Here is a 115,343-nt window from a genome sequence, read left to right on the forward strand (position 1 = left end):
AAAATTCGGCAATGCAAATTCGTGCAACCCGTGACGACAAACTCAAGGTCGAATACCAGCCAGCAGCCCAACAGCTCACCCGCTGGATCGACTCATCCGAAGACAACCCCGCCGCCCTTGCCCACTACAAAGCCCAGCGCGCCGCCTGGCACGCTTGGGCCGATGCCCTGTGCGACCTCCCAGGCCAGCCCGGTTGGCCCTGGCCTGAAGGGGGCGTCCCCTGGCCCGAACAACCCCCCAAACCCACGAGGTACACAGCCCCATGATGCAACTGGATGATTTTAAGGTACCGGGCAAGAATTTGGTGGTGAAGGGCAATCTGGAGTTCCGAACGGAGGATATCGCGGGAGAGACATCGGGGACCGATGCCGTGGAGAAGGGGACCAAGCCCAAGATCCTTCGGGTGTCGCTTCAGATCCCTTTTACCAAGGCCACGGACCTGGGGGGCCTGGTCCAGACCGCGGAGACGTTGAGCGAGGAGGGGGCCAGAAAGATCTGGACCATCACCCACCCCACGGCCAATGCCGTGGGGATTCGCCAGGTGCAGTTTGCCGAGCATGTGAACTGGGAGGAGGCAGGTGGGCTCCAGATGTGGAAGGTCTCCTTTACTCTAAGGGAGTGCAAAAGCAACCCGGAGCGGGTGGAGGTGCGCAAGCCGGTGAAGCTTCAGGCATCGTGGAGGAATGGCCGTGGGGCTGATTCTTTTGATGATGTTCTGGAAAACGCGGAGGCCTTGACGTGAAGCTGGAGAAGATAGTGATGGTGGCCGGGCAACCGGTGCCCCTGGTCCGGGAGCACGTGAGCCTGGATATCTCCACGCCGGGCCGGGCCGACTTCACGGTGATCAGCGATAAGCCCCTTTCAGGTATTGTGGAGATGGCCATGGGCGATGCCCGGAAGGACCCGGTGGCGTTTTTCACCGGGTTTGTGGTTCGAAGCCACACGGTGGACGCCAGGCAGCAGCGCCTTTTTTGCCGGGAGCTTTCGGCGGTGCTGTGGGGTTCCTTGCCCGTGTCGATCCGGAATGCTTCTCTTCGGGACGTGCTGGGCGTCTACGCCCGGAAAACCGGGCTCTCCTTTGTGGTTCCGGAGGCGGGCTATGCAGACACCCCGTGCCCGGCCTTCCAGACCATCGCCAACGGCATCCATGGCCTTGATTCCATGGGCGCCGTGTTTGCTATCCCCAACTACATCTGGCAGCAGCAGGGCGATGGCCAGGTTTTCGTGGGCGCCTGGGAGGACAGCCGGTGGGCGGACAAGCCCTTCACCGTGCCGGAGACCTTCTTCCAGGACGTCCAGCTCGACGGCACCAAGACACTTCAAGCTATTCCCGGGCTGCGGCCCGGGGTGCAGATGAACGGGCAGTACATCACAAGCCTGCAACTCAAAGAACACTTTATGGTGGTGACATGCGCGAAGCGATTAGACGCATAGTGCTCCGGATGTTCCCGGAGCTCTCCGGAGGCTATCACCTGGACCGGTACGCCCGGGTGGTGAAGATCTCCGACCCGCCCGTGGCCGGGGCGACCTGTGACCGGTTCCGGCCCTACTGGGCGGCGGACATCGAGATCTTGACCCCCGAGGGCGAGCCCGCCCCGGACTTCCCCCGATTCGAAGCCGTGCCCCTTCCTGTGCCAGCAGCAGGGCCCGACGCCGGGCTTTTTCTTTGGCCCAGGCCCGGCACCATCGTCACCGTGCGGTGGGTCGAGGGCCGCCCCGATCACCCGGTGATCCAGCACGTCTACCCCATGGGGCTCTCCATGCCGGGCGTGCCGGATGGCTCCGGACTCTGGCAACAGCGCCCGGGTGTTCACCAGCTCCACGATGCCGCAGGCAACTGGGAGCGGAAAACAGACCAGGACATCTTGGACGCCGCCCGGAACATCGAGGAGGTGGCCACGGCCCTGCGCAAGTTTCAGGCCCAGACCGTGGACGATACCGCAAGCGGGTCCCGCACCGAATCATCCGGGGAGAAGACGGTCATCGTCTCCGGCAGCCATACCGAGACCGTAGGCGGATCCTCCACCGAAACCGTCACCGGCCCCAAGGCCATCAACGCCGCCGCCGTGACCCTGGCCGCCCCGGCCATCACCATCGGGGCCCCGGGTGGCGTCTCTCTTCTGCCTACCCTGACCGGTGCCCTGGGCGCCATCAAGGATGCCCTGGCCGCCCTGGCCAGCCACACCCACCCCGGGGTGGGTCAGTCTTCCGCAGCCGGCACAGTGGCAGCCAAGGCCACCACCGTGGGCGTTGCAAAATCCGACATCGACTCCCTCCAGGGCTAAAACGCAAACCGGCGGCTGATCTAGCCGCCGGCACCACTCCTTCCACCACACCTCGAATCTCTGACCCCCCAATAACAACGGGCTTCTCAGCCCACGGCACAGGCGAAATCCCCGTGCCGTTTTTTTAGCGCTGACGGGAAACCGCCCAAAGCCCCGCCATCTGTGAAAAATCCCAGACCCGGGAAAAATTTCACTCCTCCACACCTCACCTTCGATAGGTTTGGGGCGTTTTTTTGCAACTAATGAGGTGGATGCAATGTAAGCTTAAAAGCTGTAGAGGCTGGAGCTCAATAGATTTAGGTGGATTGCAACGTTTGCAAGAAATCGCTACAGATGGTGGGCATTATCGGCAATCACGCTGGGTTGCTTGAAATTGATATTTGTTTAAATTGTTGTAATTTTGGGATATGCTGTTTTTTTGCTTGTAAAAGTGCCTCTGCAAAATTATACGAGCCCTTTTTGTTATTTAATTCAAGTTGGCTTAAGATACAGATTTAATGGGTTTATGTTGCTGATAATTAAGCTTATACCGTTTTGGTAGCTCTGTTGAATATACCCAAAAGGTTTTTAGGAAAATAATTGGCATAAAGATGATTTCTGGATATAAAGAGTTGCACCTTTCGTTGCAGGCATGAGATTACCTAATCTACTTTCTATAAGGCATTGAGCATCAGTAATGGATAAGTATAGACTTGACATAGACGGCCTACGCGCATTGGCAGTTATTAGCGTTCTGTTTTTCCACGTAGATTTTGAAAATTTTAGAGGTGGGTTTTTAGGTGTTGATGTTTTTTTCGTTATCAGCGGTTTTTTAATAACGCGACTTATTATTGATGAAGTAGCAGAAACTAAAACGTTTAGTTTTTCAAATTTTTATTTACGCAGAGCACGGCGACTACTTCCAGCATTATTTTGTACTTTAGGTGTAAGCTTAATTTTTGCGTTCTTGTTATTTTCTATTAACGACTTTAAACAATTTAGCGGGTCTCTTGGTTCTGCAGTAATTGCAACTTCTAATATTTTTTTCTGGAATGAAAGCGGATACTTCGACAGTTCCGCAGCGGTTAAGCCCCTTTTGCATACATGGTCTTTGAGTGTCGAAGAACAGTTTTATCTTATTTGGCCTTTAGCGTTAGCTACTTATATCAAAAAACGAAATTTGAATACTCTTCACTATTTCCTTATTACAATCGGACTTGTAAGTCTGTTTCTTAATGTTATTTTTGAGGCTTCAATTGCATCAAAAATCACACAGTTATTCCCTCTTTTGTCAGGGGTTTTCAAAGAAAGTAGCTCAAGTATTTTTTTTCTAACGCCTTTTCGTGTGTTAGAGTTTATTTTTGGTGCAATTCTTGTGTGGGCTATAAATTATAGACCTAATAATGAAGTATTTTTAGAACCTTTATTTATCTTGGGTATGGGGTTGATATGCTATTCTGTGGTTAACTTTTCAGAAGACACATTATATCCTTCTATTAATAAGCTAATACCTTGTATAGGTGCTGTATTAGTCATTTACGGAGGCGCAACATCTTTCTGTGGTAGAATATTAAGAAACACTATTGCTGTTACAATTGGAAAGATAAGTTACTCGTTATATCTTGTGCATTGGCCAATTGTAGTATTTTACAAATATTATTCACAAGCACCCCTTACTCAGAAAGAGCAAATTTCAATCATAATTGCCTCTTTCCTTTTTGGGTTTCTGATGTATAAATTTGTCGAGGTTCCTTTCCGCCGGGGTTCGTTTTTATTCAATTTCATGACACCTCGAAAATTCGTCGGCAGTTGTGCCTCGATAGCTGGTACTATATTGATCATTTCAGTTCATATTTGGTTTAATGGCGGATGGAGTTGGAGGATTTCAAATATACCTGACGCTATCGCTAAGTCTATCGAAAAAGGTTCTACACAGTTTCATAAGGATCTATATGGTGGGGTTGGATTCCCCTCTACTGGTTTTTTGGGAGAGAAAAATTCACCCCCAGACATTGTTCTCATTGGCGATAGTCATGCTCGGCACTATACTAACGGTTTATATGAAGAAATTGGCCTTCCCTTCAAAAAGAAGATATACATAAGCTCAACTAGCTGCTTGATACTCCCTAATCTAACAAGAATGACCCCAGGGCGTGACTGGGATAATTTATGTCCCAACGCACTTGAAAGAGCATTAAAACAGGCTGAGGCTAATCCGGATTCTACGTTTATTATTAGTGAATTTTGGAGTTATCAGTTAGAGAGGGCCGGCACACTAAACCCGAAAAAAAAGATTAACCTTGGGTCAAGTCCTGAAGCTTACCGAGTAGTTATAGATCAGCTAAATCAGCTTAAAAAGATTATTGGTGATAGAAAATTGATAATTATTGGTAGCGTTCCAGGGACAAATAGACAATTAATGATAGATTGCTTTACAAGACCTGAATATATAAAACCGATTAAAAAAGATTTCGAGTTCCCTAAGGAAATTGGGTTCGGCTATAAAGGTAATCAAATGTTATCTGAGTATGCTTCTAACACAAAGGATATCTACTTTTTAAATCCATACGACGCTTTTTGCCCTGATGGAACCTGTCATCCTGTTGTTGGAAATGACATTTATTTCACAGATGAATCACATTTATCAAAAGAAGGGTCAATAAAAGTCATAAGATATTTTAGGGATGAAATCTTGGATATTATAAATAATAAAGTTTGATGCTTTGTATTAAACCTGTTGAGTTTCGCCATCCCCCTTAGACTCTCTGGCGTATTGCGATAAAAAAAGTTTCAGGGAGCAGCCATCCCAAACACACCTGGATTGTCCAGAATAAATATCGGGTGGTGCTGAGCCCCGTTGTAAAACCTTTGAATGATCAATTATCGTTACAGTTTCGTTACAGTAAAATGTATCCATCTGATATCATTTGTTCTTCAAAGAGACTTAAAATCCCTCGGCCGCAAGGCTGTACGAGTTCGATTCTCGTTCCGGGTACCATAAAAATCATTGAATTTCAGGGAATTATAAAGGGCCTCTCGATTAAATCGAGAGGCCCTTTTTTTTGGCTAAATGTTCTGGAATAGGTCCCAAAATGCTTGTCATTACGCTATTCCCGTACAGTTCCCGTAAAGTTTCCGTATAGTTTCGGGGGGCTGGGAACTTACGGGAAATGTGCGGCTAAGATTTTGTAGTATTTAGTCGTTTGTGAAGTACTGCAATGTTTTGCACTGAACGTGCAACAATTTGTTAAAACATTGTTTGATGATATGCTACATGGTAAAAAACTGTCATCAATATTTTTAAATATTTCAAAGTAAAGTGGGCTATTCATCGTCGGGGCTTTTGGGCGGCTGGATTGGCCCCAATGTGAACCTTTCCGACGCTTCGACCAGGTGCTGCGGGGAAAGATGGGCATAAACCATGGTGGAGGTGATGGACTTGTGCCGCATTAGCTCCTGGATGGCCTTGAGGGGTTCGCCCTGCATGGCCATGACACTGGCGAAGGTGTGGCGGAGGTCATGGAAGTGGTACTTTTCATATCCGGCGGCCCGTGCGGCTCGTTTGAACATCTGCCCGATATATGTGACGGTCGTCCATCTCCAGAGGGTTTTGCGCACGGGGGCCTTTTCCATCCGGGTGATGCAGCGCTCCAGGACATCCCTGGCGGTGCTGTTGATGGGAACCCGGGACTCTTGCCGGTTTTTCTGCTTGGCTGAGATCCGCAGGAAGCCCTTGGGGTTGTCGATGTCCTGGGGCGTAAGCCGGAGAGCCTCACCGGAACGCAGCCCCAGGTAGGCCGTGAGGGTGCAGAAATCGTAAAATTCCGGGTCTTCGATCTTCTCCATGATCTCGGTAAGCTCTGGGATTGGGATGTAGCGCACCGTCTTGGGAACCGCCGGTGCCTTTGGAAAGATCAATGGCTTGGCGTAGCCCCATTCCGTGGCTTTTTTTAAGGCCGCCTTGACGTGCCGATACACCTTGGCCACGTAGGCCGAGGACAACCCGTCCTGAAGAAGGCTGCTGGTAAGCCGGTCGATATGGCGCCCGTTGATCTCGCTGACGACGGTGTGGTCCCCCCAGCATTCGCTGGCTTTGTTCAGGGCCTGTTGATACAGCTTGAACGTCCCATCGGCCCGGGTCGCCTCGATGTAATCAAGGAGTTCCTCTTTGTAATTCCCCCAGGCAACTTCCATCAGGGAATCCTTGGTTCTTACCTTTCCCATGAGGAGCTGCTGGTTGAACTGGTTGAGAAGCTTCTTTGCAAGCTTCGGGTCTTTTGTGGCCCGGCTGTTCCCGGGAAGGCAGAGAGCCTTCCGCCGGGTCCTTGTGTTGCCTTTGCTCTTGCTTTTGGACATGGCAGGCTTGGCCTCTTCCCATTCCGCGAAAAAGCCTCCGTATGTCGGATGTCTCCAGAGGTGGGCAAGGGTAGTATGGTAATTTGCCTTCACAGCCATTCTACATGCCCCCGATCTCTAAACGTTCTGAGTTGTACCATTGGTCGATGGACTCACGGTCCACCACATACCGGCCCGTTCGCTTGAATCCGTAGATATACCCCTCATCCACCCACGTGCGCAGCTTGCGCATGCTGGTCTTGGCGTACACCACCGCTTCTTCCATGGTCAGCCATTTGGGTTGGGCTCCCGCCTCCTGAACCGTCTCTTTGACCTTCATGGCGACCATGTCCGCCAGCGCTTCCAGTTGTTCATTGTCAATTCTCGGCATGCTTCCTCCTTTAATCTCTTATGCACATGGGATCCCGGAGGAGTTCCTCCAGGGCCTCGTTCATCGCTTTCTTTGTTTTATGCTTGCTCACCAGCTTCCAGCCGCCGGTGTGGCTGAGTTCTTTGATCGCCTTGTCGTAGTCCAGTGTCCGGAAGATCCGAAAACCAGCTCTGAGGAGCTTGACCCGGCAGGAGCCGGTGAGGTTCAGAGGCCCTTCCTCCTGGTTCATCATGGACAGCGCCATGTTCGGGATCCGTTCAAGCTCCGTTTTTAGGTCCCGTAGTGCCAGGACCAGGGCCGCGGATTCATCCGGCTTGCATTCGGTCAGATTCACCTTTCGGATTTCGTCCGTCAGCTTCTCCACCCGGGCGGTGGCCCTGGTGGCTTTGGAGATCTTCGCCTTGGGTTGTTTCGGTTCATCCGTCTCGTTTGATCTGATGCCTGTGGCCTGGTTGAATGCCGCCTCCATGGTTTCCGGGGATTCCATCCGGGAGATTGCGATGAGGGCACGTTTTGAGATGTCTACGCGTAGACATTTTTCCCGGATCGTCTCCGGCAGCTTGTTCAGGCTTAGGGTTTCGGTGATGTTGTTGCGGGACTTGCCCACAACCCGGGCAAGGTCCTGGTGGGTGTACTTAAACTCTTTCTGCATCCGGGCATAAGCTTCAGCCTCTTCCATGGGCGTGAGGTCCTGCCGGAACATGTTTTCGATGAGGCCGATCTCCGCCGGACTCCCCGTGGTGACGTAGCAGGGCACCGTGGCCATGCCTGCCATCTTGGAGGCCCTCCATCGCCTCTCACCGCCCCCAATAAAGTATTGATCCTTCTCAACGAAGATGCATAAGGGGGTGATGACGCCCTGGTACCGGATCGACTCGGCCAGGGCCTCCAGCTCCTTATGGTTGAAGACCTGCCGGGGCTGGTACGGGTTTGGCTTCAGGGCATTCACCGGCACGTTGAGGAAGCTGCCCTGGGGCAGAAGCTCATGGGATGAGGTCCCGGACTCCCCGCCGAACCCGGCGGCGATCTTCACCTTTTTGTTGGCTCCGAGCTTTTTCATAAGGCCAGGTACTCCTCGGTGAGGGCGGCATAGTCCTCGGCCCCGATCCCCTTTGGCGCGAATTGAAAAATGCTCTGCTCCTCGATGGCCGCCTGGAGCAAGGGCTCTGTTTTACGGATCTTTGTCCTGAGCATGATCTCACGGTATTGCGCCAGCTCGCCTTCCGCCCATTCATTGGTGCGGGTGGTGGTGCTGCGGTACATGGTGACACACAGGCGCACGGTCTTTCCGGCAAGGCCGATTTCTGCGATCTTGTTATGGATGTTGGCGATCCCGCCGATGGAAAAACTCCCGTAGTCGCAGGGGATCAACACATGGGTGGCCGCCACCAGGGCGTTGACGGTCAGTAGGCCCAGGGAAGGGGAGCAGTCCAGAAGCACGTGGTCATAGCCCAGCCCCTGGAGAGCCTTGGCCAGCCGGGACTCGGAGAACAGCTCCGGGATCAACAGATCTTCAGCACGCTTCAACGTCTCGTCCGCCGGGAGCAGATCCACATGGCCGCCCAGGACATCCTTCACCACCGCCTCGGGGATCCCCGCCTGCTGGTGGAGCACATGGCTTGTTGTGTAAGCGCAGCCCGAAGCAAAGACTCCGGCTGCACTAGTGAGGTTCGCCTGGGGATCCAGATCTACAAGGAGAACCCGTTTTCCCTCCAGTGAGAGCCCGGCGGCCAGGTTGATGGCGGTGGTGGTTTTGCCCACGCCCCCTTTTTGGTTTGTGATGCAGGTGATGTTCATTTTTTCAGCTCTCCCTTTTTTACATAGCCCAACGATTCAATGGATACACTCTTGGCCTTTCCCACCAGCCAGACGAGTTTGCGTATCCCGCCCATGTTGGGGATGGCTCGAATGGTGTATTCGTTCTCGTCATGGGGGCCACCAATAGTGGGATGGTAATGGACTTTGTCGTTTGCTCAAAAAAAATCAGGTGTCTTTGTCTGTTCCTCCGGCCTTTTCACTTTGGTCGGGTTTGATATTGAGTTGTTTTGGCCACCTTTCGCGCTTGGTTCTGTGCGAGTATATGGCTAATGTATATTGCCAACGGCTATATTGTGTCAATAAAATTATGCCTGGTAGGTAGCTGTATAATATTTTGATGTGTCTGGTAGCCGTAGTGGTTGTCGGTAATAAAAATTGTTTCATGTTTATATCATATTGAAAAATGGCCTTAAGAAGGCTGTTCCTGACAAAGCGCTGGGAGATTCTAACGAAAATATTTGGGAAAGAATGTATATAGATGTAGAGGATTAATTTGATGCTGAGTTTTTTTGTTGATAGCGATGGGAAATGTGGGGCGGGTCAAAATATTGTGGACATATTTATTGAAAGTTTGGGTTAATCGTTCTTCCTACTATGTCTTTCATTAGAAAGTGAGAGGATGGCTTGGGTTTGAGTACGAAGATCATGTATATGAAAACCTTATATTAGAGATGCTTGAAATGCTATTTTAATTAAATTTAGAAAGAATATATTTCGTTTTTCATTTGTTGCTTTGTGTAGTGAGCTATGTTTATTGTATGGGAAATGAACCGCTGTTTAAGTGAATTGAGTATGGAGCAAAGCTTATTTATGCAATTTAAGTTTTATGTCTTATTATTGGGAGGAACGCTTCCAAAGTTATGCCAAAGTGATGGGCGTTGGTAGGGATGTGCTTCGATTAGAATACTATATTTAAAAATATAAATGAGGCTATTTTGAGAAAACGAATAGATAAAATTAAAAGTTTTGATGAGTTTTTCGCTAAATCAGATAAGCTGTTTACAAAATATAGTGAAAGTGAAAAGAGATTTCAAAACCTCAAAAAAAAATTCCCATTTGTAATATGCCCGGGTGGACGACACGGTGGTCTTAACAAAAAAGAAGTTGAAATTTTCTTCGGCCCGAAACCATTTCAACGATCAATAGAAATGGCTGACGGTTTCCGCCCACAAACAAAACTCGAAGCGGCTTATGGGGCATCTTTGGTTTACCATCGAACTGATGAGGGACATGTTTTATGTCTTTTGTATCCAGGAGGAACAGACAACCAAAAATACTATGAGCAATTTTATTTTTTAGATACCTTACGCGATCCTGATAAATTGGTTACAAGATCCAAGAAACATTTTAAATATCTATTAGCCTTTACCGAAAAAACATCGATAGACGGGAGCCCTAACTTTATCCAAGCAATTATGTGCTTTTTTTTGAGGTACTTTAAAAAATATGTTGCAGACAATATTGCTCATACCCCACGATTTTATTCAGCAAGTATGGATGTTTTAAAATATAGTTGTACTGTTGGGCTAAGTGGTTTTATTTTGGCCGCTATTTTACACTTTAAAGAAGTCGCTAATAGTAACCAACAAAGTGGAATACTATCAAAATCAATGGAGATTATGGAAAGTATCGATACAAATACCATCAAGTCGACAGAGGAACTTACAGCCCAGAGTTCTCTTTTGAAAGGCTTACTTAAAGATGTTGAAAAACAAAAAAACAATATTGAGTTAATAAAAGAACCTATCGATTCATCGAATGAATTAGTGATGAATTTAACTTCTGAAATAAATGCTTTAAATAAGAATATAAAAAAGATAAATAGTTTGATCGAAGAAAGAACTGAAAGTGGTGAATTGTTGATTACAACTGAACAATCGGGCAAATCCTTATGATAGAACATAATCGTAGTGTAGTTGTTTTATAGTGTCGATTGAGCTTTTGCGCTATATTGAAAGTTGATTAGGTTGTCATGATATTAGAAAATAATATAACAGAAATACAAAAATTATACCTTAATTACGCAGCAGCTGTTGCTTATGTTGCTGTTAGTGACGATGAGGGTAATGAAGCTATTGGTTCAGCGTTTCATATCGGTGATGGGCTTTTTGTTACGGCAAAACATGTAATAGAGCATAAGAAAATTTTGGAAGTCGCTACAACAAAGAGATATGTGTTAATACAGGATGATATTCAAGCAGGCAACGGTGCTGAAACAATATCGATTGAACCAATGGTACTTGATATAATCGAAGGACCGTACGTGGACAAAGACGAAGATGTGGCAGTATTTAAGGTTGATACAAAAAGTTCCTTATTTCCGAAGGTTAAGATAAGCTCCCACACAAGTCATGAAATTAGTGATACAAATTTTGTGTTGTCAGATGCTTTAATTATTGGTTATCCACCAATACCATTTACAAATACACCAAACCAAGTAGTTGCAACAGGCCAAGTAAATGCCGTAATTGACGTACGGCATTCAAGATACGCACATTTCGTAATGTCTACAATGGCTCGCGGAGGCTTCAGTGGTGGCGTAGCATTATCTACGTCTGGATTTGCATTAGGGCTTGTCACTGAGAGTTTAGGCAGTAGCGATTCCTTAGTTGAAACTGGATATATGAGCGTTTTATCTATTGACTCAGCTGTTAATCTATCTGTTGAATATTTTAGTTTCGATTTAATTAAGCATAGAGTATACAGAGATGAAGAAACGTTGATCGAAGTAAAAATGGTTAATGATAAACTTGGGCGTTTAAATTCGAGGCTCTATAATGCCTGTGTGTATGTTTATGATAACGATAGAGATGTTTATATGGAGTTCGTCTGTAATGATGGAAGCTTATTGCAGCCAGCCTATGAAATATTCAATGCAATAATACCAATTCATAAAATTGAATCGATGTCGAAAAAGACTGTTTTGATTTCTCAACCACTCGAAAACCCACCAGCTTCGTTATTAGTTGAAGCAGCCGAGGCTGTAAGAGATTTTTTCTTAAAATATGGTTACAGAGAGCTTTCTTCTAAAAAAAACCAAATTATCAATTGATCATAGTGTCGAGGTAACTCACTGGATAATCAGTGGGCTATTTTTGTTTGGCCCCATACGTTAAATTTCGGTTGAAGGTAGTTGGTGACAATTTAGAGGTTGCAACAATCCTGACACAGTGGGATGAAGGTGCTAAACTTTAGCTGTAGGCTGTTTCCCAATCGAATAATCGTTGATTCTAAGACACTTTCAGAAATGCGGCCTTCTTGACCGCTTTAACGCATTGTAAATTCTTAAACGGGATTTGCAGAGCTTTTCAAGATCTACCCCTTCAACATCACCATATCTATGGTTTCGGCAATGATTGTAGATCTCTTCAATATTGAGTCTCCCATCCCTATCCATTCGATATAAATCAGTGGTTGGTGCCCAGAAAAGGAAGCCGATGATACCCGCGTCTTTTTCCATGCTGGAGTTGGATAAATAGTTAGCATGGAGGGGTTCGCTGTGGGGCGTCACGTGGCCAAGGCCAATATGGCCGAGTTCATGTCCAAGGGATAGAGCGAAGTCGATCTCTGGTAGGTGTGGGTTGTATAGAACCACTTTTCTTTTTTCGTAGTGGAAGACGCATGCGTTTTTGACAGAGTGATCTTTCAACACGACGATGTTGTTTCTCTCTGCCAATTCAATAAGGTCAGTTTTGGAAAAAGGGTTTTTGTTGAAGCCGTGCCAGTTTTTTTCAAGGTCAAAAATTTCTCTATAAATGGAGCTCACTAAAACCCTCGTTTTGCAAATTCATCCTTAATTGTGTTTCCCATCTCCTCAAAAACCCTGCACGCCTCCTTATAAAAATCTTCCTCGTTGAACTCGCCATCCAAAAACCGTTGAATAAAAGTCGGAGCTTCATGTCCACCATTTCCCTCAATGAATGACATGAATCCTGCGATGCCACATTTTTCAGCCGCGGCCTGGGCAATCGGCCAGGCACGATCTTTGACCGGGAGTTTCATTATTTCGGTATAACGAGAAAAGGGACCATTGTCATGGTCCCCTCTGCCCAATAAAATATAGTCGGTTGAAACTTCGAGTATATCGGCAAGCTGGATGAGGTTTTTGCCCTTTGGGATGTATTTTCCCTTGGTCCATTTGTGAACCGTATCCCAGCTTTTCAACCTCAATCGCCTCTGGATCTCAGCTTTAGAAATGCCTTTATCCTTGAATAGCACCTGCAGGCGACGCCCGACATCTTCCTTTATTATTTCTGCAGAATCTATCAGAAGCCTCGCTTTGCAAATTCGGCTTTTATTCTTTCTTCCATGGCTTCAAAGAAAAGACATGCCTCTTTATAAAATCCTTCCTCGTTGAATTCACCGTTTAAAAATCGCTGAATAAGCTCAGGTTTTTCTTTTGCATCCCGCCCGCCGGAAAAGGACATAAAGCCTGTTATGCCATACTTTTCCGCAGCAGTTCTTGCAATGGCCCAGGCCCGTTCCTCTAAAGGCAGCCTCATCACTTGACCGTAATTCGGGAAGGGCTCTTTCTCGATTACAGGATCATCAAGAGCGATCAGTTCCTGGTACGTGTACCCCAGGGCCTTTGCAATCTCTTCCTGTAGCTCTAAAGAAGCGCGTTTCCGCTCAACCTTAATATCACTGATATGTTTAACGGTTTTTCCGACTTTCTCAGCAAGCTTTGACTGAGCCCCATAGCCTTGGGCTTTGAGTACTTTTTTGAAGGAATTTAACCATTTGTCGTATATGGGAGTATTCATGTCAACGAATATAGCTGATAGCAACATCCTTAACAACCTCCTCTTGGCCGTAATATAGGTTGACAGATTATTGCCAGTGGCTATAAAGATAGTCTCATGTATCAGACGGAGCTCGCAAAAAGATCCAAGTATTCAGTCGGACATATAAACGACTTACGCATGGGTAGAAAGAACATGACTCTACAGGCCGCTAGTAAGTTGGCTGAAGCATGTTCTTTTCTGATTAAGCCCCATGAATGGTTGTGTCCGAGTGAATTCGGTGACCCTTGGGAAAAGTTAGCAAGAATCAACTCCTCGGATTTGCCGAGCATCTCTGAGGATTGATTACCCATTATGGGTTATCCATCAATTGATTGTCGCCAATAATCATGGTGACTCGTTTTGTATGTCCAGAAGACATAAAGGACTACAGAAATTTTTCAGGAGGTTTTGGGAATGGTTTTAGGTGACACGGAGCGTGATGAGATCACCAACGAAGCCAATGCAGCGGTAAAGCACCGGTGCTTGAAGTCGGAGGTGGTCAAGCGGATCGCAGAGCGGATGTCTCTTTCTGAGGCAACCATTTACGACTACCTGGCAGGCCGCATCAAGATGAACCTTCGCCTTTTAAAGGCGGTGGTGGCGGTGACTGAAGATCCGTTTTTGATGAGGTATCTGGAGCCGGAAGGCATGAGCCTTGTGACGAAGGAGGATGTCTTCTGTCCCACGGACAACTGGGACAAGGAGTCCTTTGACGTGGTGTCGGCTATTTCGACGCTTCGGGAGAAGGCCCAGGAGTTGATGACCAACGGAAAGCCCACCAAAAATGCCCAGCTTGAACTGCTGGCAAGCTTCAAGCAGTGCCGCAGGGAACTGGACGAGTTGGAGGCGTTGATTTTGGGGAGGGTAAGCAAGGAGAAGGCCGCTTGACTGAGAAGCGGTGGATTTCATTTGAACAAGAGGCAAAAGAAAAGGCCCCTACAGCTGGCACTGTCGAGGCCCTAAAAACTGAAATAAAGCAAGAAATATGTAACACACGATTTTACTCTGAACAAGAGAAAAGTTGTGTTGTTGGAAAGGCTTAATTGATATGGGTATCGCCCTGGATAAGTTGACCGAAGCCCAAAGGGCCGACATTGCAAAATCGCTGTTCTGTGTGGACGCAAAAGCATCAACCGAGGCGGAACTTCGGGGCCTGTGCCCCATTCATGAGGAGACGAACCCCTCCTTTAGTTACAATGTGAAAAAAGACGTTTACCACTGCCTTGGGTGTCAGGCAAGCGGCGACCTGGTGAAGCTGTACAGCCTGTGCCGTGGCCTGGACGCCAAGGATGGGTTTAAGGCCTTTTTGAATGAACACGGCATTGAGACCGACCGCAACGCGTCTGCCGGATCCCTGACGCCCCACCAATCCAAACCCCAGCCAAAAGTTAAAGTTAGGGTAGAGCCCGAAGCGGACGCCCTTGATTACACCACCATGCGGGAAGCCTGGGCCAAGTTTCCGCCCTTGCCCGATTCCTGGGTAGAGCGCCTTGCCCAGACCCGCATGTGGACCCGGGAGGCCATCGAGGCCCTGGGCCTTCGCATGCAGACCCACCGTCAGGACAGCAAGACGGGGGAGCTGGTTTATATCAGGAATCCGGAGTGGCGGAAGATCGCCTTCCCCATCCATGAAGACGGGGAGCTGGTGAACATAATCCTCTACAAGCCCGGGGCATCCGAATACAAGATGGTCTCCTGGGCCAAGGGCTTCGGCCAGACGCGGCTGTTTCCCCCGGCCCCCCTTAAGGAAGGGCCCGTCCTCTACGTGGAGGGCATCACCGACGTGGTGTGCGCGCTCTCCATGGGGTTCAACCCCATTGCCAACACCACCAAGCCGAAGAAGTGGGCGCAGGCTCACCTGAACCAGCTCCTGGACCGGGACATCATCGTGGCCCGGGACTGTGACCAGCCGGGCATGACTTACGGGGACGTCTCCTGTCAGAATCTCTACACCGTGAGCCGGACACTGAAGCTCATCAACTGGCCCGGCTTCATGGGGCGGCGCGATGACGGCCAGTGGCCGGAGAAGCACGGGGAGGACCTCACCGACTTTTTTGTCAAGCACGGCCAGACCTCTGACGACCTGCAAAACCTCATCGACCATGCCGAGCCCTATGTGATGAAGGACTCCGGGGAGATCTCCTGCGCGCGGGAGTTTTTTTCCTATGGGGTAGGGGACCGACTCTCCTTCAAGCCCCGGCTCCTGGCTGAGCGGATCCTCCAGGATTTTTCGCTTATGAGCGACCCGGAGACGGGCCTTCTTTACAGGTGGGAGAAGACCCACTGGGTGGTCTTTAAGGAGGATCATGTCAAGAAGCGCTGCATCAAGTTGCTTGGGGAGGAGTCCAAGACCAACCGGGTGAGTGATGCAACACTTCAGGCGCAGGTGCTCAGCACCATTCCCCACGGCAGGGCAGTAAACGACCAGGACGACTGGGTGTGTCTTGAGAGCAGCATGCTAAATTTAGAAACCCTTCAAACCCGGCCTCACCACATGAGCTATTACAGTACCTGCTGCCTCCCCATCGACTACGACGGCCACACCAAGGCCCAGCCCGAGCGGTGGTTTCAGTTTCTGGAGGAGACGATCCAGAACCCGGCGGTCATCGACCAGCTCCAGGAGTTCTTCGGGTATTGTCTGACGCGGGATTCCCGATACGGCAAAGCGCTTTTTCTTTTCGGGCCGGGGGCGGACGGCAAGTCCACGGTGATCAAGATCCTGCGGCACATGGTGGGGGTGCAGAACTGCTCCTCTGTCGGCTTTGTGGATCTTGAGGACCAGTTCCATCGTTCCAGCCTCTATGGCAAGCTTTTGAACACCAGCACGGAGGTGGGGGCCAAGGCCCTGGACAGCCCCTATTTTAAAGCCATTTCCTCTGGGGATCCCATTAACGCAGCGTTCAAGCACCAGGATACGTTCGAATTTACCCCGTATTGCAAGTTTGTCTTTGCGGCCAACAAGAAGCCCCGCGTCCTGGACAACTCTGACGGCTTCTTCAGGCGGGTGTTGCCCATCCAGTTTAAGCGGCAATTCCTGGGCAAAGACGCGGACACAGAGCTTGAAGAGAAGCTCCTGGGGGAGCTGTCCCAGATCTTTGCATGGTCCCTTGAAGGCCTCCATTGCCTGCGCAAGCAGGGCGGCTTTACCCGATGCCAGGAAACCGACGACCTGCTCATGGAATACAAGTTCAGCAACAACCCGATCCTGAGCTACGTGGAGGACCGGTGCGATGTGGGCGAGTCGGCGGGATACACGTCAAAAGACAAGCTCTTCGGCAGTTATACCGAGTGGTCACGGGCGCGTAATTTCGCCCCCATGAACTACGACAACTTCTTCCGGGAGCTGTACCAGGCCATTGACTGTCTGGCTCAGTATCGAGCCCGTGACGGCAAAAAGAGGGTGCAATGCGTCAAGAACATCTCCCTGAAGATTATCTCATGATGCGGCCCTCGATCCCCGCACCCCTTGAGTGCAGGCAGGGCGCCTTCAAGGCCTCGAAGTGGTCAGCCCCTGGTCAGGGGTTGGTCAACCCTGACGCCCGGACCCCTGACCGGATATCCGATGTAAAGTCGGGCTGATAGGTGGAGTGGTCAACCCGGTCAGCCCTCCACGCCACATATTGCGTGTGCAGGCGTTAAGAGGCCCCCTGAAAAGTTTTCTGTTTTCTGAAAAAAAGGGCTGACCACCCTGACCAAATAAAAGAATTCAGGGGCTTAACCCCTGACCGCATCGTTTGACCGGGGTTGACCGGGTTGACCGGTGAGGGAAGGGGGGCCGAAGAGGCCCAAGCGGCTTGGGTCCTTCTCAGGCTTTGCCCCATGCGGGGACCTTTGATCGCGATAGTTCTTCGCACTTAAATTTTAAAACGAGCTGGAACAATGGAACATCGAGAAAATACAGACCAATGCAAGTCAGCCAACGGCAGAGAGATCTTCACCCCGGCCGAGGCAGCCGATGCCTTCGGCCCGGAGTTTCTGGACCTGGAGTGCTGCCGGGGCTGGATCCTCAACCGGATCCACAAGGGCGAAGCCCGTTGTCCCGGGTGCGGATCTTCCATCCAGGACGAACAACGGCTCTTCAGATTCTGGAGCGGAAAAAGATTGTCCTGCCCGGCCTGCGGGAAAAAGTTCACCAGCCTCACCGGGACCTTCCTCTCCGGAAGCCACATGGACTACCGGGGACTCTTTCTACTCTTCGTCTCTTTTGGCCGGGGGTGGGAGACGACGGAGACAGCCAGGCGCATCGGGTGCGATCCGGCCACGGTGAGGAACTGGCGCAAGAAAATCGAAGGGATGAAATAGAGACTTATGACAGACACACTTTCAAACCCCAAGGCCATCACGGCCTACCTGAAGGAGGCCGGGTACAAAGTCAGTCAGTCCACGGTGTACAAGCACCGGGACGAGGGCCGGATCCCGGCGCAGAAAGACGGGAGATTCCTGGTGAAGGATGTGGACCGGTATGCGGGGATGCATCTGAAACGGCTCGATGGTGAAGCCTTCAGTGAAGACATGGAGGCGATCCAGCGGCAAAAGCTCACAGCGGAAGCCAGGAAAGCGGATGCCCAGGCAGATCACTGGGAACTTAAAACCCTGGTGGACTCCGGGCAGTACATTGACCGGGAGCTGTTCAACGGGGAGCTGGCGGCACGGGCGGCGATCTTTCGAAATGCCCTGGCAACGTTTTTCAGGACCAACGTGGGAGAGATGATCCGGCTTGTGAAGGGAGAGCCTGAGATGGGGCCCGACCTCATTGATTTTTGGCTGGAAAAACTGGAAGGCGCCATAGGGCGGTATGCGGAGCCGAAAAAATGGCCTGTGATGGCCGTGAGCACAATGGATTCAAAAGAGATGGACATAGAGGAGATGGCAGAATGATTCATGATGATGATGGAAACCCACAATATGTTGTTTTTACAGACGCTGAGCGCCGTATCTTCAAACCCAAGGAGAAGCTCACCGTCTCCCAGTGGGCCGAGCGTCATCGGTGGGTCGCCAAAGGCCCGGCCCAGGGGCTCTGGACCAATGACCTGACGCAATACCTGGTGGGGCCCATGGATGCCTGGAACCTGCCCTGGGTCCAGAAAATTATCATGTGCTTCGCACCCCAGACGGGCAAAAGTCAGGCGGCCATCAACTGCATGTGCTATGCGGTGGACCAGGATCCGGGCCCGGGCATGTATGTGATGCCCGATGAAAAGGCAGTGAAGCGGATCAGCAGGCGGCAGATCATCCCCTCCCTGAAATCATCCCCCAGAGTTGCGGAGCTTCTGGGTAAAAAGGCCGATGACGTGTCCACCCTTGCCATCAACTTTACCCACGGCATGGACATCATGATGGCCTGGGCTTCCTCGCCTGCGGTCATGGCATCCGAGTCCGTCAGATACATCTTCTTTGACGAGCCGGGAAAGTACCCCGAGTTCTCCGGGAAGGAAGCAGACCCGTTCAGTCTGGGAGAGATGAGAACCAACGCCTATCCGTTCACCAAGAAGATCCTTTACTTCTCCACCCCGGCGGAAGATGGAGACGCCTTTTCCCGACTGCTGGAAGAGGAGGTGGAGGTTATGCACCACTACGAGGTGCCTTGCCCCATCTGCAACACGTTTCAGAAAATGGAGTTCCCTTCCATCCACTGGCCCAAAGGCTCCCAGGCAGATCACAGAACCGTGGTCAGGAAAAAATCTGCCCGGTACACCTGCACCAAGTGCGGAATGGATTGGGACGACATCGACCGGAACCGGGCCGTGAAACTCGGGAAATGGGTGCCCGAGAAGGAGATCAAGAGACCCGTGGCCGTCGGGTTTCACCTCCCTTCCTGGTACTCTCCTTTTGTCAGCCTCTCCGATGTGGCGGCGGCGTTTCTGAAGGGCCTCCAGGATCCGGCAAAGATGATGGCCTTCGATACCCAGCACAAGGCCGTCCCCTACAAACCGGTGATGGCAACCACCGACGAAGGCAACCTCTTGAAGCACAAAACCGATCTTCCGCCGGGTGTCGTGCCTAAGGACGCCGTGGCCCTCACCTGCGGCATCGACATGCAGTTGCTCCATTTTTATTTTGTGGTCAGGGCATGGGATAAGGACCTCACAAGCTGGCTCATTCAGTACGGGACGCTTTCCACCTGGGACGATGTGGAGAACCTTGTGTTCAACACCCGGTATCCGGTCCAGGACTCCTCGGAGACCAAAGGGATCTTCCGTGCCGCCCTGGACACCGGCGGCGGCGTGAATGCCGATGACGACTGGACCCGCACCGAAGAGGCCTACGAGTGGCTGAGGGACAACAGCCGGGGCGTGATCTTCGGGATCAAGGGCGCTTCCAAGACCCAGTTCCAGAAGGTCCAGGTGAAACTCATGGACAAGATGCCCCGAAGCAACAAGCCGATTCCCGGCGGCCTGGAGCTGCGGCTCCTGGACACCCACCAGCTCAAAGACCTTCTGCACTATCGGATCGCTCGAAAAGAGGCGGATCCAGAGACAGGGAGGCTCGCAGAGAAGCAGAGGTTTTACCTCCACTCGGAGACCGACCTGAGATACGCCAAGCAGTTCCTGGCCGAAGAGAAGCGCCGGGACAAGAAGACCAAAAAGATCACCTGGAAGCAGATCGGAGGCCGGGACAACCACCTCCTGGACTGCGAGGTCTACGCCGCTGCCTGCGCCGACTCGTCCTGGACGCCCAGTATCCGGTACCTGGCCAAGGCCCAAGAGAGGAAGAAAGACGCCCCCAAACCAAAACCGGCCCCCAAGCAAGAGGCCCAGGACGTCCGACAAAGAATCACAGGAAATCGAAACCGGCCCAGCTGGTACAACAAGAGGTAACGAGCGATGATTGAACGAACGGTGAATGTAATGGAAGCGGCAGAGATGATCTCTTGTTCACGGGCGCACGCTTACAGGCTTCTGGAAGCAGGTGAAATCAGGGGGTACTACACCGGTAACCGGCGGGGATTAAGGGTTATTGAGCGGAGTGTGGAGGAGTTCGTGGAGAGGCGGAAGGAGGAGGCTGGGGTGACGGTTTGATGGATGTCTACGCGTAGACACTGATGAATAATCTCGAATATTGAGTCGGTGTATGGTATAGGACATTCAGTGAATGACTTGTTCTGTTGGTGGGAAAGTGTAAGAATAAAAAGTTGTTAAGGGCTTGTATGCGTTTTTTTTGTTATTTTGTAGTGGCATCATATGCAGTTGAGTGTCTTTCTCTGAATACTGGGAGTTTCTGGAGGCACAATCATGAGTAAAATCGCTGTATTTGATTTTTTTTGCGGTTGTGGGGGGACCAGTGCCGGGTTCCGTAGTGCCGGGTTGGATATTGCTTTTGCGCTTGATGTTGACAAGGATGCCGCCAATACGTACAGACACAACTTTCCCGATACTTATTTTCATGAAGGGGACATTCGAGATCTCAAAAAAGACAAACTCGAAGAGCAACTTACGCGGTTTTCAAATCATCTCACTTTATTCTGTGCTTGTGCCCCGTGTCAGCCCTATTCAAAACAGAGAACGGAAAAAAAGTTCAAAGATGAACGGCTTGGCCTACTTGAACTTTTCATTCCCCTGATAAAAAAATACCAGCCTGATTTTGTGTTTATCGAAAATGTCCCCGGACTCCATAAAGGAAGGGACGGCCTTGATCCCTTGGGTAAGCTCACAAAAGTTTTAAAAAAGTATGGCTATAAAATGGACTCAGGGGTTGTGGCTGCCCAAGATTATGGAGCCCCACAGTTACGTCGGCGTTTTGTATTGCTTGCGAGCAGGCATGGACAAATCAATATTCCCGCAGCCACCCATGGCATAGATTCCGATAATCCTTTTAAAACTGTCAGGGATGCGATTGATGATCTTCCAGCTATTGCGGCAGGTGAGACATATAAAGGGATCAGCCTAAAAAACCACCGTGCTGCAGCTTTATCTGAACTTAATTTGAAAAGGATAAAAGCTTCTTCTCCCGATGGCGGCGGACGTTATGAGTGGCATAAAAGTCTTTGGCCTGCATGTTATACAAGAACAAACGATAAAGGCGACGTTCATTCAGGCCATACAGATTGTTACGGTCGTCTATGGTGGGACAAGCCAGCACCGGGGTTAACCACAAGGTGCATCAGTTACTCCAACGGTCGATTTGGTCATCCGGAACAAAATAGAGCTATAAGTGTAAGGGAAGCGGCCCGCCTGCAGGGTTTTTCTGATGATTTTGAATTTAACGGTACCTTGAATTCCATGGCAAAACAAATTGGAAATGCAGTACCTGTTGATCTTGCCTTAGCAATGGGAAGACAGTTTATTCAGCATATAGAGGGAATAAATGGCAAAGTTTAAAACCAGAGCACGAACTGTTGATCTTCTTGGTAGACAGCAAATTGCCGGTATCCCAACTGCAATAAGTGAGCTTTTTAAAAATGCTCATGATGCCTATGCAGATAATGCATTAGTCGATTATTTTCGATCCGATGGTCTTTTTGTTTTACGAGATGACGGTGTAGGGATGACAAAGACCGATTTCGAGAGTCGCTGGCTCACTATCGGTACAGAAAGCAAGGTAAAAGATCAATTAGGAATGGAACCACCTTATTCTCCCCCTGATAAACTCGAAAGAAACACAATGGGGGAAAAAGGGATTGGACGCCTTGCAATTGGCGTAATAGGAAATCAAGTTCTTATTTTGACGCGTGCCAAACGGAAAGGGATGCTCCATGATCTAGTTGCGGCTTTCATTAATTGGGATCTATTCGAAGTGCCGGGTATAGATATCGATGACATTGAAATTCCGATCAAAACTTTTGCTGGAGGTACTCTTCCCGATGTAGATGATGTGAATTCCTTGGTGGAAGTTGTTCGTAATAACTTAAAGTCTTTAGGAACAAAAATAAGAAAAAAAGATCAAAAAAGAATTTCTAACAGTCTTGATGCTTTTATTGTTGACCCTGACGATTTGGATAATTTCGCATCTGGACCGAGTTTAAAAGGAGGTGGTCATGGAACACATTTTTATATTCTTCCTTCAAATGAAACCATTGCTTTAGATATAGATACTGAGGATGAGCAAAAAAAGAAGGAACGCATATTTACAAAATTTTTATTAGGTTTTTCAGATACCATGACAACTAAAGAACTTCCGCTTTTAAAAACGGAATTTCGAGATTGGAAAACCGATGCCCCAGGTGATTTCAATGAGCTTATAGGTCCTCGTGAATTTATTACACATGATGAATTTGACATGGCTGATCATCATATTGACGGGAAGTTTGACAAGTTTGGGCAATTCGAAGGAACAGTAACGGTTTACGGTCAGGAACCTGTCAAGCATATCGTATCTTGGGGAAAGACAGGGGGTAGAGAAACACTGTGTGGCCCATTTTCATTTAAATTAGCTCATATTCAGGGTCGAGAACGAGAGAGCTCTCTTTCTTCAGAGGACTACGGAAAATTAGATCTAAAATTGAACAGAATAGGTGGTGTATATGTTTATAGGGATGGGATTAGGGTTCTTCCATATGGAAACCATGACCATGATTTTTTAGATATTGAAAGAAACAGAACCAAGAGTGCCAGTTATTATTATTTTTCCCACAGGAATATGGCTGGAGCGATTAATATATCACATAAAAATAAAAACCTAGTTGAAAAAGCAGGCCGAGAAGGTTTTCAACAAAATAAAGCCTACCGTCAATTTTGTGATATTCTGAAAAATTTCTTATTTCAAATTACAGGTGATTTTTTTAGGGAAGGCGGTTCGAAAGCAGAAGACTTTATTCATGTAAGAGAAGAGTATAACAAAGCGGCTGAAGCTCTAAAAAAACAAAATGAACAATCAACAGTTAAAAGAAATAATTTTTCTAATGATTTAAATGTTTTTTTTGGGAAAGTAGACTCGCTTGAGTATGAAGATTCAATTAAAAACATATTAAATAACATTCATGGTGTTCTTGAACGAGCTAAAAGCTTAGAAGCACCAGATCAAGCTGCTGATTTACTCATCAGAGCTGAAAATAAAGTTAGCGGTGATCTTGATAAACTGCGGTCAGATTATATTTTGGCAAGGCCAAGGGGCGTGGGTTTAACCAAGCAGCTGGATCGAGACTGGAAGGCATATCTTGTCGAATTTCAGCGGTTGGAAGACGAATATTTCAAACCGACTGAAAAAACGATATCTGATATGATCGGAGAATCAGCCAAGCAAGCCAGAATATATATTGATCAAAGGAAGAGACTTGAAGTTCTAATAAAAGAAACAAGTGAAAAATCGATCAAAAAAGTTCAAACTAAAGCTAAGGAAACAAAAAGTTCGTTAGACCTCACCCACAAAAATGTCCATGATCTTGTTCGGAATAGTCTTTCTGAAATCAAAGATTTAATAACTGAAACTGAGATTAATTTTAATCGGACTAATCTGGAAAAGATGGATGGATCTTCTATTGAAGAACTTAAAGATGCTATTGAATCAAGACTTACAAAAGCAGCTGAAAAACATGAGGAAAGTCTCGAAAGTGTTAAACAACAGTTAGATGTCATTCAGCTTTCAAGAGATGAACGAGGATATCTTATTTCACAAACGGATATGCTGGCTGCGCAGGAAAATGAGCTTCTTGCTTTAAAGGAAAATGCCGAAGCTGACTTGGAACTTACTCAATTAGGTATGGCTGTTGATATCATCAATCACGAATTTAACAGCAGTATAAAATCTGTAAGAAAAAACGTGTCACTACTAAAGAGTTGGGCTGATGTAAATGCTGAGCTAAAGCCCTTATACACCAACATTCGAAACAGCTTTGAACACCTTGATGGGTATCTTTCGCTGTTTACGCCTTTAAATAAACGGCTTTATAGAAAAAAAGTCAAAATAACTGGGCGTGGAATAGTCAATTTTGTAAAAAACGTTCTCGATGAAAGATTGACTAGACATGATGTGGATCTTGTCGTTACAGATGATTTTAATTCTTTCTCTATTGAGAGTTACCCTTCGACTTTTTACCCTGTATTTATAAATTTAATAGATAACGCTATTTTTTGGACGAAGGACCGAAGTTCTAAGAGACAAATTACCCTTGATGTAAAAAATGGAGCTTTTACTATTCAGGACACTGGGCCGGGGATTCCGGCAAGGGACAGGAAAGCTGCTTTTGAGAAAGGCTTTTCTCGAAAGCCGGGCGGAAGAGGGCTTGGTTTGTTTATCTCAAAAGATATTCTTAAGAAAGTTGGCTACGATTTAGTAATTGATACTGATTACTCTGAAACGGGTACATGTTTTAAAATTCATCCGCTGAGCGACAAAGCATAAAGGGAAAAATTATGCATTCTGAATCTGCATTTTTCAAATACTCGAAAGAAATCGCTGAAGATTTTCTATCAACAGTTCTTATTGTTGATGATCAGGCTTATTTTGAGGATCCTAATCCGGTTAAACCTAAGTTAGTTGTTACTCCAACAAGTCGTAAAGCAGGGTCTAAATCCAAGGTTGATAAAACGAGTCCAGTTCCGACTGAGAATAATCAAGAGGATAGTGTCGGAAAATCACATGATTTAGATGCAAAGAAAGTCATAAATAGTTTTGCACAAAAAGGCATCTTGTGTACGGTAATAAAGCCTGATGAAGAAGAACTTAAGTGCCTTGACAGAACAGTAATACCTTTATGCAATAATGCGGATCTTATTATATTGGATTGGGAATTAAGCCAAAAATCGAACAGCACAGCTCTTTCTTTGGTTAAGGATGCTATGGCTTGTTTTACCAATAGCTCTCCCCAGCAACTTCGGCTCATTGCTATTTATACCGGCTCAACAGATATCAGTGGTATCTATGATTCAATAAAAGACGAGCTTGATAAAAGCTATCAAACTACCCCAATACCAGGATCAGGGTGTTGTTGCCAAATTGGTTCTTGCCGTTTATTGGTTTTTCCCAAGGAGGCGACTAAAACGGCAGATGGTGTAAAACCGATATCTTTTGACGAGTTGGCCGAATTTTTGGTTGGTGAATATACAAAGATGACAAAGGGGTTGTTATCAAACACCGTGATGAGAAGTTTTTCAGTAATTAGAAAAAACTCTCATAAGATTTTGAAAACCTTTTCTGGACTGGACTATCCTTTCCTCACCCACAGAACATGTCTTACGAGGCCAGAAGAGGCTGAAGAGCATTCAGCAACATTAATCTCTGATGAGATACAATCTCTGCTTGAGGAATATAATGTCGGAAGTGCATCAGATATGGAGGCATTACGTCTTTTTGTTGAGGACCAACCCCAAGGTAAGGCTTATCCACTAGATCATATGGCTAAAGGAAAACCTTCTTTAAACACAGATCAAATCGTTGATTTATTGCAAAATGGAATCTCTCCAAACGAAAGGCCACAGCCTGATTATCTTTCTAACAAAGAATTTAGTAGTGAAAAAATTTTTAATTGTTTAACACAAATGTATTCTCATCCTAAAAATTGCAAAAACTTAGATTTTGAGTACGCAGCTTTAACTACTTTGCGATCAAAATATTCAGATACATTACCTTGCTTGGCTTTGGGGACAATCATACAGGATATGTCAAATCAAGATAAATATTGGATTTGTTTGCAGCCAAAATGTGATAGCGTTAGGCTGTCTGGTGATGTTTCTTTCCCGTTTTTACCATTAGGTGATAAAGGGAAAATTCATTGTGTGGTTCCCGATGGTCCAGATTCATTTGTTAGAAAAAAAATTTCTTTAAAGTTTTCAATGTGCAAAACGATAGAATTTAAAGCTAATGCTGAGACTGGTTACATTCAGGCAGCTATAAGGGATAAAGAATTTATTTTTGAAGATGTGAGTTATAAAGAATTTAAATTTATTTGTGAATTGAAACCCGAATATGCTCAACGATTATCAAATGCTTTTGCTACTGAAATATCTCGAGTTGCTACAAATAATTCTGAGTGGTTAAGAAGGTGTGAAGCAAAGAATTTATAATTATTGACTAATTATGGGGGCTCGATGCCTTGTGAATATTTGGCAGTTTGCTTGAGTAGTGAGCTACCGAATAATATATTTAAACTGGGTCGCTTGAAGGTCTGACAGACTAATTAGCCATGGATCGAGATGAGTGCTGATCTCTCCACCTGAAGCTGTCCAATTATCACCTGTTTTTTCAAGATGAATATTGGCAACTACAACCAAAACGGACTCTCTGTCGAAGCTCTTTGCATGGTTAACTTCTCCATGGGTTAGAATGACCGATTTCCCCTCACCTGTAGTGCCTTTGACCTCGATAAACCTTCGTTTGTTGTTTCTTGTTGCAAGTAAATCAAATGGTTGTGATAATGATTTGTCCACGACCTTCCAACCTTTGTCTTCATAAACTTTGCGTGCAATTTTCATGGCCTGTAGTTCAACAGCTTTTCGCTCGACTGAAGACAATCCAAAACCTTGCCCTAAAGATGACTTTTTTGTATTTCTTGGTGATGGCGAAAGCTCAAAACCCTCTAATAATGACTTTATCTTATGGCTGTCCAGTTTGATGATCGATAATTGAGAAGAAGCTCCACTACCATGTGAAGCGCACGATTTGACATCAAGCACACTGGGGGGGGCGCTTAGTTGTGAAAAATCCAAAATTTCTGCAGTGAACGAACGAACTTTTTGCATTGTCTTTTCTGGAGTTGGAAACTCATAGGCACACTTTCCACATTTCCATTTCGGTTTTTTTGTTTTTCGCTCTCGAATGTCTGTTGAGCGGCACATGGGGCATCGCCTGTGCTCCTTCATAGTATCTTGTTCAGTTATGGAGCCTATCCCTCCAACCCCAATGATTTTGTCTTCTTTTCGAAGGATAACTAAATCATCGCTTTTTAAATTTTTATGGTTAGGCACAAGACTATCGTAATTATAAACTGTACCTGTTTTGTCTTGATATCCATCTATACCTTTTGAAATTCGAGTTTTATCCGATTTTTCAAAAAGTAACCAAACGTTTGCAAAATCTTTCACGGTATTGTCCTAATAGTCAAATTATAATCGGAAATCTCACTGTGTATCTCATAATGTTTTCTTGAAATTTTTTACTCTAAGATATCACTCATATCCAGCGTTATATCGGTTTTTAATGCTATCGACAGGTTCTTCCAATAGATTTGATAATATTGTGAAATCAACCTCTAACGAATGTTTTATAATTTCTTCGCGCTTATTATTTTCGTTAATGAATCTAAATATCGAAGCATGGTGTTTTTTCCTTTTCGTTATTATCATTTTGTCGATCATATCAGGGAAATTGATCAAAAAATCGTTTAGTTCTGCGATAATAATGTCAGTAAGTTTTATAACTGTCTCTGTTAAGTCTATTAACCGAGCAAATTCTGATATATCAATGACCTCATAAACATCATCATTGGTTATCAAGCGAGATCTGTCGTTTGATTCCGGTGATTTTTCTGTCTGCGTGTTTCTCCTAATTTTTTCTAAAATTGGATGGTAAATTTCATTTCTTTTATTCCAGGCATCAATGAGAAAATTATAATTATTGAACATATTACGTATTCGTGGGATTTGTGACCATTTATATATAGAGTTGTTTGAATTGCCCATTTGAGGCACTATAAATGATATGTCTGGTAAATTAACGCTGATAGGTTTTGACGAAAAAACTATATACGGGATGGCAGTTGCTCTTTGGAAGGGATTATTACTGAGCTTTCCATGGTAATTATGTTTTAGTGAAATTAATTCTGAAATGGCTTCATCTGCTGATAGTAGTATTCTGTTACAGGCGTCAATGTTTTTTTTATAAATCTGAATCCTTTCTTGATACCACACAGTACAATATGCGACACCAGCACCCATTATAGATGAAAATCCACCTGATATAAGAGGGAATATGTAATCCTTAAAAGGATTGTTGCCTGTAACAACAGACTCTGCTGCACGAATTAATAATTCTATTTTTTGAGCCATATCTTTTTGGGGTATAATAAGTTGGTTGGAACGGATATCTTGCCTTAAGATTAATTGTGTTGAATCATATATTATAAATTGTCGTTAGTTTGTTTTCGTCTGGCCTGGATAACTTCATAGAGCAAAGATAAATTCTTTATGTGGCCAAAAAAAATAGGCCTGCCACAGCAGGCCTATCAATTTCTAAGCATTTTGTCCTAAGGCAGCTACTACGTGGTAGGCCTACTAAAGGCTTGATATTGAATGCCTATCTTTTTTTTAAAGTATGAGTTAACTGTTTAGTTCCTCAAGATTAATAATTCTATAATCCTTTAATGATATGTTTTCAATGGTTTCGTTTTTATCGGTAATAATTTTAAATTCTTGTCTGTCTATCTCTTTTACGAGTTTATAGACCTCCTTTGCGAGATCTTTATATACTGGCATAGATAGAACCTCTACTGCTTCAGCCGAAATTCCGTAAACACCACATTTAGGGCACGACACCCAATAATATTGTAACTTATCATCAGACTTAAACTCATTGAATTTTGGAGTATTACCACAGATCCAACATTCTTTTGTGCTTATCATTATTAATCTCCTTCATAGTTACAGGTATAGAATTTATCTTGGACATATTGCCATAAGAGATGAGGCTACACACATAAGTAAAGTACACTTGTAGTATGTGAATGCCTCTTCTGTGCTTGTCCGAAGTGCTTTAAGAAACGAAAAATCATTGATGGGTATATCCCTCATAGAGGTATCTGTAAAGCTATGGTCGATTTTTTACTATTAACAGATCAAAATTAATTGTAGTGTTCCTTAGCTACTCATTTTGTTCAGTCCTTTTTAGTTTTTTCCCTAATCCTGCCTCACTTTTTCTGTAGCCCTTCAAAATAAAGTGTCTCTCACGTCTCCCTCGTCTCACACGTCTCTCTCGTAACAGACACCCACCCCCACCCCATGCCATATTCCCCCCATGGCTATTTTCACTCTACAAGAACTCGACGAACAGATCGCAGCTTTTAAACAGGCTCTCCGGGCTTTGGCTGTGAACCAGTCTTACAAGTTGGACAGGCGGGAGTTTGTTCGGGCTGACATCGACGAAATCCGGAAGACCTTGGTGTTTCTGGACCAGGAGCGGAGCAAGCTGCTTTCCGGTGCCGGGCCGAAGTTTGTTACGGGGAGGATCGTTCGATGAGTCCCTTATTATATGGGCCGGACAATCGGCCCCTTTCTTCCTCGTCTTCCGTTGCGGCCAATACCTCCTACGGCGTGCATCGGAAGGCTGGGGGGCATTCCGGGACGTTGGCCAACTGGATGACGTCCCGGATGAACCGGGATTCTGAGCCGTATGAGCGCAGCACCATTGCGTCTCGGGCTCAGGACCTGGTGGCCAACGATCCCCATGCAGCGAACATCACGGACAGCATGGGGGTGAGCGTGGTGGGGACGGGGCTTCGGCCCCAGTCCCGGCCCAACTGGAAGCTGCTGGGGTGGACGGAAGAGCAGGCGGAAGAATTTCAGACCCAGGCGGAGTGGGCGTTTTCCATTTGGGAGGCGGAAGCGGATGCCGGTGGACAGCTTGCTTTTTGGGAGATTCAGTTTCTTTCGGTTCAGTCTTTGGTGGTGAACGGGGAGTTTCTGCGGATCCCGGTGATGATAGATGAGCCGGGCCGGACGTTTTCCCTGGCCTTGCAGTGCGTCAACCCGCTTCGGATGTATACCCCTTCGGATTTGACCCAGGACACCAGCATCCGTGATGGGGTGGCTTTCGGCGAGAACGGGAGGCCCTCGTCTTATTGGATTGCCAACCCGGATAACGGCTACACCTCCTACAGCCTTCCCTCGGCCAGCTTCGCCCAGGTTCCTGCCAGGGTGGGACATCGGCCCGGCGTGTTCCACTCCTTTGTAAAAAAGGAGGATGAGCAAGTGAGGGGGGTCTCCCTTTTGGCCCCGGGGATGAAGTTCTTCCGGGACCTGAACGACTACCTTGATTTTGAACTGGTGGGCGCCATCGTGGCGGCCAGCTTTCCCGTCTTTATCAAAACCCCAAATGCAGAAGACGCGACCTCGGGCCGGGACATGAACGGAAACGAAGTGGCCGCCGGTGAGCTGACACGCCACCAGGATGTGGTTGCGGGGACCATGATCTACGGCAACCCCGGAGAAGAACCCAAGGTTCTGGAGTCCAACCGACCCGGCAACACATTCCCTGAGTTTGTGGAGCGGATCCTTCGGGGGATCGGTGTTTCTGTGGGGATGCCCTATGAGGTGGTGGCCAAGGATTTTTCCAAGACAAACTACTCCAGCGCACGGGCGGCCCTTATGGAAGCGTGGCGTGTTTTTGAATTTTACCAGAAGTGGCTGGTGGATCGATTTTGCCAGAAGGTCTGGGAGATGGTTCTGGAAGAGGCGTGGCTCCGGGGGATGATTACCCTGCCTGCCGGATCCCCTGATTGGTACGACGCACGTCATGCATATACACGGGCCACCTGGATTCCCCCGAAACGAGGCGAGATCGACCCCCTTAAAACAGCAAGAGCTCATGACCTGGAGCTTCAAAATAATACCAATACCCTTGCTGGCATTCTGGCGGAAAGCGGCCAGGATGTGGACGTTGTGCTTGATCAACGCGCACGAGAGATTCGGAAGGAGAAAGGAGCCGGGCTCTTGCGTGAGGAGCCTACACCAGCTGTGAAGAAAGCAAAGGCCGACGGGGCGGATGCCTTGATCGAAGAGACAGAAAAGGAAGAGGAGGCAGCCAATGCCTGAGAGACTGCATGGACGGCCCTGGGCCATCACCATGGATGCCTATGAGGCCATTGTGGCCCTGGTGGAGTCCGGCAAGATCGATGCCTCCATGTTTGCCGATGCGGACGGGGAGGGCGCGGACCTTGAGGTCATCGATTCCGTGGCTGTGATCCGGGTTGCCGGAGCCCTTCAGAAGGAGCGGACCAGGTACTACTTCTGGCTGGAGCGGGAGAGCACCTATGCGCAGATCCGCGAGCAGGTGGAGGCGGCCCTTGGGGACTCCGGGGTGAAGGCGATCTGCTTTAAGGTGGGATCTCCCGGCGGGGACGTGGACGGCGTGAAAGAGCTTTCCGACTTTCTCCACCGGGCGGCCCTGGAAAAACCCATTTATGCCTACGCAGACGGCCAGATGTGCAGCGCGGCCTATTGGCTCGCCTCGGTGGCAAAAGAGATCGCCGCTCCGTCCACGGCCCAGGTAGGCAGCATCGGGGTTCGGGCCATGCACGTGGACCGATCCAAGGCCCAGGAGAAATACGGGTACAAAATTACCTACCTTACCGCCGGGAAATACAAGGCCATGGGCAACCCTTCAGAGCCCCTGGACGAGGAGTCCACCGCTTACCTGCTTCATCCTTTGAACCAGATCTACACCATTTTTATTGATGACGTCGCCCGGAACCGTGGCGTGTCCACAGACAAAGCCCTCGCCATGGCCGATGGAAAAGTGTTCCTGGCGCAGGAGGCCCTGGAGATCGGCCTCATTGATCGCGTGGAGGAGAGCTTTGACACCTTTTTAACCAGAATCAAAGAGAAAGAGGAGGTCTTCGTCATGGAGTACGGAGAGTTTCAGGCAAAACATCCCGATTTGTACACCAAAGCAGTCAGCGAAGGCAGGGAAGCTGCCCAGAAAGACGTGACGGACCAGGTGAAAGCGGAATCCGAGCGGATTATGGGCATCGTCTCTGCCGTCGTGGGCGAAGAGCAGGGCACAAAGCTCACTGCCCTGGTGAGCAGTGGGGCCACCGTGGCCCAGATTGAGGCCTTTGGCCAGATGCTGGGCACGCCCGGGGCAACCACCGAACAGGAGGAGACCGACGCGGACGGCAAAGACAAGGCGAGCCGCCAGGCGATCCTGAACGGGCTTCAGTCGGCGCATTCCGATGGGGTGAGGCCCGAGGCCGGGGCCGACAAGCTGACCACCGTGGATGTGGACAAGCAGGCTGCGGCCCTGGCTGCCCTGGTGTAGCCGGAAAACCCCTTTTAAACGTGAGGAGAGATAATCGATGCAGCAGATGATTAAGCACGGGGATGTGATCAAGGATCGTGCCTTTTTGGGTGACCATCCCGTTATCACGATGTCCGGTACTTTAAAGCAGGGCAGGGCGTATGTGGCCGGTGAGGTGCTGGGGCAGGTGACGGCGGACAAGAAATTGACCGGGCTGGCCCCGGCGGCATCCGACGGCACCCAGGCAGCCATGGCCATCCTGGCCGGAGACGTGGACGCCACGGCAAGCGATGAGCCGTGCGTCATCGTGGCCCATGCGGAGGCCGTGGCAGAGGGCCTAGTTTGGCCCGAGGGCATCACGGCGGTGCAGAAGGCGGCGGCGGTGGCCCAGCTTCAGGCAGTGGGCATTTACGTAAAATAGGCCCCCTTGGGGGCATTGATCATAAGGGATAGAGGAACATATGGAAATTGCATGGAGAGTACTGACACGGGCAGTGGAGCAGCTGAAGACCCCGCCCCGGATGCTTCAGGACCTGATCTTTAAAGAGAGGAACACCAACGAAGCGGACACCATTGACGTGGACATCACTGTGGGTGGCCGGAAGCTGGCCCCCTTTGTGACGGACGTGGAGGGCGGCAAGATCGTGTCCGGGTCTACCCGGTCCCAGCGTTCGGTGAAGACCCCGCGTATCCGTTTGAAGGATCCCCTCACCGCCAAGAAGCTGCGCGGCGAGCGCGGTGCAGGGCAGCCCTTCTATGCCTCCGGGCCGAAGTCGGTGGAGGAAGCGGAGCAGTCCAAAATCATGAAGTCCATGAAGGAGCTGAAGGACAAGGTCCTCACCACCCTGGAGTGGATGTGCGCCCAGGCCCTTACCGGCAAGATCATCGTGGAGCAGGACAACGTGGCCTTTGAGGTGGATTATCAGATCCCTGCGGATCACAAGGTGGTGCTTACCGGCGAATCCAAATGGATGGGCGCCGATGCCGACCCCTTGAACGACATTCAGTCCTGGAACGACATGATTGTGGACAAGCTCGGGCGCGGGGCCGCAATCATGATCTGCGGGACCGAGGCGGCCAAGTGGCTCCGGAAGAAGGTGCCCAAGGACGAGTGGATGGACAGGACCAAGCACGTTCAGGTGGGCGAGCTGGTCTGGGATATGTCCTCCAACTACATGGGCAACCTGGGCGGCATCGACATCTACCGGTACGGCTCCTCCTTTGACGATGCCTCCGGGGCACCCCAGAAGCTCATTGAGGCGGACAAGGTCTACATGGTGGCCACCGATGCCCGGATCAGCATCGAGTTCGGCAACATTCTGGATTTGGACGCCAACGTGGTGGGCGAGTTCTTTGCCAAGAACTGGAAAGAGAAAGACCCCTCCGTGCTCTGGAACCTGCTGGAGTCCCGGCCCTTGCCGGTTCTCTGGGAGCCGGAAGCGGTGGTTGAGGCGGACGTTCTGTAAACCCTTTTATCCCATTTACAGGCCTTCGGCAGTGTTGCCGGAGGCCATCAAAGGAGCACTCTGTGGCGAGTAAAAAAATCAAACTCAAAGAAATATCCCTGCTGAAAACCGTGAAACATGAGGGCGAATACCATCCCCCCGGTGAGGTGCTGACCGTACCTGAAGACATTGCAGATGAGCTGATCGACCTGAAAGCGGCGGGGCCTGTGATGGCTGAGGTGGCGGTAAAGGAGCGTGAGCTCCTCGATGCGGACGAATAAGGCGGCAACATGTCTACGCGTAGACATTCCCCCGAAAGGGCTTGAACGAGATGGACGCAACAACCTGGAAGGCCCTTGAGGTCTGCTCGAAGATCATGACCAACCACGGAACCTGGGTGGGGCTTGCCACCCTGGCCCTGGGGCTGTTTGCCGGGAACGGCTGGCAGCTTCGGATCCAGGAGCGGCTGAAGAGCAGCTTCCGGAAAGAGCTGTTCGGCAAGATGGAGACGGGCAAGCAGATCAACGACGCCCTGGACGGCCTTCTCATCGATCTGGATTGCGAGCGCGCCACGGTTTTTCAGTATCACAACGGCAACCAGAACGCGGTGGGGGTTCACTTTGACCGATGCAGCAACACCCATGAGCGCGTCCAGGTGGGGGCCTCGCCCCTCATGACGACCTTGCAGAGCCTGCCCAACTCCTTTTTTGCGAGCTGGAACACCGAGATGATGAAGATGAAGGAGATTCACTGCCCGGACCTTGAGACCGTTCGGGAGCGGGATTTCGGGCTTTACCAGTTCCTGGCGGAGCAGGGCGTCCGCTCCTTTTATCTGGTGGGGATCTTCTCCTTTGACGGGGATCCGGTGGGCTTTGTGGGAATCCACTATTGCAGGCAGACCCGGGACCTGTCTCCGGCGGAGCTGGACCGGCTCCGGGCCACTTCCCTGAAGATCTGCGGCCTGGTGTTGGCCGGGAAGGGGGATGCGTGAGGCTCTCTCTGCTTCGCACGGAAACCTGCGACCAGGGGACCTTCGGGGTGATCATGGCACCGGACGGCAACGTCTACCGCTCCCTGGAACTGCCCTGGCGGGACAACACGCCGAATCTCTCCTGCATCCCTGCCGGGATCTATGAGGTGCGGTGGGTGTATTCGCCGAAGTTTGGGTGGTGCTACCAGGTGATGGACGTGCCGGGCCGGACCCATATCAAGATGCATTCGGCCAACTACGGCGGGGACGTGACCAAGGGGTTTCGGACACACCTTTTGGGGTGCGTGGCCCTGGGGATGTACACCGGGATCTTGGGAAACCAGAGGGCGGTGCTCTGCTCCCGAATGGCGGTGTCTGCCTTCAACCGGGCCCTTAAGCGAGAGCCTTTCACACTGACGATCAAGGAGCTTTACAGATGATTGAACTTTTAACGGGCTCGGCCTTTGGCCTTATCGGCTCTGTGGTGACCAACCTTTTCGGCCTGTTCAAGCAGCGGCAGGTGGACAAGCAGGAGGTGACGCTCCGGAAGCTCGATCTGGAGGCCATGGATAAGGAGTATGAGTTCCGGGACCGGTCGGCCACGCGGGAGGCGGACACGGCCCTCACCTTGTCGGCGGACGTGTTGATGAAGGAGAGCTTCGGCCACGACGCGGCCAGCTACTCCAAAGGCGTGAAGCCCGGGGCCGTGGGATCCTTCCTCCTGGTGCTGGTGGACTTTATCCGGGGGCTTACCCGGTCTGGCCTCACCATCTACCTGATCTGGCAGGTGCACGCCACCCGCACAGAGGTCCAGGGCGTGCTGGACGGCATCGGGGCTGCGGCCCTGGACGCGGGGACGGCCCTGTCCATCTACCAGGAGGTGGTGAAGATGACCCTCTTTCTGGCATCGGCGGCCATCTCCTGGTGGTTCGGCACCCGGGCCAAAGGCTCACAGGTGAAACCATGAATTTCCAGGAGCTGGTGGCACGGGACAACGCGGCCTTTGTGAACCCCGGAGAGTTCGGGACAACCGTGCTCTGGAACGGCAAGCCCGTGTACGCGGATGTGGCGGACGGGGAGGTTGCGAGCACGGATCACCACGGGGTGAATATCCGCACCCGGTCCGTCACCCTGACTTCCGGTGACGTGGCCGTTCCGGTGCCGGAGGAAATCGTGGAGCTGGACGGGGAGGCCCTTCGGGTGAAGTCCGTGGAGGATGAGTTCGGGCTGTTGGAAGTGACCTTTTACAGGAATGAGTCATGAGTGTTTTGAAAATCAGCGTGGAAGATGCGGATACTGAAAAACTTGAACTGTTCCTTCAGTCCTATGGCAACAAGGCAAAATCGGCCGTTTGTAAAAGTCTGAACCGGGCTGCCAATGGCGTCAAAACCGACGCGGCGAAAGAAGCACGGACCGTCTACAACGTGAAAGCCACTGCGGTCAAAAAAACCTGCAAGCTCTTTAAGGCGACGCATAGCAACCTTGATGCATCGGCTGTGTTTACAGGTGAAGGCATTCCTCTTTACGCATTCGCTCCAAAGTCATCCAAACCCAATGTGTATGTCAAAGCCGGGATCACCGTTAAGGTCAAAGCCGCTCGAAAAAAGGTGCGTGGTGGCTTTGTCGCGAGGATGCCGTCCGGCCATGTGGGGGTCTTTAAGCGCACGGGTAAATTTGGCCGCAGGAAAATTGAAGAGCTTGAAAAGTTCAGGGAGCTGAAATCCACCTCCATTCCCCAAATGCTCAACAACCCAAAGGTAAAAAGCGCTCTTCAGGTGAAGGCGGCCCAGCGGTTCACCAAGAACCTGGACCATGAAATGGACTACCTGATGAGCAAAGGGGGCAAGTGATGCTCTTTGGACTGCTCAAAGGAGTGGAGGCCATTCTGGCAGATGGCCTGAAGGAGATTCGGTTCCGGGTTCCCGGTGCCGGGGCGTCCTACGCTCCGGCCCAGATCTTTCTTGGTGAGCTTCCCCCCAAAAAACAGGGGCAGATCGATTTCCCTTACGTGATCATTCAAGCCGTCTCCGGAACCGACCAGGACGAAAGCTCGGAGGTGGCGGTGAAGATCCTCTGCGGGATCTACTCGGCGGAAGGGGTGGAGGCCGGGGTGAACGACATCCTGAACCTTCTTACCCGGTGCCGGAAGATCGTGCTCTCCAAGCGGTGCACCGAAGACGGACGTTACACCTTGAAACTTCCGGTGACCTGGGAGTGCGGAGACCCGGACGCAAAGTACTTTCAACCCCAGCCCCATGCGGAGGGTGAGATCACCACCCACTGGGAGACCTCGGGGATCCGGCAAACATTAACGGAAGACGTGGAGGCATGTCTCTAATGGCAGCAAAGAAAACAACATCAACGGCGGCAAAGGGCAAAAAAACGGAACAGGTGGCCTATGTGGGGCCGGAGGTTCGGCAGCCGGTGCACATCATCCGGTATCAGGTCTTTCGAAATGGCCTGCCCAAAGAGGTGGCGGCCTTCTTTAAGGAGCGGGCGGAGCTGAAGCGCTTCCTAGTTCCAGTGGAGGCCCTTGCCCCGGCCATGGCCGACCTCAACAACCCTGAATCCCTTCTGGCCCGGAAATACGCCGAAGCGAAAGGAGCCAAGTAATCATGACATACAGACACGGTGTTTACGCATCGCAGATGCCCACGTCCATCACGCCGCCCCGGAGGGTTTCTGCCTCTTTGCCGGTGGTGGTGGGCACGGCCCCCGTTCACCTGGCCAAGGGCGGAGCAGGGCCGGTGAACAAGGTGACCATGGCCTATACCTACGCAGAAGCCGTGGAGCTGCTGGGCTATTCCGACGCCTGGGAGAAGTACACGCTTTGCGAGTTCATCTACTCCCACTTTGCCCTGTTCGCCCTGGCCCCCATTGTCTTCATCAACGTCTTTGACCCGGCGGTTCACAAGGCTGATGTGGCAGAAGGCGCGGCCACCTTTGCCGATGACGAGATCAAGCTGGACCACGGGGACCTCCTGGGACCGGTGGTGGTGACCTCTTCGGACAAGTCCACCACCTACGTGGAAGACACCGACTATGAGGTGGACCGGATTGCCGGGGTGATCCGGCGCATGGCCACTGGATCCATCACGGCGGGGGATACCATCAACCGTGCTTACACCTATGCGGATCCGTCCAAGGTGACGGCGGCGGATATTGTGGGCGGGGTGGACTCTGAGACCGGGGCCCTCACCGGCCTGGAGCTGGTGAACGAGGTGTTCCCCAAGTACCGCCTGGTGCCCGGGCTCATCGTGGCACCGGGCTGGTCGTCGGCCTCCACGGTGTCGGCGGTGATGACGGCCAAGGCCAAAACCATCAACGGGCTGTTCTCCTGCAAGGCGATTATCGACATCGATGACGCCACCGTGACCCGGTACAGCGATGCCCCGGAATACAAGAACCAGAACAACCTCACTGACCCGGCCCAGGTGGTCTGCTGGCCTAGGGTGAAGCTGGGGAAGAAGACCTTTCACATGTCCACCCAGCTTGCAGGGCTCATGGCCAGGGTGGACGCGGACAACGAGGACATCCCCTACGCATCGCCTTCCAACCACAACTTTCAGATGGACGCCATGGTGGCAAACGGAAACGAGGTGTGGCTTCAGCCGGAGCAGGCGAATTATTTGAACGGCAACGGCATTGTGACGGCCCTGAATTTTATCGGCGGGTGGAAGTGCTGGGGCAACCGGACGGCCTGCTACCCGGCCAACACCGATCCCAAGGATTCCTGGATTTCAGTGAGCCGGATGTTCACCTGGGTGGGCAACACCCTGATCCTGAGCCACTGGTCCAGGGTGGACGCCCCGGCAAAGCGGCGGCTCATCGAGACCATCCGGGATTCTGCCCAGATGTGGCTGGACGGCCTGGTGTCCAGGCAGTTCCTCCTGGGCGCGCGGGTGGAGTTCCAGGCCGATGAAAACGCGGTGACGGACATGATGGACGGGATCTCCCGGTTCCACGTCTACATGACGCCCCCGTCTCCTGCCCGGGAGATCGACTTCATCCAGGAGTACGACTCGGCCTACTTTTCAACCCTTTTTGCATAACAGGTTTTAGGGATGTCTACGCGTAGACATCCCTAAACCCACACAGGAGTGCGCGCATGAATACCCCTGAAGTATTGACCAACTTTCGCCTCTACTACGACGGCGCCAAGGACATGATGGGCGTGGTGGACGTCACCGTGCCGGACATCGAGCCCCTGAACGCCTCCCTCAAAGGGGCCGGTATCCTGGGTGAGATCTCGGTTCCCATCCTCGGGCACATCGGGGCCATGGCCATGACCATCAACTTTCGGACCATCAGCCAGGACGTGAACCTCTTCAACATGCCCGTTCCCCACGTGGTGGACCTGCGCGGGGCCATGCAGGTCCAAGACACGGCAAGCGGCGTGCGGAAGGTGATGCCCGTGCGGATCTCCGGCCAGGGATCCACCAAGAAGACCAGCTTCGGCAAGTTTGCCGTGGGGGAGGGCAACGACTCCAGCGTGGAGCTGGAACTCACCCGCTTTAACCTCATGATCGACGGGATGGAAAGCATCCTCATCGACAAGCTCAACAACCTTTACACGGTGAACGGCGTGGACTGCCTGTCCGACGTGAACAAGGCCCTGGGGCTGTAGCGATAAAACCGATGTCTACGCGTAGACATTTTTGAAAAAGGGAAAACAAGATGGAAATCAAACTGAAAAAAGCCATCACCTTTGAAGGCAAAGAGATCAACACAATCAACCTGGACCTGGAGGGACTCACGGGGGAGGACATGGCGCAGGCGGAGAGGGAGTACCTTGCCATGGGGGGCCAGATGACGAGCCTCACCCTGAGCCATGCCTACTGCCATTGCCTTGCGGCCCGTGCGGCGGATTTTTCCGTTGAGACCATCCGGTCCATGTCGGCCAGGGACAGCACGAATATTGCCATGGAGGTGCAGCTTTTTTTGCACGGTATGGAAGACCAAGTGCCCGGCAGATCCGCTTAGCGTGCCTGGACATGGGCAAGGCAACCCGGACGGGAGTGGCATTCTTTTACCAGATGCCCTTCCCGGAGCTTTTTGAATGGATCACGGATTTGAATGAGAAGGCGTAGGCGATGGGATCACGGGTATATGACATAGCGTTTAAGCTGAACGGTTCGGTGGCTCCAACGTTTAAGGGATCGATGCTCAGTGCGTCCCAGACGGTGGGCGCACTGGGGCAGAAGATCAGCCAGCTTGAAAAATCCAAGGCCAAGGTGGACCGGTTTGGATCGCTGAAAAAGGAGATCCAGGAGACGGAGCGGCGGTTCTTTGAGGCCCAGAACGAGAGCAAGGCCCTTGCCGCTCAGCTGGCCGCCACCGCAAAGCCCACCAAGAAGCTTCAGAGCCAGTTTGACGCGGCGAACCGTAAGGCCAAGAAACTCAAAACGTCACTGGGGGAGCAGAGGACCTCCCTTTCCGAGCTTCGGCGGGAGATGGCCTCTACCGGGATCAAGACTGGGCAGCTGGTGATGCACAACCAGAAGTTGGCCCAGTCCATCGACCTTGCCCGGCGCAAGCAGGACAAGCTTCAGAAAACCATGATGAAGCAGAAGGCCCTGCAGGACAAACGGGCCGGGATGCAGGGCAAGCTGTTTGACGCGGCGGCCATCGGCACGGCGGTGGCGTTTCCCACCATGATTTCCGCCCGGTTTGAGCAGAGCATGGCGGAGGTGAAGGCCCTCACCGGAGCCACCGGAAAAGACTTCGAGGCCCTGACGGCATCAGCTCGGAAGCTGGGCTCCACCACCTCCTTTTCGGCCAGTGAAGCGGCCCAGGGGATGAAGTATCTGGGCATGGCTGGCTTTAGCACCAACCAGATTGTCTCGGCCATGCCGGGCGTGCTCAACATGGCCAAGGCCGGGGCCGTGGAGCTGGGCATGGCTTCGGATATCGCCTCGGACATCATGTCCGGTTTCGGCCTGGAGGCAACGGACATGGGCCGCGTCTCCAACGTGCTCACCCGGACCTTCACCAGTTCCAACACCTCCCTGGAGATGCTCGGGGAGACCATGAAGTATGTGGCCCCCATTGCCTCCAAGGCGGGGATGTCCCTGGAGGAGACTTCGGCCATGGCCGGGCTCTTGGGTAACGTGGGGATCAAGGCGAGTATGGCGGGTACCACACTCAAAGGCATGGTGCTGGGCATTGCGGCTCCCACTGCCGAGGCGTCCGAAGCTTTGGGGAAACTGGGTATCAGCACAGCCGATGCCCAGGGAAACATCCGGCCCATGACGGGCATCCTCGGAGACCTTGCCAAGGCCACCAAAGACATGGGCAACGCCGAAAAGCTGGACGTGGTGAAGACCATTTTCGGCAAGGTGTCTGCGGCGGGCATCACGGAGCTGCTCTCAAAGGCCGGTGAGGACGGCATTGAGGCATACGTCAAGAAGGTCAGGGAAGGAAAAGAGACGGCTGAATCCATCGCCAAGGTGATGGACGACACCACGGTGGGGGCCCTGAAGGGCCTGGGCTCTGCTGCGGAAGGCCTTGCCATTGTCTTCGGCAATACCCTGACTCCGATGATCACAGCCACGGCCCATGGCCTTGCCTTTGTTACGCGAGGTCTGACGGCAGCAGCGGAGAAGTTCCCTAACCTCACCAAGGTGGTGGGGATTCTTACGGGCGGGACCATTGCCCTGGCCACGGCAGCTGTGGCGGGTGGCTATGCCTGGACCTTTGTCAGCAGCGGCTTGCTCCAGGCTAAGAAAATGTTCCAGCTGGTGAATCTTTGCATGTCGGCTTCAACCATTAAAACCGTGGCCCTTTCAGCTGCGCAGAAGGCCGCGGCCATCGGCACCTATGCCATGACAGCAGCACAATGGGCCTTGAACGTGGCCCTGAATGCCAACCCCATCGGGATAATTGTCGGCGGTGTGGCCGCTCTGGTGGGACTTGGTGCTGTTCTTTACAAGAAGTTCGAACCGTTTCAGAAGCTGGTGGACTCCATATGGGGAAAGATCAAGAAATTCATGAAAATTGGAGGCCGCTTTTTTGGCTTCGGGAGTGATGAAGAGACTGAAACGGCAGAAAAGGCCGCCAAGGTGGGCAATGTCGCCGGGAACATTCCCACGCCCCCGGATAACGTGGTGCCTTTCCCTGAAAGACAGAGCCAGGGCGTGACACCTGTGAAGTTCCCAGAGGTTTCCCCGGCGGCCATGAATAGTTCCAGCACAGCTATTGAGTACAAACCCCAAATTAATATCACGGCCACCGGCTCCAACGTTGCCGAATTCAAGGCAGCGGCGGATCAGAGCATGATGGAGAGTGAAGAGCGAGTCCGGAAGGTCATGACGGATATTCACCACGACGACAGGAGGCGCGCTTTTGCCTGATTCATACACCACACGGCAGGGCGACATGTGGGACGCCATCGCCTTGTCCCGCATGGGAAGCGAGATGCACATGGCCCGACTGATTGCGGCCAACCCGGAGCACCGGGAGACCGTGGTCTTCAGTGCCGGGATTGAGCTGGTGATCCCGGACACGGAAAAGAGAACCGAAACCGTTTTACCCCCCTGGAAATCATGATGAGAAAAGCACGACTGAACCTGAATTTTGAAGGCAAGGACATCTCAAAAGAGATCTCACCTTATTTAAAGAGCATGACCTACACCGATTTTGCATCGGGCAAGGCCGATGATCTTCAGATCACGCTGGAAGACACCGGCGGGCTTTGGTCCGGAGACTGGTTTCCGGAGAAGGGCTCCCGGGTAAAGGCGGAGATTGAGTGCTCGGCATGGGGCGACCTGGGGGATCTTTCGCTCTCCTGCGGATCCTTTCAGGTGGATGACATCACATCAAGCGGGCCTCCTGCCATCGTCACCATGAAGGCCATCAGCTCCATGACCTCCACGGCCATCAAAAGCGAATTGAAGGAACGGGTCTGGGAAGCCATCACCCTGGAGCAGCTGGCCGGGGGCATCGCGGCAGAGCATGGGCTCTCCCTTTTTTTCAGCGCCGACCAGGACGCACCGTATGAGCGGGTGACCCAGAGCAAGGAGAGTGATCTTGCTCTTTTGGCAAGGCTCTGCAAGGCGCGTGGGCTCAACCTGAAGATGGCCGAAGAGAAGCTGGTTCTCTACCAGGGGAAAATCTTTGAAGCCAAGGCCCCGGTGTTCACCTTGAAAAAGGGGGCCTCCGAGATCCTCACCTGGTCGTTCAACACCAAGTCCCACAACATCTACCGGGCATGCACGGTGCAGTTTTTTGACCCGACAAAAAAGAGGTTGGTGGAGCACACCTTCACCCCGGAGAACAGCCCGAAGACCGGTCAGACCCTGGTGGTGAACAGCCGGGTGGAGTCCATCGCAGAAGCCCAGACCCAGGCCGTGGCCGAACTTCGGAGCGCGAACAAGGAAGAGGTGAAGGCAAGCTTCTCCCTGGTGGGCAATCCCCGGGCCCTGGCCGGGCTCAATGTGCGGGTGGAGGGATTCGGTATTTTTGACGGCATCTATTTTATCGACGAGGCCAAGCACTCCCTGGGCTCCGGCTACAAGACAAACGCAACCCTGAGAAAGGTGCTGGGGTACTGATGATCGAGATCGAAAAGCGCATGAAGGCCCTGGAGGAGAAGGTGAATAGCATGGTCCAGGTGGGCACGGTGACCGAAGTGGTGGGCGGATCCGTGAAGGTGGAGATCCATGGCCATCCCACCCACAAGCTGCCGGTTCTCTTTCCAAGAACCCAAACGGACAAGTTCTTTGCCATGCCCGACGTGGGGGAAGAGGTGGCTTGTATCTTTCTGCCCATCGGCCTGGAACAGGGCTTTGTCCTGGGGGCGATCTACTCCGACGTGGACGCGCCACCTGCAGACGGCTCCCACCTGACCCATGTGACCTTTGGGGATGGCTCCGTCATGACCTACGACAGGAAGACGCACAGCCTGGACATCACGGTGAAGGGCGGGGAGGTGACGGTAAAAGCGGAAAAAGTGATCCTGGATTGCGGCGGGGAGCTGGGCGGGGTGATCACGGACAAGTCCATTTGCAAGTTCGACGGCAAGCCCCATGTGGATGCATCAAAAACAGTCATTGCGAGCAAATAATCATGGCGACAAACGCGAGTGCCCTTGAGGCAGACATCATCAAAGAACTTCAGGCGGAGGGGTTCGCAACAGATAACGAGTTCGCACGGATCGAGAGGCTGGCAGCGGCCCTGGGCCGGGCCGTCTACAAACACATGACCCTTCTGGATGATACCTCCGGAAGCCCGGCATCCAAAGGACACACATAAAATGGACGTGGGAACTTTCGGAGAGATCGTTTTTGAAACCAGCCGCACGCGGATCCGCACCTTCGACGAGTTCAAGCGCTCATCCAAGGCGCGGTTTGCCGAACATGCCGTCACCGGGAAAAAGCCTGTCCTGGAGTTTCTTGGCCCGGGCCTGGACGAGGTGTCGCTTCAGATGATGTTTGCCGAAAGCCTGGGTGTCTCGCCTTCAGGTGAGATCGATGCCGTTCGCAAGGTGCTGGCCTCCGGAGAGGCAAAGAACCTGGTTGTGGGCGGGTACAACTTCGGGCGGTTTGCCCTTCTTTCCATGGAAGAGGATTGGCAGAAATTCGACGGCAAAGGGCGGCTCCTGGTTGCTGCGGTCTCCATCAAGTTAAAGGAGTTTGCGTAAATGGAATTGAATGTGACGGGGCAGCTGGACCGTGTGGTGATCGGAGCAACGGGCATCGATGCCATTGTGCAGCAGGTGCAGATTGTGTGCGCCACCCGGGTGGGGACTCTTCCCCTGGACAGGGCCTTCGGAGCACAGGCGGACTATCTGGACACACCGCTTCCGGTGGCCAAGGCCAAAGCATCGGCAGCCGTGATCAAGGGGATTGAGACCTATGTCCCCGGGGTGGATGTTCTCTCCGTGTCCTGGGTGGCCGATGCCGAAAAGGCCCGGGCCGGGACACTGATCCCTGTGGTGAGGATTAAAATCAATGAGCCTTAAGAACCTTCCGGACATCCAATTTGTGGAAGCCGATGCCGAGAAAACCATCAGCAATATTTTAACCGTGCACGAGGGCATCACAGGCAAATCCCTATCCCCTGCGGATCCGGAGCGCCTCTTTCTCATGGGGCTGGCTTCCATTATCGTGCAGCAGCGTGAGCTGATCAACCACGCGGGGAAAATGAATCTCCTGGCCTACAGCGAGGGCGACCACCTGGATCACCTGGGGGCCTTTACGGAGACGGAGCGGCTGGACTCTTCTGCCGCCGGAACCCTATGCCGGTTTTCCATTGCCGAGCCCCTCGGATTTGTGGTGGCCATCAACAAAGGGATCCGCGTCTCTCCGGACGGCACACTCTTTTTCAAGACGGAAAGCTATGCCGAGGTGGCCGCCGGGGAGAGCTTTGTTGACGTGCCCGTGACCTGTATGGCCACGGGCGCCGTGGGCAACGGATACGTGCCTGGGCAGATCAACCAGATGGTGGATCCCGTCCCATATGTGGTGAGCGTTTCCAACACCATCACATCCACGGGCGGAGCCGATAGAGAAGGCAACGAGCCTTACAGAGAGCGGATCCACAACGCCCCGGACAAGTACTCGGTTGCAGGTCCCGAAGGGGCCTACATCTACTGGGCCAAGTCGGCCCACCAGGAGATCGCCGACGTGGCCGTGGTCTCTCCTGCAGACGCCACCGTCCAGGTGGTGGTGCTCCTCTCCGGAGGCAGGCTTCCGGATGAAACCATTTTGCAAACCGTGGCCGATGCCGTGACGCCGAAGAACCGAAGGCCCTTGACGGATAGGGTGTCCGTCATTGCTCCGGTGCCGGTGGGCTTCGACATCGATGCCGACTATTTTATTTCCGGAGAGAACCAGGAGGCCATCTCTGAAATTCAAAGCCGGGTGAGCAAGGCCATTGCCGACTACACAGCCTGGCAAAGCGAAAAGCTGGGCCGAGACATCAACCCCGATGAGCTGGTTTTCCGCTTAAAGAGTGCCGGCGCAAAACGCGTGGTGCTGCGGTCTCCCTCTTTTCAAAAGCTGGCCACCACCCAGGTGGCCCAGGCAGGCACCCAAACCTTGAATTACGCGGGGGTGGAAGATGAGTAAGGCTTTGGCCGACATCTCCTTTGCAGACATCCTCCCCGCGTCTATCTCCGGAGACGAAAGCATCCGGGCAGCTGCCCGCGCCATCAATGGCGACCTGAAGCAGATCAACCGGGCCATCGACACCTTATATATATACAGCCGGTGGGACGAGCTGGAGGAGCCCCTCCTCACCCACCTGGCCTGGCAGTTCAAGGTGGACTTCTGGGACGACAGCCTGACCCTTGAAAAGAAGAGGGCCCTTGTCCGGAACTCCGTGGCCCGTCATCGACAAAAAGGAACTCCGTCCGCCATCGAGGGCGCCATCGCCGACGTGCTCGGCGGCGGCACCGTGGAAGAGTGGTGGACCTACGACGGCCAGCCCTACCACTTCCGTGTACGCGTGGAAGTCACCGACCAGGGCGTCACCGATCAGGCCTACGCCTGGGCAGACCAGCTCATCGAAGCCTACAAGAACGTCCGCTCCAAGCTCGATGCCGTCATCACCTACCTGACAGGGCAGGGCACAATGCACATGGCCATGGCCGGACAATACGCCGAAACCGTCTCCGTCTTCCCCTGGCAACCCGAAAACCTGGAAGAGTCCGGGCCCGTCTATTTTGGCCTGGGAACCCAGATGATCGAAACCACCTGCATCTATCCCTAAAAAAGGAAACACCAATGGCAGAATCCTATTTCACAACTTTAACCAACACCGGCAAGGCGATGTTCGCCAACTCGCCGGTCCTGGGGCAATCGGTCTCGTTTTCAACCCTGGCCGTAGGCGACGGTAACGGATCCTACGCGGGCCTGGAGCTGGCAGCCATGCTTCAGCGAACCACGTTGATCAACGAAGTGTGGCGCGGAAGTATCAACCATATCTCTGTGGATGAAACCAACAGCAACTGGCTTGTGGTGGAGGCCTTCATCCCATCCGATGTGGGAGACTTCGACATCCGGGAGGTGGGTGTCCTTGACTCGGAGGGCAACCTCATTGCCATCGGGAAGTATCCCCTTACGTATAAGCCCAAGATTACCCAGGGGGCTTCCAAGGATCTCTACGTGAAGATGATCCTGGAGGTGACGGACACGGCTGCAGTGGAGCTGAAGGTGGATCCAGCGGTGGTATTGGCGACCAGGCAGCATGTGGCGGATGAGTTACAGGCGTCAGTAGAAGCGGAGAGGCTTCACTTGGCAGAAGAGCTGAGGGCGTATTCGGTTGGAATGGTCGGCTTTTTTGATCGGGAAGTTCCTCCCGCGGGATGGATGGAGGCTAATGGGAGCGAGTGCCCGGAGAAAGCAACCGTTTTGAATACGATTCTTGCGGGGCGGCATGGGATGGGGCCAAGTGGCCGAAGTTTATTGCCTGACCTGCGAGGTGAATTTGTCCGTGGGTGGGACAACGGCAGGGGGGTGGATGCCGACCGTGTGCTGGGTAGTTGGCAGGGAGACGCAATACGAAATATTACTGGCGAGTGGGAAACGACAATAGATGCAGAGAGCCTTTCGTTTGCCGGATCTGCGAGATTTACAGGTGCCCTTTACCGTTCAAAACCTAACATTGCAAAACAATTTACCACCGTTTCAGGAGCGAACAGCAGTATTGACGGAGTGGGCTTTGACGCATCAAGAGTTGTGCCAACCGCAAGTGAAAACCGCTCTCGAAACGGGGCCTTTCTCGCGTGTATTTACGCGGGGATATAGGAGACTATATATGAAAGTTTATCCATGGGATGAATCAACTAACGAAGCCTTACTCCCTGTGGTAAAGCCTGACAATCACCCAAACCCCATCGGGCGATCAGAAACCGCCACACCTGTTCCAGAGAACATCCCCGCAGGCTACGCGGCCCGTGCCGCCTTGACCGCTGAAGGGTGGTTTCGGGGGTGGGAAGTGGTCATCGACAAACGCGGGGACGCGTACTGGACTCAGGATGGAATAAAGAACTCTGTCTCTGAGCTGGGCAACGACATCCCAGATGGAAGCCTGACAGAGCCACCGCCCACCCACTTTCACCGAACCCATGACGGGGCCTCATGGCTCTTGGATTTACCCCTGTTGTCTGCTGCAAGGCGTAAGGAACGCGACGGAAAATTGTTAGCCATCTATGCCCCAGCTTCCCAGCAGCTATCCCGATGGATCGACGAAGCAGAAGACGACTCCGCTGCATTTGCTTTTTATAAAAGCCAGCGTTCCGTATGGCACGTTTGGGCCGATGCACTGTGCGATTTGCCCGACCAGAGCGGTTTTCCCTGGGCGGATGGAGATGTGCCTTGGCCAGAACAACCGCCCAGTCCTATGAGATACGCCACAAAACCCGAATAAGACGGAAATTAAAATTGTGGAAGTTCAACAAAATGGCAGACGTATTTTCGGGATTTTACAGAGTGTTAGGATGATATAGATGAAAGGAGATATTTTAAATATAGGGTTGTTATTATAGCTGGATTGTCTCAAACCAGGGATCTGGATTCGATTCCCGTAGCCGCAACCGTCAAAAGTATTTAATTGAGGAGTGTTGGAACCACGCAGGATAACTGTTGAAGAATATAACGGCTCGAAGTCTTATATCCAGTTTTCAGGCTGTTGGGATTGTCAAAATAAAGAAATGGGATTCTGTCCACAGGTCCCATTTCTATTGAAAGCAGTGAAACACTCTAAAGGAAAACTGTTGCGACTCCGATAAGTATTCATGTTATCAAATTGACAGGCCAGAGCTCTTTGTTTTTGGCTTAATTTATTTAAATTAAGTTGGCTTATGATTTATTGAATTGTGGAGGTTGGTTGTGTATCGAAGTTTGATGGTTTTTTTTGCTCTTTTGGTTTCTACGGCATGTGTATCTACAACTCCGGCCCCACTGAATTTAGGGACATATGATGGTAATTTGGCATTATATCCTGCGGTTGTAGGTGTTTATTGTAATCAAGGGGCTCCCTTGGAAGAGATCGATATTTACAATGAGACCTTTCAATCGGGGTATGTTTATACGTATGACTTTCTAATAGAAATCCGGTTTAAGATAGCGGTCAAAATGGTCGGTAATACCGTCGATGTAACGCTTGTTGGCATGCAGCACAAGGATTCGGATACAAAATTATGGCTTGATAATAATATTACCTTAGTTTTTGATCAGAAAGGGTATTCAAATAAAGTATCTCATGCAATTGTTGAAATTTTGAATGATCCGAATGCGTATAGTTCTTCAAGACGCGATTTGTTAGCAGATTTGGCGTTTAATTATGCTGTTCTTAAAGATTTAACAGATGCAGGTAGGGGTAAATGGCTTGACGAGAATATGAAGGGGCGAACATATGAATTGGATTTTACCTTGTCCAACACTATAGACAACACGGCTGTTGAGAATAGACGGTTTCATTCAGATGATGACGCAAGGTACACTGTATATTTAGACTGGAAACCCAACACGCTTTTTTCAGGGTTTTCGATATCAATGCTGACCAACAATTCGAAGTATGCCCTTCTGAAAAAGGGCACACCAGTGAAAACGCGAGGAATTGTTTTGTCCGGGGATAGCCGATTGTCATTGCGCTTAAAAGAAGTTGCCTTGTAGGCGGAATGGCTTGGTCATTTTAAATTATCCGTCAAGTTTCCGTATAGTTTAAAGTAATATATTGGTTTTATTTGTCACTGGCGAGTTCTTAAAATCCCTCGGTCGCAAGACTGTACGAGTTCGATTCTCGTTCCGGGTACCATAAATTGTAAATACGATTTCAGTATCTTAAAAAAGGTTTCTTGCCGTTGCGGCAGGAAACCTTTTTGCGTTTCAAGTGAGCCCAAATCCCTTCAAATAGCCCCACATAGACCCATTTTGCGTTACAGTTTCATTACAGTGGAAAAACGAAGGCCGCTTCGCCCCCTGCGTCAGGATAGGTGTCTTTCAGTCCACTTTGTAGTGGTAAAGCCATCGTGGCGTTGGCGTGCCAAAAATCTAGAATTACCCCCTGTTGTATAAAGGGTAGTCACTGCGATCCTTCTTAATTCTCTGATTGCCTCAGGCTTTTCTGGCACCTGGAGTTCGGATTGACCTTATTCGAAGGTTATTTTCTTCGTTTTTGGCCCTCGTTATTTTGGTGACTATTCAACTTAATTTGACAAACAGGTCTTGACAGCTTTGCCATGAATTCCAGCGATTCTGACAGTTCTAACCTTTATGCCGGAACGTTTTTTGCGGAGCTTTTTTTCAAAAAAGCGACCCGCCGGAGGCAAATTCGAGCTGAATAGTTACCGTTTTTTTTCAGCTCGGCGGAGTTAAAATCGGACGGTTACACGGGCCCCCCACTCGGCCGGAGGGGAGTAGATGTTGTAGATCCCTGCAAAGCCTATGGTGTCGTATGTGGTGTCAAACACATTGCGGCCGTAGAGATAGATATCGAAGAACTGGGCTTCATAACCCAGTTTTACATTGACCAGCTCATAGGCATCCCGCTTTGTGGTGTTGGTTTTGTCCAGGTACATGTCGCCGTAGCCGGTGGCATCGACCTGGGCAAAGAGGCCCCGGGCGTCGCGGTAGGCCAGGCCGCAGTTGAAGCTGTATTTTGGGGCGAACCGGTTCTCGTTGCCGCTGTAATTGCCCAGGGCGTCTTCAAAGGAGTCAAAGGTGGTCTCGTTGAGACCGAGACCGCCGAAGAGGGTGAAGCTTCTTCCCAGGAGTGCCGTGAATTCGATCTCTGCGCCTTGGGACGTGGCTTCGGCCGCGTTGGACGTATAGGTATGGACAGGGTTTGATTTGGAGATGTGGGCCGTGACCTGCATATCCGAAATATCCATGTAGTAGAGGTTGGCGTTGAGAGTGAGCCTTTTCTGGAGGAGTCTTGATTTGAACCCGATGTCATAGGAGTAGAGGGTCTCTTCGTCATAGGTCTTGGGGTAGCCGGTGACGGCGTATGGGTTGAATCCGCCGGAGCGGTACCCCTTTGCGATGGTGACATATCCCATGATGTCCGGCGTGACATGGTAATTTAGGGCCAGCTTGGGAGAGACTTCGTCATAGGTGTTCTTCTCGTTCAGGTCTTTGGCTTTATCGTCGAGCTCTTTTTTTTCATCGTCGTAGCGGAGGCCTGCGATGATGTTGAGGCGGGGCGTAAGCCCGTAGTTGATGTGGCCGAAGATGCCGAGGGAGTCCCCGTCAATGGTCTGGAGAACGGTCATGGGCATGACGCCTGTCCAGGTTTCATCGATGTCGTTTTCAAAGATATCGGCATACAGCCCCATGAGCCAGCTGAGGTTGCCTGAGGTCCCGCTGAGGCGAAGCTCCTGGGAACTCTTTGTGTAGACGTTGTCCAGAAAAAGGTGTCGCTCCAGCATGGGGTTGGAGGTGAAGTCGTTGTCCTGGACCTGCTCGCCGTGAAATCTTCGGTGCGTGGTGACCGAATCGATGGCCACGTCGGGTGTGATGTCACCATGGACCTTCAGGCTGGTGAGGTCGTTGCTGGAGGTGTTCTCGCCCTCCAGGTCGGATGTCACTTCCCGGTCCGGCTGGAAGGTGTTTCCCAGGCTTCCGGCGCCGTCGTCATAGCTCAGGATGCTCTTGATCAGGGTGATGTCCAGGGTGTCGGTGGGTGCAAGGCGCAGGTTCACCTTTCCATAGTTGTGCTCCCGGTCATCCACCTCATCTCCAGTGAGGACGTTTTTGACGTACCCGTCTTTTTCATAGTGGCGCAGTGACACGCCCAAAAAGAGCCTGTCTTTTATGAGGGGGCCCCCGATGATCGCCGAGGCCCCGCGCAGGTTGTCGCTGCCGCCCCGCACGCTCACCTTGCGGGTGGGGTCGTTGCCCTGCTCTGTTGTGATGATGTTAAGGACGCCGGCCTCTGTGTTCTTTCCGTAGAGTGTCCCCTGGGGGCCTTTGAGGACTTCGATGCGTTCAATATCAAGAATCGGGTCATTGATGCCGATGCCCATGGTCATCGGGACGCCGTCCACGTAGACACCCATGGTACTTTCCAGGGTAATGGCGTCGGCAAAGAGGCCCCGGATGGAAGGGGGGGAGGTGGTGGAAAAGCCCAGGTCGAACATCATGAGAGACGGGGTGTAATTGCTGACGTCTCGAAGGACACCGATTTCCCGGTCCTCCACGTCCATGGCGTCAAGAAGGGTCAGGCTGATGGGGATAGACTGTGGATCTTCTCGTTGTTTTTGGGCGGTGATCACCACCTCTTTCAATTCCCGAGGCTCGGGCGTGTTGTCTCCATAGGCGGTGGGGTTGCCGAATACCAAAAGGCAACAGATAACAGCTGCTGATATGGTGAAGATGCGCATGTGCCCGAATTCCTTCGTCTATACGGTAGGGATGTGATGATTTCCTTTTCCCATGAAAGAAATCTGAGGTGTGCCGGAACCCAACTTTCAGGTTTGCCGCTTGGTAGGGAATGATTTTTATTGGTATCTCAAATTTATTTTTGGCTTCAAAGAAGTTAGTATAAGTAAAATTAAGAGTCAATGCGAAATATCTCTTTCGAGTTAAAAAGCCCGGACATGGCTGATTTCGCTTTTTGTGGGGCGGGGCGATGCTGGCCCTTGGGGACTGCCAGATTGTTTGCAGGAGGGAAAAGAAACGTGTGTTGAGGGGGGGCGGTGACCACACTGCATTCGGCCGGTTTATTGTCATGGTGAGGCGTGTCTCGCGGTATGCAGGCGCCTTTGATTTTGTTTTTTTTTCATGAGGTACCCATGTCGGGCGTCATATGGTTCACGCCACTGCATGTTTCATTAGCTGAAAAACCCTTAAGCTGAAGCTGACGGATTGCATTGGCGCTTCTGGTTCACCCACCCCTTGAAATAGGCACAGAGCCTGCAAAAACCCCGCGGCATGTGAATGCAGCGGGGTTTTTTATTGCGCCTCCCAAGCTGTTGCATGGCTGGCTTCTGGTCTTTGAAACGGGGGTGCTGATGGCTCTGGGTGCTTTTCCATTGCTTTCGGGGGCATGATAAACCCCATACAGAAAAGACAGCATAGATCAGGGGCTGTTAGAGCTTTTCAAAATACAAAATGTATTCGTCCTGCTCTTCAGGGTTTACAAGGACGCGGTTTCCTGACTGGGAATCAGCATAAATCATCGTGGACCCGAGGAGGTCGTTGGATGAGTTTGCATCCCACTCCCAAAGATCAACCCTCAGCTTGTCTGTCACATCATAAATAAGGCCGATCGTTTTTGTGTCACCGGACTCAATGCTCTCACCGTGTGATCCGCCCCAGACTTTCCTTTTCAATTCATTATCGTCGATTTGGACATTCATGTAGACATCATCATCCGATGTTCCCGAGCCACTTGTTCTTTTGCATTCAAGGCGAGTTAATTTGAATAAAGACATAAGGATTCTCCTTGTTTGACGTTGCAAAACCCAACATACGACGGCGTCATGACCCAAACGGTTACCACCTCCTTTGTGTTTTTAAAGGCCTGGCGCCATGAGGCACAGGCGAACGTCTTGCGGTCCTTTTTGAGGCTGGAGCCATGGGTGATGGTGCCGGGTCGTCGTCAGTATACCGGTGGATAGGGAGGCGCTGCAGACAGAGTAGGTCAAGGGAAGACATATCGTAACTATTCAGTATCAGCTTGTCTCCGGCGGCCCTGCCGGAGCGTTTTTGCGGAGCTTTGTTCAAAAAGCGATCCGTCTGCGGCAAAGCTGAGTCGTTGCGAAGTATCACTATAAATTGTGATGCGAACAAGGGGAGGGAGTGTGAAATGGTGCTTTATACGTGGTTGTGCTTTAAGTGTCTGTTAAAGAAAAAGTTAGTCTTATTTCAACTGAAAATCAATGAAAATAATCATTAAATATTGAAGGTTGTGCCTTTAGGGGGGGCAACCATTGAATCAGGTTCAAGCGGTGTCTTCTGCAGCACGGCAGCTACGTTGAACACAGGCTGTCGGGCGCCCAATATATGGCGTGCATCTTTTGAGGCTTCGCTTAGAAAGCCGGTCTCTCATCACGCAGGGGTGGTTTCCGGCCATCCATATTCAATGCAGAATTGCATTGTCGCTCCTCTCTTTCGCGGAAAATCCCTTTGAATCACGCCATATTGAGGATTTATGCAAAAATGCATTCGCGCATAAATTCGGTAAAACATCAAAGAATACAGCCTGTTGTCGAAAATAAAATGCAGGTTTGCATCAACGCTCCTTCCGCCGTAACATGGCGCGCCGAGAAACCCGCTGATTATCATTATCAAAATTTTTTATTTCAACATGGCACGGGCTTTGCTGTTATCCCATTTTCGATAAATTATTTTTCTGACTTCAATCAACCGCAAGGTCGACAGAATAGATACGAAGGAGTGTGGTGACATGCTGAACAGGTTCCAAACACTGGATAACGCCGGAAAAGAGAAACTTCACGCCGCCTGCATGGAGGTGCTGGGATCCACGGGGGTCATCTTTGAAGACGACGAGGCCCTTGAGATCTTCAAGGCCAACGACTTCAAGGTGGAGGGGAACAAGGTCTTCTTCCGGGAAGAGCAGGTGAAAAAAGCCCTGGAGACCACTCCGTCGGAGTTCATCATCCGCGCAAGGGATCCTGAAAAATCCGTTCGCATCGGTGGGGATCACTTTGCCCTGAGCCCCGGCTGGGGCGCTCCTTTTGTGATGGATGCCGACGGCACCCGTCGTTCGGCCACCATGGACGATGTGGAGAATTTCCTCAAGCTGGTTCAGGGGTCCAAGTATATCGACATGACGGCCAGCGGCATGGTAGCCCCTCCGGATCTTGATCCCAAATCCGCATCGGCCGAACTTTTGGCCTCCACCTTTATCTATTCGGACAAGCCCCTCACCGGCAACCCCTCCGGTCGGCAGAACTCCGTGGAGCTTCTGGAGATGGCGTCCATTGTGTGGGGAAGCCGCGAGGAGGTCATCAAAAGCCCGGTGTCCATTACCTCCATCAATCCCACATCTCCCCTTATCTATGGCCCCGAGGCAGCCGGAAGCGTCATTGAGCTGGCCCGTGGCGGCCAGGCCCTTCTTATTTCCAGCATGGTGATGGCGGGCCTCAGCGGCCCCATCACCCTGGCCGGAACCGCCGTGATTGAGATGGCCGAGAGTCTGGCAGGCATCGTCCTTGCCCAGCTTGTACGCCCCGGTACCCCTTGTGTTTGCGGGGGAACCTCCTGCGGGGCAGACCTTCGCCTCTGCGCAGCCACCATCGGCAGCCCCGAGCTCCTCAAGCTGATGAACATCTCCAACCAGATGGCCCGGTACTACGGCCTTCCCTGCCGTTACGGCGGCGGGCTTACCGACGCCCACTGCTCGGACATGCAGGCGGGCATGGAGTCGGCCCTGACCATGGCCCTGAGCCTTGCCGCCGGGACCCACTACATGCATCAGGCCTGCGGCATCCTGGGGGCTTACACCGCCATGAGCCTGGAAAAATTTGTCATGGACGAGGAGCTGGCCGGAATGGTTCGCAGGGCCCTTGAACCCGTGGAATTCACGGATGAGACCTTGAACATGGATGCCATTACCCGCATAGGGGCCGGCGGCAGCTTCCTCATGGAGCCCACGACAGCCATGCGCTGTCGCACGGAATTTTTCCTTCCCACCCTGGCGTATCGCAACAACCACACCAAATGGGTGCAGGAGGGCAGCCCCCAGATGCTCGATGCTGCCGCGAAGCACGTTCAGGAGCGCCTGGCCGCCTACACCAGGCCGGACATGGACCCTGCCATTGAAAAGGACCTGATGGCCTATATCGACACACGGCGCGGTTCAGCCACCACCGCAGCCTGATCCGGGTATTTCATGAGACATAAGGGTGGCTCGACCCGTGAAAGACGAGGGCTCACCCGGATATCCCATGGGAAAACGCAACGCCGATGAACTAATGCTAGTGACCGTGGAATCATGCGGCACATGACATATCCGGGCTACGGGTCATCCAATCATACTGCGGCCGCACCTCTTGTATGGAGCGAGAGGCGGCCGCGCATTCCAACCACCATGACAGGATATTGTATGTTACAGGACGGATGTAAGGAAAATCAAAGCGTGCTGAAGCGGTACTTCGGTGCCGAGTTAGACATCACCATTTTTTATTTTATTATTACCCTCACCGTGCCCTTTGTTGTTTTGGGCGCCGGCTGGCCGGACCTCCTGAGCAAGGTCTGCGGCACTGCCGTGGGCTATGTGTTTAAGGTCTTTCAGTCCACCTATCTTCTTGGGGTCACGGGGATTCTTGTCTTCTGCCTGGCCCTTGCCTTCTCACCCTATGGCAAGGTGCGCCTCGGCAAGGACGACGAAAAACCGGAGTTTTCCACCTTCAGCTGGTTTTCCATGCTCTTTTCTGCCGGCATGGGCATTGGCCTGATCTTCTGGTCCGTTGCCGAGCCCCTGGTGCACATGGCCGCTCCCCCCACGGGCGAGGCCAACACCTTTGAAGCGGCCCGCCTGGGCCTTGAGCTTTACTTTTTCCACTGGGGCTTCCACGCATGGGCGGTCTACGCCGTCGTGGCCCTGACTCTGGCCTATTTTCAGTTCAGAAAAGGGGAGGGCGCCCTGTTCTCCAGTTGCCTGATTCCCCTCATCGGCAGGAAGCACGCCAACGGCCTGGTGGGCCGCCTCGTGGACACGTTCGCGTCATGGGCCACCATTTTCGGCGTGGTTACGGGCCTGGGCATGGGCGGCATGCAGATGGCCAGCGGCATCAGCAGCCTGTTCGGCATCCCCGGAGGCCCCAACCTGACCACGGCCCTTATCCTGGTGGTGACCTTTGCCTATATCGCCACGGCGGTGACGGGCGTGGCCAAGGGGATCAAGTTCGTGGCCAACCTCTGTGTCGTGTTCATGATCGTTCTGATGTTCTTCTTTGCTGTCTTCGGACCCACCGGTTACATCTTCAAAACACTGTGGATGGGCTTTTCCGACTACATGCTTGATCTTCCCAAACTCTCTTTTGCCACCACCCTGTTCGGCAACGACACCTGGACCCGCAACTGGACCGTTTTTTTCTGGGCCTTCTGGATTGCCTGGGCCCCCTTTGTGGGCGCCTTCATCGCCCGTATTTCCAAGGGGCGGACCATCAAGGAGTTTATCCTCGGGGTGATTATCCTGCCGCCTGTTTTCTCCTTTATCTTCTCGGCGGCCCTGGGCGGGACCACCATGCACCTGGAGTTTGTCAGACACCTCAACGTCAGTGATCCCATCAACAAGGATCTCGCCATGGCGCTGTTCGTGACCCTGAAGCACCTGCCTTGCTTTCACTTCATGACAGGGCTCTCCCTGGTGCTGATTTTCTTCTTCCTCATCACCTCGTGCAACTCGGCCACCTACGTGGCCGCCCGATTCGTCACCAGCGGCGTGGATGTCTCCGATCCCAAGGCAAACAACCGTTTGACCATCACCTTTGGGCTTATCCTGGGGCTCCTGACTGTGGTGTTCAACTACTCCGGCGGCCTCAAGGGCCTCCAGACCGCCACCATCCTGGGGTCCGTGCCCTTTTTCATCGTCATGATCCTGGGCATCGTCACCCTGGTCAAAGACCTGATTCAAAACGAACGAGCAGAAGGGGAGGCCGTGGCCGCCCCCTCCCATAGCGAATAACCAAGCACCACGCACCGGGGCCATCCAACGACACGCCCCGGTGTTTTTTGTCTTTTTTTTGCAAGGAGTACGAATAAAAAAATGGCTATCCAAGATATATTCCAGGCTGTCATCGGCCTTGATGCCGGCAAAGTCGTCAGCGAAGTCAACGGAGAACTCGAGGCAGGGACCAACGCAAACACCATCCTCCAGGAGGGACTCATCAAAGCCATGGATGAGGTGGGGGAGCGCTTTTCCGCCGGAGAGACCTTTGTGCCGGAGATGCTCATGTCCGCCCAGGCCATGAAAACCGGTGTGGAGGTCCTGAAGCCCCATCTCACCGGTGAGGCCGACACAAAAATCGGCACCATTGTCATCGGCTCGGTGCACGGGGACCTGCATGATATCGGGAAGAACCTGGTGTGCATCATGCTGGAAGGCGCGGGCTTCAATGTGGTGGACCTGGGCGTGGATATCACCAAGGAGGCCTTCGTGGAGGCGGCCAAAGAGCACAACGCAGACATCATCGGCCTTTCCACCCTTCTGACCACCACCATGTGCAACGTCGAAGAAACCATCGAAGCGGTCAAAGAGGCCGGTATCCGTGACTCCGTGAAAATTCTCGTGGGGGGCGCCCCCTTGAGCCAGGAGTATGCCGAAAGCATCGGGGCAGACGCCTTTGCCGCCGATGCCGGAGACGCCGGAAAAGTCGCCCGGCAGCTGGTTCTTCACTAATCCGAATGCTCCAAGGCAATCGCGCATGAAACTGTTCAGCGCCAAAACGCCTCCGGCGGACCTGCCGAAATAGTTTTGCCTGTTTTGTGTCAGGAAAGTTTTTTGCGGAGCTTTTTTTCAAAAAAGCGACCCGCCGGAGGCATAAGCTGAATAGTGACGTTTTTCCTGTTGCGTCCACGCTCTCTCCCCATCCCTTTGGGGCAGGCGTGGATGCGGCAGGCTCCCTGTATTTTTAAGCAACATCGCCGGATTTTGTTTCTGGCCCGTACATACATGTTTTTTTGATCGGAGGTACCCCATGGACGGCAAATCCTTGATTCTGAACGCCCTCAACCACAACGATGTCCCCCGCACCCCCTGGGTCCCCTACACCGGTGCCCAGATCGCGAACCTCAAAGGCTATGCCGCAGATGAAATCTTCAAGGACGCAGACAAACTCGTCGAGTGCCTGCTGGAAGCGGTGGCGCAGTATGCACCGGACGGACTGCCTGTGATGTTCGACCTCCAGGTGGAGGCCGAGATCCTCGGATGCGACCTGAAGTGGTACCCCAACACCCCGCCCACGGTGTGCAGCCACCCCCTTGCTAACGATTTTACCATCCCCACCAAGCGCCTGACCAAAGAAGACGGCCGCATTCCCATCATCATGGAGGCCACCCGCCGCCTCAAGGAAGCCCGCCCCGACATCGCCCTCTACGGCCTGGTGTGCGGCCCCCTGACCTTGGCGTCCCATTTGCGCGGTACCAACATTTTCATGGACATGTACGGCGACGCCGACAAGGTCAAAGAGCTCATCAACTACTGCGAAGAGGTGGTCAGCGAGTATGCCGGGTTCCTGATTGACGCAGGATGCGATGTGATCGGTGCCGTGGATCCCCTGGTTTCCCAGATCTCTCCGGTCTCTTTCAAGCAGTTCCTGACCGAGCCCTATACGGCCTTGTACGACAAGCTCAGGACCCAGGGCGTGCCCTCCACCTTTTTTGTGTGCGGCGACGCCACAAAGAGCATCTCCGCCATGTGCGAGACCCGGCCCGATGCCATCGCCATCGATGAAAACGTGGACATCCTGGAAGCCAAGAAGGTCACCGACGAGCACGGTATCCTCATCTCCGGCAACCTCCAGCTCACCATCACCATGCTCTTCGGTACCCAGCAGGACAACCAGAAGGCCGCCATTGAGCTCATGGACGCCCTGGGCACCAAGGACTTCATCCTGGCCCCCGGGTGCGACGTGCCCTTCAACGTTCCCCCGGAAAACATCGTGGGGATCGGCATGGCCGTCCATAATAAGGAGGCCACCCGCAAGGCCCTTGAGGCCTATGTGAAAAAGGACGAGCTTCCGGAGATCGAGCTGCCTGACTACGCCAGCCTCGACCACGTCCTCATCGAAGTGGTCACCATCGACTCCAAGACCTGCGCGGCCTGCGGCTACATGGTCGCCTCCGCCAACGACGCCGCCGCTCCCTTCGGCGACAAGGTCAAGGTGGTGGAGCGCTCCATCATGTACCCCGAAAACGTCGCCTTCATGAACCGGGTGGGCCTTGCAAACGCTCCGGCCATGCTGGTGAATGGCGAGATCAAGCACGTCTCCCTGATCCCCACCAGCGAGACCCTCGAAGCAGAGATCAACGCCGCCATGAAGTAAGCCCGGGCTTGCCGAAGGCAACCGGAGCGTGACAACGAAAAGCCCCGAGGCCCTTTGCGGATCGGGGCTTTTTTATTGGCCCAAGGCTTGTTTTTGTTGGGGATATTGCTTAGGTAAAGATCTTGGAAACCATGGTGTGATGCAAGGAGGGATGATGGCTGTAGGATGGGCCCGTGACGGGGCCGTAAACGATCAGATCGATGCCAGTATCGGCGATGAGGTAAAGCGGGTCCGCGAGATGATGCCCACGGGCCCCGGTCTCACCCATTGCGCGTTGTGCGAGGAAGAGATTCCGGAAGCCCGGCGCAAGGCCATACCCGGCGTCACCCTGTGCGTTGCGTGCCAGCAGGAAGAAGAGCAGCGCCAGACACGTGCCTCGGCCATCAACCGGCGGGGCAGCAAAGACAGCCAGCTTCGCTGAACCTGCCATGGGGAACGGGTTTTTCTTTTCCTGTCCAAATTATGGGTTAAACAGTTTTAACTCAATATATCAATGTGATACTATGCCTTCAGTGCTGCACGGCTTCCGCCCGGTGACAGGGCGTATGCCTCTCGGTCGGAGGGTTCCGGAACTGTCAGCTTTTTTTCACTGCCATGCTGTGCACGGGGACGCCATGTGACCGTCCCCGACCATCCGGTGCCTTACCCGTTTCATACAACAAACGTTTCCCGCTTCCGAAGCTCCCCTGGGGAGGCAAGGCCTCCCGTCCATTTACACCTCTGTTCTGCCTACATGGGATTCACGCTTCATTAACCCAGGCCTCTCCGCTGGGACCTACCCGTTTTTTTGATTCTTTCGACGGATGATGACGCACAAACCATGGATTCATCACCATGCGTGTCCAATCAACAGCCTTATTAAGGAGACGGATCATGAGCGAAGCCAGCAAGTGCCCGGTGACGGGCAAAACCGGTAGCCCTGCTGCAGGCAGGGGAACATCCAACAAGGATTGGTGGCCGAATCAGCTGAACCTGAAGATGCTTCATCAGAATTCTTACCTGGTCAACCCCATGGGCGAGGCGTTTAACTACGCCGAAGAGTTCAAGACACTGGACCTTTCGGCAGTGAAAAAAGACCTCTACGCGCTGATGACCGACTCCAAGGGGTGGTGGCCTGCGGACTACGGTCATTACGGCGGTCTTTTCATCCGCATGGCCTGGCACAGCGCAGGCACCTATCGCACCGGGGACGGCCGCGGCGGGGCAGGGACCGGCAACCAGCGCCTGGCGCCCATCAACAGCTGGCCGGACAACGTGAACCTGGACAAGGCCCGGCGCCTGCTCTGGCCCGTCAAGCAGAAGTACGGAAGGAAACTCTCCTGGGCGGATCTCATGATCCTGGCAGGCAACTGCGCCTTAGAGTCCATGGGGTTCAAGACCTTTGGCTTTGGCGGCGGGCGTGAGGATGTGTGGGAGCCAGAGGAGGACATTTACTGGGGCACCGAGACCGAGTGGCTCGGCGATACCCGCTACAGTGGTGAGCGGGACCTGGAAAACCCCCTTGCCGCCGTGCAGATGGGCTTGATCTACGTCAACCCCGAAGGGCCCAACGGCGAGCCCAATGCCGTGGCCTCGGGCCACGACGTGCGAGAGACCTTCGCGCGCATGGCCATGAACGATGAAGAGACCGTGGCCCTGGTGGCAGGCGGCCACACCTTCGGCAAGTGCCACGGGGCGGGCAGTCCCACCCATGTGGGGCCGGAGCCCGAGGGTGCGAATATGGAAGAGCAGGGCCTCGGCTGGAAGAGCGGGTTCAAGAGCGGGCACGGGGACGACACCATCAGCAGCGGTATTGAAGGGGCGTGGACCCCGAAACCCACCCAGTGGGACATGGGGTATTTCGACATGCTCTTCGGCTATGACTGGAACCTGGTGAAGAGCCCTGCCGGTGCCTGGCAGTGGGTACCGGTCAACCCCGATGAAAAGGACCTGGCCCCGTCAGCCCACGATGCCTCAAAGCGGGTGACGACCATCATGACAACCGCCGACCTTTCCCTTCGCATGGATCCCATCTACGAGCCCATTGCCCGGCGGTTCCACAAGGACCCGGAGGCCTTTGCCGATGCCTTTGCAAGGGCCTGGTTCAAGCTGACCCACCGAGACATGGGGCCCCGCTCCCGCTACCTTGGCCCGGAGGTCCCGGCAGAGGCCCTTATCTGGCAGGACCCGGTGCCTCCGGCGGACCATGAACTCATCGACGACCGGGATATCGAGACCCTCAAGGGCAAGATCCTGGCCTCGGGCTTGTCGATTTCCCAGCTGGTGACAACGGCCTGGGCCTCTGCGTCTACGTTTCGGGGCTCGGACAAGCGCGGCGGGGCCAACGGCGCCCGGATTCGCCTTGCGCCCCAGAAGGACTGGGCGGTCAATGAGCCCATTGCGCTGAAGGGGGTGTTGGATACCCTGGAGGAGGTCCGGCAGGCGTTTATCCAGTCCGGCGGTAAAAAGGTATCTCTTGCCGATGTGATCGTGCTGGGGGGCTGCGCCGGTATCGAGCAGGCAGTCAGGAAAACCGGCTATGAGATTGTCGTTCCCTTTTCTCCCGGACGCACGGACGCCTCCCCGGAGCAGACCGACGTGGAATCGTTTTCGGTGCTGGAGCCGGTTGCCGACGGGTTCCGCAACTACCTTAAAAGTAAATTTTCCGTGCGGGCAGAAGAGCTGCTGGTGGACCGGGCCCAGCTGCTCACCCTTACTGCCCCTGAGATGACGGTGCTCATGGGTGGCCTCCGGGTGCTGGGCGCCAACACCGGCCAATCCTCCCACGGCGTCTTTACCCATCGGCCTGGGGCCCTCACCAATGATTTCTTCGTGAACCTGCTGGACATGGGAACCGAGTGGAAGCCCACCTCCGACGACGCCGATGTGTTCGAGGGCGTGGATCGGGAAACCGGTGAGGTAAAATGGACCGGCACCCGGGTCGATCTCGTCTTCGGGTCCAACTCCCAGCTTCGGGCCATCTCCGAGGTGTACGGGTGCGGGGATTCCCAGGAGAGGTTCCTGAATGACTTTGTGGCAGCATGGCACAAGGTCATGAACTTGGATCGTTTTGACCTTGCCTGAATTGAGGCGCGGGGAAACCAGGGTGAAAGCGGCCTGTAATCGCCCTTTGCATCGTCTCTTCCTGTGTTCGGCATACCGTCTGCCGCACATGGGAAGGGGCACCGGGCTTGGGGCGTTGAACGCCCTGGTCCACAACAGAGCGGCATCTGCATGGCATTGGTCAATGTCGCCATCACATCCGTTTGACCGGGAGAATACCCATGAAAAGACGCATGGTTCGATGCCTTGTGGTGTCTTTCTCTGTGTGTGCGCTGCTTTTGTCGAGTGCCTTGGTTGCGGTTGCCGAGGAGGGGAAACGGGAAAACGCCAGTAACCCCCTTGCAAAGGTCAAGAACACCGATCTGAGGTGGCAGTACCTGGACCTGGACAGCGGTCACGTGAATGATTTCTCCATTGACGGCGCGTTCATGGCCCACGAGAAGGTGAAGATCAAGTACGAACTCCACTACTGGGAGACCAACGTGACCGGGAGCAGCGAAAAGGATTTCGAGTCCGCCCTGGTAAAGGGGATCTTTTTCCCGTCCGAGGGGATCTGGGGGGATCTGAAGTATCGCATTGCCTTTGGCTTTGACTGGATCGTGGACCTGGGGGATCTGGACAAAGGCATCGGCACGGGGGCCGATCAGATCGGTCCCTTTGCCGGCATCGCTCTGGGGTTCCAGAGCGGCACCATGTTGATTCCCCTGGTCCAGCACTATCTCAGCTACAGTGGGGAAGACGTGAACACCACGGCCTTCCGCGTGATCGTGTTGAGGCCATTGCCCAAACAGGTATGGATCAAGCTGGATGCCAAGGTTCCCGTGGACTGGGAAAATGATGAAGCCATCCCGGCAAATGCGGAGCTGCAGCTCGGCAAGCACATCAATGAAACCATCGCCCTGTACCTGGATGGCCTTGTGGGGGTCGGGGGCGACAAGCCCTATGACTGGGGGGTGGGAACAGGCTTGCGGTTCAAGTATTGAGATCCCATGAGTGGCTTCTTTTTTTCGTAACCATTCAGTTGCCTCCGGCGGGTCGCTTTTTGAAAAAAGCTCCGCAAAAACGTTTCGGTTGAATGTCCGTTATGTTTAAAACAGTCGGCTCGCCGAAAGCTTTCGGCCCATCCACGTCGTTCGTAAAACCTGTTTGTCAAACTTTTTAAAAGTTTGGCCCCCGGCAGGGCCGCCGGAGGCTTTTTTAGCTGAATTGCTCCTTTTTTTCTTTGTCTGCGGGCTCGTCCATTCGGCGTGTTTCAAGGGTTGTGTTCAGGTAGTTGAGGTATTGAGTTTTGGTGAGTCTCGGGGAAAAGCCGTCGATGATGGCTTTTCCCTTTTTTGCGCCGTCCCGGAGCAGGTCGATGATGGTCCCTGCCAGGGCCTTGGCCGGAAAGAGGACTGCCGAGGCCATGTCCGTGACCTGGAATTCCCGGGTGTGGATGTTGCCGGAGACCCCGCCGGTGAACGGGTGCAGGCAGGGGATGAGGTGGGAGAGGTCCCCCATGTCAAAGGATCCTGCAAATTCCGCCCCGTCGATGATGCGGGAACCGCAGAAGGGCAGGGCGTTCTCCTTGAAGAGGGCGTCGAGCTCGGGCACGGTGAGGAGGGGCAGGTAGCCGGGCATGCTGTGGATGGTGGAGGCGGCGCCCACGGCCATGGCCCCTGCCTGGATAGCCCGGTCCACTTTTCGGGACGCATCCTGCATGCCGGGAATTGTGCGGCCCCGGACAAAGCTTTCCATGCACACGTCCGCCGGGACGACATTGACGGCATCCCCTCCCTTGGTGAGGATGGGGTGCACGCGGATGTGGTCTTCGTCCCGAAAGGTTTCCCGCTGGGCGTGGATATTCATCATGGCCAGCATGGCGGCATTGAGGGCGTTGACCCCGTCGTGGGGAGCCGCACCTGCGTGGGCCTCCTTGCCCGTAAAACGGATCTCTTTGCCGATGAACCCGTTGCCCGTGGCTCCGATGACGGCGGAGGGGCCGGGACCCAGGTCCAGGGCGTGGGCCATCATGGCGATGTCCGTGGTGTCGAAATAGCCCTTGTGGATCAGCTCCTGCTTGCCCCCGTACCAGGTGATGTTTCCTTCCTGCTTCAGGCGGGCGCGAAAGGCCATCTCCACGAACTCTTCGGCGGGAACGGCCATGAAGTTGACGGAGCCGTCCAAGAGGTCAAAGGCCCCGGCGGCCTTGAGGCCCATGGCCACGCCAGCCATGATGGCCACCTGGATGTGGTGGCCGCAGGCGTGGACAGCCCCGGTAACCGGGTCGGCATGGGGATGCTCGGCACAGACAATGGCGTCGAGTTCTCCGAGGACCGAGACCACCGGACCGGGCCGGGAGACCTTCGGTTTGGCCAGCATCCCGGTGACGGCAATGTTCTCTTCCACTTCAAAGCCGCGGCGCTTAAAAAGGCCTGCCACCTCCCGGGTGGCCGTATGCTCCCGGTATCCCAGCTCCGGCTGGGCGTAAAGGGTTTCCCCCAGGGCGACGAGGGTCTCTTGTTCAGCATCAATGGCCTGGAAGACGGCGTCTTTGAGCGGGTCACAGGGCATGTTTTTTCCCCTTTGGGCATGGGTGGATGGTGGTGTCTGTGTCATACCACGGGGTAGGGTCGGAGGCAACGGGGCGGCCACCGCTATACGTTTATCTTCAGTCCTACCGCGACTGAAGATAGACGCTTTGGTTTCCGGAACGTTTTTGCGGAGCTTTTTTCAAAAAGCGACCTGCCGGAGGCCGTGCGGGTAGATCTACAATGGACAAGTAGCAGCAACGTATCCTGTTACCTCGAAGCTTGTGAACCAACCCGCGTAAACCATCGGCGTTTGTGTCGGGCGAAGCCCGAGCCGAAGGCCCTTGCGCTTTGGCCCGAGGAACGAGGGACAAAGCGCAAGGGCTATATGCTTTCGAGGTGGCTCACCTCGCCGCCGGAGGCACGCTTTTTGAGGGTCACTTTAGCCATAGAAGGCAACTGACGTGTTGTTTTATGGCGATTAGTTGATTTTAAACGCCTGGCTCATCTGGGTCAACTCGGCGGTGAGGGATTCCAGCTCGGAGACGCGTTCCCGCGTCCTTCGGCTGGCCGCGTCGATGCTTCCGGCGGCTGCGTGGACCCCTGCAATGTCACGGGTGATCTCCCCTGCGGCAAGGGAGGAGCCTGCAATCCCTTCGTTGACCTCGTCGATTCCCTGGGACGCCTGGCTGATGTTTTCGGCGATCTCCCCGGTGGCGATGGACTGTTCTTCAATGGCCGTGGCAATGGAGCCCACGGTGTCGTGGATGGTTTCGATGACCCGGGTCACCCCTTCCATCTCTTCGATGGTGGAGGCCGATGAGTCCTGGACTTCGTCGATGCGCTCCTTGATCTGCTGGGTGGCATCCGCGGTCTGGGCGGCGAGGTCCTTGATCTCATTGGCCACCACGGCAAAGCCTTTGCCCGACTCTCCGGCCCGGGCCGCCTCGATGGTGGCGTTGAGGGCCAGCAGGTTGATCTGCTGGGAGATCTCGGCGATGACGTCGGTGACCTGGCCGATGTTGTCTGCGGCATTGGCCAGGTCTCCGATGCGCGCTGAGGAGGTCCTGGCCTTTTCCACGGCGCTGTCCGAGGTGGACCGGGCCTCTTCCGACCGGCGGGCCACTTCGGTGATGGTGCTGTTGAGCTGCTCCGTGGCCGTGGCAACCGATCCGATGTTGGTGGTGGACTGCTCCATGGCGGCGGCCACGCCGGAGAGCCCGGTGCTGAGCTCTTCGGCTGCCCCGGCCACTGTGGAGGATCGGTCGTTGGTGTCGGCTGCGTCCCGGGTGGTTTCATCGGAGATCCCCGCAAGGTCCGTGGCTGTGTGCTCAAGGACACCCACCCCGTCAATCACCCGGCCCACCATGGTGCGAAGGGACTCTGCCGTGCCGTTGAGCCCCCGGATAAGCTGGCCCACCTCGTCGTTTCTGTGAATGTCGAGGGTGGTGCTGAAGTCGCCTTTGGACAGGGTCTCGGCATAGGTGGCCGCCCCTGCAACGGGTTTTGCAATGGACCGGGCCAAGAGGGTTCCGGCCAGGATGACCAGGCCGGTGGCCACTGCTGCCATGAGAAGGGCAAGACGTTGCATGGCGGTAACCGCGGCCAGTGCCTCGGATTCATCCATTTCGGCGATGATGGCCCAGGTGATGTCTCCCAGGGAGACCGGGGACCAGGCCGAGAGCACGGGGTTTCCATTGTAGTCGTGGATGATGCGGGTGTCCGAGTTTCCGGCCAGTGCCCTGTTGACCGCTTCGGTGTTGACGCTGCCGCTGGGCGGGTCGGCAAAGGAGGCCTTCACCGAGTGGGTCTCCGGTGCCAGCCGGGAGTCGGATCGCATCAGGCGGTCAGACCCCACGAGGTAGGTCTCTCCGCTTTGGCCCAGGCCCTCTTGCTGCTGCATGATCGTGTTGATGCGGTGGATGGAGAGCTGGAGGGCCACCACCAGCTCCACGTTTCCTCCGTGCACCACGGATTGGGCGATGAAGGCGGCTGGCTCCCCGTTGCTGGGGGCATAGGGAGAAAAATCTTCCATGGCGAATTGGTTTGTGTCCATGGCCTTTCGGGTCAGGCGACCCAGGCCGCTGTCCGCATAGGGGCCGGTGAGGATGTTGGTGTTGAAGTCGGCTTCATGGGTTACGGAGTAGAAGATGCTGCCCTGGGGGTGGATGAGAAAGAGGTCGTAGTAACCGTATTCCCGGGTGAATCGGGCATAAAAATCCCCCTGGCCCTCCGTATCTCCCGGGGTGATGGCTTCCTCCATATCGACCTTGGTGACGCACCCCCAGGAAAGGCCGGGGATGCTTAAGGGGTCGGCCGCCACCATGACCAGCTTCCCCCTGGAGTCGGTGTAGACGCCGCGCTCGCTTTTTCCTTCCATCACCATGCGGATGTACGGGGTGTCGATGGGGGCACCGATGACATACGCGCCGTCCCCCATGGTGAGCATGTCGCTGCGAAAGGCTGTCCGGTCGCCGCGGCGGCCCACGAGGTAGGTCTCACCGGAGCTTCCCATGCCGCTTTTTTGCTGCACGATGGCGTTGACCTGGTCGTGGGGAACCTGAAGGGCCACCACCCCAGCTATGTCACCGTCTGCGTTGCGGATCGGAGCACCGATGAAGGCGGCCTGGGCCCCACCGCTGGGGCCGTACGGGGAGAAGTCGCTGACCGCGGTTTTTCCGCTTGCAACGACCCGGCGAAAAAGCTCCGAAAGCCCCTGGTCCCGATGGGGGCCCGAAAGAAGGTTGGTTCCGAGATCCGGCTCCATTGCCACGGAGAACACCACGTGACCGCTTCGGGCGTCCATGAGAAGGAGGTCACTGTATCCCCGGGTGCGTGCAAACTCGGTGAGGGGGCCGGATACGCGGTTTCGGATGGCCTGATAGGCAGGCGTCTCCACGGGAAAGGAGCCGTCTGCCTCCACACCCTGGTTGAGGCCATAGGATAAAAAGCCGAAGAGGGCCCGATTCACGTCGCTGCCGACGGACAAGACGGTGATGTCCTGGCGGACGCCCTTGAAAAATGACTCGACCCAGGAACGCTTTAACTCCTGGATGCTGTCGAGCTTGTCAAAGGCTGCCTGGTAATTGGCATCCACCACCTCCAGAAGGGTTTGCATGTGATTCTGCTTTTCCGTCCAGTAGGCTTCCACCTGCTTTTTCTTCACGGACCGCAGGCTGGTGAGCTGATCAAAGGCCTGGCGGGCGAGGGCGGTATCAGCTCTGTCTGCAAGCAGGAACGTCACGAGCAGAAGGGGGATGACGCCCACCAACAGGAAGACGGAAACGAGTTTGGGGCCAAGCTTGATGTTTTTCAGCATGAAAGCCTTTCTCCTTTACATGGTATGCCGAAGCACTTTCTTGCGGGCTGTTCTAGCTTCTTGTCGACGCTTGCTTTGGGCTACGGCACGTTTTTTGGAAAAAACAACAGGTCGGTCAATCGATAATCCGTTTATTTAAACGTGTTTTTAATGCAGAGGTGCAGGGCATTTTGAGACGTTGGGGTGTATATCGGCGAGGCATGTGGATTGCTGAATATGAATTTGAAACGGGTGGTGGGATTTTGTGTGTGTGGGAGGAAAGCTAGTAAGTTGTGTTGTGGTTTTGACGCGATGTTCAGTTTAAATGAAATCGCGGGGGGCGCGATGGTTTCGTCCGCATGGCAGCTGAGCTCCGGAGGTCGTCCGGTTAAAGATGCCCACAGCTGGCCGTCGGATGCACGCTTTTTGACCTCAATTGACCACAGAAGGCAGGGGCGGAATGGGAAGGGGCTTGGCGGCGGGCAGTGCCGCCGTTCAACCGGAACAGGTCGCGGCAGGTTATTGCCGCGCCTGTCATCCCCATAGGATCAGGTCGACGCGGTGTGTGATGCCTTGACCGGGGGCGCCGTGCCGATGCGGTAGATGGCAAAGAGCATGGCCGAGGCACTCACCCACTGGACGGGGGAGAGGACGTTGCCGTTGAAGACGTAGTCGAAGAGGATGCTGGAGATGGGAAAGAGCAGCTCGCAGATGGTGGCCACACCGGCGGTGATGTGCCGCAGGCCGTAGTAGTAGAGCAAAATGGCCCCGCTTCCCGTGGTCAGGCCGATGATGCAGAAGAAGATCCAGTTGGTCTGGGTGGTGACGGCAAGCTGGGACAGGGCCCCCGTTGACAGGACCATCACCAGCATGATGAGGGTGGTGAGGCCGTAGCGGAAAAACAGGGCGGTCTGAAAGGGGAGGAGTCCTAAGATCCGTTTGCCGAAGACCGTGGCACTGCCGAAGGAGAAGGCGGCCAAAAGCGCAAACAGGGATGCGGGCAGCATCTTGCCGTTGTGGGCCAGGCTGGGAACGTGGAACTCAAAGGTGAGAAAGTACCCGCCGATGATGGCCACAACGCTCCAGAGAAGAAAGTGCCTGCTGAAGCGCTCCTTCAGCACGAGCCGGGCCAGGAGAATGGCAAAGATCGGTTGCAGCTTTTGCAGCAGGGCCACCACGGTGAGGTGCTTGAACTCCACCAGAAACAGGGCCTTGACAATGGCCAGGGTACCGATGGCACCGCCGAAGAGGGAGACGAGAAAGAGAAAGGTCAGGTCACTGGGGCGCATTTTGCGCAGCCAGGCATACTCCCGGAAGAGGATGGGCTGCATCACGGCAAAGGGAAGGGCGTGGAGCATAAAGACCACGTAGGCCACGTCCAGGTTGTACATGCGGGGTGTGAGCACCACCGCGTCAAATCCCCACATCATGGCTGCCATGGCCACAAAGTAGGCACCGATTTTTTGACTGACTGCCGACATCTTGTCTCTCTTTCGTCTCTGTGCAAAAAGCGTGTCGCTGCCCCGATAAGGTCACCGAAGGCAACAAGGGAAATACCGTTACCTGTCCGGGTCAGGCTTTCCGGGTCAGGGCCAAAAGGGCCATGGCCACCTGTTCCCGCCAGAGACCGGGGGAGAGGTCCCAGCGGTCCATGGCTTCGGGATCCGGGTCCCCCTGCATGGCGGATTTCAAGCGTCGGAGATCGCTGTGGTCGTATAGCCAGGATGCGTAGGAGCTGTCCGCCAGGAAGGTGGAAGGGGTGGCGTCCGGGTGTTCGCGCATCAGGTCGAGGAGGTGGTCGTGGTCGCGGGCGTACATAATACCTCTATAATTGGGGCTGAAGGCTAAAGGTCAAGGGTTAAAGGGCCAAAGGTTAAAGGCTAAAGGCAAAAAGGCTGAGGGGATCAGGTCGACTCGGGGACAATGGTCACGGCGGCCACGTACTCCTGCACCGCGGTGACGGTGAGGTGGAAGATGCGGGCTCCGTTTAAGGTAACAAAGGGGTTGTCCGGGCAGTCGCAGAGGCGGGCGAATTCGGGGCCTACGGCCTGGGTGGGCTCTCCTTTGCCAGCTTTTTTGATGGCGGCCAGGTAGGTGTCGAACCGCTGCTTCAGGGTCTCAAAATAGTCCACGTCCGCCCCGGTGGTGAGGTGCAGGGTCTCGCTGAGGGTCTTGGAGAATTCGCGGATGATGAGCCAGAACCGTTCGGCCAGGGCATCCTTCTCTTTTTTGCCGTCCATGTAGACGCTGACGGCCCACCCCGCGCTGATGATTTTTAAGATCTGGAGTTCGTACTCCACAGTCACCGTTTTGATGGTGTCGTCTTCGGGCAGGGTGGCCAGGAGCAGCTTGAGGTCCTCCCGGTCCACGGCAAAGGCCGCCAGGTTTTCGCTCATGGTTTGAATGGTTTCGTCCCGTTTTTCTGCTGTGGACATGGGGCTCCTTTATTCGGCGTCGGCAAGGACCACGGCCCGGATGGGCGCGGGGTAGCCTTCCACGGTTTTGGTGGGGTCCTCCGGATCGAGGAACATTTCCAGCGATTCGGTGGTTACCCAGTCGGTCTTGCGCTGCTCGGCAAGGGTGGTGGGGGAGACGTCGACGCAGCGGATGTTGGTGAACCCGGCACGTTTCAGCCAGTTGGCCAGACACGGGACCGTGGGGATGAAAAAGACGTTGCGCATCTTTGCGTAGCGGTCCTCGGGAAAGAGGGCGGTCTCGGAATCGCCCTCGATGATCAGGGTCTCCATCACCAGCTCGCCGCCGGGGCGCAGGCAGCTGTGGATTTCCCGCAGGGTGTCCACCGGGGACTTGCGGTGGTAGATGACCCCCATGCAGAAGATGGTGTCGAAGTAGCGGCCCATGGGGGGCAGCTCTTCCATCTTGGCGGGGATGAAATAGAGGTCCGGGATTTGCAAGTATTTCTGGAGGGCCAGGTACTGGAAGTAGAAGAGGATCTGGGGGTCGATGCCCAGGACCATCTCGGGCTGGCCTGCGGCCATGCGGAACATGTAGTACCCGGAGCTGGCTCCGATGTCCAGCACGCGCCGCCCTTCAAGGGGGGCGATGTGGGCCGCCAGCCGGTCCCATTTGACGTCGGAGTTCCATTCGGTGTCGATGTCGATGCCGAAGAGTCCGTAGGGCCCCTTTCGCCAGGGCCTTAAGTCCCGGAGCCCGGTGAGCAGGGCGTCCATCTCCTCCGGGGCGTGGTCGTTCCTGGGGATCACGCTGACCCGCCTGCCCGTGATGTCGATGCCTTCCCCGAACATGTCGGGCAGGGACTCCACAATGGCGCGGAATTTCTTTTCATTGCCGAAGTCTCGCCCCACCAGGGCCATTTTTTCTTCGATAAGGGCGGAAAGGCCCTCCCGGGCCTGCTCCAGGCCCAGTCGTGTCAGGTCGTGCAGCAACGCGTCCATCTTTACGTCTCTTTCTCGTCTTTCATGCAGATAAAACTGGTGAAGTGAAACCACTTCTGCCAGGTGTCCACTTTGGTGAAACCGGCGGCGTTGAACCTCGCCGTATGGGTCTCCACGGTTTCGGGGATCAGGACATTTTCCAGGGCATCCCGTTTCTGGCTGATCTCCAGGTTGGAGTAGCCGTTCTCCCCTTTGAATCGGTAGTAGAATTCCTGTTGCAGGTCCGTGAGCACCTGCTCTTCATGGATCACCTTTTCGGTGATGAGCAAAATCCCGCCGGGGATCAGGGCGTCGTAGATCCGTGCGATGAGGGCGTCCCGCTCGGCAACAGGGAGGAACTGCAGGGTCAGGTTCAGCACCACCACCGAGGCCGGCTCTAAGTCCAGGTCCTGGATGTTGGCCCGGATGAGCTCGATCTGGTCCCCTGCCGGGTGGTTGTCCAGGCGTTCCTGATAGATCGCCAGCATGGGGGCGGAGTTATCCACGGCCACCATGCGCAGGGGGCGCTTGCCCATCTCGTGGAGCAGGCGCATGCCGAAGTTGCCGTTGGAGCAACCCAGGTCGATGATCGACGTGTTCTCCTTATAAAACCGGGCGGCGAGCTGGGCCTGTCGTTTCACTGTCTCCCGGTAAAGGGGCACCGACCGGTGGATCATGTCGTTGAAGACCCCGGCCACGTTTTCGTTGAACTCGAAGGGTGGCACGGAGGGCAGCTTTTTGGAGTAAATCGTGTCCTGACTCATATGCTTTGACTCATGGTCTCGTGATGTCCTTAGGTGTACCTGATTCCCGGCAAACGGAAGAATAAAGAGCGGAAACCGGCCTCCAGGATACGGGGTGAATCCACCATTAACAGTTGAAAAAAAAGGAAAACCGATTCATGATGGAAAACCGCAACAGACCTTTATTACCAATCGCAAGGCGGGTGTCAAGGAGGATTTGGGCCGCACTTACCATTTGAAATCGGGGGAGACCATGCATATCTGGCATCAGGCAGTGACTCTTGAGGAGGTAAAACCCGTTGTGGAGGTAGCCATGCTCCGCCACCTTGGCATCGAGCTGGTGGCCATGGGCGATGACTGGCTCAAGGGCCGCATGCCCGTGGATGATCGGACCCGCCAGCCCGCCGGATTGCTCCACGGTGGCGCCACCTGCGTGCTGGGCGAATCCCTTGCCAGCATTGCCTCGGCCCTGTGCGTGGATCTCAACACCCACGGGGTGGTGGGCACCGAGATCAGCGCCAGCCATATCCGCAGCGCCAAAGAGGGCTGGGTGTACGGCACCTGCAGGCCCTTTCACCTGGGGCGCCGCAACCACGTCTGGGACGTGCGTGTCACCGACGGCGAGGATACTTTGATCTCAGCCATCCGCATGACCGCAGCCATCCTTGCGTATTGACAGACCCAGGTCCAAGGCTATGTTCCTTTAGCCTTTAGCCTTTAGCCTTTAGCCTTTAGCCTTTAGCCTTTAGCCCTCATTAACCCTTTCCCCTGTTTCTATGGAGCCCCCATGGTACGAATGAAACGCGTGACATTGAAAATCAGCGGCGTGGTTCAGGGCGTGGCCTTTCGCTACCACGCCGTGGCCGAGGCCAGGCGCCTGGGCGTTACCGGCTGGGTCCGAAATGTTTCTGACGGTACGGTGATGGCACTGGCCGAGGGCGAGTCCGCCGCCGTGGATGCTTTTATGGGTTGGTGTCGCATTGGGCCACCCATGGCAAAGGTTGATGGGGTGAAGGTGACCACCTCCTCGTTCGGGGGAGAGTTTGAGGGGTTTGACGTGATTGGGTAAGAGGTAGGGAATGGGGTATGGTGAATAGTGAGTGGTGAATGGTGAATGGTGAGTAGTGAATAGTGAATAGTGAGTGGGCCGAGGCTTTGTGACAATGCCTGACAATCCATTCGGGTTATCCGACGAAGTGGCACAAAAGTTGTTATTCACGGGCGAAGCCCGTCAGCAAATGTGAAGGGGCGAAGCCCCGGAGCATTTGCGAGCCTGGGGTCCAGGGGATTTATCCCCTGGCCGCCGGAGGCAGGCTTATAAAACAAAAACCGGGTGCTCCCTGTGGGGAGGCCCGGTTTTCTGCGTTCTGCGATGGAACGTGTTGTGAGGCGCCGGATTGTGGGGGATGGCGCCGTGTGATTTTTTTTACCTGTGGGGAGGCTCGGGTTCCGCCGGGAGGGCGAGTGCCCCCAAGGGGCACTCGCCGGGGAGGAGGAACCTGTGGGCCGCAGCCCCTGGTTTACTGGATGGAGATCTGTTTTCCGGCGGGCTGAACCGCCTTGGGGATGGTGATGTGCAGCACCCCGTTTTTAAATTCTGCCTCAATGGTGTCCGGGTCGGTTTTGGGGGAGAGGCGGAACGCACGCTCAAAGCTTCCGTAGAATCGTTCCCGGCGGTAGACGGTTTTGTCGTCGCTTTCCTCTTCGGCCTTGCGCTCACCTTTCAGGGTCAGGATGCCGTCTTCCACGTTGATGGTGATGTCCTTTTTCTCGATGCCCGGAAGGTCGGCTTTGATGACCACGGTTCCGTCCTTCTCAAAGATGTCCACCTCGGGGCTCCAGCCTTTGGCCGTGTTGGAGAGAAGGCGCCCGGAGTCGTTGAAAAAATCGTCGAACATACGGTTGAGGCGGCTGTTGACGGAAGGTGCGGTGGCAAAGGGGTTGAATTTGACAAGTTCCATGGTGTGTCCTCCATTGTTGAGTGTTGTACGTGTCATGCTTTTTTGTTGCTTGGTGTTTCTTTCGTTTGAAACAAAAATAGTCATGATATGATTCGTGTCAACAAAAGAATATGATATTTTTTTGTCATTACCAAAAGCGTAATTAGATTAAAGGTAATGAGAATGACGAATGCCGTGATCTTTGGTATAGAAAGAAGAGGAGGTCATATGAATAAAAAGAACGATCCATTGAACAGGATGGCACATCCCGGCGGGGCGTCCCTGCGGGACCTCATGGGCAAGCAGTCCGTGCGGGCCACCTTCCGTATCTCGTCACGGGCCATCGAGTCCATGGCTGTGGTGGCGGAACATTTCGGCATCAAGCAGAAATCCCTCTTCGATCACCTTGTGGAAGACGCAGAAGCCCTGAACGCCATTGCCGACAGCTTGTCCGCCGACGCCATGAAAGAGGTGCCCCGGGTACAGAAAACCTTTGTGATCAGCCGTCGGACCCTGGATGCCCTGGAGATGGCCTCACGCCGGTTCGGTGCTCCCCGGGATGCCCTGGTGGAGTTTTCCATTCAGCGGCTCGGCGAGCTCATCGAAGGCGAGCGTCAGCGCCATGCCGTGCGAAAGGCCCTTTTGAAACGGGTGGAAGAGAGAAAGGCCCTGTTCCACGGTTCCCTGTCGGAGTCGGTTCAGGCACTGGGCGAGGCCGATCCCTTTGTGGAGCGCCTGGCCAGCATCTGCGGGCACCTGGAACACGCTGTTGACGATTTGAAGGCTCTGGTAAAACGGGGGGAGGGTTTGGAAGGATTATGATGGAACCTCACGCCTTCAAGGGTCTGGGCCCGGTGAACCCCTTTTCGTTAACCTATGACGCCTTTCGGAACGCCATGGTGGCGCGCCTGGGACTGGACCGGTACGCTTCGGCCGAACTTTACACCATGGTCGTCCGGTCGGGTGCCGTGGACACCTCGGCCCTGACGCGTCTCCCCCGGCGGGAAGGCCTGCCAGAGGCCGTGCATGGTGCCCTGGCCTTCCCCGCACCTGAACTGGTGACCGTTAAAGAGGCCGACGGCGTGGTGAAGTTCACCATCCGTCTCCACGACGGCCACGAGGTGGAGTCCGTTGTGCTCCCCATGCTGAACCATTATACCCTCTGCGTCTCGTCCCAGGTGGGGTGCAAACGGGGCTGTCTTTTCTGCACCACGGCCAAGATGGGGTTCGTGCGGGACCTGACGCCTACGGAGATCCTGGACCAGCTCTATGTTGCCCGCCACGTGCTCTCCTACTCCATTCAAAACATCGTTTTTATGGGCATGGGAGAGCCCCTGGACAACCTGGATGCCGTTGCCGGAGCCATCGGTGTCATGAGCGATCAGCGGGGTTTTGACATCCCCTTAAGGCGCATCACCGTCTCCACCGTGGGCAGCGCCGAAGGCATCGAAAAGCTGGCGGCTTCACCGGTTTCATCGGTGAACCTGGCCGTGTCCGTGAACGGGGCAACCGATGAGGTTCGCTCCCGCCTCATGCCCGTGAACCGGAAAACCCCCTTAAAAACCCTGGTGGAGACCCTTGCCAGGTATCCCTTTGCCCGAAAAGGGGCGCTTTTTGCCGAGTACATCGTCATCGAAGGGGTCAACGACAGCGAAGAGGACGCCAAAGCCCTGGTAAAGGTCCTTTCTCCCCTTGCCGTGCGTTACAACCTCATCGGGTTCAACGCAGGCCCCGGAGCCCCCTTTTCCTCCACCTGCCAGGAGGCCGTGGAACGCTTCCGCGACCTTCTCGTGCACGAAGGTACCTACGTGCGCATCCGCGCCTCAAAAGGCCGTGATCTTGTGGCGGGGTGCGGGCAGCTGGGGAAAAAAGCCGGGCCTTCCATAGGTTAAGATCGAGAGCAAAAGCAAGCCTCCGGCGGCCAGATGGGGCACCTGGAAACCCTATGGCGAATGCATGGTGGTAGCCATTCTGCCCGCGTTATCGGGGCATTCGCATGGGGGGTGACATGTGGCAGCCGTTTTTGCAGGAGAGGCTTATTTCATTTTTTTGGAAACACGATGAAAGGGGCTTGCTTAGCCCGGATATTTAATTCGCTCCCAGGCTCTGCCTGGGGGTGTCGGTTGCAAGGCTCCGCCTTGCAGGTGGTGAACCAGCGACCTGTCATGAGTCAAATTTACACGGTGACGCGCCCTTGATTGTGGAGGCTGAGCCTGGGAACGAAAGGTCACTCTGGTTACCCTATAACTGAATGTCGCTGTGTTTTCCACGAAGGATGAGGGGACAACACAGCGAGAACCTGTTTTCAAGGTTAGACCATATAAAAGGCAGACACTATGAAACGAATCGGAGCCCATGTGAGTGCGGCGGGGGGCGTGGAGAACGCCCCGTTGAATGCGGCGGCCATCGGGGCCACGGCCTTTGCCGTTTTTACCAAGAACCAGCGGCAGTGGAAGGCCAAACCCCTTACGGAAAAAAGCATTGCGGCCTTTAAGGCCAATTGCGAGGCCAACGGGTACAAGCCGGGGCACATCCTGCCCCATGACAGCTACCTCATTAACCTGGGACATCCCGAGGCCGAGGCCCTGACCAAGTCCCGGGACGCCTTTGTGGATGAGATGGCCCGGGTTCATCAGCTGGGCCTGGATCGCCTGAACTTTCATCCCGGCAGCCATTTGAAGAAGATGGATGAGGCAGCCTGTCTTGCGCGTATTGCAGAATCCATCAACCTGGCCCACAAAGAGGTGCCCGGGGTGTGCGCGGTGATTGAGAATACGGCGGGGCAGGGCACCAACCTGGGGTATCGCTTCGAGCACCTGCGGGACATCATCGACAAGGTGGAGGACAAATCCCGTGTGGGCGTGTGCCTGGACACCTGCCACGCCTTTACCTCCGGGTACGACCTCCGAACGGCCGAGGCGTGTGACGAAACCTTTGCCCTTTTTGAGGAGGTGGTGGGCTTTTCGCATCTCATGGGCATGCACCTGAACGACTCCAAGCCCGAGCTTGGCAAGAGGGTGGATCGCCATGCGTCCCTGGGCAAGGGGATGCTGGGCCTTGAGGTGTTTCGCTACATCATGAACGACCACCGGTTCGAGGAGATCCCCATGGTTCTGGAGACCCCGGACAGCGATATATGGAGTGAAGAATTATTACTTCTTCGCTCTTTGTCATAGAAAATATTTCATAAAATAAAATCTCTCACTCGGGATTCATCGAACCCTCTCCATGGAAATGTGGAGAGGGTTTTTTGTTGCCTGAACGGGGTGACATGCTCCAAGTGTTCACTGGTGGATCGCAATGGGACAGGACAATGGAAAGCCTTGAAGGACAGGGGGTTGTGGCCGCTTTTGTTTGGTAGTTATACGGTTGACGAAAGGGGGAATGCTATCTCGGTTCTTTGAAGTGTTTCTTTATACTGACCATTTTTACGCCGATTTTTTTTACCGGAAGTTAAAAAAGTCTGTACAGCCATGACGTGTTTTAGTAATATCTCGTTTTTGGTTAGGGTTGTTTGAATGAAAGTAGAAGGAAAGAGGTTGGAAATGGTGACAACAAAATTGTGTTCAAAGTGTGGTGAGGAGAAGCCGATTACAGAGTATTATCGGCAGAAAGGTGGGAAAGACGGACTCCGTGCGGCATGCAAGAAATGCTTCATCAAGGCCAACACTGAGTACAGGGCCAGGAGCAGTGATAAGCTCCGGATGGGATCGAAAGAGTATTTTCGAAACCTGAAAAAAATCAAGGCCAGCTACGAATATGAGACAGTGAATTAATATTCTGGTCAGTTGAGGGCATGAAAAACGTCGCATCCCATGGGATCTCCAATCCTTGTGTGGGTCCCGTGGGAATGCTAATAAACTTTCGGATAAGAAAATTTTGAATCAAATTTGTTTCTTGTGTCTTACTCTGTATAGATAAATATGTCATGACGTTGTGTGCTGACTTTCCGTCCTTTGCAAGTTCGGGGCGGCACCGGCCCATGGTCTGCGTCTCTACCCTCGTCCCACCATTGCCTGTTGGCCGATTCGGTCACCCTCCCTTGCCCTTAGCGGCGATCCCTTCCGTATGTTCCATATTTAAACAAAAACGAACCCATCAGGGACAATCAGGTCATACCCCTGCATCTGTTTTTCGCGTTTTGGCTTTGGTGTGGGCACAGGGCCGCTGGGCGAGGTGAAGAATGCCTGGGGGGCAGGGTTGTGAGTGGAACTGGCAGGGCGCCCGGCAGGCCATGGGGATGGCTGCCGGGCGTAAGGCGGGTGGCGCTGGTGTGCCCACAAGGGTCAGTAAACGTCCCGGGTACCCCCGTAGGTGAGGAGCTCCGGAGGCCTTCCGGCCGTGGCCTTGACCTTTTTCTCCTTGAGGCTCCGGATGGTGTAGTGGGTGCGGATCATCTTCCGGAAGTTGGCCGGGTCAATGGGCTTTTCCAGCACCGCTTCGTAAATGCACCGCAGCTCGGTCCAGGTGAACCGTTCGTCCAGAAGGGCAAAGGCGATGGGTGTGTAAGAGATCTTGCCCTTGAGGCGCTCGTGGAAATCGGAAAGGACCTGCCGGTGGAACAAAGACAGGTGGGGCGCGTTTTGGGCGATGACCTCTCCCAGGGGAAACCAGTCGCCCTGCCGGGAGGCCACGGCCTTTTCCGGGACCAGGGCGAAATAGCTGGTGACCAGATGACGGGATTCATCGTAGGTCTTGAGCTGTTCCATCCAGGTCTGTTTCAGGCCGGTCATGGTGGAGAGGATGCGCGTGGCGCACACCTCCAAATCCCCGCCTTCCGACGGGGTAAAGGGGAGAAAGGGAAGGGCCCGGAGATCAGGGCGACCGGGTTTGGGGGGCAGCAGGACCTGGATTTCCCCGTCGGCAAAGGCGGCAATGACCATCTCCACGGAAACCGTGGGCAGGGGGCAGGTGGTCTTGGCGCTGTAAGTTCTCGGCTCGCTCCCGGCCTTGGTGGCGTGCCACTCGCCTCCTTCGGCCAGGGGGACAAGGTCCTCTTCGTGGGAGAGGCTGTCCACCATGCGGGCAAAGGGGGTGGTGAAGTATTTGCCGTAGACGTCGGAATCGTCGATGTGCAGCTGGATTCCGTTGCGTCGGCAGTACTCCGCCTTGGACCGGTTCCAGATGCGGTTGTCCATATAGGGGTTGCCGTCGATGTAGGTCACCTCGGTGCCCCCCTGTTTGTGGTGGGTGGTCACGGAAAAGAGGTGGGTCCAGGCGAGCCCCAGCTGATCCTTCAGGTAGTGCTCCAGGGACCGGGTGTGCTCGGTTCCCGTGATGATATGGACTTCATGCCCGTGGGCCACCAGCTCCCGGCTCAGCCTGGAAAAAAAATCGGGGAAGGTGTCGGCCACCCCGTGGACATCGATGCCCAGCCTGATGATATCGTCCTTATGGTTCATGCGTTTATTCAATATCCTCGCTGGTGGCAGCGGTACGAACCCCGGCCGCAGCCATATCGGTGAAAAAAGTGTCGCTCAGGTGCTTAAAACCCGCAACCGGGCTCATGGCGTCGGTGAGAAGGACCACCCGGGGTGCCAGGTCGGGCCGGGCGGAGACCAGGTCCCGGACGCTGTCGGCCACGCAGTGGGAAGAGGCTTCCCCTGCCACATAGATCTCATCAAACCCGGACAGGTCATCTAAAAGCGACCGGTGGAACACGGAGGCAGGGTCGCCTTCCCGTTCGACCTTGGGCCGGAAGATGGAGAAGTGCTCCGTGTATCGTGAGGCACCCTTGGGGAGCATCACCAGGTCGGTGTGTCGGTTGGCCCATCTGCTCAAGATGGTGTCCAGTGGGTGGTACACCCCATGGCCCCAGGTTCCCAACAGGCAGTGGGGAGGCCAGATCACATGGGTGTCGCAGGCCTCCATATAGGTCTGGCTCCACCCCTGGTCCTCGGCATTTGCCGCTTTCCATTCACCGTTTTTCACCGCGTCGGCGGTGATGACGGTGAAGGGGGCCGGTGGGTTGCCGGATCGGTCCTGCCACCATGCGGGGTGGGCGATGTGCATGCGATTATGGGAATCCAGGGTTACCACCACGCGGGAGAAAGCGTCGCCGTTCATTTCGATAAAATCGGTAAGGCGCTCCATGTCCCGGCTCGCACCTTCCACGAACAGCTCCCCGGTGGGGTCGCAAAACGAGTTCTGGGGATCGATGATCAACAGGATACGTTTCATGTCTCTTCTCCTCATGCCGTTTGTTTAAAAGGGCCCACCGCGGCTTGTGTCAACTCTTGCCGAACACCCGCTTCATGTAGGCCAGGTAGCCCTTGTCGTCGCACATCTGTTTGCCCGGAGAGTCGGAGAGCTTGGCCACGGGGGTGTCCTGGCAGCGGGTCATCTTGATGACGATTTGAAGGGGCTCCCCCACCACGTCGTTGGTGAGGTTGGTGCCGATGCCGAAGTAGGTGATAAGGCGGTCCTTGAAGTGGCGGGCGATCTGGATGGCCCGGGGAAAGGTGAGGCCGTCGCTGAAGACCCCCACCTTGGAGGACGCGTCGATGCGCAGGCCCTGGTAGTGGGTGATGAGGTCCTCACCCCAGGCGATGGGGTCCCCGCTGTCGTGGCGGCACCCGTCGAAGAGCTTGGCAAAGTACATGTCGAAATCTTTGAGAAAGGCCTTGAACCCGGCCACGTCGGAGAGGGCGATGCCCAGGTCTCCGCGATACTCCTGGGCCCAGTGTTCCAGGGCAAATTTCTGGCTGTCCACAAGCCGGGGCCCCAGAGCCTGGCAGGCCATGAGCCACTCGTGGGCCATGGTGCCCACGGGGGTGAGGTCGTACTTCCAGGCGAAATAGACGTTGCTGGTGCCCATGAAGTTGTCCGGGAGGGCGTCTTTCAGGGTCTTGATGATGGTTTCATGCCAGTCCCGGGAGTAGCGGCGGCGCGTGCCGAAGTCGGAGAACTTCAGGGGCAGGCCCTTGCTGTTTTCCGACTGAACGAGATCGATCTTTTCTTCCAGCCTGGAGAGACCCTCGGCCAGGTCGGCGTCGGGGTGGTTGTGGCGGAAGTAGAGCTCGTTGATGATGGCAAGGACCGGCACCTCGTACAAGATGGTGTGGAGCCAGGGCCCCTTGATCCTCAGCACATAATCGTCTCCTTCCATTTCCGATGTGATGAATTCGCGGTTGAGCTGGAACAGGCGAAGGAATTCGATGAAATCACGCTTGATAAAGCGCAGGCTCTGGAGGAAGTCCAGCTCGTCCTTTTCAAATCGCAGACAGCAAAGGTGGTCCAGTTCTCGGTCTATTCCGTCGATGACGGGGGCAAAGTCGATGCCCAGGTTGCGGCAGCGGAACTCATACTCCACCTCCGCCCAGGGAAACTGATGAAGAACGCCCTGCATCATGGTGAGTTTGTACAGGTCGGTGTCCAGCAATGATTGAATAATCGGGGTTGTCAACGGATGGATCTCCACATGTTGTGGCGCCGAAAAAGGCGGCAAGCTCTCAAGGGGGGCCCTGTGGGGTCTCCCGGAGTCAAACTCCGCAGCGCGCTGCGGAAGGGCGAATGCATCGAGCCCGGATGGCCGTTTTGCAGCCGTTTCAACCGGGTTGATGGTTGTTGGGTATCATCCGGGCGTTAGCCAAAGGTATACCCACTGCATCAAATGTCAAGCCGAATTTATGTCGTTACTACCAAAACTATAACCACCGGTTGGTAAGGGTGCAATTTCAATGGCTGAAGGTGGTCATCCGTGACATGGTGGGCCTTCGGTCTCCGGCAGAGGGACGGCCGGAAAATGAGGGTGTGAGGTGGTCTCATTTTACTTGCGTACAGGTTTGCCCGGACCTGCCGGGCCTTTTGTGTGGATCGGCCCCAAATCCCGCTCTCTTCCACTTCTTAGGACTAAACATTTACTGCCATTTCATCCGGATAACGCCCTATGGAAACAAATTCCAGCCATGCAAAAAAGGGAGGAGTGTTAAAATCACTCCCCCCCCCCTTGCCCGGATATTTCACGAGCCAAGGTCACCCATATTCAAGGCCTCTGAACTCAGGGCAACGCATTTGGTTTATGCCTCCGGCAGCCCCGCTGCGGTCCAACTATTTAAAACGTTTGCCAAACAGGTTTGACGAATGACCAGACCCGGCTTAAAGCGACCCGCCGGAGGCAACGGCCTGCGTCAGAGCCGCAGGTGGCTCGGCATGACCGGAGGTCAGCTTCGGATTTAGAAATCGATGGCTGTTCCGTCGTAACACGCCTGGTAGATGGCCCTGATCTCCTCAAAGGTCGGTTTTCTCGGGTTGAAGAGGGTGCAGGGATCCTTGAGGGCATGTTCGGTCATGGCATCCAGTTTTGCGTTCCACTGCTCCTCATCAATGCCGCACGCCTTAAAGGAATCGGCCACGCCGACGGATGCGGTCAATCCGGCGACCTCCCGGGCAAACTCTTCGGCCGTGGTTTTTCCGAACAGTGCTGCCAGGTCCCCGTACTTCCCGGTGACCTTGGCGTTGAAGCGGATGACGTTGGGCATGAGGATGGCATTGCCGCAACCGTGGGCAATCCCGAAGGTGCCGCCCACCTGATGGGACATGGCATGGACAATGCCCAGCCATACATTGGTAAATGCCATGCCTGCCATGCAGGAGGCATCGTGCATGGCCTGGCGGGTCTCCAGTTCATCAGGTTCTGCCACGGCCCTGGGAAGATTCTTGAACACCAGGTCGATGGATCCCTTTGCAAGGGCGTCGTTGTAGCGGTCCGCAATGTTGGAGACGTACGCTTCTACGCCATGGCTCAGGGCATCGAGGCCGGTATTGGCGGTGACGTGTCCGGGCATGCTGGCGCAGAGCTCACCATCGATGATGGCCACATCAGGGGTCAGTTCGTGGGAAACAATGGGGTACTTTGTCCCTTTTTCCCTGTCGGTGATAACAGAAAGACCCGTGATTTCGGTGCCCGTGCCGCTTGTGGAGGGGATGGCAACGAAGATGGCTTTGTTGCGCATGGTTTTGACCGCAAAGGGAGCCGCCAGCTCTTCAAGGGTGGATTCGGGGTACTCATAAAAGACCCACATGGCTTTGGCGGCATCGATGGCAGAGCATCCTCCCAGGCCGATGACGACGTCGGGCTGTTCTTGGGCAAAGAACTTTGCGCCTTTCATGACGGTATCAATGGACGGATCGGCTTCCACTCCGGAAAAAACAGCCGATTGAATACCGGCTTCCGAAAGAAAATTTTGGGTTTTTTCCAGCACGCCGTTTTTCTTAACGGAGCTGCCTCCGATGACGATGACGGCTTTGGTGCCTTCGATGGTTTTCAGGTTTTCAAGGGAGCCCAGGCCGTGGAAGATATTTTTGGGGACAATAAAAGTGGTCATGTTTTTTCCTTCATTGAAAGGGTGTCTCTGGTTGCTTGACGGGCACTCTTTTGCCCGGCGAGATGCACTAAACCTTTTTAAGGATTTCCTGTAAAGTAGGCACTTTTTCGTGTTTCAGTATGCTTTTGGAGACGTGGTTCCCAAAAGGGAACTATCTTTCGGTTTGGTTCAATTTCGTGTTATGGCACGGGATACCTGTGGGGCAATGGCATAGGCCAGGGGCCTTTGCCGCCCGGCGGGGCGATGAGATGATGACAGGAAAAATGTGGTACGATAGATCATACCGAAGAAACGGAAGGCAGGAGGCGCATCATGCCGGAGGACAGGACCCATAAAGTGAGTTGCAGTTCTTATGTCAATGAGGTGGAGGTGGCCTTTGAGCTTCTCTCCGGAAAGTGGGTCCCGCTGATTGTCTGGACCCTGGCAACCGAAGGGACCAAACGGTTCGGAGAACTCAGGAAGATCATGCCGTCGGCAACCCAGAAGATGCTGACCCAGCAGCTGAGGGCCTTGGAGAAAAACGGGCTCGTCAGCAGGAAGATATACCCGGAGGTTCCGCCCGTGGTGGAATACTCCCTCACCGATATCGGCCGGAAGCTCAGCCCCATTTTAAAGGACCTCAATGCGTGGTCCAGGGAGTACCTTGACCACCGGGACGGCAGGGGGAAATAGAGCGTCTTTTTTCCCTCGAAAAGGGGATCCGGCACAATAAAAATAAAGCCCGTTGTCCGCAGGAATCGGATGGCGGGCTTTTTTTAGTCTGTGATCACAAGGTACTCCGGGATGGATCGATCCGAGGAAAAGGCGGGGAGGGCGTCGTCATGGCTTGGGGGCCGGATGGTGATGATGATCATGGATGCCGAAGGGTCGTAAAGGGCAAGGTGCTCGGGGATGCCCAGGCCGCCCTCGCAATGGAAGATGCCGGAGATGTGCATGACAAGGGCTCCGGGGTATTGATGTCGGGCCTCGGCAATGGACCAGGCCATGGTGGCATCCCAGAGGGCCTGGGCATCGGTGTTGATGGTGGAAGGGGGCGAGCCCGGGGCCTTGGTGCCGTGGGGGTTGTCTTTTTGCGACGCGTGAAGAATGTGCCGTTCAAGGGCCTCCAGTTTGGCGCGGTAGGCTGGTGACGCTCCTTCATAGGGCAGGGGCGCGATCCAGGCTTTGGCTTCGGGGCTGAGCTGACCCAGGGCTTCTCTGCCCTTGCGGGCCACCAGGTTCACGTAGCGCCTCGGGGCGTTGGCCGCAATGACAGGAGCCCCCCTCTCTTTAGCCAGGTTGAGGGTCCTGCGGTAGGCGTGGGTGTAGTTGCCCCAGGGACGGGAGGCGGCCATGAAGTGCATCTCGGTGATGAGCCCCGAGAGGTATTCGTCGGTGACGCCCTGGAGGTCCCGGGCCAGCATCTCAAAGGAGAGGACGACCCCGGTGGAGGGCTCTTCAGCGCTTCGTTTTTCAAGGAGTTCTTTGAAGAGGGCGTATTCCAGGTGATGGGCCGAGGGGTTGTCGTGGGTTTCACCCACCAGCACCACATCGGCCCGGGCCGATGCGGTGAGAAGGGCGTCTCGGCTGATCCGGGTGCCGTCCGGGGCAATGATTGTATAGCGGGGCGGTTCCATGGCGGCGCGACCGGTGCCCAGGCATCCGGCGGCAAACAGGAGGGTTCCCAGAAAAAGGCCCAGGGTGCTTAAGGCTCGGTTCATGGCTGAACTCCCGTGGGGTGGCGGGCCCCCGGCACAAGGGGAGCCCGCGTGGGCATCGGCGGGTCAGAAGTTGCGGTGGATGCGGATGTTTCCGCTTTCGATGCGGCGGTTAAAGGCGTCCCTGGCCCAGGCCTTGATGCGGGCCCTGGAGGCGGGGATCAGAAGGAGAATCCCGGCGACGTCGGTGAGAAGGCCCGGGGTGACCAGGACGATCCCTGCAATGAGGATCATCAGGGCGTCAATGAGCTCTTCCGTGGGCATGATCCCCTGGTCCATGCACTCCCGGATCTTGATGACGGTCTGGAGACCCTGGATCTTGGCAAGAGATGCCCCGGCAATGCCGGTGCCGATGACCAGGGCAAGGGCGGCAAAGGCCCCCATGAACGAGCCGATCTTAATGAGGAGCCACAGCTCGATGACGGGGACCAGGGTAAACAAAAGAAAAAGACGTAACACCATGGGGACAGTCTCCATATGAATCCGTGAAAGTAACCCGCAGTTGTGCGGTTTCACCACAAGATGGGACCGATCCCGTAAATGTCAAGCAAGGGAGGGGATGTGTGGACGTGGTCACAGGATACAGGGGGAAAGGCCAAAGGCGCCTTCTATGGTGAACGTGGGTGGAAAAAGCAGGCCTCCGGCAGGTTCGCCGGAGGCCGTTTTTGAACCGTGCTATCGTTTGCTGCGGGGGTGCTTCTTGATGGATTTCAGGAAGCGGTCCACGCGGGTCTTGACGATGGGGAAATCCTCCCCGCGGTCGTCGATGCAGTCTCCGTCGATGGTGAGGATGGGGATGCCCGCTTTTTTGAACATCTCGTTTTCCATGATGGAGCCTCCGTGGAAGTGCCTGCACGACTTCGGGTAGTAGGCGATAATGCCTTCGGTGTCCTCGGGGATCTCGTCGATGGCGATGCCCGTTCTGGCCGTCACCGAGGAAAAGGCCGGGTGCAGCACCGTGCGCCGGGCAATGGACCGGATGGGGTCCGCCGGGTCCAGGGGCTCCCAGAATGCGTAGTTCACCTGGGAGGCGGAGATGTCGATGCGCTCGTCCAGGTAGGTCATGAGAGGCGTCTTGAAGTAGGGACGCAGGTGGAACCAGGCGATGCGGGGACGGCTGTCGTCTTCACCCGCTGCCGTGCTTCCTTTGTACTCTTTGCAGCGGGACTTGTAGACGTCCACGATGCGCTCGGTGCCCCAGGTCTGCATGAGGTTGGCCGCGTAGTCCAGCTCCCGCACCCCTTTCTTTGCCGCGGTACGCTGCTGGAGCACCACGTCGTTGCCTTCGTTGAGCCAGGTTCGGGCTTCGTTGGTCCAGCGGATGACCTGGCGCAGGGTCTCGTCTTCCAGGGTGAGACCCGTGTGCTCGGTGACAAAGGCCACCATCTCCAGGAGCTGCTCGTAGACGTAGTCCACACCCTCTTCCACCCGCTTGATATCCTTTTCGTCCGTGCTTGCGGCCAGGTCGTAGAGGCCGTAGGGGATGTCCAGGATAAACTCCGGGCGCTTGTACTTGTGGGCAGCCAGTTCGGCGTACTTGGCCGATGGGTCGCACAGGTGGGTGGAGGTGATGAGCACATCCGGGGTGGGGAAAATATCTTCGATGACGCCCCCTGCCACGGTTTTCATAAAGGAGCACAGGTCCCCGGAAAAGTTGTGGGCCTCGGCGGTCTCGATGCGCTCCCGGGCCGCACCGGTCATGGCGAGCTGGGAGGCCACCATCTCCGTGGTAAAGGGGAGCAGGCCCATGGCGTACATGATCTCCGTGGGCACAAAGAGGCTTCGCCAGGCCACGTTGTGGTAGGCAAACTCCCCGTTGGTGTTGAGGTTGTAGGCGTTGAAAAACTGCTCGGTGTTGAGGTACCCCCGCTTTGCCGAGGGGGAGAGGGTGTCAAAGGCCTTGGGAAAGGCCATCTTGACGGCATCTCCGGGCTCGATTCCCTCCAGGCCGTTGACGCGGAGCAGGTTCTTTACCTGGACTTTTCGCTGCTCCGTGTTCTCTTGTATCATCTCCGCTCGGTTCATCGGTTTCTCTTTCGTCGTTTTTTGAGTCTCTTGATAAATGACTGCACCTCACGCTCGTTGATCTCGGAGCTGATGTCGCCTTCGAGGACCTTCATGGGCACGCCCACGGGGATGTCGTTTTTCAAAAGGGCCCACTGCATCTGCATGTTGGCGCAGAATTTCATGGAGTAGTAGAGGACCCCGTCCACCCGGTATTCGGTGATGAGGCGCTGGATCTCCTCGATGGCCTCCCGGGACTTGTCCCCGAGCATGCGGGGGCAGGGCGTGCCGGAAAGGTAGAGGCTGGCCAGCTCTTTGTACGGGTCGTCCGACGGGGTCGCCTCGCCGGTAAAGGCCCTGAGGCCGGTGCACATGTGCTCCACCACGGAGACGCCGCCGGTGGCCTCGATGGTTTTAATAAGGGAGCCGTTGCCCGGGCCGCCGATGACCATGATGCGCGGGGCGTCCTTGTCTCCGGTCTGGCCTTTTTTTTCAGAGATGAAGGCTTCAAGGCGGCTGTTGAGCTCTTCCCTGGGCATGTCCCAGGAGTCGGTGATGAGGGCTTCCACTTCGCGTCCGGTGACGGCTGTGGCCTCCTCTTTTCTCAAGGCGTCCACCTCGCGGAACAGGGTCCGCGTTTTGTTGAAGAGGGCCATGGAGGCCCGCAGGGCCTCGTCGGTGATGGGGCCGGCGTGGGCCTCCACATCCTCTTTCATGCGCCGCAGGCCCCCTGCAAAAAAGGAGACGCTGGCATTGGTGACCACCTTGGGAACGTCCAGAAGGTGGAGCATGGCAGGTTTGATCTCGTCCTGGCGGTAGAGCCAGCCGTCGGCCAGGCGTCGCATGCACTCGCAGGAGTGGGCGATGACCACGCCGGAGAGGGCGTCGTAGGCCCCGGTGAGGGCGCCTCCCATGGAAGAGCGGACGTAGGAGCAGATGGAGTCTCCCAGGACCACGTCTTCATGCTCGGCCCCGGAATCGGATTTGATGCCCACGGGAAGGGCACCTGCCGCGTGGAGAATCTCCAGGGGGGTGTATGTGCAGAACCATCCTATCTTTTTCACTGGGCCGACCTTTCGGCCGAGGAGGCCATGGGAGTGGCTGCGTAGGCGTCGCAGGCATAAAGGGTCTGGACCACCTCTTCGCCCCTGGAAAGATGAACCAGGTCGCAGAGCATGGTCTTGTTGCAGCCAAGCTCCTGGGCACGGGTGCACTCGGTGAATTCGGAGGTGATTCCCTGGATGGTTTCAATGCCTCGGAAAGATCCGCGCTCTTCCACTTCGTCCCGGGCAAACAGGGCCATGCCGATGGCGCCCATCACCTTGTGATGCATGGGGACGTAGAGTTCGACCTTTTCGCCCCGGGCTTCGCTCAGGAGGTCCTCCAGGGATTTTTTGACGCCGATGTTGGAGGCCACGCCTCCCTGGAAGGCGATGGGGGTCTTGAGGTGCTTTTTGTTGATGCCGAGGGTTGCGTAGAAGTTCATGGCCAGGGAGCGGTGGAGCCCTGCGATGATGTTCTCCTTGGTGTTGCCCTTGGCCTGCTCGGCGATGAGGTCGCGGCCCACAAAGACCGTGCACATGCTGGAGAAGCTGTAGGGCTTTTTGGCCTTGAGGCCCGTCTCCCCGAATTTTTCGATGGGAATGCCCAGCCGGTCGGCCTGGGCGTCGAGGAAGGAGCCGGTACCCGCCCCGCATTTTTTGTTCATGCCTGCTTCATCGAGCTCGCCGTCTTCAATGTACATCACCTTGGAGTCCTGGCCGCCGATATCGAAGATGACCTGGGTGTCGGGCAGGAGGTGGAGGGTGGCTTCGGCGTGGGCGTCCAGCTCGGTCTCATAAACGTCGGCCCCCAGAAGGGCCGAGGAGATCTCGTGGCCGCTGCCGGTGACCCCGGAGCCCAGGATGTCGATGTTGGCGGGGAGCTTTGCCGACAGCCGGGAGAACGCTTTTTTGATGTTGTTGATGACGTCCCCTTCGGTGAGGGTGTAGTCGGTTTCAAAAACCACGCCCGCTTCATCCACAAAGGCGATGTTGATGGAGATGGAACCGGCGTCCAGGCCGATGAATCCCTTGACGGTGTCGTTCCAGGTGCCGGAGACCAGGGGAAAGGCCAGGACCCTGGTTTTTTCGCAGATGTATTTGTAGGCAGGTTTTTTAAGCCCCTTGATGAGCTCGTCGATTTTCTGGAACGGGGAGGCAGGGGCCGGGTCGGCTGCTTCGGCCTTGATCCAGAGGTCGGAGACGGTGGTGCTGATCTCCACACGGGAGCCGTCTTCACAGGTAAACGAGGCCGCCTCTTCCCCTTCGATGGCGTGGTGGCGCGCATCCTTTTTCAGGGTGTCGATGACCGGGGCCACGGATTCCCAGGCCTCCTGAACGCGGTCTTTGGCCTTCTGGAGAAAGAGGTAGGGGATCCTGTAGAAAATCTGTCCCGGGGTCCGGGGCAGGGAAGCAAAGCCTGCGCCCGTATGTTCTGAGAGTGTGCCGTTAGGTGTCATGCAGTGTCTCTTTTGTTGGTGTGGGTATATGTTTTTGGTTGTGAACCGGAGTTTATGCTGGAAACGACGTTCGGATTGTGATCGCCGCATAAGACCAACCCAGGTCTCCCGTGGTGCTGCCTTAGCCGACGTCATGGGTGATATGTGATGATATCATCATGTTTTCAAGGCGTTGCCCATTTGTGGGAAAATGTTTGTGGTATCGAAAGAGGATTACCATAAGATCCTTCATTCGACAAGGGTGGAATGAAAAAGGGAGGGCCAGGGTGGGTGGTGTTTTGAAACCTGTTGAAAAGATGATGAAAACCTTCGTCGGTTGAAAACGTCTGCCGGGGGTGTATGATGAGGGCATGGGAGCTGGGGCCGGTGTTGTACTGGGCTGGGTGCGGGACTTGTTTTCTGCGGCAAGGCCTTGAGGTCCAAGGGCATCTCCTGTACAAAAGGTTCCACCCAATGAAAGTGAACTGTTACGATGACGTACTACCCCCTGTTTTAAAATCCGTCATTGCCCGTAAGCCGTCCTGAAAGGGCGGCACCTAAGAAAGGAATAGTCATGGCACAACGTAAAATCACCGTGATCCCCGGAGACGGGATCGGTCCCGATATTATTGATTCGGCCCTTCAGATCCTGGACAAGGCCGGATGCGATTTTGAGTATGAGTTTGCAGACGCGGGGCTTGCAGCCCTGGAGAAGCACGGCGAACTTCTGCCCCAGCGCACCCTGGACCTCATTGAAAAGAACGGGGTGACCCTCAAAGGGCCTCTGACAACCCCCATCGGTAAGGGGTTCACCTCCATCAACGTCACCCTGCGCAAGCAGTTCAACCTCTACGCCAACCTGCGCCCGGTGATATCCTTTAAAGGGACCCAGGCCCGCTACGAGAACATCGATATCATCACCGTGCGTGAGAACACCCAGGGCATGTATTCCGGGCTGGGCCAGACCGTGTCGGAAGACGGGTGCACGGCAGAGGCCATGAGCCTGGTCACCCGTGAGGGTGCCGAGCGTATTGTCCGGTTTGCCTATGAGCTGGCTCGAAAAGAGAAACGGAAAAAAGTCACCATCGTCCACAAGGCCAACATCCTGAAATCCACCTCCGGGCTGTTCCTGGACGTGGCACGGGAGATCAGCGCCGGGTACCCCGATATCGAGACCGCCGAGATGATCGTGGACGCCACCTGCATGAAACTGGTCATGAACCCGGAAGAGTTTGACGTCATCGTCACCACCAACCTGTTCGGGGACATCATCTCCGATTTGTGTGCCGGCCTCGTCGGCGGGCTGGGCATGGCTCCCGGGGCCAACATCGGTGACAACGCCGCCCTGTTTGAAGCCGTTCACGGCAGTGCTCCGGACATTGCGGGCAAGAACCTGGCCAACCCCACCTCCGTGATCCTTGCCTCCATCCAGATGCTGGAGTACCTCGACATGCAGGAGAAGGCCGAGGCCATTCGCCGGGCCGTCACCGCCGTCATCGAGGAAGGGGATCGCACCACCCGTGACCTGGGAGGGGCCCACGGTACCACGGACTTCACCCAGGCCGTCATGGACCGCCTCTGATCCGGGTGTTTCACCCGGGCAACAAGTCCCTGTAACAACGTTGATCATGCCTCCGGCGGTGCGCTTTTTGATAAAGGCGGCTTACCCTGCCGCCGGAGACATCCGTTTGATCCCCTTCAGGCGTCCGCCTTTTCCGCCGGTTTCCCGCCCTTAAAGTTAGGTATTTATCCTGCCTGATATTTTTTCCTTAATTTTATCTTCGCGTTTTTTACTTTGTGTTCTCTGTAAGCATTGACATACGGAGCTTATGGGGTATCATCAAAGGCAACAAGCCCATGGATGGTGTGTGTCGGAATCAAAAAGGTCGCAGTCAGTATTGTTGATAAAGTTCGGGCTGATGCAAAAGCAGAATGGACACCTGTCGTGGGATGGCATGGCGCCGTAAGCGGTTTTCCATGGCGTTTCTTTGCATGGCTGTTTTTTGACCGGGCTTCAATGGGTTTTGTCGGTGTGTTTGACTGGTATTTCAACGGTCTGGTCCGGGCATGCGCCGGACCGGAGCCCATGCAGAGAAAGGACATGCAGGATGATTTTGGACAGACTGAAGATTGGGACCAAAATACTGATTACGTTTTTGTTGGTCGGTATTGTGCCCCTTGCCGTCATCGGTTCCGTTTCCGTTTTGAAGTCGAGTGAATCCCTCTCGGAGCAATCCTTTGAAAAGTTGAAAATTGTCCAGGAGATTAAGAAAGCCCAGGTCCGGGAGTATTATGCCGGATGCCTGGGAGACATCTCCGTTTTGTCCAAAAACTACGCCCTGTCCGAGGCCCTGAACCGTTTTCCCATGCTGTTTGACGAAGAGGGCAACGTCAACATGGATGGCTACGACTTTTACGACACCCGGTACGGGGAGTCCATGAAGCTTGCCGTTCAGGAGTACGGGTACAACGACCTGCTGCTGATCCAGGCAAACGGCCGCATTGTCTACTCGGCCCGGAAGGCTCCGGATCTCGGCAAGTCCGTGCTGGAGGGGCCCCTGGCCGAGACCCATCTCGGACAGGTCTTCTCCCGGGGGCTCGAAGGGGTGGCCACCACGGACTTTATGCCGTATTCCCCGGCGGACAACCAGCCCATCGCCTTTATCCTTGCCCCCATTTCCGTTGTGGACAACATGACCCAGGAGACACAGGTCACAGGGCTTGTGGCCCTGAAGCTGGACAACGGCCAGCTCAACAGCATCGCCACAAGACGTGAGGGCATGGGGGAGACCGGGGAATCCTTTCTCGTGGCCCGCACAGGGGAGGGGGCGGTGTTCCGAACAGACACCCGGACAGGCAAAGCCGGTGAGCAGGCCTTTTTCGCCTGTCTGGACGACGCGTCTGCCCAGGAGAGCGGGGCAGGGACCTATACCTACAAAGGGGAGCAGCAGCTGGTCTCCTTTGGAAAGCTGGGCATCGACGGCCTGGACTGGATCATGATCTCCAAGATTGACGGGCATGAGGCCTTTGCCTCCGTTCGCCAGCTCAAGACCCTCATCGGTGTCGTGGTGTTGTTCGGCGTCGCCGCCATCGTTTGTGTGGGTTTTTTGATCGCCCGTTCCATCACGCGGCCCATCAACGATATTGCCGCAGGCATGAAGGATATTGCCGATGGCGAAGGGGACCTGACGGTGCGCCTTAACGTCAAGGGTCGGGACGAACTGGCCGAGCTTTCCCACTGGTTCAACACCTTTATCAACAAGGTGCAGGAGATCATCCGGCTGGTGTCTGAAAGCGCGGAAAAACTCAACGGCTCATCCACCGAGCTGGCCCAGATTTCCCATGTGATGAGCGAGGGGGCCGATGAGGTCTCCTCCAAGTCGGGCACGGCGTCGGCCTCCTCCGAGGAGATGAGCGCCACCATGCAGTCCATTGCCGCCGCCACCGAACAGGCCTCCGCCAACATGAGCATGGTGGCTTCTGCGGCCGAGGAGATGACGGTGACCATCTCGGAGATCTCCCAGCACTCCGATACCTCCCACACCATCACCCGGGAGGCGGTGAACCAGGCAGGGAGCGCCGCCGCAAAAATGGATACCCTGGGCACGGCTGCCCAGGAGATCAGCCATGTCACCGAAGTGATCACCGAGATCTCCGAGAAGATCAATCTTCTTTCTCTTAACGCGACCATCGAAGCGGCCCGGGCCGGGGAAGCCGGGCGCGGGTTTGCCGTGGTGGCCAACGAGATCAAGGACCTGGCAGGCCAGACCGCCGGGGCAACCCAGGAGATCCGCAGCCACATCGAAGGGATCCAGAACTCAACGGCTGAGACCGCAGGAGAGATCGGGCAGATCACCCAGGTCATCGACAAGGTCAACGGCATTGTCACCACCATCGCCGAAGCGGTCAAAGAGCAGGCCGTTACCACCCAGGAGATCGCCGGCAACGTGGCTCAGGCCTCCACGGGCATACAGGAGGTCAACGAAAACGTGGCCCAGAGTTCCCTGGTCTCCAACAGCATCGCCGACGAGATTTCCCAGATCAACCGGATCTCCGGAGAGACCTCGGCCAGCAGCACCCGGGTGAGCAACAGCGCCGAGGCCCTGTCGGGCCTGGCCACCGAGGTGTCCGAGCTGGTGGGGCGCTTCAGGGTGTAAGGGGCGTGGAACCGTGCTGAGATAAAAAAATCCCCGGGCAGGCAGGCTGCCCGGGAATTTTTTGTCTCGCGAGGGCCGCGTTTCGGGAGGAAGGGACGCGTGGCCTCGTGGCTTTGACCCGGGTATGTCCCGAGGTGTTCTGGTCTTGGAAAAAAGGGTTAATGCGTGTACTCGATGATCTGGACGTCCGGGCCGATTTTTTTGATGATGGCATCCCTCATGTTGGCGTAGTGGGGGCAGGGGTATCCGATGGGGTTCCCCTTGGAGATGCAGGAGGTAAAGACAATGGCCTCGGCGCCCCGGTCCACCATGATCTTGGCACGGGAGATGGCCCTCTTGCCGGGGCAGCCTCCGCAACTGACAAACCCGACAATATCGACGGGGCCTGTCTCCTCAAAGGCCAGCGTTCCCTGGGTGGCGGCCTTGAAATCCGTGGTGCCGGGGCACATGTCCTCTGTCTGCTGGCAACGAATGATTCCTACTTTTTTCATCTGCGTGATCTCTTTTAATTGATTGCGTGTGGTTGTTTCAGGCACCGGGGACGCGATATTCCCCTTCGGCATTGCGTTGCCGGGGGAGCATGTTTTAAGGAGCATGGCACCTCGAAACCTGATTTCAGACTGTCCCGGTAATTCGTATCATGAATACTAGTCGTCATCAAGAAAGATAAATGGTGTTCCCTGGCAGTGGGCAGCCCCCCGAAACCGCAGGATCGGGTGTTGCTATTTTTACGATTCGCATGTAAGTGGATGAACCGAAACGGCAAAACAGAGAATGGGCCAGGGCCTCGGCAACATATGCCGAACAGGGCTGGGGCGGGCAAAAACCGCTGCATGGAAGGGGCCATATATACACAGGTAGTGTACCTGTGGTGAACCCTCTGACGAGCCGAGAATTTCGTGGCTGTGGGAACCGTGTGTTCCGCAGGCACCATGACCCGAAGGAAAACGAATGAAATTCGATCAATATTATATATCCGACGACATCAAGAAGAACCTGGCCCAGCTCGGATTTAAGCGGCCCACGGACATCCAGTTCAAGGCGATCCCATCCATTCAGAAGGGAGAAGATGTTCTGGCCATTGCCCAGACAGGCACGGGAAAGACGGCCGCTTTTGCCATTCCCCTCATCGACAGGATCCAGCGGGGCAAGAGCAGCAAGCGCTCGTACGGTATCCGCTGTATCGTCATGGTGCCCACGCGGGAACTGGCCGCTCAGATCGGCGAGGTGTTCGACAGCCTCTCGCGCCACACCAAGGTCAAGACCTTTGCCCTGTACGGCGGGGTGGAGCAGGATGCCCAGATCAAGAAACTTCAGGACGGCATCGACGTGCTGGTGGCCACCCCCGGGCGCATGTTTGACCTTATCAGCCAGGGTTATATCCGGCTGAACCGCATCGACACCCTGGTGCTGGACGAGGCGGACCGGATGCTGGACTTGGGATTCATCGACGACATCCGTTTCGTCAAAAAGAAGATCACCCGAAAGCACCAGACCCTCTTTTTTTCGGCCACCATCAATGAAAAAATCAAGAAACTGGCCTTTTCCCAGGTAAAGAGCTCAGCCATCCGCATCCAGCTCTCCCCCGAGGACCCGGTCTCCAAAAACGTCTCCCATGCGGTGATGTTCGTGGAGATGGACGACAAGCGCTTTTTTCTGGAGCGCTATGTACGGGACAACCCCGAGAGCAAGCTGGTGGTGTTCGTGCGCACCCGGGTGCGGGCGGAGCGTGTGGCAAAGGCCATGGGGCGCGTGGGCATCGAGGCCGTCTCCATCCACGGGGAAAAAGAGCAGGCGCAGCGCCTTGAGGCCATGAAGGCTTTTAAGGAAGGGGCATGCCGGATGCTCATCGCCACGGATGTGAGCGCGCGTGGCATCGATATCCCGGACGTCACCGCCGTGATCAACTACGACCTGCCCGAGGTGGCGGAGAATTACGTCCACCGGGTGGGCCGGACCGGTCGCGGTGTGAACAAGGGCGTGGCCCTCTCCTTTTGCAGCAGGGAGGAGAAGGACCGCCTGGAAGAGATTCAGGAATTCATCGGTAAAGAGGTCGAGGTGCTCCACGTGGGAAAAACCGACTACGCCCGGACCCTGCATTTTTCCAATGAGCTGTCGGCAGAGGAGCTCATCGCAGAGAACGAAGCCTTTGAAAAGAGCCGAAAGAGAAAGAAGAAGCGCAGGTAGCGGTCTGCGCCGCCCGGGGCGGCACCGCAACGGTGCGCGCCCCTTGTTCCATGAAAAAGTAAAGAAATCGCAGTGGCGGGACGATATCATGGAAAGGCGTTTTGATGTAAACGGCGGTGCCCCGGTCGAGGCCGGGGAGCGACAAACCGGAAGATGACCGCTGGCTGGGGGGAGTAGCGTGAGGACATATCCAGGGCCCTGGAGAGGGTGTTGCTGTTTGTTGCGGGGGCTCAATGCGGTGGTGATGGCCATTGCAGCCGTGTATCTGTGGGGGGGCTGGCAGGTGCCATCTGTCTGTGCCGCCGATTCGGTGCGCGGTGCCGGAAATGTGTTGTTTTTAAGCTCCTATCACCCCAGTTATCCCACTTTTTTCAGGCAGGTGGAGGGAATCCGCTCTGTCTTTTCTCCCCGGTCCATCCATTTTGATATCGAGTGCATCGACACAAAACGATTCGACCCCCCGGAAATCAAAGCCCATTTTCACGACCTTCTCACCTTCAAGCTCTCGCGCCTTCCGGCCTACGACCTCATTCTGGTGGGGGACGACAACGCCCTTCACTACGTACTGGACCACCAGGGTGATCTGTTTAAGAACATTCCCATGGTTTTTTTCGGGGTGAACAACCGGCGGCTTGCCCTCGAACAGAACGAGAACCCCCTGGTCACCGGTGTGGTGGAGTCGGTTGCCCTCTCCGAGACCCTCACCCTCATGGCTCGGCTGCAGCCGGACGTCCGGCGTATCGTGGCCATCGCGGACAACACCGTAAGCGTCAAGGGCGTGCTGGATCATTTCCATGCCGCGGCCCGGGAGTTCAAGTCCGTTCAGTTCTCCATGCTCTCCCTTGAAAACCTGAGCTTTGAAGAGCTGGCAGAGGTGCTGAAGACCTTTGACAGCCGGGATGCGGTGCTGCTGCTGTCTGCCTTTGTGGACCGCACCGGGCGTCGCATCGACTTCGACCATGCCCTGTCTCTGGTTACGGAAAACCTTGCGTCCCCCCTGTATCACCTCTGGTACCACGGCATGGGGCAAGGGGTCATCGGCGGCAAGCTCATCAGCCATTTTGACCAGGGAAAACGGGCCGCGGAGATGGCCCTGGAAATCCTGTCGGGAACCCCGGCCTTTGAGGTGCCCGTGGAGGCGGACAGCCCCCACCGCTTTGTTGTGGACCCGGAGGCCATGGAAGCAAGGGGCATGTCCCTTTCCCTGATCCCCAACGGCGTGGACCGTTATCGCAGTGCTGAGACGTGGGAAGGCACCTACGGGCTCTACACCCGCGTTGCCCTGGGGGGCATCGGCGTGTTTTCTTTCCTCGCCTGCGTTTTGGCCGTCATTGCCTTTCATCGGCGACGCGCCGATGAGCAGGTGGCCAAAAGCGAGCTGCGGTTCCGCCGGTTGACCCGGCACATGGAAGAAGTGTTCTGCGTGGGCTCCATGGCCACGAGGGAGATCCAGGAGATCAGCCCCGCTGTGGAGAACATCCTGGGGCTGTCCCCGTCAAGGGTGCGCCGCAACCCCACCCTGATCCGGGAGGCCATCCATGAGGAGGACCGGGAGTCGTTTTTTGCGTATCTGGTTCGCCTGCAGTCCGGCCAGGAGGGGATGGAGTCCATTGAGTTTCGCATGCGGGATGTCAAGGGGCGGCTGCGGTGGCTCCGTTTCAGGGGGTTCAGCATCGAAGAGACCGGTGACGGGGATTCCAAGATCGCAGGCATGGCCTCGGACATCACCGACGCAAAGCAGGAGGATACCGCCATGAAGGCCCTGGTGGAGACCCTCGCCGGGCGGGTGGAACAGGATTTTTTCGACGGGGCGGTACGACAGCTTTGCGCCTTCCTGGGATGCGACACGGCCATAATCGGAGAGATCCGTGAAGACAAGATGGTCCAGACCCTGGCCATGGTTCAAGACGGGTACATGAAGGACTCCATGACCTATCAGCTCATGGGGACCCCCTGTTTCGAGTCCATGAACGAAGGGGTCTGCATCTATCCCGAAGGGGTGCGGGATCGGTTTCCCTCCAACTCCATGCTTCGGCAGCTTGAGGCCGAAGGGTATCTGGGGTTTCCGTTGCGAAGTCACAACGGAAAGATCATCGGGGTGATGTGTGCCATGTCGAGGACCCGTTTTTCCATCCCCAAACGGACCCAGGAGGTGGTGGCCATCCTCGCCAAGGGTATTGCCAACGAGATGGAACGCCTGGAGAACGAAAAAGAGAAAAAATCCATGGAGATCAGCCTGATCCGTTCCCAGAAAATGGAGGCCATCGGCACCCTGGCAGGGGGCATTGCCCATGATTTCAACAATATTCTTTTTCCCATCATGGGGTATGTGCAGATGATGCAGGAGGAGATCTCCGCGTCGAGTCCCCACGGCCGATACCTGAACAAGATCCACGCAAGCTCGCTGCGAGCCAAAAAACTGGTGAACCAGATCCTTGCCTTCAGTCGCAAGGGGGACCAGGTTTTTGAACCCGTCATGATTCCAGAGGTCCTCACCGAGGTGATGGAGCTGGTGCGGGCCAGCCTGCCGGCAACCATCGACCTGCGGGTGCATGTCACCGGAGAGATCCTTCCGGTGATGGGGGACGCCACCCAGATCCACCAGGTGGTGATGAACCTCGTGACCAATGCCTACCACGCCATGGAGGGAAGGGGCGGCTGCATCTGGGTGACTCTGGCTCCGGGGGGCAAGCCCGGTGGCGGCGGGGCCTCCGGTGTTACCCTCACCGTTCGCGACACCGGAGGGGGCATCGAACCTGCCGTTTTGGACTGTATCTTCGATCCGTATTTCACAACCAAGCCCAAAGAGAAGGGCACTGGTCTCGGCCTGGCCGTGGTCCACGGGATCGTGGAGAACCACGGGGGGGAGATCGACGTGGAGAGCACCCTCGGGGTGGGCACGACCTTTATCGTTCGTCTTCCCTGCATGGAGTCGGCCTGTGTGGAAGAGGACGTCTCGGACGTCTCCCCCGCCCCCGAAGGCCATGAGCACATTCTGGTGGTGGACGACGAGGAGGAGGTGTGCATGGTGGAGCGGATGATGCTTGAGAGGCTGGGTTATCGGGTCTCGGTGGCGTCAAGCGGTCTGGATGCCCTGGACCTTGTTGCCGCCGATCCGGATTCGGTGCAGCTCATACTGACGGACATGACCATGCCCCAGATGACGGGCCTTCAACTTGTGGCCCGGGTACGTGAGATGGGGTGTCTCATGCCGGTGCTTCTCTGCACGGGGCTTAAAGATGCGGCCCAGGAACGGGCCTCCAAGGGGCTTGGGGTGCTTGGTATCGTGAAAAAGCCGGTGAGCATGGGTGAGCTTGCGGACCAGGTGCGACAGGCCCTGGATACGGTGCGGGTCTGAAAAGGGGCTTGCCGGGCACCCCGCGGGCATGTGCCGCGGGATGCCGGTTTTCCTTATTGACGCCATGGCTTAGATGCTTGCAAACACCTCTCGAAGGGCGTCGGCCACCTGGATGTAGCTGACGTCGGCGTCGGGATAGATGGTGTCGAAGTGAGCCTGGAGCTCAGAGGCCAGGGGCTCCCTGAGTGCAGGATCGACCTGGGCGATCTCGGCAAGGGCGCTAAGGGACTCGCCCCCACCTGATGCGATGTCCATGGCAAGGTTGTCCATGTTGCCCGCCACAAAGGTGTTGATGCGCTGGTCGATGGCGAATTTCGTGGGCTCGCCGCACTCCAGGGTGCCGGATGACATGCCAAAGGTCTGGTTGCCGCAAAGCCCGTTGAGGAAGGTGCCCAGGAGGTTCCATCCCAGTCCTTCTTTTTCTCCTATTGCTACCCTTCCCAAACCACATCCGCAATCTTCGGATACCGTTTTACCATACGTGGTACCGACCAACATAAACAGAATACCCAACGTGATAATACACTTTTTCATGGTTCTCTCCTGAAATGAAATGGTAGGTGATCGTGCCGCAAGTAAAATGCGTTTACAGCGATTTGCGGCAAGGGGGGAGTAAAGCTACGACGACAATATATGTAAAAAAAAAGATTTATTCAAGTGCTGGCTTTCCTTCTGCGAGATTTCGCAGTGTCGCGGCCAGCTTTTCCCTGTAGATCTCTCGCCATGTCATGAGGGCATCTGTGTGGACGCCACCTTTGACAGTCCACATGGTCTTGGGGGAAGCGGCGGCGTCGTAGAGGCGGCGTCCGTGGTCATAGGGAATCACGCGGTCCTTGGTGCCGTGGATGATGAGTACCGGGGTGGGGGAGAGGCGTTCAATGACCGGTCCGGGGCTGTGTCCGTTGGTGGCCATGACAAAAGAGAGGGGCCATTTCAGCCACTTCAGAACAGGAATGAGCCCGATTTTATCTCGCGCGATGGACCGGTAGGAAAAAAACGCACTGTCCACCACCACGCCCTTCAGGGGCACATCCGGTGTTGCCGCCGCCGCGGCCACGGCATTGGCACCGCCCAGGCTCTGGCCAAAGGCGATGAGGCGGGACGGGTCCACATCAGGGCGTGAGGCCGCGTATTTAAGGGCTGCCACAGAATCCTCAAACACACCCCGCCTGCCGGGTTTGCCCTCGGAGTCCCCGTACCCCCTGTAATCAAAAAGGAGGAGGTTGAACCCAGCTTCAGGGAGCCATTCGACGAATCCGTAATGGTTGGAGATATTGGCCGCGTTACCGTGGAAGTGGATGACCGTGCCGAAAGGGACTGCCTGGGACGAGGCGATGAACCAGCCCGTGAGGCGGGTGCCGTCGATGCTTTCAAAGGAGACCTCCTCGTAAGGGCGGTCCGGGGTCTGGTAGAGCCGATTGTCCGGGTGATAAAAGAGCCCGTTGGCGCAGCCGGTGATAAATAAAAGGAGCAGGACGATGAATGGGGTGTGACGTTTCATGGCAGATTCCAGTCTTGTGATGGTTGCTGGGCAGGCAGGGACGTTATAGCACATGTCGCGGATTTGTGTTGACTGTTTTACATGTGTAGTATTGATTTTTCATGTATGATGTGGGACCGTTGGTGGCGTCGCGCCGCAACGCCGCTACGGGACGGGGCGGTGCATTTCTGAAAAAAACAAGGAGGCAGTCCCATGGACAAGGATGCATACATCATCATCGCAGAGAGGATGAACCGGAATCCCATGAGGGTTCCCCGGGTCGAGGGCGAGTTCACCCCTTCGTTTATTGAATACCTTAAGCTTGTGTATACCCCGGAAGAGGCGGAGGTGGTCCGGCACCTGGATGTGCTTCCCGCCTTTGTTACCTTTGAGCAGGTGGCCGAAGCCACCGGCCTTTCCGTGGAAGAGGTGGGGCGCCGCATTGAATCGGCTCATCACAAGAACGCCCTGGTGGGCATGGGGACCATGTTCTGCCTTCCGCCCATTCCCGTTCTCTTGAACCTCCACCATTTTTACAGCGACTTAAGGGAAGACGACCTTGAGGCCATCACCCTTTATCGTGATTTTTTCATCGACAAGGGCTACGGCCGCTACTACGAAACCAGTGAAGCGGGGAGTCCCGTGTTCAGGACCATCCCCGTGGAAGAGGCCATCCGGTGCGGGGAAAAGGTCATGACCTCGGAGGAGGCCCACAGTTTTGTTGAGAGCCTGTCCACCGAGGATTTTGTCATGGTGCCCTGTCCCTGCCGGACCCGGGCGGAAAAGGCCGGAGACCGCGAGTGTCGGGACAAATTTCCCATCGGCAGCTGCATCATGATCGGCTTTACCGCCCTTCACTTCGAGAGCATCGGCCTTGGAAAGCGCGTGACCCGGGAGCAGGCCCTCTCTTATATGGACGAGATGATCCGTTTGGGGCTGGTGCCCAACACCGAGAACGTGGAAAAAGAGAGCTCCACCATCTGCCTCTGCTGCGAGTGCTGCTGCTCCCAGGTGAGGGGGCGGACCCGCTGGGACAACCCCGAGTCCATCTCTCCTTCCAACTTTGTGCCCAGGGCAAACGATGACTGCGTCATGTGCGGCCAGTGCCTTGAGCGCTGCTTTTTCGGGGCCCTCTCCCTGGACGAGGAGGCCGGAAAAGCCGTGGCCGATCCCACGGCGTGCATCGGCTGCGGCGTCTGCACCTTTGCCTGCGAGGCCGGGGCCCTCAAGCTGGAACGCTTTGAACGCTCCACCCCCTTTGCTTCCACCGGCAAGATGCTCAAAGCCTTTCAGGCAGAAAACACACCTTAATGGGACGTGTCTCCGACGGGCAGGGGATACATCCCCTGCACCCCAGGGTCGCGAATGCTCCCGACCTTCGTTCCTCAGGTCCATCGCATTCGCTGACGGGCTTCGCCCGTGGTGAACGGCAAGGCGTATTCATTTGCTGTCATGGGGGCAACATGTTTACGGGATAGGGAAAGATGCCTCCGGCGGCCCTGCCGGGGGCCAAACTTTCAAAAAGTTTGACAAACAGGTCTTGCGGACACCTCGGAACGGCCGAACGTTATCGGCAAACCGATTGTTTTTAGCGTATTAGGCCTGCAACCGGAACGTTTTTGCGGAGCTTTTTTCAAAAAGCGACCCGCCGGAGGCGTTTTTTAAGAGCTGAATAATCACTTTTTATCTGTGTTCTCACCTGTTGTCGAACCGGCCCTTCTCCCTTCGAAATCGTTTCTTATTCTCTTTCCAGCTCTCTTTGTCTTTTTTGCCGTTCTTCTGCTTGTTAGGAGTGGCCGACAGGTCGTCGGGGTCGGGGAAGACGCTGCCCGGGGCGGGCTGCACCTGGGGTTTGGGCTTCTTTTTGGCAGTTTGTTTTTTGGGCTCGTCGGCCTTGGGAAGGCCCGGGCCGGAGAGGGCTTTGGCCGGGAGTTCGTGGGCCAGGTAGAGGTGGTCGGCGGCCTTTTGAAAGACAATGCCGTCGTCTTCGGCCATGGGCACATGGACGGTGAGAATGACCGGGTCCGGATCGATGCGCTTTCCAAGGCGTCTGGCAAAGCCCTTGTCTGTTGCCAGGCGGATAAGGGAATCGTCCGTGGGAGCCATGCCCCGTGCGTGGACCCTGGGCCAGGCCCTGCGGCGGATGACGGCGTAGAGCTCTCCGGGGACGTCGGCCTCGTAGCGGGGCAGGGCCAGGCGGCTCCGGTCTGCGGCGCGGATTTTCTTCTCCATTACCTCCACAGGACAAGGGGTGACGGTGAGGCACACCTCTTTGATGTGACCCTCCCGGATGTGTCGCCATCCCTCTTCTTCGGTGACGGCCTTGAGGAGTTCCTTGATTTTAACGTACCCGTCCTCATCGGGGACGAGGCCGAACTCATACGGGTCCACCCCCAGGGTGTAGGTGAGCATTTTTGCGAAGGCTTTGGCTGCTTTGATCTGGCTCATGATGTCACGTTCCTGGTGTATCCTTGCCGGTCCCACCACGATTTGAAAATGGCTGTTGCATTTTAAGCCGTTGATGGTAAGTCAAGAGAGTCTATTTTTAAGCACGAGCCGGGCTTTCTTTGACCCGTGGCTCTAACCCCATAGTTGGTTTCCATGATGGCCCTTTGAAAAAGTCAGGGCACTGATTTTTGCCATCGCATCATAACACAAGGAGCTTTGAACGCGTATGGATACAACATCAAAAGCGCTTTTTGACCGGGCACAGACTGTGATCCCCGGTGGTGTGAACAGCCCGGTAAGGGCCTGCAAGTCCGTTGGACGGGACCCCCTTTTTATTGAACGCGCCAAGGGCGCCCGGGTGTATGATGCCGACGGCAACGGATATCTGGATTACGTGGGGTCTTGGGGGCCCATGATCCTGGGCCATGCCCCGGAGCGGGTGAACGCCGTCTTAAGAGACGCCATTGAAAAAGGAACCAGCTTCGGCGCTCCCACCGAGATGGAGATCGAGCTGGCCGAGCTGGTCATCGACACCGTGGCTTCCGTGGACGTGGTGCGCATGGTGAACTCCGGCACCGAGGCCACCATGAGCGCCATCCGCCTTGCCCGCGGTTTCACCGGCCGGGACGTGGTCATCAAGTTCGACGGCTGCTACCACGGTCACGCCGACTCCTTTCTCGTGGCCGCCGGTTCCGGCGTGGCCACCTACAACATCGCGGGTAGCCCCGGCGTGCCCGAAGACACCATCAAGCACACCCTCTCCATCCCCTACAACGACATCGACAAGGTGCGTGAGGTCATGGCCTCCATGGGAGACAAGGTGGCCTGTATCATCGTGGAGCCCATTGCGGGCAACATGGGCTTTATCAAGCCCCAGAACGATTTTCTCAAAGTGCTCAGGGAAGAGACCGAAAAACATGGAGCCCTGCTCATCGTGGACGAAGTCATGACAGGCTTTCGCGTGGCCCTGGGCGGTGCCCAGTCCCTGTACGGCATCACCCCGGATTTGACCACCATGGGCAAGATCATTGGTGGGGGCCTCCCCGTGGGCGCCTACGGTGGCCGGGCCGACATCATGGCCCACATCGCCCCCAGCGGTCCCGTCTACCAGGCAGGGACCCTGTCCGGCAACCCTCTGGCCATGGCCGCGGGCATTGAGACCCTGAAGGCCATTCGGGAGCCCGGCTTCTACGAAGCCCTCTCCGCAAAAACCACCCGTCTGGTGGACGGCCTGAAAGGTGCCGCCGCCAAAGCGAGCGTCCCCTGCACCGCCGACACCGCGGGCTCCATGTTCGGCCTCTACTTCACCGCCGGACCCGTGGCTAACTTCGAGGACGCCAAGACCTCGGATCTCGATCTCTTCAGCGCCTATTACAAGCGCATGCTCGAAGAGGGCATCTACCTTGCGCCCTCCCAGTTCGAAGCCGCCTTTGTCTCGGCAGCCCACACCGACGAGGACATCGACGCCACCATCGCCGCCGCCACCAAAGTGCTGGCCGAACTGGCCGGTTAAGCAGGATCAGACCCAAAAGCATGTCTCCGGCGGGCAGGGGCTACAGCCCCTGCACCCCAGGTTCGCAAATGCTCCGGGGCTTCGCCCCTTCACATTTGCTGACGGGCTTCGCCCGTGGGTGAAATGATGGAAAATCAACTTTCGAGGTGTTTACGCGATAGTGGTTTCCCACCCTCGCCGCCGGAGGCTTGCTCTTTTCCCCTCGTTCACCATAAGAAAGCTTGAATTATCAGCACAAACGTATCCGGACGAAGCCCGGTGCATTCGTGACCCTGGAGATATGATGCAGAAGACACCCCCACATCACCTGAAATCCTCGTTGAACACAATCCCGGAAGGGGTGAAGCGCGTGCATCTCATTGCCGTGTGCGGCACGGGCATGGGGGCTTTGGCCCTGATGCTCAAGGAGATGGGCCTTGAGGTGACCGGTTCCGATGACGGGATCTACCCGCCCATGAGCGATCTGCTTGCTCAAAACGGGATTACCCTTCTTCAAGGGTACAAGGCCGAGCATTTAGGGGACGCCGACCTTGTGGTGGTGGGCAACGCCATCCGCAAGGACAATCCCGAGGCTCTGGCCTTGGGTGAGCGTGGTCTGCCTTACTGCTCGTTTCCCGAGGCCGTGGCAGGTTTCTTTGGCCGTGGCAAGCGCACGGTGGTGGTGGCAGGAACCCACGGAAAGACCACCACATCGTCCATGATGGCCTGGGTGCTGGAGCATGCGGGCAAGGATCCCAGCTTTATGATCGGGGGGGTGCTGCAGAATTTTTCCCGCAACTGCAAGGTGGGCAACGGCGAGTTTCTGGTGGTGGAAGGGGATGAGTACGACACCGCGTTTTTTGACAAGGGGCCCAAGTTCCTGCACTACGACCCCGAGGTGACGATCCTTACCAGCGTGGAGTTTGATCACGCCGATATCTATGAGGACCTTGCCGATGTCATGGGTTCTTTTCGAAAATTCATGGGTCGGCATCGTCCCGGAGCCGCTGTGGTGGCCGGGCCCGGCGCGAACGTGGCCGAGGTGACGGCCGACGCCCCTTGCGAGGTTTTTTCCTACGGGCTCAACGGGGAACCCCTCTGGCGTTCCGAAGTTTTGACAGCCACAGCTCCGGCCACCTGTTTCCGCGTCTTTTACAATGGAGATCTTTACGGGGAGTACACCCTGCCCATGCCCGGGGGCCACAACGTGGAAAACGCCGTGGCCGTTATCGCGGCCTGTCATCGTCTTGGGCTGGACAGGCGCGAGGTGGCCGACGCCCTTGCTTCCTTTAAGGGGGTCCGGCGGCGCCAGGAGATCCGGGGGGACGTGGGCGGCATCCTGGTGATGGACGATTTTGCCCACCACCCCACGGCTGTTGCCAGCACCTTGGGGGCGGTGCGCTCTTTTTACCCGGACCGGCGACTCGTGGCCATCTTTGAGCCCCGCACCAACTCCAGCATGCGCAATGTATTCCAGGATGCCTATGCCAAGGCTTTCGACGCGGCGGACCTTGTGTGTGTGCGTACCCCGCCCCATCCGGAGAAGGTTCCCCATGGGGAGCGGTTCTCCTCCGATACTCTGGTGAGTGCCCTTTCGGCCTCGGGCAAAGACGCACACCGTTTTCCAGATGCCGGGGCCATCGTTGATTTTTGCAGGGCCAACGCCCGGCAAGGGGATCTTCTCATGGTGATGTCCAACGGGGGCTTTGAGGGGATCCACGGCCGTCTGCTGTCCATGCTGGAGGCCCGTCAGGCAGAGGGGGAAAAGGCTGGCGGGGACGCATGATCCCGGGGTCTTAGCCCTTGCACCCCAGAGAGGTATCGTATTACTATTTGGTTTATTATCCGGTGACGGCCTCATGAGCCTGAACGCCGCTTTGCGTTTTTTCCACATACATGTATGGACGACGGAGCCCACCCTTATGTTGAAGACCCTCCGCTCATGGGGCAAGTTGATCAGCCGCTTATTTTACCGGCGCAATCGCGACGACATGATCATGGGAGAGGTGTTGACCACCCGTGACGTGATTACGCCCGCCGAGCTGGAGACCGCCCTGGACGTGCAGAGAGACCGGCTGTTTCAGCAAGGGGTGGCCGTTCCCCTGGGAAAGGTCATCGTGGAGCTCTCCTACGCCACGGAAGAGGAGATCGTCTCTGCGGTCAACGAGCACTACCGCATCCATGTCACCTCCCTGTCCGACAACATCCGCGGCCTGATTCGCCGCATCGGGGATTCCCTCACCGAGGACGTCCCGGCTCCGAGGGTGCCCATCTGGCTCCAGCTCTCGGTGACCATGACCGTGGTGATGCTCCTGACCGTGGGGCTTTTAAGCTACGTGATCCTGGAGCGCCAGAAGGAAAAGCTCTACAACCACGCGGTGAAGCTGGGCATGGTGAGCCTCGGCTACTTTGCCAGCAACGCCAAAATCCCCCTCCTTGAAGACAACATCCTTTCCCTCAACGCCCTGATCCAGAACGCCGAAGGGGTGGACGGCCATCTGTATGCCCTCATCGTGGACAACAACGAGGTGATCAAGGCCCATACCGATCCGTCACAGATCGGCAACACCATGGTGCGCTACCCGCCCACCGGCCCGGTGGGCTCCCGGGGCGAGGTGACCTATTTTACCCACGACGCCGAAGGGGCGGGGCAGGTTTTGAACATGAGTGCCCCCATCGTGTTCAAGGAAAAGCGCCTCGGCGAGGTACACGTGGGGCTCTCCATTGATTTCATCGATCAGCTTTTCCTGGACGAGCGGGCCTTTCTTGTCATCAGTACCATGATCATCTGTCTTATCGGCCTGGTGGTGGCGGTGCTCTTCGGCCGTCGTTTTTCCAAGCCCATCTCCGGCCTTGTGACGGCCACCCAGGAGTTTGCCAAGGGCAACTACAGCCACCGGGTGGACAGCCGTCGCAACGATGAACTCGGCCGTCTGGCCACGGCCTTCAACCGCATGGGCAAGGAACTTTTCAAGCAGACCATGATGCGGGAGTCCTTCGGCAAGTACGTGGGGGCCGACGTGCTGGAGCTGATCATGAGGAACCCGGAGACCACCTGGCTCAAGGGGTGTAAGAATCAGGCCACGGTTCTTTTTGCCGATATCCGGGGGTTCACCGCCTACACCGAGACCCGGGCCCCGGAGGTGCTGGTGGAGGAACTCAACAGCTACTTTGAGATCGCCACCTCCATTATCCTCAAGCATGGCGGGTATGTGGACAAGTTCATCGGTGACGCGGTGCTGGCCGTGTTCGGCGTACCCGTCAATTACGAAAACCATTCGGAACGGTGCGTCCGGGCTGCCGTTGAGATGCAGCAGGCGTTTCGGCAGGCCGGTGAATCGGGACAGAATCCCCTTCTCTCCCGGGTGGGGATCAGCATCAAAAGCGGGGTGGTGGTGGCGGGCAGCATCGGCTCCCAGGCCAAGATGGAGTACACGGTCATCGGGGACACGGTCAATGTTGCCGCGTACATCAACGCCCTGGCCGAGGGCGGTGAGATTGTGGTGGGAAGCAGCGTCATGGAGAGGCACAGGGACATGCTGGAGGTGGAGTCCCTGGTGCCCCAGAAGGTCAAGGGGCGCTCCGGGCTGGTGGAGGTGTACCGGGTGACGGGGATACGCGATTATGGAGAATAAATTCGAACGACGGTTGTGGGGTTTGGTGCTGGCGCTTTTCTTTTTGGGGAGTGCCTGCACGGCGCGTCCCTGGCATCACGATGCCGGGGAATATGTGGTGGTGCAGCCCGGGCCCGGAGAGAGCCTCGAAAAAGTAGCTGCTGATTTCGGCGGGGGGGCGGCCGGCCTTCCGGCTGTCGAGGCCCTCAACCCGCCGGGGCTGACGCCCGCCAACACCCCTTTGCTTGTTCCCACAACCCCTGCCTATGATTTGGGCATCCGGTCGGATGGGTACCAGACGGTACCGGTTCTGACCTATCGCTGGCTTGATGGGGAGCACTCCGAATCCGTGGAAAAACGTCTGCAGAGCGACCTGCTTCAGTTGAAGTCCATGGGGGCCTCCCTTTTGACGCCGGAGGCCTTTCTCGGGTTTATCCGCATGGAGCGGTCGGTTTCCAGGGGAGCGGTGCTCCTTGCCTTTGAGGTGACCCATGCCGAAGGGTTCAGGGACTTCCTGTCAGAGGCTGAACACACGGAACTCCCCGGGCTCCTTTTTCTGGATCCGTCCCAGGTGGGGGAGGCTGGCCAGCTGACGTGGGAGGAGGTGGTTCAGCTTGCGCAAGGCGGGCTCGAACCCGCCCTGCTTCCGGCAGAGGCCAGGGGGCTCTCGGCTCCTGCCCCCAAAGAGAGCCTGGTGGGGTACACCCGCCGTGTCAAAGAGGCCGTCACCTCCTCCCATAAACGGCTGGTGAGTCATACGGGGCAGCCCGTGCGGTTTGCCGCGTATCCGGACGGCACCGGCAACAGCGTACTGGCCTCGGTGATGGTCTCTTTGGGGACCAAAGGGATCTTTGTCTTTGGAGAGGGAGGCAATCCTTTTTTTTGCGACAACCTGAGCATCGTGCGAATGGATGCGGGGGCGCGCGGGGCCGAAGAGCCCCTGGACCGCTACCTTGATACCTTCAGGAAGGCGAGGTTGGCATGGTGAGGCAGTATCGTTTTATCATGGTGGCGGTCTGTCTGCTGATTCTTGGGGGCTGCGGGGTTCCCTTGGTCCCCCGCAGCGAGGTGCCCTTTCCCGATGCCTTAGAGGAACGCGCCCTGGCCCTGGAGGCCCGGGGGGATATCGTGGGGGCCATTCGCTACTGGGAGGCGTCGGCGGCGGTGTCCCGCAAGAAGCTTGCCTCCCTTCACGCGCTTCGCCGCGAGCATATCCAGGGAGAGCTCGCTGCCGCGGACACAGCCCTGGGCCGGGGCGATACGGATGAGGGGATCCGGCACCTCCTCATGGTCTTGCGCATGGACCCGGGCCATGGAGGGGCCAAGGAACGCCTTCGGGGGACCCTGGCCAGGCACCTGGTGATTCCCTGCACCGTGCGGAAAGGGGAATCGGCTGCGGACATGGCCGTTCGGGTGTATAAGAATGTCCGGCTGGCACCCCTGGTGGAGGCCCTTTACGGCGATGGTCTGGCGGCAGGGGACGTGCTTCGGTTGCCCGAAGTGGAGGCCTCCCTGGTAGCCGCCCAGTTCAGCTACGGCCGTTCCATTGCAAAGGCGCGCAGGGATTACAGGAACGAGGCCTGGGGCCCCCTGCTTGCCGTGTCCGAAGAGATCCTCAGCTATGCACCCGGGGACGAGGAAGCCCTGTATTTGAAAAACACCGCGGCCCATAACCTGGCTGAAGCGCTGTTTCACCAAGGGGAATACGGGGAGGCTTTGGCCATGTATCGCCGGGTGGATGCCTATTTCAGGAACGAAACCACCCGCATCGAAGAGATTCTTGCCATCCAGGCCCGGCAACGGGATGAGGAGAAGGTGCGCACGAACACCCAGCGCCTCACCGAAGCTGCCCGGTTGTATAAAACAGGGGCCTTTGTGACGTGCCGGGATGTGCTGGGGGGCGTGGATTCCGGTTTTCCCGGAAAAGAGGAGCTGGCAGCGCAGTTAACCCGGACGTTGAAAGCCCGGGCGGAGAGCCATTATCGAAAGGGGGTCCGTCTGTTTCTTCAGGAAAATCTTACCGGTGCCATTGCCGAGTGGCGAAAGAGCCTTATCTTGAATCCGGACCACGCCAAGGCCGGAGAAGGTGTAGAAAATGCCGGGCGCCTCCTTGAAAAAGTGGAGGGCATCCAGCCGGGCAAGGGGAGGCACATACCATGACAGTGGATCTGGTCACCATGGAGTCCCATGGAGCCGCGCGCAACGAAGTGAGAGACCTGTTCCGGCTGATGTGGCCCGGAGGCAACGAGGCTTTGCTGGACGAGGCCTGGGAAGACGTGGAGCGCCTTTATCGGGGAGAGTGGCCGGGGTATTATCCCTGTGACACCCCGTATCACAATCTGACCCATGTGGTCACCGTGACCCTGGCCATGGCTCGCCTTCTTCACGGGGCGGCGCTCGACGGCCACCGGGTGACCGCGGATGAGGGGCTTCTCTGTCTGGTGGCGGCCCTTTTTCATGACGCGGGGCTGATCCGGGGTGTGGATGATCCCGAAACCACGGGGGCGGAACTCACCAGGAGGCATGTGCCGCGCGGCATGGAGATGCTCGGGGGGTATCTCGTCGGCCATGGATGGGACCGGGCTTCCTGTGGCTTTGCACGGTCTCTTCTTGCATGCACCGAGCTTGAGGCCGACATATGCTCCATACGGTTTGATTCCGGGGAGCGCCGGTACATGGGGGCGATGCTGAAGGCGGCGGATCTGGGCGGGCAAATGGCTGATCGGCGGTATGCCGAAAAAATTCTGCTTCTGGCCCAGGAGCTTCGCGAGGCCGATAAAGAGGCCTTTTTCGGTGAACGGGATCTTGTGATGAACACCCCGGCTTTTTGCCGGAAAGCCTTAGGGGAGATGGTGGACGATGACGGCAAGGGCGTGCTGGATCATTTCCGAACCCATTTCAGGGCCTATCGCGGGATGGACCGTAATGTCTATACCGATCAGATTTCAGAGCAGATTTCTCTTCTGGAAGAGGTGGTTGCAAGGGGAGGCGACGCCTACCGGGCTCACCTTCGAAGCGGGGTTGTGAAAATGGGTTGTCCCCCTCGCAATTTCGATGCTATATATCCAAAACAGTAACCAGATCGTCTTATATACTCACGAATGATACCGCACCTGACCCGGCGGAGACGCTGCGGGCAGAGCGTCCGATCCCCATATCACAGACAAACCGATCGGTGCAAAGGAGACAGGTACCCTATGGAAGGACTGGCTTGGGATGATTCCTGCAGGATACAGATTCCATTGATCGACGAGCGCAATCAGCGCCTTATGGAAATAGCGATGAAGCTCCAGGAGCTCACCGCTGTGAAACGGAAAAAGGAAGAGGATTTTGAGAATATCGGCGAAGCCCTTGCCGATATCATGGAGTTTGCCAGGATGCACTTCAATGAAGAGGAGCGTATTCTGGTGGGAAAACAGTACCCCGAACTGAACCAGCACAAGCGTGAGCACAAGCGGTTCATTAAAAAGATCATGGGGTTCCGCCGCCTCTTTTCTGAAGATCCCGCCAAGGTATCCGAGGACGCGCTGGCCTATGTGATCTCGTGGCTTCCCGCGCATATCAAGGAGGAGGACGCACGTTACGCGCCCTTTATCCGCGTCCAGAACTACCTGGCGGAGTGCCAGGCCATGGGGCGCCGCGGACGCAGCTGATCCGGGGACGATTCCGCACAGACACGCGATATAAAAAAAGGGGATCAGGCCACATGCGCCTGGTCCCCTTTTTGTGTTCCGGGTCGGTGAATTATCCGGGTTACGCGTCCTCGTCCGATGCTTCGTCGGGCTTTACACCCAGAACCAGCTCGTTGAGGATTTCGGTGATAACGGGTGTCTCCTGTTCGATGGCGTAGAGGCGGTCCCTGTCAAAGATGGTCCCCGTGTCCGGCAATTCGAAGGTGAATTCGCTCTGCTGGCGGATGGCCTCAAAGAGGATGGACAGGGAGTAGCAGGAGAGGTTCTCGAAAAAGAGGCCTTCGTCCACCTGGTCTTCTTCCTCGTCGGGCGTATAATCTTTCTGGGCCTGGGTCAATTCGGTAACGGCGGAGAGGAGCATCATGGAGTTCTCGTCTCCGAAGGGCTCTTCGTCGGAGTCCTCCTCGAGAACGGCCATGGCGAGAAAGTTTTTTGCCGCGATAAACAGGCGCTCAAGCCATTCTTCTTCCAGGTTGTGGGGCAATACCGCTTCCGCTCCCCGTGAAATGACTTCGTCCATAAATCGGTTGATGCTCATGAAAATCTCCTGTAGGCAGGCTGCCCTGCGGGTTGAATCGGAAGCGCCTGAGGGCTTCTGATGGTTTGATGAGCGGCATTATGGCACACTCTTACAAAAATGTGAAACCTGTGGGGGAAGAGAGTCTGTCCAGGCACGATGGGTAAGGCCGTTGAGCCCGCGGTGTTTGATACAGGGCATGGGTCGATGTTTACCATGGTAAACAGAGCTTGACAAGGGGTGGCGTGTCCCGCTAACTTAAAGTTAACTTTAAAGAGAGGTGACCATGGCGTCGGAAGGCAGGCAATATACCATATCGGAGCTGGCATCAAGCCTGGAGCTCAGCGCTTCAACCATCCGGTACTACGAGGAAAAGGGGCTGATCTCCCCGGCTCGAACCCCTGGGAACCAGCGGGTCTACACGGCCAAGGACAGGGCCCGTCTGAAACTGATCCTGAGGGGGAAGCGGTTTGGGTGTTCCCTGGAAGAGATCGCAGAGATCATCGGCCTTGCCAGCACCGAAGTCAATGAGGTGGGGCAGATCGAAATGAGCCTTGCCTATGCGGAGAGAAAGATCGAGGAGGTCCGTGAACGCAAACGGGAGCTGGACCTTATGGAAAAGGATATCCGGGCCATGAAAGAGGCCCTGGAGCTTCGCCTGCTGGAGCTGAAGAGATGACGTGAGCGTTTTTAAGCCAGTTTGTATCATTTTTCAGATGGTTGGCCCCGGCAGGGCCGCCGGGAGGCATTATCCATAGCTGTTCAGGTTGGTTGGTGAGGAAGAAATCAATCCAAAGGGAGGGGCAATGTTCGATTACCTGTTGAGCCCGGAGGCGCTGGCGTTAAGGGATGAGGTGCGGGAGTTTGTCAAGGCGGTGCCCAGGCAGCTGCTCATCGACATGGACAACGATAAAGTTCAGTTTCCCAAGGAGTTTCTCCAGGAGGCGGGGCGGCGTAACCTTATGGGGTGCCGCTACCCCAGGGAATGGGGAGGGCGGGGGCTGGACTGGGTGACCACAGCCATGGTCATGGAGGAGGTGGGGGTACTGGGGTACATCATGGCCTGCACCTTCGGGGTGGGGGCGGAGCTGGTGTGCGATGCCATCATCCTCCACGGTACCGACGTCCAGAAGGAAAAATACGTGAAACCCCTTCTTAAAGGAGAGCTTTTTGCGGCAGAGTGCCTCACCGAGCCCCGGGGAGGTTCCGATTTTTTCGGCACCAACACCACGGCCGAAGACAAGGGCGACCACTTTCTCATAAGCGGCCAGAAGCGATTCATCGTAGGTGGTGAAGGGGCGGACTATTTTCTTGTGTACGCCCGCACCGACGAGGAGGCCGAACCCCATAAGGCCCTCACCTGCTTTATCGTGGATCGCGGGCCCGGTGTGAAGGTGGAGTATCTCTACGGGCTCATGGGCTGCCGGGGGGGGGGTGCCGCACGCATTGTCTTCGACCGGGTCAAGGTTTCCAAAGAGAACATCGTGGGACGCCTCAACGGTGCCTTTGCCGTGTTCAACACCATGATGATCCCCGAGCGGCTCGGTACGGCCGCCATGACCATCGGTGCAGCACGTCCCGCCCTGGAAGTGGCCACGGCGTACACCACCAAGCGACGGGCCTTCGGAAAGACCATCAACCGCTATCAGGGGGTGAGCTTTCAGGTGGCTGAGGCGGCCATGCTCCTGGATGCCAGCCGAAGCATGATCTACACCACCTGCCGCGCCGTGGACGAGGCCGTGGAACCGGCCCGCATCCGTCGCCTGGTCTCCGAGTCCAAAAAATTCGTCACCGAGGCCTGCCAGACCGTGGCGGAAAAGTCCATGCAGGTGATGGGGGGCATCGGGTACACCACCATCTATCCGGTGGAGAAAATTGTCCGGGACCTGCGGCTTGCCTCCATCTGGACGGGGACCAATGAGGTGATGTCCCTGATCATCGCCGGGGAGTGGTACGACGAGCAGGCCGCCGCACGCAAGAAAGGACAGACCCGGGATTGTGAAACCGACGCCGAAGAAGCCTTTGCCGCGGATGAAAAGATCATGTAGCACACGGGTGAGTGACAAAACGATCCGCCGGAGTTATTCCGGTTAAAGTCAAGGGTAACTATTCAGCTC

The 115,343-nt window shown here is 55.2% G+C and carries 105 protein-coding genes; 71 read left to right on the forward strand and 34 right to left on the reverse strand.

Features of this window, described 5'->3' with window-relative positions; all coding sequences use genetic code 11:
• From MSL71_RS22875 to MSL71_RS22895, 5 genes are all read left to right on the forward strand, one after another.
• Positions 1-266: hypothetical protein (locus MSL71_RS22875; RefSeq protein ID WP_218951119.1), on the forward strand; the 266-nt coding region annotated here is incomplete at its 5' end.
• Positions 263-742: a baseplate complex protein gene (locus MSL71_RS22880; protein ID WP_180145557.1), complete on the forward strand. Its 480-nt coding sequence runs from the start codon at positions 263-265 to the stop codon at positions 740-742. The genes MSL71_RS22875 and MSL71_RS22880, both read left to right, overlap by 4 nt.
• On the forward strand, positions 739-1,434 hold the full coding sequence (locus MSL71_RS22885) for a hypothetical protein (RefSeq protein WP_180145559.1): 696 nt from the start codon (positions 739-741) through the stop codon (positions 1,432-1,434). The genes MSL71_RS22880 and MSL71_RS22885 overlap by 4 nt, the downstream gene beginning before the upstream one ends.
• Entirely contained in the window at positions 1,410-2,285 is an 876-nt protein-coding gene (locus MSL71_RS22890) for a hypothetical protein (RefSeq protein WP_180145561.1), read from the forward strand. Before MSL71_RS22885 ends, MSL71_RS22890 begins: the two co-directional genes overlap by 25 nt.
• Before the next feature lie 676 nt (positions 2,286-2,961).
• Complete coding sequence (locus MSL71_RS22895) at positions 2,962-4,983, forward strand: acyltransferase family protein (RefSeq protein WP_180145563.1); 2,022 nt, start codon at positions 2,962-2,964, stop codon at positions 4,981-4,983.
• 605 nt (positions 4,984-5,588) lie between these two features.
• Here MSL71_RS22895 and MSL71_RS22900 read toward each other — a convergent pair.
• From MSL71_RS22900 to MSL71_RS22915, 4 genes are read right to left on the reverse strand one after another with little or no spacing between them, the layout of a single operon-like run.
• Complete coding sequence (locus MSL71_RS22900) at positions 5,589-6,719, reverse strand: tyrosine-type recombinase/integrase (protein ID WP_180145565.1); 1,131 nt, start codon at positions 6,717-6,719, stop codon at positions 5,589-5,591.
• Between the two features lies 1 nt (position 6,720).
• Positions 6,721-6,990, reverse strand: coding sequence for a helix-turn-helix domain-containing protein (locus tag MSL71_RS22905; protein ID WP_180145568.1), 270 nt, complete (start codon positions 6,988-6,990; stop codon positions 6,721-6,723).
• Positions 6,991-7,000: 10 nt separating this feature from the next.
• Positions 7,001-8,050, reverse strand: coding sequence for a ParB/RepB/Spo0J family partition protein (locus tag MSL71_RS22910; RefSeq protein ID WP_180145571.1), 1,050 nt, complete (start codon positions 8,048-8,050; stop codon positions 7,001-7,003).
• Positions 8,047-8,787, reverse strand: a complete 741-nt coding sequence (locus MSL71_RS22915; RefSeq protein ID WP_180145574.1) for a ParA family protein — start codon at positions 8,785-8,787, stop codon at positions 8,047-8,049. Before MSL71_RS22915 ends, MSL71_RS22910 begins: the two co-directional genes overlap by 4 nt.
• Before the next feature lie 956 nt (positions 8,788-9,743).
• On the opposite strand from MSL71_RS22915, the gene MSL71_RS22920 reads away from it, so the two are divergent.
• Positions 9,744-10,703, forward strand: coding sequence for a hypothetical protein (locus MSL71_RS22920; protein WP_180145577.1), 960 nt, complete (start codon positions 9,744-9,746; stop codon positions 10,701-10,703).
• 77 nt (positions 10,704-10,780) lie between these two features.
• Positions 10,781-11,860 (forward strand): S1 family peptidase, encoded by a 1,080-nt coding sequence (locus tag MSL71_RS22925; protein ID WP_180145581.1) that lies wholly within the window; start codon positions 10,781-10,783, stop codon positions 11,858-11,860.
• A gap of 189 nt (positions 11,861-12,049) precedes the next feature.
• Here MSL71_RS22925 and MSL71_RS22930 read toward each other — a convergent pair whose 3' ends face one another.
• The 3 genes from MSL71_RS22930 to MSL71_RS22940 are packed head-to-tail and all read right to left on the reverse strand — an operon-like array spanning position 12,050 to position 13,598.
• Entirely contained in the window at positions 12,050-12,574 is a 525-nt protein-coding gene (locus tag MSL71_RS22930; protein WP_180145597.1) for an ImmA/IrrE family metallo-endopeptidase, read from the reverse strand.
• On the reverse strand, positions 12,574-13,026 hold the full coding sequence (locus MSL71_RS22935; protein WP_180145600.1) for a helix-turn-helix domain-containing protein: 453 nt from the start codon (positions 13,024-13,026) through the stop codon (positions 12,574-12,576). The genes MSL71_RS22930 and MSL71_RS22935 overlap by 1 nt, the downstream gene beginning before the upstream one ends.
• A 47-nt stretch (positions 13,027-13,073) precedes the next feature.
• Entirely contained in the window at positions 13,074-13,598 is a 525-nt protein-coding gene (locus tag MSL71_RS22940) for a helix-turn-helix transcriptional regulator (protein WP_180145603.1), read from the reverse strand.
• A gap of 408 nt (positions 13,599-14,006) precedes the next feature.
• Here MSL71_RS22940 and MSL71_RS22945 point away from each other — a divergent pair, with 408 nt between their 5' ends.
• From MSL71_RS22945 to MSL71_RS22985, 9 genes are all read left to right on the forward strand, one after another.
• A complete protein-coding gene (locus tag MSL71_RS22945; RefSeq protein ID WP_092209066.1) occupies positions 14,007-14,480 on the forward strand; it encodes a hypothetical protein in 474 nt (157 codons plus the stop codon).
• Positions 14,481-14,640: 160 nt separating this feature from the next.
• Positions 14,641-17,034: a phage/plasmid primase, P4 family gene (locus MSL71_RS22950; protein ID WP_180145607.1), complete on the forward strand. Its 2,394-nt coding sequence runs from the start codon at positions 14,641-14,643 to the stop codon at positions 17,032-17,034.
• 437 nt (positions 17,035-17,471) lie between these two features.
• A complete protein-coding gene (locus MSL71_RS22955) occupies positions 17,472-17,894 on the forward strand; it encodes an IS1 family transposase (RefSeq protein WP_180145610.1) in 423 nt (140 codons plus the stop codon).
• Between the two features lie 6 nt (positions 17,895-17,900).
• The gene (locus tag MSL71_RS22960) at positions 17,901-18,470 is read left to right on the forward strand and encodes a helix-turn-helix domain-containing protein (protein ID WP_180145613.1); all 570 of its coding nucleotides are present in this window, start codon (positions 17,901-17,903) and stop codon (positions 18,468-18,470) included.
• On the forward strand, positions 18,467-20,410 hold the full coding sequence (locus MSL71_RS22965; RefSeq protein WP_180145616.1) for a terminase gpA endonuclease subunit: 1,944 nt from the start codon (positions 18,467-18,469) through the stop codon (positions 20,408-20,410). The genes MSL71_RS22960 and MSL71_RS22965 overlap by 4 nt, the downstream gene beginning before the upstream one ends.
• A gap of 6 nt (positions 20,411-20,416) precedes the next feature.
• Positions 20,417-20,611, forward strand: coding sequence for a helix-turn-helix domain-containing protein (locus MSL71_RS22970; RefSeq protein ID WP_180145619.1), 195 nt, complete (start codon positions 20,417-20,419; stop codon positions 20,609-20,611).
• Between the two features lie 213 nt (positions 20,612-20,824).
• On the forward strand, positions 20,825-21,910 hold the full coding sequence (locus tag MSL71_RS22975; protein WP_180145622.1) for a DNA cytosine methyltransferase: 1,086 nt from the start codon (positions 20,825-20,827) through the stop codon (positions 21,908-21,910).
• Entirely contained in the window at positions 21,897-24,869 is a 2,973-nt protein-coding gene (locus MSL71_RS22980) for an ATP-binding protein (protein ID WP_180145625.1), read from the forward strand. The genes MSL71_RS22975 and MSL71_RS22980 overlap by 14 nt, the downstream gene beginning before the upstream one ends.
• Positions 24,870-24,880: 11 nt before the next feature.
• Positions 24,881-26,530 carry a response regulator receiver domain gene (locus MSL71_RS22985; protein ID WP_180145628.1) on the forward strand — a complete coding sequence of 550 codons (1,650 nt, stop codon included), beginning with the start codon at positions 24,881-24,883 and terminating at the stop codon, positions 26,528-26,530.
• Between the two features lie 63 nt (positions 26,531-26,593).
• Here MSL71_RS22985 and MSL71_RS22990 read toward each other — a convergent pair whose 3' ends face one another.
• From MSL71_RS22990 to MSL71_RS23000, 3 genes are all read right to left on the reverse strand, one after another.
• Positions 26,594-27,547, reverse strand: coding sequence for a protein NO VEIN domain-containing protein (locus tag MSL71_RS22990; protein ID WP_180145631.1), 954 nt, complete (start codon positions 27,545-27,547; stop codon positions 26,594-26,596).
• Between the two features lie 84 nt (positions 27,548-27,631).
• Complete coding sequence (locus tag MSL71_RS22995; RefSeq protein ID WP_180145633.1) at positions 27,632-28,510, reverse strand: hypothetical protein; 879 nt, start codon at positions 28,508-28,510, stop codon at positions 27,632-27,634.
• Between the two features lie 270 nt (positions 28,511-28,780).
• The gene (locus MSL71_RS23000; protein WP_180145636.1) at positions 28,781-29,083 is read right to left on the reverse strand and encodes a BTB/POZ domain-containing protein; all 303 of its coding nucleotides are present in this window, start codon (positions 29,081-29,083) and stop codon (positions 28,781-28,783) included.
• 609 nt (positions 29,084-29,692) lie between these two features.
• Between MSL71_RS23000 and MSL71_RS23005 the strand changes: the two genes are divergently transcribed.
• The 27 genes from MSL71_RS23005 to MSL71_RS23135 all read left to right on the forward strand — a co-directional run bounded on the left by MSL71_RS23005 (position 29,693) and on the right by MSL71_RS23135 (position 49,507).
• Complete coding sequence (locus MSL71_RS23005) at positions 29,693-31,270, forward strand: phage portal protein (RefSeq protein ID WP_180145639.1); 1,578 nt, start codon at positions 29,693-29,695, stop codon at positions 31,268-31,270.
• Positions 31,263-32,495: a S49 family peptidase gene (locus MSL71_RS23010; RefSeq protein ID WP_180145642.1), complete on the forward strand. Its 1,233-nt coding sequence runs from the start codon at positions 31,263-31,265 to the stop codon at positions 32,493-32,495. The genes MSL71_RS23005 and MSL71_RS23010 overlap by 8 nt, the downstream gene beginning before the upstream one ends.
• Positions 32,496-32,532: 37 nt before the next feature.
• Positions 32,533-32,895, forward strand: a complete 363-nt coding sequence (locus tag MSL71_RS23015) for a head decoration protein (RefSeq protein WP_218951120.1) — start codon at positions 32,533-32,535, stop codon at positions 32,893-32,895.
• A gap of 40 nt (positions 32,896-32,935) precedes the next feature.
• Positions 32,936-33,940 carry a major capsid protein gene (locus MSL71_RS23020; RefSeq protein WP_180145644.1) on the forward strand — a complete coding sequence of 335 codons (1,005 nt, stop codon included), beginning with the start codon at positions 32,936-32,938 and terminating at the stop codon, positions 33,938-33,940.
• Between the two features lie 62 nt (positions 33,941-34,002).
• On the forward strand, positions 34,003-34,200 hold the full coding sequence (locus tag MSL71_RS23025) for a DUF7210 family protein (RefSeq protein WP_180145647.1): 198 nt from the start codon (positions 34,003-34,005) through the stop codon (positions 34,198-34,200).
• Between the two features lie 50 nt (positions 34,201-34,250).
• Positions 34,251-34,910 carry a hypothetical protein gene (locus MSL71_RS23030; RefSeq protein ID WP_180145650.1) on the forward strand — a complete coding sequence of 220 codons (660 nt, stop codon included), beginning with the start codon at positions 34,251-34,253 and terminating at the stop codon, positions 34,908-34,910.
• Positions 34,907-35,329 carry a DUF5675 family protein gene (locus MSL71_RS23035; protein ID WP_180145653.1) on the forward strand — a complete coding sequence of 141 codons (423 nt, stop codon included), beginning with the start codon at positions 34,907-34,909 and terminating at the stop codon, positions 35,327-35,329. Before MSL71_RS23030 ends, MSL71_RS23035 begins: the two co-directional genes overlap by 4 nt.
• Complete coding sequence (locus MSL71_RS23040) at positions 35,326-35,856, forward strand: hypothetical protein (RefSeq protein ID WP_180145656.1); 531 nt, start codon at positions 35,326-35,328, stop codon at positions 35,854-35,856. The genes MSL71_RS23035 and MSL71_RS23040 overlap by 4 nt, the downstream gene beginning before the upstream one ends.
• A complete protein-coding gene (locus MSL71_RS23045) occupies positions 35,853-36,152 on the forward strand; it encodes a hypothetical protein (protein ID WP_180145659.1) in 300 nt (99 codons plus the stop codon). The genes MSL71_RS23040 and MSL71_RS23045 overlap by 4 nt, the downstream gene beginning before the upstream one ends.
• Positions 36,149-36,739, forward strand: coding sequence for a phage tail protein (locus MSL71_RS23050; RefSeq protein ID WP_180145663.1), 591 nt, complete (start codon positions 36,149-36,151; stop codon positions 36,737-36,739). Before MSL71_RS23045 ends, MSL71_RS23050 begins: the two co-directional genes overlap by 4 nt.
• Positions 36,739-37,227 (forward strand): hypothetical protein, encoded by a 489-nt coding sequence (locus MSL71_RS23055; RefSeq protein WP_180145667.1) that lies wholly within the window; start codon positions 36,739-36,741, stop codon positions 37,225-37,227. The genes MSL71_RS23050 and MSL71_RS23055 overlap by 1 nt, the downstream gene beginning before the upstream one ends.
• A complete protein-coding gene (locus tag MSL71_RS23060; protein WP_180145670.1) occupies positions 37,227-37,502 on the forward strand; it encodes a hypothetical protein in 276 nt (91 codons plus the stop codon). The genes MSL71_RS23055 and MSL71_RS23060 overlap by 1 nt, the downstream gene beginning before the upstream one ends.
• A gap of 2 nt (positions 37,503-37,504) precedes the next feature.
• The gene (locus MSL71_RS23065) at positions 37,505-38,941 is read left to right on the forward strand and encodes a phage tail sheath family protein (RefSeq protein WP_180145675.1); all 1,437 of its coding nucleotides are present in this window, start codon (positions 37,505-37,507) and stop codon (positions 38,939-38,941) included.
• Between the two features lie 56 nt (positions 38,942-38,997).
• Positions 38,998-39,516: a phage major tail tube protein gene (locus MSL71_RS23070; RefSeq protein ID WP_180145678.1), complete on the forward strand. Its 519-nt coding sequence runs from the start codon at positions 38,998-39,000 to the stop codon at positions 39,514-39,516.
• A 50-nt stretch (positions 39,517-39,566) separates the two neighbouring features.
• Positions 39,567-39,872, forward strand: coding sequence for a phage tail assembly protein (locus MSL71_RS23075; RefSeq protein ID WP_180145681.1), 306 nt, complete (start codon positions 39,567-39,569; stop codon positions 39,870-39,872).
• 179 nt (positions 39,873-40,051) lie between these two features.
• Positions 40,052-42,241 carry a phage tail tape measure protein gene (locus tag MSL71_RS23080; RefSeq protein ID WP_180145684.1) on the forward strand — a complete coding sequence of 730 codons (2,190 nt, stop codon included), beginning with the start codon at positions 40,052-40,054 and terminating at the stop codon, positions 42,239-42,241.
• Positions 42,234-42,437, forward strand: a complete 204-nt coding sequence (locus MSL71_RS23085) for a tail protein X (RefSeq protein ID WP_180145688.1) — start codon at positions 42,234-42,236, stop codon at positions 42,435-42,437. Before MSL71_RS23080 ends, MSL71_RS23085 begins: the two co-directional genes overlap by 8 nt.
• Positions 42,434-43,441 carry a phage late control D family protein gene (locus tag MSL71_RS23090; RefSeq protein WP_180145691.1) on the forward strand — a complete coding sequence of 336 codons (1,008 nt, stop codon included), beginning with the start codon at positions 42,434-42,436 and terminating at the stop codon, positions 43,439-43,441. The genes MSL71_RS23085 and MSL71_RS23090 overlap by 4 nt, the downstream gene beginning before the upstream one ends.
• Positions 43,441-43,953: a phage baseplate assembly protein V gene (locus MSL71_RS23095; protein ID WP_180145695.1), complete on the forward strand. Its 513-nt coding sequence runs from the start codon at positions 43,441-43,443 to the stop codon at positions 43,951-43,953. The genes MSL71_RS23090 and MSL71_RS23095 overlap by 1 nt, the downstream gene beginning before the upstream one ends.
• A gap of 2 nt (positions 43,954-43,955) precedes the next feature.
• Entirely contained in the window at positions 43,956-44,141 is a 186-nt protein-coding gene (locus tag MSL71_RS23100) for a hypothetical protein (protein ID WP_180145698.1), read from the forward strand.
• Position 44,142: 1 nt separating this feature from the next.
• Complete coding sequence (locus tag MSL71_RS23105) at positions 44,143-44,529, forward strand: phage tail protein (RefSeq protein ID WP_180145700.1); 387 nt, start codon at positions 44,143-44,145, stop codon at positions 44,527-44,529.
• The gene (locus MSL71_RS23110) at positions 44,530-44,850 is read left to right on the forward strand and encodes a hypothetical protein (protein ID WP_180145703.1); all 321 of its coding nucleotides are present in this window, start codon (positions 44,530-44,532) and stop codon (positions 44,848-44,850) included.
• A complete protein-coding gene (locus tag MSL71_RS23115) occupies positions 44,840-45,958 on the forward strand; it encodes a baseplate assembly protein (RefSeq protein WP_180145706.1) in 1,119 nt (372 codons plus the stop codon). The genes MSL71_RS23110 and MSL71_RS23115 overlap by 11 nt, the downstream gene beginning before the upstream one ends.
• Positions 45,951-46,601, forward strand: a complete 651-nt coding sequence (locus MSL71_RS23120) for a phage tail protein I (protein WP_180145709.1) — start codon at positions 45,951-45,953, stop codon at positions 46,599-46,601. The genes MSL71_RS23115 and MSL71_RS23120 overlap by 8 nt, the downstream gene beginning before the upstream one ends.
• A gap of 14 nt (positions 46,602-46,615) precedes the next feature.
• On the forward strand, positions 46,616-47,638 hold the full coding sequence (locus MSL71_RS23125) for a phage tail protein (protein WP_180145714.1): 1,023 nt from the start codon (positions 46,616-46,618) through the stop codon (positions 47,636-47,638).
• Between the two features lie 10 nt (positions 47,639-47,648).
• On the forward strand, positions 47,649-48,260 hold the full coding sequence (locus MSL71_RS23130; RefSeq protein ID WP_180145717.1) for a hypothetical protein: 612 nt from the start codon (positions 47,649-47,651) through the stop codon (positions 48,258-48,260).
• A 461-nt stretch (positions 48,261-48,721) separates the two neighbouring features.
• Positions 48,722-49,507 carry a hypothetical protein gene (locus tag MSL71_RS23135; RefSeq protein ID WP_180145721.1) on the forward strand — a complete coding sequence of 262 codons (786 nt, stop codon included), beginning with the start codon at positions 48,722-48,724 and terminating at the stop codon, positions 49,505-49,507.
• A gap of 698 nt (positions 49,508-50,205) precedes the next feature.
• On the opposite strand, the gene MSL71_RS23140 is transcribed toward MSL71_RS23135, so the two are convergent.
• A complete protein-coding gene (locus MSL71_RS23140; RefSeq protein WP_180145724.1) occupies positions 50,206-52,215 on the reverse strand; it encodes a TonB-dependent receptor in 2,010 nt (669 codons plus the stop codon).
• 708 nt (positions 52,216-52,923) lie between these two features.
• A complete protein-coding gene (locus tag MSL71_RS23145) occupies positions 52,924-53,268 on the reverse strand; it encodes a C2 domain-containing protein (RefSeq protein WP_180145726.1) in 345 nt (114 codons plus the stop codon).
• 974 nt (positions 53,269-54,242) lie between these two features.
• Here MSL71_RS23145 and MSL71_RS23150 point away from each other — a divergent pair.
• From MSL71_RS23150 to MSL71_RS23180, 7 genes are all read left to right on the forward strand, one after another.
• A complete protein-coding gene (locus MSL71_RS23150; protein WP_180145729.1) occupies positions 54,243-55,679 on the forward strand; it encodes a trimethylamine methyltransferase family protein in 1,437 nt (478 codons plus the stop codon).
• A gap of 225 nt (positions 55,680-55,904) precedes the next feature.
• Positions 55,905-57,488, forward strand: a complete 1,584-nt coding sequence (locus MSL71_RS23155; protein WP_180145732.1) for a BCCT family transporter — start codon at positions 55,905-55,907, stop codon at positions 57,486-57,488.
• 81 nt (positions 57,489-57,569) lie between these two features.
• A complete protein-coding gene (locus MSL71_RS23160) occupies positions 57,570-58,202 on the forward strand; it encodes a corrinoid protein (protein WP_180145735.1) in 633 nt (210 codons plus the stop codon).
• A 298-nt stretch (positions 58,203-58,500) separates the two neighbouring features.
• Positions 58,501-59,847, forward strand: a complete 1,347-nt coding sequence (locus tag MSL71_RS23165) for a uroporphyrinogen decarboxylase family protein (RefSeq protein ID WP_180145738.1) — start codon at positions 58,501-58,503, stop codon at positions 59,845-59,847.
• Positions 59,848-60,001: 154 nt separating this feature from the next.
• Positions 60,002-60,268 (forward strand): DksA/TraR family C4-type zinc finger protein, encoded by a 267-nt coding sequence (locus tag MSL71_RS23170; protein WP_180145741.1) that lies wholly within the window; start codon positions 60,002-60,004, stop codon positions 60,266-60,268.
• Between the two features lie 452 nt (positions 60,269-60,720).
• Positions 60,721-62,910, forward strand: coding sequence for a catalase/peroxidase HPI (gene katG, locus MSL71_RS23175; protein WP_180145744.1), 2,190 nt, complete (start codon positions 60,721-60,723; stop codon positions 62,908-62,910).
• Between the two features lie 200 nt (positions 62,911-63,110).
• Complete coding sequence (locus MSL71_RS23180; RefSeq protein WP_180145748.1) at positions 63,111-63,872, forward strand: hypothetical protein; 762 nt, start codon at positions 63,111-63,113, stop codon at positions 63,870-63,872.
• Positions 63,873-64,086: 214 nt separating this feature from the next.
• Here the strand turns inward: MSL71_RS23180 and MSL71_RS23185 are convergent, their stop codons facing one another.
• From MSL71_RS23185 to cmoA, 7 genes are all read right to left on the reverse strand, one after another.
• A complete protein-coding gene (locus tag MSL71_RS23185; protein ID WP_180145751.1) occupies positions 64,087-65,442 on the reverse strand; it encodes an amidohydrolase in 1,356 nt (451 codons plus the stop codon).
• A gap of 438 nt (positions 65,443-65,880) precedes the next feature.
• Positions 65,881-68,718, reverse strand: a complete 2,838-nt coding sequence (locus tag MSL71_RS23190) for a methyl-accepting chemotaxis protein (RefSeq protein WP_180145754.1) — start codon at positions 68,716-68,718, stop codon at positions 65,881-65,883.
• A 527-nt stretch (positions 68,719-69,245) separates the two neighbouring features.
• Complete coding sequence (locus MSL71_RS23195; RefSeq protein ID WP_180145757.1) at positions 69,246-70,178, reverse strand: DMT family transporter; 933 nt, start codon at positions 70,176-70,178, stop codon at positions 69,246-69,248.
• A 91-nt stretch (positions 70,179-70,269) separates the two neighbouring features.
• A complete protein-coding gene (locus MSL71_RS23200) occupies positions 70,270-70,515 on the reverse strand; it encodes a hypothetical protein (RefSeq protein ID WP_180145760.1) in 246 nt (81 codons plus the stop codon).
• Between the two features lie 86 nt (positions 70,516-70,601).
• Positions 70,602-71,132 carry a hypothetical protein gene (locus tag MSL71_RS23205; protein WP_180145763.1) on the reverse strand — a complete coding sequence of 177 codons (531 nt, stop codon included), beginning with the start codon at positions 71,130-71,132 and terminating at the stop codon, positions 70,602-70,604.
• A 9-nt stretch (positions 71,133-71,141) separates the two neighbouring features.
• Positions 71,142-72,113: a tRNA 5-methoxyuridine(34)/uridine 5-oxyacetic acid(34) synthase CmoB gene (gene cmoB / locus MSL71_RS23210; RefSeq protein WP_180145766.1), complete on the reverse strand. Its 972-nt coding sequence runs from the start codon at positions 72,111-72,113 to the stop codon at positions 71,142-71,144.
• Between the two features lie 2 nt (positions 72,114-72,115).
• The gene (gene cmoA, locus MSL71_RS23215; protein ID WP_180145770.1) at positions 72,116-72,856 is read right to left on the reverse strand and encodes a carboxy-S-adenosyl-L-methionine synthase CmoA; all 741 of its coding nucleotides are present in this window, start codon (positions 72,854-72,856) and stop codon (positions 72,116-72,118) included.
• Between the two features lie 232 nt (positions 72,857-73,088).
• On the opposite strand from cmoA, the gene MSL71_RS23220 reads away from it, so the two are divergent.
• Positions 73,089-73,511 (forward strand): hotdog fold thioesterase, encoded by a 423-nt coding sequence (locus MSL71_RS23220; RefSeq protein ID WP_180145773.1) that lies wholly within the window; start codon positions 73,089-73,091, stop codon positions 73,509-73,511.
• Positions 73,512-73,622: 111 nt separating this feature from the next.
• Positions 73,623-73,904, forward strand: a complete 282-nt coding sequence (locus tag MSL71_RS23225; RefSeq protein WP_218951121.1) for an acylphosphatase — start codon at positions 73,623-73,625, stop codon at positions 73,902-73,904.
• A gap of 451 nt (positions 73,905-74,355) precedes the next feature.
• Here MSL71_RS23225 and MSL71_RS23230 read toward each other — a convergent pair whose 3' ends face one another.
• Positions 74,356-74,796 (reverse strand): Hsp20/alpha crystallin family protein, encoded by a 441-nt coding sequence (locus MSL71_RS23230; protein ID WP_180145776.1) that lies wholly within the window; start codon positions 74,794-74,796, stop codon positions 74,356-74,358.
• A 207-nt stretch (positions 74,797-75,003) separates the two neighbouring features.
• Here MSL71_RS23230 and MSL71_RS23235 point away from each other — a divergent pair, with 207 nt between their 5' ends.
• The 4 genes from MSL71_RS23235 to MSL71_RS23250 all read left to right on the forward strand — a co-directional run bounded on the left by MSL71_RS23235 (position 75,004) and on the right by MSL71_RS23250 (position 78,551).
• On the forward strand, positions 75,004-75,597 hold the full coding sequence (locus MSL71_RS23235; protein WP_180145779.1) for a hypothetical protein: 594 nt from the start codon (positions 75,004-75,006) through the stop codon (positions 75,595-75,597).
• On the forward strand, positions 75,594-76,667 hold the full coding sequence (gene rlmN / locus MSL71_RS23240) for a 23S rRNA (adenine(2503)-C(2))-methyltransferase RlmN (RefSeq protein ID WP_180145784.1): 1,074 nt from the start codon (positions 75,594-75,596) through the stop codon (positions 76,665-76,667). The genes MSL71_RS23235 and rlmN overlap by 4 nt, the downstream gene beginning before the upstream one ends.
• A gap of 444 nt (positions 76,668-77,111) precedes the next feature.
• Positions 77,112-77,951 carry a deoxyribonuclease IV gene (gene nfo, locus MSL71_RS23245; RefSeq protein ID WP_180145787.1) on the forward strand — a complete coding sequence of 280 codons (840 nt, stop codon included), beginning with the start codon at positions 77,112-77,114 and terminating at the stop codon, positions 77,949-77,951.
• A gap of 342 nt (positions 77,952-78,293) precedes the next feature.
• Positions 78,294-78,551, forward strand: coding sequence for a hypothetical protein (locus MSL71_RS23250; protein WP_180145791.1), 258 nt, complete (start codon positions 78,294-78,296; stop codon positions 78,549-78,551).
• 510 nt (positions 78,552-79,061) lie between these two features.
• Here MSL71_RS23250 and MSL71_RS23255 read toward each other — a convergent pair.
• From MSL71_RS23255 to MSL71_RS23270, 4 genes are all read right to left on the reverse strand, one after another.
• Positions 79,062-80,177: an NUDIX hydrolase gene (locus tag MSL71_RS23255; RefSeq protein ID WP_180145794.1), complete on the reverse strand. Its 1,116-nt coding sequence runs from the start codon at positions 80,175-80,177 to the stop codon at positions 79,062-79,064.
• A 4-nt stretch (positions 80,178-80,181) separates the two neighbouring features.
• Positions 80,182-80,955 carry a cysteine hydrolase family protein gene (locus tag MSL71_RS23260; RefSeq protein ID WP_180145797.1) on the reverse strand — a complete coding sequence of 258 codons (774 nt, stop codon included), beginning with the start codon at positions 80,953-80,955 and terminating at the stop codon, positions 80,182-80,184.
• 49 nt (positions 80,956-81,004) lie between these two features.
• Positions 81,005-82,180 carry a nicotinate phosphoribosyltransferase gene (pncB, locus tag MSL71_RS23265; protein WP_246317890.1) on the reverse strand — a complete coding sequence of 392 codons (1,176 nt, stop codon included), beginning with the start codon at positions 82,178-82,180 and terminating at the stop codon, positions 81,005-81,007.
• Positions 82,181-82,949: 769 nt separating this feature from the next.
• Positions 82,950-84,101: an iron-containing alcohol dehydrogenase gene (locus MSL71_RS23270; RefSeq protein ID WP_180145800.1), complete on the reverse strand. Its 1,152-nt coding sequence runs from the start codon at positions 84,099-84,101 to the stop codon at positions 82,950-82,952.
• Positions 84,102-84,413: 312 nt separating this feature from the next.
• Here MSL71_RS23270 and MSL71_RS23275 point away from each other — a divergent pair, with 312 nt between their 5' ends.
• Positions 84,414-84,773: a winged helix-turn-helix transcriptional regulator gene (locus MSL71_RS23275; RefSeq protein WP_180145803.1), complete on the forward strand. Its 360-nt coding sequence runs from the start codon at positions 84,414-84,416 to the stop codon at positions 84,771-84,773.
• Positions 84,774-84,856: 83 nt separating this feature from the next.
• Here MSL71_RS23275 and MSL71_RS23280 read toward each other — a convergent pair whose 3' ends face one another.
• The 5 genes from MSL71_RS23280 to MSL71_RS23300 all read right to left on the reverse strand — a co-directional run bounded on the left by MSL71_RS23280 (position 84,857) and on the right by MSL71_RS23300 (position 90,302).
• The gene (locus MSL71_RS23280; protein ID WP_180145806.1) at positions 84,857-85,801 is read right to left on the reverse strand and encodes a ChaN family lipoprotein; all 945 of its coding nucleotides are present in this window, start codon (positions 85,799-85,801) and stop codon (positions 84,857-84,859) included.
• A gap of 63 nt (positions 85,802-85,864) precedes the next feature.
• Positions 85,865-86,260: an FxsA family protein gene (locus MSL71_RS23285; protein WP_180145809.1), complete on the reverse strand. Its 396-nt coding sequence runs from the start codon at positions 86,258-86,260 to the stop codon at positions 85,865-85,867.
• A 213-nt stretch (positions 86,261-86,473) separates the two neighbouring features.
• Positions 86,474-87,823, reverse strand: coding sequence for a 2-hydroxyacyl-CoA dehydratase subunit D (locus MSL71_RS23290; RefSeq protein ID WP_180145812.1), 1,350 nt, complete (start codon positions 87,821-87,823; stop codon positions 86,474-86,476).
• Positions 87,820-88,866 carry a 2-hydroxyacyl-CoA dehydratase subunit D gene (locus tag MSL71_RS23295; RefSeq protein WP_180145815.1) on the reverse strand — a complete coding sequence of 349 codons (1,047 nt, stop codon included), beginning with the start codon at positions 88,864-88,866 and terminating at the stop codon, positions 87,820-87,822. The genes MSL71_RS23290 and MSL71_RS23295 overlap by 4 nt, the downstream gene beginning before the upstream one ends.
• Positions 88,863-90,302: an acyl-CoA dehydratase activase gene (locus MSL71_RS23300; RefSeq protein WP_180145818.1), complete on the reverse strand. Its 1,440-nt coding sequence runs from the start codon at positions 90,300-90,302 to the stop codon at positions 88,863-88,865. Before MSL71_RS23300 ends, MSL71_RS23295 begins: the two co-directional genes overlap by 4 nt.
• 553 nt (positions 90,303-90,855) lie before the next feature.
• On the opposite strand from MSL71_RS23300, the gene MSL71_RS23305 reads away from it, so the two are divergent.
• Entirely contained in the window at positions 90,856-91,863 is a 1,008-nt protein-coding gene (locus MSL71_RS23305) for an isocitrate dehydrogenase (protein ID WP_180145821.1), read from the forward strand.
• A gap of 526 nt (positions 91,864-92,389) precedes the next feature.
• A complete protein-coding gene (locus MSL71_RS23310) occupies positions 92,390-94,438 on the forward strand; it encodes a methyl-accepting chemotaxis protein (RefSeq protein ID WP_180145823.1) in 2,049 nt (682 codons plus the stop codon).
• A gap of 158 nt (positions 94,439-94,596) precedes the next feature.
• Here the strand turns inward: MSL71_RS23310 and MSL71_RS23315 are convergent, their stop codons facing one another.
• Complete coding sequence (locus MSL71_RS23315) at positions 94,597-94,929, reverse strand: CGGC domain-containing protein (RefSeq protein ID WP_180145826.1); 333 nt, start codon at positions 94,927-94,929, stop codon at positions 94,597-94,599.
• A gap of 460 nt (positions 94,930-95,389) precedes the next feature.
• Between MSL71_RS23315 and MSL71_RS23320 the strand changes: the two genes are divergently transcribed.
• Complete coding sequence (locus tag MSL71_RS23320; protein ID WP_180145829.1) at positions 95,390-96,625, forward strand: DEAD/DEAH box helicase; 1,236 nt, start codon at positions 95,390-95,392, stop codon at positions 96,623-96,625.
• A 244-nt stretch (positions 96,626-96,869) separates the two neighbouring features.
• A complete protein-coding gene (locus MSL71_RS23325) occupies positions 96,870-99,983 on the forward strand; it encodes an ABC transporter substrate binding protein (RefSeq protein ID WP_180145832.1) in 3,114 nt (1,037 codons plus the stop codon).
• 69 nt (positions 99,984-100,052) lie between these two features.
• Here MSL71_RS23325 and MSL71_RS23330 read toward each other — a convergent pair whose 3' ends face one another.
• Complete coding sequence (locus MSL71_RS23330; RefSeq protein ID WP_180145835.1) at positions 100,053-100,517, reverse strand: DUF3015 family protein; 465 nt, start codon at positions 100,515-100,517, stop codon at positions 100,053-100,055.
• 115 nt (positions 100,518-100,632) lie between these two features.
• Positions 100,633-101,484 carry an alpha/beta hydrolase gene (locus tag MSL71_RS23335; RefSeq protein WP_180145838.1) on the reverse strand — a complete coding sequence of 284 codons (852 nt, stop codon included), beginning with the start codon at positions 101,482-101,484 and terminating at the stop codon, positions 100,633-100,635.
• A 192-nt stretch (positions 101,485-101,676) separates the two neighbouring features.
• Here MSL71_RS23335 and MSL71_RS23340 point away from each other — a divergent pair, with 192 nt between their 5' ends.
• Positions 101,677-102,774 carry an ATP-binding protein gene (locus tag MSL71_RS23340; RefSeq protein ID WP_180145841.1) on the forward strand — a complete coding sequence of 366 codons (1,098 nt, stop codon included), beginning with the start codon at positions 101,677-101,679 and terminating at the stop codon, positions 102,772-102,774.
• Positions 102,775-103,158: 384 nt separating this feature from the next.
• Here the strand turns inward: MSL71_RS23340 and MSL71_RS23345 are convergent, their stop codons facing one another.
• Positions 103,159-103,911: an RNA 2'-phosphotransferase gene (locus tag MSL71_RS23345; RefSeq protein ID WP_180145844.1), complete on the reverse strand. Its 753-nt coding sequence runs from the start codon at positions 103,909-103,911 to the stop codon at positions 103,159-103,161.
• A 226-nt stretch (positions 103,912-104,137) separates the two neighbouring features.
• Here MSL71_RS23345 and hemL point away from each other — a divergent pair, with 226 nt between their 5' ends.
• The 7 genes from hemL (at position 104,138) to MSL71_RS23380 (ending at position 112,670) form a co-directional block, all read left to right on the forward strand.
• On the forward strand, positions 104,138-105,424 hold the full coding sequence (hemL, locus tag MSL71_RS23350; RefSeq protein ID WP_180145847.1) for a glutamate-1-semialdehyde 2,1-aminomutase: 1,287 nt from the start codon (positions 104,138-104,140) through the stop codon (positions 105,422-105,424).
• A gap of 280 nt (positions 105,425-105,704) precedes the next feature.
• Positions 105,705-107,189, forward strand: coding sequence for a UDP-N-acetylmuramate:L-alanyl-gamma-D-glutamyl-meso-diaminopimelate ligase (mpl, locus tag MSL71_RS23355; RefSeq protein ID WP_281374547.1), 1,485 nt, complete (start codon positions 105,705-105,707; stop codon positions 107,187-107,189).
• A 136-nt stretch (positions 107,190-107,325) separates the two neighbouring features.
• Complete coding sequence (locus MSL71_RS23360) at positions 107,326-109,038, forward strand: adenylate/guanylate cyclase domain-containing protein (protein WP_180145850.1); 1,713 nt, start codon at positions 107,326-107,328, stop codon at positions 109,036-109,038.
• Positions 109,028-110,005, forward strand: a complete 978-nt coding sequence (locus tag MSL71_RS23365) for a polysaccharide deacetylase family protein (RefSeq protein ID WP_180145853.1) — start codon at positions 109,028-109,030, stop codon at positions 110,003-110,005. The genes MSL71_RS23360 and MSL71_RS23365 overlap by 11 nt, the downstream gene beginning before the upstream one ends.
• A complete protein-coding gene (locus tag MSL71_RS23370) occupies positions 109,999-111,177 on the forward strand; it encodes a hypothetical protein (RefSeq protein WP_180145856.1) in 1,179 nt (392 codons plus the stop codon). The genes MSL71_RS23365 and MSL71_RS23370 overlap by 7 nt, the downstream gene beginning before the upstream one ends.
• Positions 111,174-112,094 (forward strand): HD domain-containing protein, encoded by a 921-nt coding sequence (locus MSL71_RS23375; protein ID WP_180145859.1) that lies wholly within the window; start codon positions 111,174-111,176, stop codon positions 112,092-112,094. The genes MSL71_RS23370 and MSL71_RS23375 overlap by 4 nt, the downstream gene beginning before the upstream one ends.
• Before the next feature lie 120 nt (positions 112,095-112,214).
• Positions 112,215-112,670: a bacteriohemerythrin gene (locus MSL71_RS23380; protein WP_180145863.1), complete on the forward strand. Its 456-nt coding sequence runs from the start codon at positions 112,215-112,217 to the stop codon at positions 112,668-112,670.
• Between the two features lie 100 nt (positions 112,671-112,770).
• Here the strand turns inward: MSL71_RS23380 and MSL71_RS23385 are convergent, their stop codons facing one another.
• On the reverse strand, positions 112,771-113,247 hold the full coding sequence (locus MSL71_RS23385; protein WP_180145866.1) for a hypothetical protein: 477 nt from the start codon (positions 113,245-113,247) through the stop codon (positions 112,771-112,773).
• A 265-nt stretch (positions 113,248-113,512) separates the two neighbouring features.
• Between MSL71_RS23385 and MSL71_RS23390 the strand changes: the two genes are divergently transcribed.
• Together MSL71_RS23390 and MSL71_RS23395 are read left to right on the forward strand one after the other, a co-directional pair.
• Complete coding sequence (locus tag MSL71_RS23390) at positions 113,513-113,905, forward strand: MerR family transcriptional regulator (RefSeq protein WP_180145869.1); 393 nt, start codon at positions 113,513-113,515, stop codon at positions 113,903-113,905.
• A 127-nt stretch (positions 113,906-114,032) separates the two neighbouring features.
• The gene (locus tag MSL71_RS23395) at positions 114,033-115,274 is read left to right on the forward strand and encodes an acyl-CoA dehydrogenase family protein (RefSeq protein WP_180145872.1); all 1,242 of its coding nucleotides are present in this window, start codon (positions 114,033-114,035) and stop codon (positions 115,272-115,274) included.
• Positions 115,275-115,343 lie beyond the last annotated feature (69 nt).

The sequence above is a fragment of the Desulfoluna butyratoxydans genome, assembly GCF_900699765.1.
Taxonomy (GTDB): Bacteria; Desulfobacterota; Desulfobacteria; order Desulfobacterales; family Desulfolunaceae; genus Desulfoluna; species Desulfoluna butyratoxydans.

What these genes read in the sequence shown, in the direction of transcription:
- MSL71_RS22880 (WP_180145557.1), top strand. Translation starts at nt 263, where the DNA reads ATGATGCAACTGGATGATTTTAAGGTACCGGGCAAGAATTTGGTGGTG.
- MSL71_RS22890 (WP_180145561.1), top strand. Translation starts at nt 1,410, where the DNA reads ATGCGCGAAGCGATTAGACGCATAGTGCTCCGGATGTTCCCGGAGCTC.
- MSL71_RS22895 (WP_180145563.1), top strand. Translation starts at nt 2,962, where the DNA reads ATGGATAAGTATAGACTTGACATAGACGGCCTACGCGCATTGGCAGTT.
- MSL71_RS22900 (WP_180145565.1), bottom strand. Translation starts at nt 6,719, where the DNA reads ATGGCTGTGAAGGCAAATTACCATACTACCCTTGCCCACCTCTGGAGA.
- MSL71_RS22905 (WP_180145568.1), bottom strand. Translation starts at nt 6,990, where the DNA reads ATGCCGAGAATTGACAATGAACAACTGGAAGCGCTGGCGGACATGGTC.
- MSL71_RS22910 (WP_180145571.1), bottom strand. Translation starts at nt 8,050, where the DNA reads ATGAAAAAGCTCGGAGCCAACAAAAAGGTGAAGATCGCCGCCGGGTTC.
- MSL71_RS22915 (WP_180145574.1), bottom strand. Translation starts at nt 8,787, where the DNA reads ATGAACATCACCTGCATCACAAACCAAAAAGGGGGCGTGGGCAAAACC.
- MSL71_RS22925 (WP_180145581.1), top strand. Translation starts at nt 10,781, where the DNA reads ATGATATTAGAAAATAATATAACAGAAATACAAAAATTATACCTTAAT.
- MSL71_RS22940 (WP_180145603.1), bottom strand. Translation starts at nt 13,598, where the DNA reads ATGTTGCTATCAGCTATATTCGTTGACATGAATACTCCCATATACGAC.
- MSL71_RS22945 (WP_092209066.1), top strand. Translation starts at nt 14,007, where the DNA reads ATGGTTTTAGGTGACACGGAGCGTGATGAGATCACCAACGAAGCCAAT.
- MSL71_RS22950 (WP_180145607.1), top strand. Translation starts at nt 14,641, where the DNA reads ATGGGTATCGCCCTGGATAAGTTGACCGAAGCCCAAAGGGCCGACATT.
- MSL71_RS22955 (WP_180145610.1), top strand. Translation starts at nt 17,472, where the DNA reads ATGGAACATCGAGAAAATACAGACCAATGCAAGTCAGCCAACGGCAGA.
- MSL71_RS22960 (WP_180145613.1), top strand. Translation starts at nt 17,901, where the DNA reads ATGACAGACACACTTTCAAACCCCAAGGCCATCACGGCCTACCTGAAG.
- MSL71_RS22965 (WP_180145616.1), top strand. Translation starts at nt 18,467, where the DNA reads ATGATTCATGATGATGATGGAAACCCACAATATGTTGTTTTTACAGAC.
- MSL71_RS22970 (WP_180145619.1), top strand. Translation starts at nt 20,417, where the DNA reads ATGATTGAACGAACGGTGAATGTAATGGAAGCGGCAGAGATGATCTCT.
- MSL71_RS22975 (WP_180145622.1), top strand. Translation starts at nt 20,825, where the DNA reads ATGAGTAAAATCGCTGTATTTGATTTTTTTTGCGGTTGTGGGGGGACC.
- MSL71_RS22980 (WP_180145625.1), top strand. Translation starts at nt 21,897, where the DNA reads ATGGCAAAGTTTAAAACCAGAGCACGAACTGTTGATCTTCTTGGTAGA.
- MSL71_RS22985 (WP_180145628.1), top strand. Translation starts at nt 24,881, where the DNA reads ATGCATTCTGAATCTGCATTTTTCAAATACTCGAAAGAAATCGCTGAA.
- MSL71_RS22995 (WP_180145633.1), bottom strand. Translation starts at nt 28,510, where the DNA reads ATGGCTCAAAAAATAGAATTATTAATTCGTGCAGCAGAGTCTGTTGTT.
- MSL71_RS23000 (WP_180145636.1), bottom strand. Translation starts at nt 29,083, where the DNA reads ATGATAAGCACAAAAGAATGTTGGATCTGTGGTAATACTCCAAAATTC.
- MSL71_RS23005 (WP_180145639.1), top strand. Translation starts at nt 29,693, where the DNA reads ATGAGTCCCTTATTATATGGGCCGGACAATCGGCCCCTTTCTTCCTCG.
- MSL71_RS23010 (WP_180145642.1), top strand. Translation starts at nt 31,263, where the DNA reads ATGCCTGAGAGACTGCATGGACGGCCCTGGGCCATCACCATGGATGCC.
- MSL71_RS23015 (WP_218951120.1), top strand. Translation starts at nt 32,533, where the DNA reads ATGCAGCAGATGATTAAGCACGGGGATGTGATCAAGGATCGTGCCTTT.
- MSL71_RS23020 (WP_180145644.1), top strand. Translation starts at nt 32,936, where the DNA reads ATGGAAATTGCATGGAGAGTACTGACACGGGCAGTGGAGCAGCTGAAG.
- MSL71_RS23030 (WP_180145650.1), top strand. Translation starts at nt 34,251, where the DNA reads ATGGACGCAACAACCTGGAAGGCCCTTGAGGTCTGCTCGAAGATCATG.
- MSL71_RS23040 (WP_180145656.1), top strand. Translation starts at nt 35,326, where the DNA reads ATGATTGAACTTTTAACGGGCTCGGCCTTTGGCCTTATCGGCTCTGTG.
- MSL71_RS23045 (WP_180145659.1), top strand. Translation starts at nt 35,853, where the DNA reads ATGAATTTCCAGGAGCTGGTGGCACGGGACAACGCGGCCTTTGTGAAC.
- MSL71_RS23050 (WP_180145663.1), top strand. Translation starts at nt 36,149, where the DNA reads ATGAGTGTTTTGAAAATCAGCGTGGAAGATGCGGATACTGAAAAACTT.
- MSL71_RS23055 (WP_180145667.1), top strand. Translation starts at nt 36,739, where the DNA reads ATGCTCTTTGGACTGCTCAAAGGAGTGGAGGCCATTCTGGCAGATGGC.
- MSL71_RS23060 (WP_180145670.1), top strand. Translation starts at nt 37,227, where the DNA reads ATGGCAGCAAAGAAAACAACATCAACGGCGGCAAAGGGCAAAAAAACG.
- MSL71_RS23065 (WP_180145675.1), top strand. Translation starts at nt 37,505, where the DNA reads ATGACATACAGACACGGTGTTTACGCATCGCAGATGCCCACGTCCATC.
- MSL71_RS23070 (WP_180145678.1), top strand. Translation starts at nt 38,998, where the DNA reads ATGAATACCCCTGAAGTATTGACCAACTTTCGCCTCTACTACGACGGC.
- MSL71_RS23075 (WP_180145681.1), top strand. Translation starts at nt 39,567, where the DNA reads ATGGAAATCAAACTGAAAAAAGCCATCACCTTTGAAGGCAAAGAGATC.
- MSL71_RS23080 (WP_180145684.1), top strand. Translation starts at nt 40,052, where the DNA reads ATGCTCAGTGCGTCCCAGACGGTGGGCGCACTGGGGCAGAAGATCAGC.
- MSL71_RS23090 (WP_180145691.1), top strand. Translation starts at nt 42,434, where the DNA reads ATGATGAGAAAAGCACGACTGAACCTGAATTTTGAAGGCAAGGACATC.
- MSL71_RS23095 (WP_180145695.1), top strand. Translation starts at nt 43,441, where the DNA reads ATGATCGAGATCGAAAAGCGCATGAAGGCCCTGGAGGAGAAGGTGAAT.
- MSL71_RS23100 (WP_180145698.1), top strand. Translation starts at nt 43,956, where the DNA reads ATGGCGACAAACGCGAGTGCCCTTGAGGCAGACATCATCAAAGAACTT.
- MSL71_RS23105 (WP_180145700.1), top strand. Translation starts at nt 44,143, where the DNA reads ATGGACGTGGGAACTTTCGGAGAGATCGTTTTTGAAACCAGCCGCACG.
- MSL71_RS23110 (WP_180145703.1), top strand. Translation starts at nt 44,530, where the DNA reads ATGGAATTGAATGTGACGGGGCAGCTGGACCGTGTGGTGATCGGAGCA.
- MSL71_RS23115 (WP_180145706.1), top strand. Translation starts at nt 44,840, where the DNA reads ATGAGCCTTAAGAACCTTCCGGACATCCAATTTGTGGAAGCCGATGCC.
- MSL71_RS23120 (WP_180145709.1), top strand. Translation starts at nt 45,951, where the DNA reads ATGAGTAAGGCTTTGGCCGACATCTCCTTTGCAGACATCCTCCCCGCG.
- MSL71_RS23125 (WP_180145714.1), top strand. Translation starts at nt 46,616, where the DNA reads ATGGCAGAATCCTATTTCACAACTTTAACCAACACCGGCAAGGCGATG.
- MSL71_RS23130 (WP_180145717.1), top strand. Translation starts at nt 47,649, where the DNA reads ATGAAAGTTTATCCATGGGATGAATCAACTAACGAAGCCTTACTCCCT.
- MSL71_RS23140 (WP_180145724.1), bottom strand. Translation starts at nt 52,215, where the DNA reads ATGCGCATCTTCACCATATCAGCAGCTGTTATCTGTTGCCTTTTGGTA.
- MSL71_RS23145 (WP_180145726.1), bottom strand. Translation starts at nt 53,268, where the DNA reads ATGTCTTTATTCAAATTAACTCGCCTTGAATGCAAAAGAACAAGTGGC.
- MSL71_RS23150 (WP_180145729.1), top strand. Translation starts at nt 54,243, where the DNA reads ATGCTGAACAGGTTCCAAACACTGGATAACGCCGGAAAAGAGAAACTT.
- MSL71_RS23155 (WP_180145732.1), top strand. Translation starts at nt 55,905, where the DNA reads ATGTTACAGGACGGATGTAAGGAAAATCAAAGCGTGCTGAAGCGGTAC.
- MSL71_RS23160 (WP_180145735.1), top strand. Translation starts at nt 57,570, where the DNA reads ATGGCTATCCAAGATATATTCCAGGCTGTCATCGGCCTTGATGCCGGC.
- MSL71_RS23165 (WP_180145738.1), top strand. Translation starts at nt 58,501, where the DNA reads ATGGACGGCAAATCCTTGATTCTGAACGCCCTCAACCACAACGATGTC.
- MSL71_RS23170 (WP_180145741.1), top strand. Translation starts at nt 60,002, where the DNA reads ATGGCTGTAGGATGGGCCCGTGACGGGGCCGTAAACGATCAGATCGAT.
- katG (WP_180145744.1), top strand. Translation starts at nt 60,721, where the DNA reads ATGAGCGAAGCCAGCAAGTGCCCGGTGACGGGCAAAACCGGTAGCCCT.
- MSL71_RS23180 (WP_180145748.1), top strand. Translation starts at nt 63,111, where the DNA reads ATGAAAAGACGCATGGTTCGATGCCTTGTGGTGTCTTTCTCTGTGTGT.
- MSL71_RS23185 (WP_180145751.1), bottom strand. Translation starts at nt 65,442, where the DNA reads ATGCCCTGTGACCCGCTCAAAGACGCCGTCTTCCAGGCCATTGATGCT.
- MSL71_RS23190 (WP_180145754.1), bottom strand. Translation starts at nt 68,718, where the DNA reads ATGCTGAAAAACATCAAGCTTGGCCCCAAACTCGTTTCCGTCTTCCTG.
- MSL71_RS23195 (WP_180145757.1), bottom strand. Translation starts at nt 70,178, where the DNA reads ATGTCGGCAGTCAGTCAAAAAATCGGTGCCTACTTTGTGGCCATGGCA.
- MSL71_RS23200 (WP_180145760.1), bottom strand. Translation starts at nt 70,515, where the DNA reads ATGTACGCCCGCGACCACGACCACCTCCTCGACCTGATGCGCGAACAC.
- MSL71_RS23205 (WP_180145763.1), bottom strand. Translation starts at nt 71,132, where the DNA reads ATGTCCACAGCAGAAAAACGGGACGAAACCATTCAAACCATGAGCGAA.
- cmoB (WP_180145766.1), bottom strand. Translation starts at nt 72,113, where the DNA reads ATGGACGCGTTGCTGCACGACCTGACACGACTGGGCCTGGAGCAGGCC.
- cmoA (WP_180145770.1), bottom strand. Translation starts at nt 72,856, where the DNA reads ATGAGTCAGGACACGATTTACTCCAAAAAGCTGCCCTCCGTGCCACCC.
- MSL71_RS23220 (WP_180145773.1), top strand. Translation starts at nt 73,089, where the DNA reads ATGCATATCTGGCATCAGGCAGTGACTCTTGAGGAGGTAAAACCCGTT.
- MSL71_RS23225 (WP_218951121.1), top strand. Translation starts at nt 73,623, where the DNA reads ATGGTACGAATGAAACGCGTGACATTGAAAATCAGCGGCGTGGTTCAG.
- MSL71_RS23230 (WP_180145776.1), bottom strand. Translation starts at nt 74,796, where the DNA reads ATGGAACTTGTCAAATTCAACCCCTTTGCCACCGCACCTTCCGTCAAC.
- MSL71_RS23235 (WP_180145779.1), top strand. Translation starts at nt 75,004, where the DNA reads ATGAATAAAAAGAACGATCCATTGAACAGGATGGCACATCCCGGCGGG.
- rlmN (WP_180145784.1), top strand. Translation starts at nt 75,594, where the DNA reads ATGATGGAACCTCACGCCTTCAAGGGTCTGGGCCCGGTGAACCCCTTT.
- nfo (WP_180145787.1), top strand. Translation starts at nt 77,112, where the DNA reads ATGAAACGAATCGGAGCCCATGTGAGTGCGGCGGGGGGCGTGGAGAAC.
- MSL71_RS23250 (WP_180145791.1), top strand. Translation starts at nt 78,294, where the DNA reads ATGAAAGTAGAAGGAAAGAGGTTGGAAATGGTGACAACAAAATTGTGT.
- MSL71_RS23255 (WP_180145794.1), bottom strand. Translation starts at nt 80,177, where the DNA reads ATGAACCATAAGGACGATATCATCAGGCTGGGCATCGATGTCCACGGG.
- MSL71_RS23260 (WP_180145797.1), bottom strand. Translation starts at nt 80,955, where the DNA reads ATGAAACGTATCCTGTTGATCATCGATCCCCAGAACTCGTTTTGCGAC.
- MSL71_RS23270 (WP_180145800.1), bottom strand. Translation starts at nt 84,101, where the DNA reads ATGACCACTTTTATTGTCCCCAAAAATATCTTCCACGGCCTGGGCTCC.
- MSL71_RS23275 (WP_180145803.1), top strand. Translation starts at nt 84,414, where the DNA reads ATGCCGGAGGACAGGACCCATAAAGTGAGTTGCAGTTCTTATGTCAAT.
- MSL71_RS23280 (WP_180145806.1), bottom strand. Translation starts at nt 85,801, where the DNA reads ATGAACCGAGCCTTAAGCACCCTGGGCCTTTTTCTGGGAACCCTCCTG.
- MSL71_RS23285 (WP_180145809.1), bottom strand. Translation starts at nt 86,260, where the DNA reads ATGGTGTTACGTCTTTTTCTTTTGTTTACCCTGGTCCCCGTCATCGAG.
- MSL71_RS23290 (WP_180145812.1), bottom strand. Translation starts at nt 87,823, where the DNA reads ATGAACCGAGCGGAGATGATACAAGAGAACACGGAGCAGCGAAAAGTC.
- MSL71_RS23300 (WP_180145818.1), bottom strand. Translation starts at nt 90,302, where the DNA reads ATGACACCTAACGGCACACTCTCAGAACATACGGGCGCAGGCTTTGCT.
- MSL71_RS23305 (WP_180145821.1), top strand. Translation starts at nt 90,856, where the DNA reads ATGGCACAACGTAAAATCACCGTGATCCCCGGAGACGGGATCGGTCCC.
- MSL71_RS23310 (WP_180145823.1), top strand. Translation starts at nt 92,390, where the DNA reads ATGATTTTGGACAGACTGAAGATTGGGACCAAAATACTGATTACGTTT.
- MSL71_RS23315 (WP_180145826.1), bottom strand. Translation starts at nt 94,929, where the DNA reads ATGAAAAAAGTAGGAATCATTCGTTGCCAGCAGACAGAGGACATGTGC.
- MSL71_RS23320 (WP_180145829.1), top strand. Translation starts at nt 95,390, where the DNA reads ATGAAATTCGATCAATATTATATATCCGACGACATCAAGAAGAACCTG.
- MSL71_RS23325 (WP_180145832.1), top strand. Translation starts at nt 96,870, where the DNA reads ATGGCCATTGCAGCCGTGTATCTGTGGGGGGGCTGGCAGGTGCCATCT.
- MSL71_RS23330 (WP_180145835.1), bottom strand. Translation starts at nt 100,517, where the DNA reads ATGAAAAAGTGTATTATCACGTTGGGTATTCTGTTTATGTTGGTCGGT.
- MSL71_RS23335 (WP_180145838.1), bottom strand. Translation starts at nt 101,484, where the DNA reads ATGAAACGTCACACCCCATTCATCGTCCTGCTCCTTTTATTTATCACC.
- MSL71_RS23340 (WP_180145841.1), top strand. Translation starts at nt 101,677, where the DNA reads ATGGACAAGGATGCATACATCATCATCGCAGAGAGGATGAACCGGAAT.
- MSL71_RS23345 (WP_180145844.1), bottom strand. Translation starts at nt 103,911, where the DNA reads ATGAGCCAGATCAAAGCAGCCAAAGCCTTCGCAAAAATGCTCACCTAC.
- hemL (WP_180145847.1), top strand. Translation starts at nt 104,138, where the DNA reads ATGGATACAACATCAAAAGCGCTTTTTGACCGGGCACAGACTGTGATC.
- mpl (WP_281374547.1), top strand. Translation starts at nt 105,705, where the DNA reads ATGATGCAGAAGACACCCCCACATCACCTGAAATCCTCGTTGAACACA.
- MSL71_RS23360 (WP_180145850.1), top strand. Translation starts at nt 107,326, where the DNA reads ATGTTGAAGACCCTCCGCTCATGGGGCAAGTTGATCAGCCGCTTATTT.
- MSL71_RS23365 (WP_180145853.1), top strand. Translation starts at nt 109,028, where the DNA reads ATGGAGAATAAATTCGAACGACGGTTGTGGGGTTTGGTGCTGGCGCTT.
- MSL71_RS23370 (WP_180145856.1), top strand. Translation starts at nt 109,999, where the DNA reads ATGGTGAGGCAGTATCGTTTTATCATGGTGGCGGTCTGTCTGCTGATT.
- MSL71_RS23375 (WP_180145859.1), top strand. Translation starts at nt 111,174, where the DNA reads ATGACAGTGGATCTGGTCACCATGGAGTCCCATGGAGCCGCGCGCAAC.
- MSL71_RS23380 (WP_180145863.1), top strand. Translation starts at nt 112,215, where the DNA reads ATGGAAGGACTGGCTTGGGATGATTCCTGCAGGATACAGATTCCATTG.
- MSL71_RS23385 (WP_180145866.1), bottom strand. Translation starts at nt 113,247, where the DNA reads ATGAGCATCAACCGATTTATGGACGAAGTCATTTCACGGGGAGCGGAA.
- MSL71_RS23390 (WP_180145869.1), top strand. Translation starts at nt 113,513, where the DNA reads ATGGCGTCGGAAGGCAGGCAATATACCATATCGGAGCTGGCATCAAGC.
- MSL71_RS23395 (WP_180145872.1), top strand. Translation starts at nt 114,033, where the DNA reads ATGTTCGATTACCTGTTGAGCCCGGAGGCGCTGGCGTTAAGGGATGAG.